Origin of the sequence: Arthrobacter sp. SLBN-53, from assembly GCF_006715585.1 — a bacterium.
Taxonomy (GTDB): domain Bacteria; phylum Actinomycetota; class Actinomycetes; order Mycobacteriales; family Mycobacteriaceae; genus Mycobacterium; species Mycobacterium neoaurum_A.
Window position 1 is genome coordinate 4,351,157 of the sequence record NZ_VFNN01000001.1, and the last position, 115,048, is coordinate 4,466,204.

110 protein-coding genes, 1 other RNA gene and 2 pseudogenes (2 of these 113 cut by a window edge) are annotated in these 115,048 nt (G+C 66.6%); 43 read left to right on the forward strand and 70 right to left on the reverse strand.

Annotation, left to right across the window (positions count from 1 at the left end):
* From FBY28_RS20885 to FBY28_RS20895, 3 genes are all read right to left on the reverse strand, one after another.
* A protein-coding gene (locus FBY28_RS20885; protein ID WP_141869186.1) for a SpoIIE family protein phosphatase crosses the window boundary here: on the reverse strand, positions 1-371 show its beginning. It extends 3,793 nt beyond the left edge of the window; the window shows 371 of its 4,164 coding nt (coding positions 1-371); its start codon is at positions 369-371; its stop codon lies beyond the left edge, outside the window.
* Between the two features lie 153 nt (positions 372-524).
* Positions 525-2,900: a PEP/pyruvate-binding domain-containing protein gene (locus tag FBY28_RS20890; RefSeq protein ID WP_141869187.1), complete on the reverse strand. Its 2,376-nt coding sequence runs from the start codon at positions 2,898-2,900 to the stop codon at positions 525-527.
* Positions 2,901-3,025: 125 nt separating this feature from the next.
* Complete coding sequence (locus tag FBY28_RS20895; protein ID WP_174241693.1) at positions 3,026-3,706, reverse strand: GAF and ANTAR domain-containing protein; 681 nt, start codon at positions 3,704-3,706, stop codon at positions 3,026-3,028.
* Positions 3,707-4,020: 314 nt separating this feature from the next.
* Between FBY28_RS20895 and FBY28_RS20900 the strand changes: the two genes are divergently transcribed.
* From FBY28_RS20900 to FBY28_RS20910, 3 genes are all read left to right on the forward strand, one after another.
* The gene (locus FBY28_RS20900; RefSeq protein ID WP_141869188.1) at positions 4,021-5,112 is read left to right on the forward strand and encodes a GGDEF domain-containing protein; all 1,092 of its coding nucleotides are present in this window, start codon (positions 4,021-4,023) and stop codon (positions 5,110-5,112) included.
* 75 nt (positions 5,113-5,187) lie between these two features.
* Complete coding sequence (locus FBY28_RS20905) at positions 5,188-6,198, forward strand: YihY/virulence factor BrkB family protein (RefSeq protein ID WP_141869189.1); 1,011 nt, start codon at positions 5,188-5,190, stop codon at positions 6,196-6,198.
* A gap of 40 nt (positions 6,199-6,238) precedes the next feature.
* Positions 6,239-6,445 carry a hypothetical protein gene (locus FBY28_RS20910; protein ID WP_141869190.1) on the forward strand — a complete coding sequence of 69 codons (207 nt, stop codon included), beginning with the start codon at positions 6,239-6,241 and terminating at the stop codon, positions 6,443-6,445.
* Here FBY28_RS20910 and FBY28_RS20915 read toward each other — a convergent pair.
* On the reverse strand, positions 6,429-7,763 hold the full coding sequence (locus FBY28_RS20915; RefSeq protein ID WP_141869191.1) for an APC family permease: 1,335 nt from the start codon (positions 7,761-7,763) through the stop codon (positions 6,429-6,431). The genes FBY28_RS20910 and FBY28_RS20915 overlap by 17 nt on opposite strands.
* 288 nt (positions 7,764-8,051) lie before the next feature.
* Here FBY28_RS20915 and FBY28_RS20920 point away from each other — a divergent pair, with 288 nt between their 5' ends.
* Positions 8,052-8,267 (forward strand): hypothetical protein, encoded by a 216-nt coding sequence (locus tag FBY28_RS20920; RefSeq protein ID WP_141869192.1) that lies wholly within the window; start codon positions 8,052-8,054, stop codon positions 8,265-8,267.
* Positions 8,268-8,271: 4 nt separating this feature from the next.
* Here the strand turns inward: FBY28_RS20920 and FBY28_RS20925 are convergent, their stop codons facing one another.
* The gene (locus FBY28_RS20925) at positions 8,272-8,499 is read right to left on the reverse strand and encodes a hypothetical protein (protein WP_141869193.1); all 228 of its coding nucleotides are present in this window, start codon (positions 8,497-8,499) and stop codon (positions 8,272-8,274) included.
* Between FBY28_RS20925 and FBY28_RS20930 the strand changes: the two genes are divergently transcribed.
* On the forward strand, positions 8,498-9,208 hold the full coding sequence (locus FBY28_RS20930) for an SDR family oxidoreductase (RefSeq protein ID WP_141869194.1): 711 nt from the start codon (positions 8,498-8,500) through the stop codon (positions 9,206-9,208). The two genes, FBY28_RS20925 and FBY28_RS20930, sit on opposite strands and share 2 nt — an antisense overlap.
* Positions 9,201-10,040, forward strand: a complete 840-nt coding sequence (locus FBY28_RS20935; RefSeq protein WP_353618539.1) for a hydroxypyruvate isomerase family protein — start codon at positions 9,201-9,203, stop codon at positions 10,038-10,040. Before FBY28_RS20930 ends, FBY28_RS20935 begins: the two co-directional genes overlap by 8 nt.
* On the opposite strand, the gene FBY28_RS20940 is transcribed toward FBY28_RS20935, so the two are convergent.
* Together FBY28_RS20940 and FBY28_RS20945 are read right to left on the reverse strand one after the other, a co-directional pair.
* The gene (locus FBY28_RS20940; protein ID WP_023985489.1) at positions 10,013-10,162 is read right to left on the reverse strand and encodes a hypothetical protein; all 150 of its coding nucleotides are present in this window, start codon (positions 10,160-10,162) and stop codon (positions 10,013-10,015) included. The two genes, FBY28_RS20935 and FBY28_RS20940, sit on opposite strands and share 28 nt — an antisense overlap.
* Before the next feature lie 168 nt (positions 10,163-10,330).
* Positions 10,331-11,515 carry a metallophosphoesterase gene (locus FBY28_RS20945; protein ID WP_174241694.1) on the reverse strand — a complete coding sequence of 395 codons (1,185 nt, stop codon included), beginning with the start codon at positions 11,513-11,515 and terminating at the stop codon, positions 10,331-10,333.
* A 187-nt stretch (positions 11,516-11,702) separates the two neighbouring features.
* Between FBY28_RS20945 and FBY28_RS20950 the strand changes: the two genes are divergently transcribed.
* A complete protein-coding gene (locus tag FBY28_RS20950; protein WP_141869195.1) occupies positions 11,703-12,080 on the forward strand; it encodes an STAS domain-containing protein in 378 nt (125 codons plus the stop codon).
* Between the two features lie 12 nt (positions 12,081-12,092).
* Here FBY28_RS20950 and FBY28_RS20955 read toward each other — a convergent pair whose 3' ends face one another.
* Positions 12,093-12,953: an SDR family oxidoreductase gene (locus FBY28_RS20955; protein ID WP_141869196.1), complete on the reverse strand. Its 861-nt coding sequence runs from the start codon at positions 12,951-12,953 to the stop codon at positions 12,093-12,095.
* Between the two features lie 154 nt (positions 12,954-13,107).
* On the opposite strand from FBY28_RS20955, the gene FBY28_RS20960 reads away from it, so the two are divergent.
* On the forward strand, positions 13,108-13,755 hold the full coding sequence (locus tag FBY28_RS20960) for a hypothetical protein (RefSeq protein ID WP_141869197.1): 648 nt from the start codon (positions 13,108-13,110) through the stop codon (positions 13,753-13,755).
* Positions 13,756-13,833: 78 nt separating this feature from the next.
* Here FBY28_RS20960 and mbp1 read toward each other — a convergent pair whose 3' ends face one another.
* The 15 genes from mbp1 to FBY28_RS21035 all read right to left on the reverse strand — a co-directional run bounded on the left by mbp1 (position 13,834) and on the right by FBY28_RS21035 (position 32,890).
* Positions 13,834-14,073 carry a microaggregate-binding protein 1 gene (mbp1, locus tag FBY28_RS20965; RefSeq protein WP_141869198.1) on the reverse strand — a complete coding sequence of 80 codons (240 nt, stop codon included), beginning with the start codon at positions 14,071-14,073 and terminating at the stop codon, positions 13,834-13,836.
* Positions 14,074-14,147: 74 nt separating this feature from the next.
* Positions 14,148-15,764 (reverse strand): DUF222 domain-containing protein, encoded by a 1,617-nt coding sequence (locus FBY28_RS20970; protein WP_141869199.1) that lies wholly within the window; start codon positions 15,762-15,764, stop codon positions 14,148-14,150.
* Between the two features lie 187 nt (positions 15,765-15,951).
* Positions 15,952-17,877, reverse strand: a complete 1,926-nt coding sequence (locus tag FBY28_RS20975; RefSeq protein ID WP_141869200.1) for a potassium transporter Kup — start codon at positions 17,875-17,877, stop codon at positions 15,952-15,954.
* A 2-nt stretch (positions 17,878-17,879) separates the two neighbouring features.
* Entirely contained in the window at positions 17,880-18,956 is a 1,077-nt protein-coding gene (locus tag FBY28_RS20980; RefSeq protein WP_216847871.1) for a sulfate/molybdate ABC transporter ATP-binding protein, read from the reverse strand.
* A gap of 5 nt (positions 18,957-18,961) precedes the next feature.
* Positions 18,962-19,774: an ABC transporter permease gene (locus FBY28_RS20985; RefSeq protein ID WP_141869202.1), complete on the reverse strand. Its 813-nt coding sequence runs from the start codon at positions 19,772-19,774 to the stop codon at positions 18,962-18,964.
* On the reverse strand, positions 19,771-20,526 hold the full coding sequence (gene modA / locus FBY28_RS20990; RefSeq protein WP_141869203.1) for a molybdate ABC transporter substrate-binding protein: 756 nt from the start codon (positions 20,524-20,526) through the stop codon (positions 19,771-19,773). The genes FBY28_RS20985 and modA overlap by 4 nt, the downstream gene beginning before the upstream one ends.
* Complete coding sequence (locus tag FBY28_RS20995) at positions 20,523-20,927, reverse strand: TOBE domain-containing protein (RefSeq protein ID WP_141869204.1); 405 nt, start codon at positions 20,925-20,927, stop codon at positions 20,523-20,525. The genes modA and FBY28_RS20995 overlap by 4 nt, the downstream gene beginning before the upstream one ends.
* Before the next feature lie 43 nt (positions 20,928-20,970).
* Positions 20,971-21,879: a hypothetical protein gene (locus FBY28_RS21000; protein WP_141869205.1), complete on the reverse strand. Its 909-nt coding sequence runs from the start codon at positions 21,877-21,879 to the stop codon at positions 20,971-20,973.
* Between the two features lie 40 nt (positions 21,880-21,919).
* Positions 21,920-22,606, reverse strand: a complete 687-nt coding sequence (locus tag FBY28_RS21005; RefSeq protein ID WP_141869206.1) for a TetR/AcrR family transcriptional regulator — start codon at positions 22,604-22,606, stop codon at positions 21,920-21,922.
* Between the two features lie 59 nt (positions 22,607-22,665).
* Complete coding sequence (locus FBY28_RS21010) at positions 22,666-24,156, reverse strand: sodium:solute symporter family transporter (RefSeq protein WP_141869207.1); 1,491 nt, start codon at positions 24,154-24,156, stop codon at positions 22,666-22,668.
* A 77-nt stretch (positions 24,157-24,233) separates the two neighbouring features.
* Positions 24,234-25,262 (reverse strand): isopenicillin N synthase family dioxygenase, encoded by a 1,029-nt coding sequence (locus tag FBY28_RS21015; protein ID WP_141869208.1) that lies wholly within the window; start codon positions 25,260-25,262, stop codon positions 24,234-24,236.
* Between the two features lie 26 nt (positions 25,263-25,288).
* Positions 25,289-27,754 (reverse strand): allophanate hydrolase, encoded by a 2,466-nt coding sequence (atzF, locus tag FBY28_RS21020; protein ID WP_141869209.1) that lies wholly within the window; start codon positions 27,752-27,754, stop codon positions 25,289-25,291.
* On the reverse strand, positions 27,751-31,362 hold the full coding sequence (gene uca / locus FBY28_RS21025; RefSeq protein WP_141869210.1) for an urea carboxylase: 3,612 nt from the start codon (positions 31,360-31,362) through the stop codon (positions 27,751-27,753). Before uca ends, atzF begins: the two co-directional genes overlap by 4 nt.
* Positions 31,359-32,039, reverse strand: a complete 681-nt coding sequence (locus FBY28_RS21030) for an urea amidolyase associated protein UAAP2 (RefSeq protein WP_141869211.1) — start codon at positions 32,037-32,039, stop codon at positions 31,359-31,361. The genes uca and FBY28_RS21030 overlap by 4 nt, the downstream gene beginning before the upstream one ends.
* Positions 32,036-32,890, reverse strand: coding sequence for an urea amidolyase associated protein UAAP1 (locus FBY28_RS21035; protein WP_286178333.1), 855 nt, complete (start codon positions 32,888-32,890; stop codon positions 32,036-32,038). The genes FBY28_RS21030 and FBY28_RS21035 overlap by 4 nt, the downstream gene beginning before the upstream one ends.
* 220 nt (positions 32,891-33,110) lie before the next feature.
* On the opposite strand from FBY28_RS21035, the gene FBY28_RS21040 reads away from it, so the two are divergent.
* From FBY28_RS21040 to mbtM, 4 genes are all read left to right on the forward strand, one after another.
* The gene (locus tag FBY28_RS21040; protein WP_141869213.1) at positions 33,111-33,407 is read left to right on the forward strand and encodes a hypothetical protein; all 297 of its coding nucleotides are present in this window, start codon (positions 33,111-33,113) and stop codon (positions 33,405-33,407) included.
* A gap of 32 nt (positions 33,408-33,439) precedes the next feature.
* Positions 33,440-33,595: a hypothetical protein gene (locus FBY28_RS25805; RefSeq protein ID WP_160145517.1), complete on the forward strand. Its 156-nt coding sequence runs from the start codon at positions 33,440-33,442 to the stop codon at positions 33,593-33,595.
* Positions 33,596-33,871: 276 nt separating this feature from the next.
* Entirely contained in the window at positions 33,872-34,654 is a 783-nt protein-coding gene (locus FBY28_RS21050; protein WP_141869214.1) for a hypothetical protein, read from the forward strand.
* 252 nt (positions 34,655-34,906) lie between these two features.
* The gene (gene mbtM, locus FBY28_RS21055; protein WP_141869215.1) at positions 34,907-36,490 is read left to right on the forward strand and encodes a long-chain-fatty acid--ACP ligase MbtM; all 1,584 of its coding nucleotides are present in this window, start codon (positions 34,907-34,909) and stop codon (positions 36,488-36,490) included.
* A 4-nt stretch (positions 36,491-36,494) separates the two neighbouring features.
* Here mbtM and FBY28_RS21060 read toward each other — a convergent pair whose 3' ends face one another.
* Positions 36,495-36,824, reverse strand: coding sequence for a DUF732 domain-containing protein (locus FBY28_RS21060; RefSeq protein WP_141869216.1), 330 nt, complete (start codon positions 36,822-36,824; stop codon positions 36,495-36,497).
* A gap of 83 nt (positions 36,825-36,907) precedes the next feature.
* On the opposite strand from FBY28_RS21060, the gene FBY28_RS21065 reads away from it, so the two are divergent.
* Positions 36,908-38,533 carry a CocE/NonD family hydrolase gene (locus FBY28_RS21065; protein WP_141869217.1) on the forward strand — a complete coding sequence of 542 codons (1,626 nt, stop codon included), beginning with the start codon at positions 36,908-36,910 and terminating at the stop codon, positions 38,531-38,533.
* A 4-nt stretch (positions 38,534-38,537) separates the two neighbouring features.
* Here the strand turns inward: FBY28_RS21065 and FBY28_RS21070 are convergent, their stop codons facing one another.
* A complete protein-coding gene (locus tag FBY28_RS21070) occupies positions 38,538-39,506 on the reverse strand; it encodes an NADPH:quinone oxidoreductase family protein (RefSeq protein WP_141869218.1) in 969 nt (322 codons plus the stop codon).
* A 24-nt stretch (positions 39,507-39,530) separates the two neighbouring features.
* Here FBY28_RS21070 and FBY28_RS21075 point away from each other — a divergent pair, with 24 nt between their 5' ends.
* The gene (locus FBY28_RS21075) at positions 39,531-40,607 is read left to right on the forward strand and encodes an NAD(P)-dependent alcohol dehydrogenase (protein ID WP_141869219.1); all 1,077 of its coding nucleotides are present in this window, start codon (positions 39,531-39,533) and stop codon (positions 40,605-40,607) included.
* 69 nt (positions 40,608-40,676) lie between these two features.
* A complete protein-coding gene (locus tag FBY28_RS21080) occupies positions 40,677-41,600 on the forward strand; it encodes an alpha/beta fold hydrolase (RefSeq protein ID WP_141869220.1) in 924 nt (307 codons plus the stop codon).
* Here the strand turns inward: FBY28_RS21080 and FBY28_RS21085 are convergent.
* Positions 41,590-42,933, reverse strand: coding sequence for a flavin monoamine oxidase family protein (locus FBY28_RS21085; protein ID WP_174241697.1), 1,344 nt, complete (start codon positions 42,931-42,933; stop codon positions 41,590-41,592). The genes FBY28_RS21080 and FBY28_RS21085 overlap by 11 nt on opposite strands.
* A gap of 90 nt (positions 42,934-43,023) precedes the next feature.
* Between FBY28_RS21085 and FBY28_RS21090 the strand changes: the two genes are divergently transcribed.
* Together FBY28_RS21090 and FBY28_RS21095 are read left to right on the forward strand one after the other, a co-directional pair.
* Complete coding sequence (locus tag FBY28_RS21090) at positions 43,024-44,007, forward strand: TIGR03617 family F420-dependent LLM class oxidoreductase (RefSeq protein WP_174241698.1); 984 nt, start codon at positions 43,024-43,026, stop codon at positions 44,005-44,007.
* A gap of 47 nt (positions 44,008-44,054) precedes the next feature.
* Entirely contained in the window at positions 44,055-45,575 is a 1,521-nt protein-coding gene (locus FBY28_RS21095; RefSeq protein WP_141869223.1) for a flavin-containing monooxygenase, read from the forward strand.
* 1 nt (position 45,576) lies between these two features.
* On the opposite strand, the gene FBY28_RS21100 is transcribed toward FBY28_RS21095, so the two are convergent.
* Positions 45,577-46,332, reverse strand: a complete 756-nt coding sequence (locus FBY28_RS21100) for a helix-turn-helix domain-containing protein (RefSeq protein WP_141869224.1) — start codon at positions 46,330-46,332, stop codon at positions 45,577-45,579.
* 33 nt (positions 46,333-46,365) lie between these two features.
* On the opposite strand from FBY28_RS21100, the gene FBY28_RS21105 reads away from it, so the two are divergent.
* Positions 46,366-46,731 (forward strand): DUF4345 family protein, encoded by a 366-nt coding sequence (locus FBY28_RS21105; protein ID WP_141869225.1) that lies wholly within the window; start codon positions 46,366-46,368, stop codon positions 46,729-46,731.
* A 12-nt stretch (positions 46,732-46,743) separates the two neighbouring features.
* On the opposite strand, the gene FBY28_RS21110 is transcribed toward FBY28_RS21105, so the two are convergent.
* Both FBY28_RS21110 and FBY28_RS21115 read right to left on the reverse strand, forming a co-directional pair.
* Positions 46,744-47,856 (reverse strand): Rv3169 family protein, encoded by a 1,113-nt coding sequence (locus FBY28_RS21110; protein ID WP_141869226.1) that lies wholly within the window; start codon positions 47,854-47,856, stop codon positions 46,744-46,746.
* A complete protein-coding gene (locus FBY28_RS21115) occupies positions 47,856-48,980 on the reverse strand; it encodes a phosphotransferase family protein (RefSeq protein ID WP_141869227.1) in 1,125 nt (374 codons plus the stop codon). The genes FBY28_RS21110 and FBY28_RS21115 overlap by 1 nt, the downstream gene beginning before the upstream one ends.
* 55 nt (positions 48,981-49,035) lie before the next feature.
* Between FBY28_RS21115 and FBY28_RS21120 the strand changes: the two genes are divergently transcribed.
* The gene (locus tag FBY28_RS21120) at positions 49,036-49,620 is read left to right on the forward strand and encodes a TetR/AcrR family transcriptional regulator C-terminal ligand-binding domain-containing protein (protein ID WP_286178337.1); all 585 of its coding nucleotides are present in this window, start codon (positions 49,036-49,038) and stop codon (positions 49,618-49,620) included.
* A gap of 116 nt (positions 49,621-49,736) precedes the next feature.
* Complete coding sequence (locus tag FBY28_RS21125; protein WP_141869229.1) at positions 49,737-50,633, forward strand: alpha/beta hydrolase; 897 nt, start codon at positions 49,737-49,739, stop codon at positions 50,631-50,633.
* On the opposite strand, the gene nuoN is transcribed toward FBY28_RS21125, so the two are convergent.
* The 17 genes from nuoN to FBY28_RS21210 form a co-directional block, all read right to left on the reverse strand.
* Positions 50,630-52,204: an NADH-quinone oxidoreductase subunit NuoN gene (gene nuoN / locus FBY28_RS21130; RefSeq protein ID WP_141869230.1), complete on the reverse strand. Its 1,575-nt coding sequence runs from the start codon at positions 52,202-52,204 to the stop codon at positions 50,630-50,632. The genes FBY28_RS21125 and nuoN overlap by 4 nt on opposite strands.
* Entirely contained in the window at positions 52,201-53,742 is a 1,542-nt protein-coding gene (locus tag FBY28_RS21135) for an NADH-quinone oxidoreductase subunit M (RefSeq protein WP_286178339.1), read from the reverse strand. Before FBY28_RS21135 ends, nuoN begins: the two co-directional genes overlap by 4 nt.
* On the reverse strand, positions 53,739-55,622 hold the full coding sequence (nuoL, locus tag FBY28_RS21140) for an NADH-quinone oxidoreductase subunit L (RefSeq protein WP_141869231.1): 1,884 nt from the start codon (positions 55,620-55,622) through the stop codon (positions 53,739-53,741). The genes FBY28_RS21135 and nuoL overlap by 4 nt, the downstream gene beginning before the upstream one ends.
* Position 55,623: 1 nt before the next feature.
* Positions 55,624-55,923 carry an NADH-quinone oxidoreductase subunit NuoK gene (gene nuoK, locus FBY28_RS21145; protein WP_019514398.1) on the reverse strand — a complete coding sequence of 100 codons (300 nt, stop codon included), beginning with the start codon at positions 55,921-55,923 and terminating at the stop codon, positions 55,624-55,626.
* The gene (locus FBY28_RS21150) at positions 55,920-56,654 is read right to left on the reverse strand and encodes an NADH-quinone oxidoreductase subunit J (RefSeq protein ID WP_141869232.1); all 735 of its coding nucleotides are present in this window, start codon (positions 56,652-56,654) and stop codon (positions 55,920-55,922) included. The genes nuoK and FBY28_RS21150 overlap by 4 nt, the downstream gene beginning before the upstream one ends.
* Positions 56,651-57,190: an NADH-quinone oxidoreductase subunit NuoI gene (gene nuoI / locus FBY28_RS21155; protein WP_141869233.1), complete on the reverse strand. Its 540-nt coding sequence runs from the start codon at positions 57,188-57,190 to the stop codon at positions 56,651-56,653. The genes FBY28_RS21150 and nuoI overlap by 4 nt, the downstream gene beginning before the upstream one ends.
* Positions 57,174-58,430 (reverse strand): NADH-quinone oxidoreductase subunit NuoH, encoded by a 1,257-nt coding sequence (nuoH, locus tag FBY28_RS21160; RefSeq protein WP_141869234.1) that lies wholly within the window; start codon positions 58,428-58,430, stop codon positions 57,174-57,176. The genes nuoI and nuoH overlap by 17 nt, the downstream gene beginning before the upstream one ends.
* Entirely contained in the window at positions 58,427-60,802 is a 2,376-nt protein-coding gene (locus FBY28_RS21165) for an NADH-quinone oxidoreductase subunit G (protein ID WP_141869235.1), read from the reverse strand. Before FBY28_RS21165 ends, nuoH begins: the two co-directional genes overlap by 4 nt.
* A 91-nt stretch (positions 60,803-60,893) precedes the next feature.
* Positions 60,894-62,174 (reverse strand): NADH-quinone oxidoreductase subunit NuoF, encoded by a 1,281-nt coding sequence (nuoF, locus tag FBY28_RS21170; protein WP_141869236.1) that lies wholly within the window; start codon positions 62,172-62,174, stop codon positions 60,894-60,896.
* Complete coding sequence (nuoE, locus tag FBY28_RS21175) at positions 62,171-63,013, reverse strand: NADH-quinone oxidoreductase subunit NuoE (RefSeq protein WP_286178340.1); 843 nt, start codon at positions 63,011-63,013, stop codon at positions 62,171-62,173. The genes nuoF and nuoE overlap by 4 nt, the downstream gene beginning before the upstream one ends.
* Before the next feature lie 7 nt (positions 63,014-63,020).
* Positions 63,021-64,322, reverse strand: coding sequence for an NADH dehydrogenase (quinone) subunit D (nuoD, locus tag FBY28_RS21180; protein WP_141869237.1), 1,302 nt, complete (start codon positions 64,320-64,322; stop codon positions 63,021-63,023).
* Positions 64,322-65,020: an NADH-quinone oxidoreductase subunit C gene (locus FBY28_RS21185; protein ID WP_141869238.1), complete on the reverse strand. Its 699-nt coding sequence runs from the start codon at positions 65,018-65,020 to the stop codon at positions 64,322-64,324. The genes nuoD and FBY28_RS21185 overlap by 1 nt, the downstream gene beginning before the upstream one ends.
* Before the next feature lie 61 nt (positions 65,021-65,081).
* Positions 65,082-65,636, reverse strand: coding sequence for a NuoB/complex I 20 kDa subunit family protein (locus tag FBY28_RS21190; protein ID WP_019514407.1), 555 nt, complete (start codon positions 65,634-65,636; stop codon positions 65,082-65,084).
* A complete protein-coding gene (locus tag FBY28_RS21195; protein WP_083060460.1) occupies positions 65,627-66,001 on the reverse strand; it encodes an NADH-quinone oxidoreductase subunit A in 375 nt (124 codons plus the stop codon). Before FBY28_RS21195 ends, FBY28_RS21190 begins: the two co-directional genes overlap by 10 nt.
* A gap of 171 nt (positions 66,002-66,172) precedes the next feature.
* A complete protein-coding gene (locus FBY28_RS21200; protein ID WP_141869239.1) occupies positions 66,173-66,571 on the reverse strand; it encodes an Rv3143 family two-component system response regulator in 399 nt (132 codons plus the stop codon).
* 10 nt (positions 66,572-66,581) lie between these two features.
* Entirely contained in the window at positions 66,582-67,091 is a 510-nt protein-coding gene (locus FBY28_RS21205; RefSeq protein WP_141869240.1) for a YceI family protein, read from the reverse strand.
* Positions 67,092-67,101: 10 nt separating this feature from the next.
* Positions 67,102-67,473, reverse strand: coding sequence for a nuclear transport factor 2 family protein (locus tag FBY28_RS21210; protein WP_141869241.1), 372 nt, complete (start codon positions 67,471-67,473; stop codon positions 67,102-67,104).
* Positions 67,474-67,515: 42 nt separating this feature from the next.
* Here FBY28_RS21210 and FBY28_RS21215 point away from each other — a divergent pair, with 42 nt between their 5' ends.
* Positions 67,516-68,124 (forward strand): class I SAM-dependent methyltransferase, encoded by a 609-nt coding sequence (locus tag FBY28_RS21215; protein WP_141869242.1) that lies wholly within the window; start codon positions 67,516-67,518, stop codon positions 68,122-68,124.
* Positions 68,125-68,162: 38 nt separating this feature from the next.
* Here the strand turns inward: FBY28_RS21215 and FBY28_RS26095 are convergent, their stop codons facing one another.
* The 12 genes from FBY28_RS26095 to FBY28_RS21270 form a co-directional block, all read right to left on the reverse strand.
* Complete coding sequence (locus tag FBY28_RS26095) at positions 68,163-68,510, reverse strand: DUF6285 domain-containing protein (protein WP_216847874.1); 348 nt, start codon at positions 68,508-68,510, stop codon at positions 68,163-68,165.
* Positions 68,507-69,457, reverse strand: coding sequence for a phosphotransferase family protein (locus tag FBY28_RS21220; protein ID WP_216847875.1), 951 nt, complete (start codon positions 69,455-69,457; stop codon positions 68,507-68,509). The genes FBY28_RS26095 and FBY28_RS21220 overlap by 4 nt, the downstream gene beginning before the upstream one ends.
* Positions 69,454-70,692, reverse strand: a complete 1,239-nt coding sequence (locus FBY28_RS21225) for an acyl-CoA dehydrogenase family protein (RefSeq protein WP_141869243.1) — start codon at positions 70,690-70,692, stop codon at positions 69,454-69,456. The genes FBY28_RS21220 and FBY28_RS21225 overlap by 4 nt, the downstream gene beginning before the upstream one ends.
* Before the next feature lie 16 nt (positions 70,693-70,708).
* Positions 70,709-71,344, reverse strand: a complete 636-nt coding sequence (locus FBY28_RS21230) for a TetR/AcrR family transcriptional regulator (RefSeq protein WP_141869244.1) — start codon at positions 71,342-71,344, stop codon at positions 70,709-70,711.
* 1 nt (position 71,345) lies between these two features.
* The gene (locus tag FBY28_RS21235) at positions 71,346-72,257 is read right to left on the reverse strand and encodes a hydroxymethylglutaryl-CoA lyase (RefSeq protein WP_141869245.1); all 912 of its coding nucleotides are present in this window, start codon (positions 72,255-72,257) and stop codon (positions 71,346-71,348) included.
* A gap of 2 nt (positions 72,258-72,259) precedes the next feature.
* Complete coding sequence (locus FBY28_RS21240; RefSeq protein WP_141869246.1) at positions 72,260-73,462, reverse strand: CaiB/BaiF CoA transferase family protein; 1,203 nt, start codon at positions 73,460-73,462, stop codon at positions 72,260-72,262.
* Positions 73,462-74,652 (reverse strand): alpha/beta hydrolase family protein, encoded by a 1,191-nt coding sequence (locus tag FBY28_RS21245; protein ID WP_174241699.1) that lies wholly within the window; start codon positions 74,650-74,652, stop codon positions 73,462-73,464. The genes FBY28_RS21240 and FBY28_RS21245 overlap by 1 nt, the downstream gene beginning before the upstream one ends.
* Positions 74,653-74,747: 95 nt before the next feature.
* Positions 74,748-75,851, reverse strand: a complete 1,104-nt coding sequence (locus FBY28_RS21250; RefSeq protein WP_141869248.1) for a homogentisate 1,2-dioxygenase — start codon at positions 75,849-75,851, stop codon at positions 74,748-74,750.
* Between the two features lie 136 nt (positions 75,852-75,987).
* Complete coding sequence (locus FBY28_RS21255; RefSeq protein ID WP_141869249.1) at positions 75,988-76,188, reverse strand: hypothetical protein; 201 nt, start codon at positions 76,186-76,188, stop codon at positions 75,988-75,990.
* Between the two features lie 120 nt (positions 76,189-76,308).
* A complete protein-coding gene (locus FBY28_RS21260) occupies positions 76,309-76,914 on the reverse strand; it encodes an NAD(P)H-dependent oxidoreductase (RefSeq protein ID WP_141869250.1) in 606 nt (201 codons plus the stop codon).
* An 18-nt stretch (positions 76,915-76,932) separates the two neighbouring features.
* Positions 76,933-78,096 carry an acyl-CoA dehydrogenase family protein gene (locus FBY28_RS21265; RefSeq protein WP_141869251.1) on the reverse strand — a complete coding sequence of 388 codons (1,164 nt, stop codon included), beginning with the start codon at positions 78,094-78,096 and terminating at the stop codon, positions 76,933-76,935.
* 36 nt (positions 78,097-78,132) lie between these two features.
* Complete coding sequence (locus FBY28_RS21270) at positions 78,133-78,699, reverse strand: TetR/AcrR family transcriptional regulator (protein WP_141869252.1); 567 nt, start codon at positions 78,697-78,699, stop codon at positions 78,133-78,135.
* A 234-nt stretch (positions 78,700-78,933) separates the two neighbouring features.
* Between FBY28_RS21270 and FBY28_RS21275 the strand changes: the two genes are divergently transcribed.
* Positions 78,934-79,905, forward strand: a complete 972-nt coding sequence (locus FBY28_RS21275) for an esterase family protein (protein ID WP_031601408.1) — start codon at positions 78,934-78,936, stop codon at positions 79,903-79,905.
* A gap of 95 nt (positions 79,906-80,000) precedes the next feature.
* Here FBY28_RS21275 and FBY28_RS21280 read toward each other — a convergent pair whose 3' ends face one another.
* From FBY28_RS21280 to hisN, 4 genes are all read right to left on the reverse strand, one after another.
* Positions 80,001-81,401 (reverse strand): FAD-dependent oxidoreductase, encoded by a 1,401-nt coding sequence (locus FBY28_RS21280; protein WP_141869253.1) that lies wholly within the window; start codon positions 81,399-81,401, stop codon positions 80,001-80,003.
* Positions 81,402-81,468: 67 nt separating this feature from the next.
* Positions 81,469-82,680 (reverse strand): acyl-CoA dehydrogenase family protein, encoded by a 1,212-nt coding sequence (locus FBY28_RS21285; RefSeq protein WP_141869254.1) that lies wholly within the window; start codon positions 82,678-82,680, stop codon positions 81,469-81,471.
* A gap of 28 nt (positions 82,681-82,708) precedes the next feature.
* A complete protein-coding gene (locus FBY28_RS21290) occupies positions 82,709-84,085 on the reverse strand; it encodes an acyl-CoA dehydrogenase family protein (RefSeq protein ID WP_019514428.1) in 1,377 nt (458 codons plus the stop codon).
* Between the two features lie 81 nt (positions 84,086-84,166).
* Positions 84,167-84,946 (reverse strand): histidinol-phosphatase, encoded by a 780-nt coding sequence (gene hisN / locus FBY28_RS21295; RefSeq protein ID WP_141869255.1) that lies wholly within the window; start codon positions 84,944-84,946, stop codon positions 84,167-84,169.
* 23 nt (positions 84,947-84,969) lie between these two features.
* Here hisN and FBY28_RS21300 point away from each other — a divergent pair, with 23 nt between their 5' ends.
* Positions 84,970-85,404: a hypothetical protein gene (locus FBY28_RS21300; RefSeq protein ID WP_141869256.1), complete on the forward strand. Its 435-nt coding sequence runs from the start codon at positions 84,970-84,972 to the stop codon at positions 85,402-85,404.
* 8 nt (positions 85,405-85,412) lie between these two features.
* Positions 85,413-85,820, forward strand: a complete 408-nt coding sequence (locus FBY28_RS21305) for a PPOX class F420-dependent oxidoreductase (RefSeq protein ID WP_141869257.1) — start codon at positions 85,413-85,415, stop codon at positions 85,818-85,820.
* A gap of 909 nt (positions 85,821-86,729) precedes the next feature.
* On the opposite strand, the pseudogene FBY28_RS26490 reads toward FBY28_RS21305, so the two are convergent.
* Positions 86,730-87,581 (reverse strand): annotated as a pseudogene (locus tag FBY28_RS26490) (FAD-dependent oxidoreductase); the annotation flags it as partial.
* Between FBY28_RS26490 and prfB the strand changes: the two are divergent.
* The 8 genes from prfB to ssrA all read left to right on the forward strand — a co-directional run bounded on the left by prfB (position 87,487) and on the right by ssrA (position 94,984).
* Positions 87,487-88,605: a peptide chain release factor 2 gene (prfB, locus tag FBY28_RS21315; RefSeq protein WP_141869259.1), complete on the forward strand. Its 1,119-nt coding sequence runs from the start codon at positions 87,487-87,489 to the stop codon at positions 88,603-88,605. The pseudogene FBY28_RS26490 and the gene prfB sit on opposite strands and share 95 nt — an antisense overlap.
* A gap of 16 nt (positions 88,606-88,621) precedes the next feature.
* On the forward strand, positions 88,622-89,524 hold the full coding sequence (locus FBY28_RS21320) for a mechanosensitive ion channel family protein (RefSeq protein ID WP_019514434.1): 903 nt from the start codon (positions 88,622-88,624) through the stop codon (positions 89,522-89,524).
* A complete protein-coding gene (locus tag FBY28_RS21325; protein ID WP_141869260.1) occupies positions 89,521-90,036 on the forward strand; it encodes an Rv3103c family proline-rich protein in 516 nt (171 codons plus the stop codon). The genes FBY28_RS21320 and FBY28_RS21325 overlap by 4 nt, the downstream gene beginning before the upstream one ends.
* A 35-nt stretch (positions 90,037-90,071) precedes the next feature.
* Positions 90,072-90,761: a cell division ATP-binding protein FtsE gene (gene ftsE, locus FBY28_RS21330; RefSeq protein ID WP_019514436.1), complete on the forward strand. Its 690-nt coding sequence runs from the start codon at positions 90,072-90,074 to the stop codon at positions 90,759-90,761.
* The gene (gene ftsX / locus FBY28_RS21335; RefSeq protein WP_141869261.1) at positions 90,761-91,654 is read left to right on the forward strand and encodes a permease-like cell division protein FtsX; all 894 of its coding nucleotides are present in this window, start codon (positions 90,761-90,763) and stop codon (positions 91,652-91,654) included. Before ftsE ends, ftsX begins: the two co-directional genes overlap by 1 nt.
* A 3-nt stretch (positions 91,655-91,657) precedes the next feature.
* Positions 91,658-92,161: an SsrA-binding protein SmpB gene (smpB, locus tag FBY28_RS21340; protein ID WP_019514438.1), complete on the forward strand. Its 504-nt coding sequence runs from the start codon at positions 91,658-91,660 to the stop codon at positions 92,159-92,161.
* A gap of 115 nt (positions 92,162-92,276) precedes the next feature.
* Positions 92,277-94,550: a putative bifunctional diguanylate cyclase/phosphodiesterase gene (locus FBY28_RS21345; RefSeq protein ID WP_141869262.1), complete on the forward strand. Its 2,274-nt coding sequence runs from the start codon at positions 92,277-92,279 to the stop codon at positions 94,548-94,550.
* A gap of 65 nt (positions 94,551-94,615) precedes the next feature.
* Positions 94,616-94,984, forward strand: a transfer-messenger RNA (tmRNA) gene (gene ssrA, locus FBY28_RS21350).
* An 88-nt stretch (positions 94,985-95,072) separates the two neighbouring features.
* On the opposite strand, the gene FBY28_RS26265 is transcribed toward ssrA, so the two are convergent.
* Entirely contained in the window at positions 95,073-95,204 is a 132-nt protein-coding gene (locus tag FBY28_RS26265; protein ID WP_286178343.1) for a hypothetical protein, read from the reverse strand.
* A gap of 62 nt (positions 95,205-95,266) precedes the next feature.
* On the opposite strand from FBY28_RS26265, the gene FBY28_RS21355 reads away from it, so the two are divergent.
* Entirely contained in the window at positions 95,267-96,187 is a 921-nt protein-coding gene (locus FBY28_RS21355; protein ID WP_141869263.1) for an alpha/beta fold hydrolase, read from the forward strand.
* Here FBY28_RS21355 and FBY28_RS21360 read toward each other — a convergent pair.
* On the reverse strand, positions 96,156-96,398 hold the full coding sequence (locus FBY28_RS21360) for a hypothetical protein (protein WP_141869264.1): 243 nt from the start codon (positions 96,396-96,398) through the stop codon (positions 96,156-96,158). The two genes, FBY28_RS21355 and FBY28_RS21360, sit on opposite strands and share 32 nt — an antisense overlap.
* Before the next feature lie 62 nt (positions 96,399-96,460).
* Positions 96,461-97,423 (reverse strand): DNA polymerase domain-containing protein, encoded by a 963-nt coding sequence (locus tag FBY28_RS21365; protein ID WP_141869265.1) that lies wholly within the window; start codon positions 97,421-97,423, stop codon positions 96,461-96,463.
* A gap of 162 nt (positions 97,424-97,585) precedes the next feature.
* Here FBY28_RS21365 and FBY28_RS21370 point away from each other — a divergent pair, with 162 nt between their 5' ends.
* Positions 97,586-100,423 (forward strand): MMPL/RND family transporter, encoded by a 2,838-nt coding sequence (locus FBY28_RS21370; RefSeq protein WP_141869266.1) that lies wholly within the window; start codon positions 97,586-97,588, stop codon positions 100,421-100,423.
* A 40-nt stretch (positions 100,424-100,463) separates the two neighbouring features.
* The gene (locus FBY28_RS21375; protein WP_141869267.1) at positions 100,464-101,894 is read left to right on the forward strand and encodes an SDR family NAD(P)-dependent oxidoreductase; all 1,431 of its coding nucleotides are present in this window, start codon (positions 100,464-100,466) and stop codon (positions 101,892-101,894) included.
* Position 101,895: 1 nt separating this feature from the next.
* On the opposite strand, the gene FBY28_RS21380 is transcribed toward FBY28_RS21375, so the two are convergent.
* Genes FBY28_RS21380 through FBY28_RS21390 form a run of 3 tightly spaced genes read right to left on the reverse strand, consistent with a single transcriptional unit; the run spans position 101,896 to position 103,615 of the window.
* The gene (locus FBY28_RS21380) at positions 101,896-102,645 is read right to left on the reverse strand and encodes an SDR family oxidoreductase (protein ID WP_141869268.1); all 750 of its coding nucleotides are present in this window, start codon (positions 102,643-102,645) and stop codon (positions 101,896-101,898) included.
* 55 nt (positions 102,646-102,700) lie between these two features.
* A complete protein-coding gene (locus tag FBY28_RS21385; RefSeq protein ID WP_216847878.1) occupies positions 102,701-103,072 on the reverse strand; it encodes a nuclear transport factor 2 family protein in 372 nt (123 codons plus the stop codon).
* 33 nt (positions 103,073-103,105) lie between these two features.
* The gene (locus FBY28_RS21390) at positions 103,106-103,615 is read right to left on the reverse strand and encodes a MarR family winged helix-turn-helix transcriptional regulator (protein ID WP_216847879.1); all 510 of its coding nucleotides are present in this window, start codon (positions 103,613-103,615) and stop codon (positions 103,106-103,108) included.
* A 103-nt stretch (positions 103,616-103,718) separates the two neighbouring features.
* Here FBY28_RS21390 and FBY28_RS21395 point away from each other — a divergent pair, with 103 nt between their 5' ends.
* Both FBY28_RS21395 and FBY28_RS21400 read left to right on the forward strand, forming a co-directional pair.
* Positions 103,719-104,624, forward strand: coding sequence for a metal-dependent hydrolase (locus tag FBY28_RS21395; protein WP_216847880.1), 906 nt, complete (start codon positions 103,719-103,721; stop codon positions 104,622-104,624).
* Positions 104,621-105,736 carry a PDR/VanB family oxidoreductase gene (locus FBY28_RS21400; RefSeq protein ID WP_216847881.1) on the forward strand — a complete coding sequence of 372 codons (1,116 nt, stop codon included), beginning with the start codon at positions 104,621-104,623 and terminating at the stop codon, positions 105,734-105,736. The genes FBY28_RS21395 and FBY28_RS21400 overlap by 4 nt, the downstream gene beginning before the upstream one ends.
* Here the strand turns inward: FBY28_RS21400 and FBY28_RS21405 are convergent, their stop codons facing one another.
* Positions 105,737-105,988, reverse strand: a complete 252-nt coding sequence (locus tag FBY28_RS21405) for a hypothetical protein (protein ID WP_141869271.1) — start codon at positions 105,986-105,988, stop codon at positions 105,737-105,739.
* A 186-nt stretch (positions 105,989-106,174) separates the two neighbouring features.
* Between FBY28_RS21405 and FBY28_RS21410 the strand changes: the two genes are divergently transcribed.
* The 6 genes and pseudogenes from FBY28_RS21410 to FBY28_RS21440 form a co-directional block, all read left to right on the forward strand.
* Entirely contained in the window at positions 106,175-106,810 is a 636-nt protein-coding gene (locus FBY28_RS21410) for a TetR/AcrR family transcriptional regulator (protein ID WP_141869272.1), read from the forward strand.
* Positions 106,811-106,963: 153 nt separating this feature from the next.
* Positions 106,964-107,329 (forward strand): hypothetical protein, encoded by a 366-nt coding sequence (locus FBY28_RS21415; RefSeq protein ID WP_141869273.1) that lies wholly within the window; start codon positions 106,964-106,966, stop codon positions 107,327-107,329.
* Positions 107,330-107,667: 338 nt separating this feature from the next.
* Positions 107,668-108,762: a fatty acid desaturase family protein gene (locus FBY28_RS21420; protein WP_141869274.1), complete on the forward strand. Its 1,095-nt coding sequence runs from the start codon at positions 107,668-107,670 to the stop codon at positions 108,760-108,762.
* A gap of 1,538 nt (positions 108,763-110,300) precedes the next feature.
* On the forward strand, positions 110,301-112,268 hold the full coding sequence (locus FBY28_RS21430; RefSeq protein WP_141869276.1) for a toxin glutamine deamidase domain-containing protein: 1,968 nt from the start codon (positions 110,301-110,303) through the stop codon (positions 112,266-112,268).
* 916 nt (positions 112,269-113,184) lie between these two features.
* Positions 113,185-113,571, forward strand: a pseudogene (locus FBY28_RS26450) (sensor domain-containing protein); the annotation flags it as partial.
* 666 nt (positions 113,572-114,237) lie between these two features.
* On the forward strand, positions 114,238-115,048 hold the 5' portion of the coding sequence (locus tag FBY28_RS21440; RefSeq protein WP_141869278.1) for a DUF7159 family protein. The gene runs 146 nt beyond the window's last position; 811 of the gene's 957 nt are visible here — the first part of the coding sequence; the start codon lies at positions 114,238-114,240; the stop codon falls past the right edge of the window.

The window sequence follows — 115,048 nt, forward strand, 5'->3', positions numbered from 1 at the left end:
AACCCTTCGTCCCAGGTCGCCTCGCCGGTGCTGAACACGTGGTCGATGCGCGGGCCGATGTCCTCCCATATCTCGGCCCAGACCTCGCGGGCCGGTCTACCGAGCGCCCATGGGTACTTGCTGCCCAACGTCTGGTCGCGGTAGGCCGCATTGCAGAAGAAGGTGAGCTCGGGGCCCCAGGCCATCCACATGGAGAACCGCGATCTGAGCAGGATGCGCACCGCGGTCTGCAGGCTCTGGGGCCAGGCCGAGGGATCACCCAGTGGGGTATCGGCCCAGTTCACCCGCGCGAGATCAACGCCGATCTGCGGATCGGAACTGAAGACATCCCCGGCCGGATGGCGCGGGCCGGGCGTGGCGTCAGCGCTCATCGGCGGCCTCGGGTGTCCTGGCATGCAGCCTCATGCTCGGTAACTACCCACCGAACGATCCCCTCCAACGTGCTGTCGGCGTTCCGTTGTGCAGCACAGACCATACTCGGCAGACCATCGTTCACCGGACGACCGCCGATGACCCGGCTCCCGTCAACGGATCCGGGTGACCAGACCCCGATCACCGTCGACCCGGATGCGGTCACCGGTCTGGAAGGTCTGGGTGCCGACCAAGGTGTTCACCACGCAGGGCAGGCCGTACTCGCGCGCCACCACGGCGCCGTGGGACACCGAGCTGCCGATATCGGTGACCAGAGCGGCGATCACGGTGAAGTACGGTGTCCAGCCGACATCGGTCACGGGTGCCACGAGAATCTCGCCGGGACACACGGCACCTGCGTCGTGGACCGATTTCGCCACCCGCACGGTGCCCTCGACCACGCCTCGACTCGCCGGACGGCCGACGATCGTGTCATCGTTGCCGAGTTCTCCGGTGTGCGGTGTCGCGATCCGTGGTCTCGGTCGTCCCACCGAGACATCGTCGAATTCGAGCGCGTCCTGGTAGGGGAGGGCATCTCGGCGTTTCGCCGCACGCCGGACGAGCTCGGTGATGTCGTCGTCGCCCACCACCTGCGTCAGCTCCGAGCGGTCGAAGAAGAACACGAGGTCGGCGTCGGGCAGCCGGCCGGTGCGCTGGAGCAGCTCGCCGAGGCCGCGGTACCCACGCTTGAGTGCATGGGCCATGAGCGCCATCTTCGCCTTGGTCTGTTCGCGTCCGCGGGCCCCGCCCCTGGCCAGCCGGGCCAGCAGTTCGATCGGCTTCTTCGGCTTTCCGTACACGGTCTCGGGGGCCGGCACGCGCTCGGGGGACACGAGCGAGGCGCGCAGCATGGCCTGCATCATCGACCCGAGACCGGCCGGATCGTCCGCCCAGGACGGGTCGCGCATGCACAGTTCGCGGTATCCACGGTGTCCGTGCCTACCGAGGAATGCGCGCAATCCGGACCCTGCGCCGGCGGCGCACAGATTGCGGACGGCCGCATCGGGTGCCTGGGCGAGGAACCGTTGTGCCTCCTGCTGATCGGCAGCCAGCGTCGCGACCACCGACCGCAGCTGCTGGAGCATCAACGCGCTCTCGACATCGTCGGCGCCGGCCATCAGGCGCATGGCCTCGGCCCGACCGTCGGTTTCGGTACGACCCTGCCGGACGGCCCGGCCGATCAGGGTGCTCTCCAGCACGTTGGCCGCGACGGCGGCGCGCGATGAGGACCGTACGTGGATGAGCGTGACGTCGCAGTAGAGCTCGACTCCGGATTCCAGCGCACCCAACATCTCTCGCGCATCGGCGGTGGCGGGGATGCGGAATCGTGCGATCCGGTCGTCCAGGCGGCGGATCGCGGGGCCGACCGACAGTGCGTGGCTGACCAATCGGATCGTGTTGCCGAGCTTGCGGATGAACGGTTGTGCGGGTTTGGCTTCGAGCTCGTCGATCACCCGACCGCATATCGACATGGAGAATTGTTCGCGCGAGTTGCCGAGGATGCCCGAACTCAGGGCCGTCCCCTCGGTCAGGTTCAAGAACATGTGCCCGTAGAAGTAGCCGACCTGCAACCAGGGTGTCTCGTAGCGCGGCTGGGCCCGTGCCACCACCTGAGTGGTCTGCATCGCGAAATCGATGGCGTAACCGGACACCGATGCCGTCAGCGGACAGTAGGCACCCGGCATCATCTCCCCGATGTTGCAGCGGGTGTAGACGTGGTCGACGCCGGCCACCGGGGAGTCCATCTCGTTCAGATCGCCGGGCAGGGTGGTGATGGGGCGGGCCTGTAACCACCACAGCGTTCCCGCTCGGTCGATGGCCCATTCGAGATCCATCGGCATGCCCCAATGCCGTGCGGCCTGCAGCGCTCCGGTGCGGATCGCAGTGACCTCCGCGGTGCTCAGGATCGGTGTTCCTGCGCATTCGGACAGTGCGGTCGTCCCATCGGCATTGAGCACGAGGTGGTCCGAAGAGGCCGACCCGTCGACCAGCGCCTCGCCGAGACCGGCGACGGAGTCGAGGATCATCAGGTCGCGCCGCCCGGTGGCGGGATCGGCCGTGAACACCACGCCTGCCGCGCGGGCGTCCACCATCTGCTGCACCACCAGATGCATGGTGGCCTCGTCGTCCCCGCTGTATGCCGACGCACGTTGTGTATCGACGGAGTCGGCACACCGCCGCACTGCGGCGATGAACTCATCGACGCTGCCGACGTTCAGCACGGTCTCGTACTGTCCGGCGAAGGACTGCTCGACCCCATCCTCGCCGACGGCCGAGGAGCGCACCGCGACGGGAACCGCTCCCGCGGAGGCCATTTGGGTGAAGCGGCCGACCGCGTCGACGATGGTGTCGCGCTGTGCGGCATCGGCGAGGACGAACCCGACCGGTACGGCCAGGCCGATCCGGCGCAGTTCTGCCAGTCCGGCCGCCTTGCCGCCGAGGCTGCTGTCGGTGATGTCGTCGAACTCCACGATCGGCGACGTCACCATCGGGCCCCTTAGAATACGATACGGACGGTATTGTAATTATGTGCGGCATCATGACAGCAGATGGTCACGCGGTTGGCAAGACCGCGCTCCGATCTCCGATCTGATCAGCGTGGGGTGGCCATCGGTCAGCCGCGGGTGTTGATCACCTGCTCCGCGACGTCGGCCAGCTTGGTATTGCTGTCTTGGGACAGCTTGCGCAGCAAGGAAAACGCCTGCACGTCATCGACCTTGAAGCGTTCCATGATGATCCCCTTGGCCTGCCCGATGCGGTCCCGGCTGGCGACCGCAGACTCGAGCTCCTCGCTCTGGCGGCTTGCCAGGATCGCCGCGGCGGCATGGGCGGCCAGCACCATACCGGTGGTCTCGGCGCGGGCGGTCCAGACGTTGGGGTGAAAGCTGAAGAGATTGAGTGCTCCCGCGGTGCGGTTGGCGGTGTAGAGCTTGAAGGACAAGCCGCTGCGCACGCCGTACTCCAGGGCCGCCGGTGAATACTTCGGCCAGCGTGGCTCGGTGCGGAAGTCGTCGGTGCGCACCACGACGTCATCCAGCGCCGCCTGCATGCAGGGTCCCTCGCCGAAGGTGACCTGTAGCTCGTCGAGCTTGTTGGGCAGGTCGCTGGTGGTTGCCAGCGACTCGTAGCTCGAGTCCTTGCCGATCAGCAGGATTCCCGCGGTGTCGGCTTCGGGGATCAACTCGATGGCCGCGGACGTGACATCGCGCAGCACGTCGTCGACGCTCTGCAGAGCGACGGCACGGGCCAGTTCGGCCATCCGCTGGGCCAGGTCGCCATCGGGGTGAAACGTCATTCCGCCACCCTAGAAGGGTGCGGCGTCCAGGTACAGTTTGGTCCCACTGGTGAGCGGGTAACGCGACCTCAGTGTCGGTGATGACAGGCTGCGTGATCTCGGCACGAGGTGGGCTCGGGTTTGGTCGGCAGCCGCGTTAAGAAGTCAGCGGGACCAGAGTCTCACCGTCGCGCTCAGCTGGTCCCCGTCATCGGTCTGCGGGCAAGGTGTTTCGGTAGAGCCCGGACAGCATTCGGTCAAACTGGCGGTCCCGTCGTGGTCCAATGACCGAAGGGCTGCCGTACCACCTGGGCCGGCAGAGGGGGGAGTCTGCTGTGGGCGATGCCGGTGCGGTCGCCACGTTCGGACGGTGGTGGCGACAACCCGGCCGCTATGACTGGCTCGTCGAGCTGGTGCAGAACAGTGGCTATGGACCGCTCGCCAGATTCGGTGTCGGGGCGTCCTGCGTCGCCATCGGGGCGTGGCCGATACTGATGGCATTCAGCGCCCAGGGCGTTGTATCGCCAGTCATCCGCATGGTGACCATATTGTGCGGTGTGCTGGCAATCTTCCTCGGCTGGTGGTGGTTTGCCGGGTGGCCCACTTACCGGCAGTCCGGGTTCATCGTCATCGTCCTGAACGCCAGCATCGCTCTCACTTGTGTGCTGTACGTAATCGACCACAGTCCCGTCACCGGGACGCTGGCTTTCGCGCTCACCGCCACGTATGTGGCCGGCCTACACACGCTGCCGCATCTGATGATCGTGTTGGGGTTGGCCACTGTGCCGATCCTCATGCGTATCGCTTCGGAGGCGTTGGCGGGCGACCTCTACGAAGGATTGGCCGATGGAGTGCTGCAGCTGACCGCGGTGACGGTGGTGCCGATCACCCTTCGACTGTTGTTGCAACTGCTCAGCGACGCGGCCGTCGACTCCGATATCGACCCGTTGACGGGACTGGCGAATCGCCGCGGTCTGTTGCGATCTGTCGGCCAGCTCGTGGGGGCCGCCGCAGACGGGGGTCCACTCCAGATCTCCCTGACGATGCTCGATATCGACAATTTCAAGGCGATCAACGACACCCATGGGCATGCGACCGGGGACGGCGTGCTGGTGACGCTGTCCCGATTGATGCGCACGACCTGTGCCGACCATGCGGTGATCGCACGCGTCGGCGGTGAGGAGTTCGCGATCGTGGCGATCGGAGCCGTCGATGATGCAGTGGTGGTGGCCGAACGGCTGTGCGACCAGTTCCAGCGAGCTCCGGCCCGCTTCACGGTCAGCATCGGTATTGCCGGCGCCACGCTGGTGCGCGGCGCCCCCGTCGACACCATCGCGCTCACCGAACAGCTTCTCGATGCCGCCGACCGGGCGATGTACAGCGCCAAGCGCGCCGGCGGTGCCCGAGTTCAGGTCGCGGTCGGATGAACCGCAGGTGAGGATGGGGCGGTGAACGGGTACTCCTGAGGCGCGGCAGCGGGTCGCGTGGTGGGGAGGATCGCGATGCTGGGTTGGCTGGACCGTGTGCAACAGCGCAGCCGCGCCGCCGGATTCGCGATCGCGGTGGTCTACAAGTACGTCGATGACCAGGCCAATTATCTGGCCGCGCTGATCACCTACTACACCTTCGTCTCGCTCTTCCCGGTCCTGATGCTGCTCACCACGGCGCTCGGGGTCATCCTGCGCGACCGGCCACAATGGCGGGAACAGATCGTCGACTCGGCCATCAGCCAGTTTCCGCTGCTCGGGGACCAGATGAGCGAGCCCAATGCACTCAGCGGCGGTACCACCGCCGTCGTCGTCGGCATCATCGGCGCCCTCTACGGCGGCCTCGGCGCCGGCACCGCGCTGCAGAACGCGATGGACACCATCTGGGCGGTACCGCGCTATGTGCGGCCCGATCCGATCAGGGCCCGGCTGCGCAGCCTGATGCTGCTGCTGGTGCTCGGGTCGGCGCTCATCGCCACCACGGTCCTCACCGCGGTGGGCCGCAGCTGGGCAGACCTCGGGTTTCTCGGCACGAGCGCGGTGGTTGTCGCCTCGCTGACCCTCAACACCGCGGTCTGCGTCATTGCGTTCCGCGTCACGACGGTGCGCGAACTGACGGTGCGGCAGGTTCTGCCGGGAGCGCTGATCGGCGCATGTCTGTGGCAGGTCCTGCAGTGGTTCGGCGCCTCCTATGTCACCCACGTCGTCGGTTCGGCCAGTGTCACCAACAGTGTGTTCGCCATCGTCCTCGGCTTGTTGGCCTTTCTGTACCTGGTCTCCACATCGCTGTTGATATGTGCCCAGATCAATGCGGTCCGGGTGGACCGATTGCATCCCCGCGCACTGCTGACTCCGTTCACCGACAATGTCGAGCTGACCGCGGCGGACCGCCGCATGTACTCCGGGCAGGCGGAGGCACAGCAGGCCAAAGGGTTTCAGCGGGTGGACGTCAGCTTCGACGAGACACCCGCCGACGAGGAGGTTTCCCGGTGTGACGGTGAGGGTATGGCCGGAGCCAGTCATTGAGCGGTCGAGCGTTTTCCGGCCACCCCCTCCAGATGGGAGCATGCTTGTGAGCGTCACCGGTAAGGCGAAGTCCGCGACTCGGTTCGGGCTCAAGGTGCAACGCAGGATCGTGATCGCGCAGACCCTGTGGTGGCCCACCCTCATTCTCGGCGGTATCGCCGCCGGGGCGACGGTGCTCACCGTCGCCCGTCGACGTGCTGCGCCAGAACCGGTTTCGGTGCCACAGCCAGTCACCGACGCTTACTGAACTGCCCGCGCCCGGCGCGGGTGCCCAGGAACAACACGGCGCCGACGACGATCAGAATCCCTGCGAACAGCCACACCTTGGCCGACTGCTGGGTCAGCAACAGAACGCAGGATGCCACGCCGAGCACCGGGACGGCGGTCCACACCCGGAAATGCGGATGGTTGACAACGTCGCGACGCAGCACCAGCACGGCGATGTTGGTCGAGATGAACACCACCAACAGCAGTAGCACCACGGTCTCGGCCAATGTCGACAGATCGCCGATCAGCGTCAGCGCCATGGCCACCGCGGTGGTCGACACGATGGCCACCCACGGGGTCCGGCGACCCGGGAGCACCTTTCCCAAGACCCCGGGGAGCAGTCCATGCTCGGCCATTCCGAAGGCCAGCCGGCTCGCCATGATCATGGTGAGCAGCGCGCCGTTGGCGACGGCGACCAGGGCGATGGCGGAGAATACCCATGCCGGGATGTTCATGCCCGAGGCCGACACCACATCGAGTAGGGGCCCACTGGATGCGGCCAGCTGATCGGATGGCAGCACCGCAGCGCTGGCCAGACCGACCAGGACATACACCGCACCCGCGGTGATCAGCGCTGCGAACAATGCCCGGGGATAGATCCTGCTCGGATCGCGGATCTCCTCGACGATATTGGCCGAGGTCTCGAACCCGACGAATGAGTAGTACGCGATGATCGCACCGCCCAGGATGGCCAGCGCCGGGGTCGAGTCTGCAGGGAACTCCACCACGCGTTCGACATCGCCCCCGCCGTGGCCGACGAGCACGGCACCGGCGATGATCACGATCAGCAGACCGGTGAGTTCGATGACCGTCATGACCACGTTGCTCTTCATCGACTCGCTGATGCCCCTGGCATTGAGCGCGGCGACCAAGCCGAGGAACACCACGGCGGCCGGTATGGCCGGGACGTCGATGAAGGTGCGCAGATAATCGCCGGCAAAGGCCAGCGCCAGACCGGCGGCGCTGGTGACCCCGGCGGCCAGCATGCAAAAGCCAACCAGGAACGAGACCAGTGGCTGTCGGAACGCTCGCTCGGCGAATACGGCGGCGCCGCCGGCATTGGGGTACTTGGTCACCAGTTCGGCATAGGAACCCGCGGTGAGTAGCGCCAGCAACAGGGCAACCAGCAGCGGCGCCCACAGGGCACCGCCGACTTCCTCGGAAAGCACGCCCATCAGCGCATAGATACCCGCGCCCAGCACATCACCGAGGATGAACAGGAACAGCAGCGGCGCTGTGATCCTGCGCTTGAGCTTCTCGGTGGTGCGCTGCGGGCCGGCCAGCGTATCCGACGACATTGCTACCTCCACACTCCGTTGACCTGCGGGCAGCGGTGTACCCCGAGCAGCGGGATTTATGCACATCGTCCGCCTCGCGCATCCCGAGGATTCATCTGTGCGCCGTTTGACGGCAGCAAACGAGCATCCAGTGGCACATGAGTCGGGCAGCCACGCCACTTCATACCCATGCCGCGCAGATCGAGGAGGCCGACAGCCGGACAGCGATGAATTGCGCAGCAGGGCACAGCAATTGTCTGACCGGACCACCGTCGGCGACCGACCAGAACGGGAGCTTTCGTGGACGCCATGGAAGTCCCCCGCGCGATAGCCCGGGCGCGGTATCGGTTGGCGCGAATCCTGTTGCAGCTGTTCAAAGATCGGGTGGTGCCCCTTGTGGTGAAGAGGCGCCGCGCCGCAGCACAGACCAGACGCGCAGACGCCGCCGACAAACGCACCACCGCCGATCGGGTGGAGGACTTGGCCAATGCCGAGAAGCAGAGCCGTCGCAACGCTGCGCGCTGACCGGTCAATCGAGCGATTCGCCCCGGTGTTTCTCGACGACATCCGGGGCGACCTCGCGTGTCGCCATGCCGCCGGTACGACCCTGGTCGGTCGGGCCGGGAGGCGGAACCGCATCGGTATCGCTGTCGGAGTTGGTGTCGGTCTTGTCGGGTTGTGCGCTCATGGGGCGGGGATGCCCGCCGAACCGGTCGGCCAATCCGCGGCACAGGCGGTACAGCACAATCGAGGTCATGCAGGAGGACGCGAAAACCATCGTCATCACAGGGGCCGGCAGCGGCATCGGGCGGGCGTGCGCGCGGTCCCTGCTCGGTGCGGGGCACCGGGTCGTGCTGGCGGGTCGGCACGCCGACTCACTGGCAGAGACTGCGCAGGGCAGCACGGACGCACTCGTCGTACCCACCGATGTCACCGATTCCGATTCCGTCGACGCGCTGTTCGCGCAGGCCGTCGATCGTTTCGGGCGGGTCGATGCGTTGTTCAACAACGCCGGTGTCTTCGGGCCGCGCGCGTCGATCACCGAGATCGATGACGAGCAGTGGCACACCGTGTGGCGGACCAATGTCGACGGTGCGGTGTTCTGTGCACGTGCCGCGGCACGGACGATGATCGCGCAGTCGCCGCGCGGCGGGCGCATCATCAACAACGGGTCGCTCGCGGCGCACCGGCCACGGCCCGACAGCCTGGCCTACGCCGTCACCAAGCATGCGATCAGCGGGTTGACGGCGTCCATGCTGCTCGATCTCCGGGATGTCGATATCGATGTCACGCAGATCGACATCGGTAATGCCGCCACCGAGATGACCGCCGGATTCGCCGAGGCATCCATCGACGTGGCGCACGTGGCCGAGATGATCACTCATATCGTGGGCCTGCCGGTCGACGTGTCGGTGCCGACCATCACCGTCATGGCCCGCGGGATGAAGTACGTCGGGCGTGGTTGACGTGACGTCCCGCTATGTCGTCAACTGCTCGATGCTGTTCGCCGACCTGCCCTTGTTGCGGCGACCGGAGGCCGCCCGCGATGCCGGGTTCGATTCCGTCGAGTTCTGGTGGCCGTTCGAGTCGGCGGTGCCGACGGACACCGAGGTCCAGGCATTCGTCCGTGCTGTCCAGGACGCCGGTGTGCAGTTGGCCGCGCTGAACCTCGCCGGGGGTGACATGACGGCGGGGGAGCGCGGGCTCGCGTCGATTCCGGATCGTCGAAACATGTTCCGCGACAATGCCGATATCGCCTTCGGTATCGCCGAGCAGCTGGGTGTCGGCGCTCTGAACACCCTCTACGGGAATCGGCAATCCGATATCAGCGCCGCGGCGCAGGACGAGATGGCGACGGAGAACCTGGCCCACGTGGCAGAAATGGCCGAGCGCATCGGCGCAGTCATTCTGATCGAACCGCTCAGCGGCATCGAGGCCTATCCGTTGCGGACAGCAGCGCACGCGGTCGCGGTGATCGACAGGGTGGGCCTGCCAGCCATGCGATTGCTCGCCGACCTCTATCACCTGAGTGTCAACGGTGACGATATCGCGGCTGTCATAGCGACTTTCGGCGATCGGATCGGCCACGTCCAGATTGCCGACGACCCGGGCCGGGCCGAGCCCGGCACCGGGACGATCGACTTCGACGGTCTTCTCGCGCAGCTTTTCGCCCGCGGCTACCGCGGGCATGTCAGTCTCGAGTACCGACCGACTGCGCCCGACCCGTTCGGGTGGTTACCGAGAGATCGGCGCGGCGGCAGCCCCTGGGATCAGTCTGCGGCGCGGTCGAACTCGTAACGCTGCGCGACAGCGATCAGCTCTTCGCGCACCGTCGAATGGGGCATGGCGTTGATCCGCGCGTAGAGACGGCGCCGGTTGTTGGCCCGCTTCATATCAGCACGAAACTTCGCGAACGACATTCTTCTCACTCCCTCAAAGTGCCCTGGGTCACAGAGCTTGCGATTCAAATCCGTTGTCACAGCGGGGATCACCCGGTATGAACAACACCTCGATCGTCGGTGTTAATTCTGTGTAAAGCAAGTTTCGACGTGTGAGTTTGACTACAACGCAAACCAGTACCGCACCGGTCAGGCGGTGCTCAGTGTCAGCAGGGTGATCTCGCTGGGCGCGAAAATCCGGAATGGCGGGCCCCAGTAACCCGTACCACGGCTGGTGTAGAGCTGGGTCCGCTCGCCATGTGTGCTCAGTCCCTGCACGACGGGTTGCTCGAGTCGCACCAGGTAGTTGAAGGGCCAGATCTGGCCACCGTGGGTGTGGCCGGATATCTGCAGATCCACCCCGGCGGCCACCGCATGGCGGATCTGCTTGGGCTGATGTGCCAGCAGCAGGATCGGTGCGCCGTCCTCGGCTCCGTCCAGCGCCGCGGCGAGATCCTGGCCGTGACCGCTGACACCAGAACCGGCCGCCGTGGCATCGTCGATCCCGGCCACCACCAACGTGTCACCACCGCGCTGCACGGTCACGTGCCGATTGTGCAGGGAACTCCACCCGATGGATTCCAGGTAATCCAGCCACTCCTGAGCCTCACTGAAGTACTCGTGGTTGCCCGTCACGTACGTGCGCGTCGCAGCGGTGATCTCCGCGAGCGGCGCGGCCTGCTCGCGGCGCATCTCGACCGTGCCGTCGGCGATGTCACCGACGTGGCAGACGATGTCCGCATCGAGCTCGTTGACCCTTTCCACCACCGCGGCAGACCAGCGCGACCGGTTGATGGGGCCGTAGTGGGTGTCGGTGATGATCGCCACCCGCAATCCGTCGAGGCCGGGACCCAGTCGCGGTATCCGGACCGGGACCCGGCGAACCCGCGGAATCCGCATCGCTTCATGGTGGCCCCAGCCCAGCAACACGGTCGCCACCACGATGACCGCGACGGCGATCAGGCGAGACCGCAGCGGCTCATCGACTCCCAGGCCGATGAGTAGGGGCCGCGCGATGTTGCCGAGAACCGACCAGACGAACACCACCCAGACCACGCCGAGCAGCACGTCCCCGATCGCGGACGGGACGTCGCGGTGTTTTCCGTGCCCGGTCAACACCAGCACCGGCAGCGCGACCAGCGCGGCCGTGAAAACCAGCGTTGCCGCCACCGTGACCGGCATCGGCCAATCGCCGGCGACCACCAGCGTCCACCAGGGGACGCCGAAAAGCAGTCCGAGCACCAGCGATACCACCGCGAACCGGCGCCAGTGCCGCGACGCCTGTGCGGGGGGATGGCCGACTTCTTCGACGACTTCGGCTGGGTTATCGGTCATGGCACCTCGATCACGCTGGTGGGTTTGGAAACGACGGTACCGAGCACCGGCGACCAGGCATGATGTCCAACGCGCTGTCCATGATCAGATCGGGCGCGTAGGCTGATCACATCCGGCTTTTTGCTCGGAGGTTAAGAGTCAGCCTTTGAGTCATCGCGCCCTACCAAATATTGGTCTGCGAGGCATCATGACTGATCCAGGCTCTATCATCGTCAAAACCACCTGGTTGGACTCGACGGTGATCATGAATTGTGTCGGCGATCTCGACATCACGACCGCCGCAGTACTCGAACGACAGATCGATGAGGTCCTCAACTGCGGCCCAGACGCGATCGTCGTCGACCTGACCGAACTCGACTTCCTGGCCGCCCGCGGCATGAATGTGCTGATCCGCGCCAACGGCAGGCTGGGGGGCCGGGTGAAATTCCTGGTGGTCGCCGATGGCCCCAAGACCCGGCGGCCCATGACGCTGATCGGTGTCGACAGCCAGGTGACACTGCACAGCACCCGCGACACCGCCCTCGCTGCGGCTGCCAATCCGGACTCGTTGGCCAGTTCGGTCTGATCGGCGGGCGCCTCAGCCCGGCAGCGTTTCACCGCCGATGGGTGCCAGCACCTCACCGCTGTAGTACGAGGACAGTCGTCCGGCGGCGAAGAAAACATACGACGGTGCAATCTCGTCGGGCTCCGCTGCGCGCCCCATGGGGGTCTGCTCACCAAAGGACGCCGTCTTCTCGGCATCCATCGTGGCGGGGATCAGCGGGGTCCACACCGGGCCCGGCGCAACGCAATTCACCCGAATCCCGCGATCGCTGAGCGCTTGCGACAGCGAGTAGGTCAAGGCGATGACTGCGCCTTTGGTCGCCGAATAGTCGATCAGCGTCTTGTTTCCGCGCAACCCGTTGATGGACCCGGTGTTGATGATCGAGCCGCCCGGCGTCAGATGCGGCAGCGCGGCCTTGGTGACGTAGAAGAAGCTGTCGATGTTCACAGCGAAGGTGCGACGCCACTGCTCGTCGGAAAGCTCGGTGAGGTCGTCAACCGGTGACTGATAGGCGGCGTTGTTGACCAGGATGTCCAGGCCTCCCAGTGCAGAGACCGACTCCTGCACGACCCGGCGGCAGTGTGCCGGGTCGGCCAGATCTCCTGGTAATGCGACGGCGTGACGTCCCTGCGCCTCGATCAGGCCGACGGTATGTGCGGCATCAGCGTCCTCGTTGAGATAGGCAATCGCGACATCGGCCCCCTCCTTGGCGAATGCCGTCGCGACGGCGCGGCCGATCCCCGAGTCGCCACCGGTGATCAGGGCGCGCTTGCCGGCGAGCAGATCGCGGCCGACATAGTCGGCCATCTCGTCGTGGGGTGCGCGGTCCATCTCGTCCGTGCGACCGGGGTAGGGGATGACGCCATGCGGTGCTGGGTCGGAATGGGAGGCCATATCTTCCTTCGCTCGAGTACGAGTCGACGAGATACCCCCGCGTCCTGCCGCGAAACCGTGAACGCGTCAGCAATCCGTAAAGATCGGTAGGTGTCGGCGTCAGCGCCGCGTATGAACGATTTCGCCGGCGTGCCGGCTGGCGTAGGCATGAAACATGACATCAGCTGTAGACGCCGCGATGCACGACTCGCTCCCACCTTCGGGTCCGCGCAATGCCGGCCACAGCGTCCCGGCCGCCGCGCTGCGCGATCGCCGGACAGCGAATTGGGTTATTTCGCATGGCATATCGGTGACGGCATGTGACGACCGGGACCTTGACCTGGTGCGGTCCTGCGGCATTCGGTCGCGGCAGGTCGTCTTCCGGTGCCCTGCCACGCCCGCGACCCTGCGTCGCGCCGATGATCTGGGAGTCTCCCGGTTCGTCGTCACCACGGGTGCGCAGCTCACTCGACTCGCGACGTGTGCGGGGCGCAATCTCTATGTGTACCTCGACGATGATGCCCCGCTGATGCTCGGAGATCCGAAGGTCAAGGTGATCGGGTTACACACCCGGGTGGACCATCAGGACTGGGCCGGTGCCGCGCGAAAGCTGGTGGCCAGGTCGGCGGTGCTGCTGGCATGCGGGTCCATGGTCAGGCGGATCATGCTCAGTGGTGGGCCGGTGGAGTTGTGGTTGGACGTCAACTCCGACAGGGCGCGGCAGATCGTGGCCGATGTCGACGCCGCGGCCCGCGCGGAGGCGGAGTATTGGCATGTGCCGGCTCCCGCTGTCTCGATGGCGGCGCTGAGCACCGGCAACTGATCCCCCGACCCCCGGACAGCCACGATGGGCCCCGCGGCGCTGCGGGGCCCATCGTGGCTGTCATGTTGCCTGGGGAGGCTATTTGGCGCTCTCGGCGCTCTTCTGCCGTGCCTCGGCGGCGCTGGCGGCGGCACGTGCGGCGTCGGCCTGCGCTTCCTTCTTGGCGACGTTGCGCTCTGCCTCGGCCTTGTCCTGCTGGGCCCGGCCCTCTTCGCGAAGTCCGTCGTTACCGGCGACGATCCCGGCGACTTCCTTCACCTTGCCCTTGACGTCTTCGACGACACCACTCACGGCATTTTCGGGTCCGCTGTCAGCCATGGCGATTCCTTTCTACTGGGCGATATTCGCGAGGGCGATGTTCGCTGCGGTGTTAGTACCCGTCGCTTTTCGGATCATTCCAAATTGTGATGTGCGTCACTTTCGGGTTCCATGGCGAGTTCTTCTGCGTTGCGGGTGCGTTCGGTGTTGATGCGGTAGTCGCGGTCGTGTTGTCGGGTGCGTTGGCGTCGCGGGATGTCGGGGTCGCGGTCGCCGAGATTGTTGTGGTCGCCGATGAGGGTGATGTGGCGTGTTCTCGGTATCGGGGTGTCGATGGTGTTGTGGGGGAACAGAATCGGCCCCAGTGGCATCGTTGTGTACCGGTGTCCGGTGGGTGAGGTCCATGTGGTGGTGCCGTCGGGGTGGGCTGCCGGTGTCCAGCCGGTTTTCATGGTTTTGAGTAGGTGGTGTTCGCGGCAGAGCGGGCGCAGGTTGCCCGGGTGGGTCGCCCCGGCGGGCCACGCGACGACATGGTCGAGGTCGCAGCGTTGGGCGGGTTTCCCGCACCCCGGGAAGCAGCACGTCATTGCGGTCATGCGGACGTAGGCGGCCAATTTTGTCGACGGGCGGTAGCGGGGCTCGGAGCCCAGGTCTGTTGCGCTGCTCAAGGGCCGGACCCTCGCGCCGGTGTCGATAAGCTCGGCGAGCAGGTGGGCGGGGATGATCGCCCCGTCAAGGGTGATCCCGGCACCCACGCCGGGCCGAGTGCTGGCGGCCGGGGCAGAAGGTGCCGAGGGCGCCGACGGTGGCTGGGGTTCGGCCTCTGGCGGCGTGGCCGTATCGGATTCCTGGCGTTCCTTCACCTCATCGGCATCGGGCGTGGCCGGTGCCGGACCCGGCTCGGGCGTGGGCCCGGCATCGGGCTTCGCCCCGTGCCCGGTGTCGGGTTGCTGTCCGGTGAGCACGTAGATGGTGACCGCACCCGCCCGGGGATCCTTGCCCGATCCGGTGCAGTCTTGGTTCCCGCACAGGCAGGTGAGTTGGTCGGCGCCGGCCAGGACCGCGGCCAGGGCGTCGGCGCGGCGTTCGGCCTTGGTCCACGGATCACCGTCGCAGACACTGTGGGCGAGGGTGTTGAGGCGGGTGTCGCTGATCGCGGCGTCGGTGGTGCGCATCCGTCCCCAGAACGAGACCACCCCGTCGGGGTCGTCACGGTCACCGAAGTCGATATGGCGGCCTTTGGCGGCGGCCTTGGACTGGATGACCGCGACCGGGTCGAAGGTGTGCACCCAGAAGTCGACCGCGGTGATCAGCGCGCTCTCCGACAGCGCGCCGTACTGGTGGGCGGTGCCGGCGATCCCGGCGTCGATCAACGCCAGCGCCTCCTCATCACAGACCAGCTGGGTGCGCCAGGTGATCGCGGCGATAACCTTGGCCGAGACCGAGCCTTGCGTGAACACCTCGGCGGTCCTCGGTAGCCGGTCACGTAGGGCCATCGCGATGCGCATCTGGGCGCTGGCGGCCCGGGGGCTGAGGGTGCAGGCGGCGCTGATCTCGGCCTTGGCCAGCGCCCACCCGTCGATCAACCTCAACGCTGACGATTCGTCTTCGTCCTCGCAGTGTCGTGCAGTGACCTCGGCGATCGCGGCCAACCGCCGGGCCGCCGCAGCCGCCTCAGCACGGGTGGCATCGGTGACCTCGGCGATGAGCGCCTCATCGCTCAACCCCGACAATCCCGATCGTTCGAACATATGAGCGATTCTACTTCGGCATACTGACAAGATCGGCCGCCGAAACATTGGAACGGCCCCGGGAAACACACCGGGGCCGTTCCGTGGGCCTGGAGCACCCGCTCCGTAAAGATCGTTGCCGCCTCAGTACCCGAGGCGTACGACGATACTAACCTCTTTGTGACACGGATCACACGCGGGGTAGCAATCAGACATCCAATCGTGACCCGACCAATATCGTTCGGTCTGGCGGCAGGTGAAAATAGCCGGCCGCATCGGCTGTGAGAAACGACGTGGCGACGAAAAGCCTTTTGCGCCAACCGGTCATGTCAGGGCTGTCGCCCGGCACCAGCTCCAGGTGCGACAGGAAGTAAGACGCCGTGTCCAGGTCGACACCGCCTTCGGTGACCTCACTGGGCAACATTCGCAGGGCGGCCGGGACGTCGGGGCGTTCCATGTAGCCGGCATGGACCGTGACGTGCACGATCCCGTCATCGCGGTAGCCGAGGGAGTCCACCGAGATGCGCTTGTCGTCGGGCAGGCGGGGGACCGGGACGGTCTCGACAGCCACGATCACCGCATGTTCGTGCAGGACGTGGTTGTGCTCGACATTGGTGCGCATCGCCAGCGGAGTGGTGTCATCGGACCGGTTCAGGAACACCGCGGTGCCGGGAACGCGTACCAGCGGGGGTTGTCGGTCGGCCAGTTCATCGATGAAGGGCCGAAGCGGTCCCTCGATCTCGTGCCGGGCCGCGGTCACCAGATGTCGTCCGCGCTGCCAGGTCGTCATCACGACGAAGGCACAGATCGCGATGACCAGCGGTAGCCAGGCGCCGTGGACCAGCTTGGTGAGGTTGGCCGCCAAGAACATCACATCCACGAGCAGCAGGGCGCCGCCGCCCGCCACCAACGCCCACAGCGGCCACCTCCACTCCTGTCTGGCGTAGTAGAGGAACAACAATGTGGTAATCGTGATCGTCCCGCTGACCGCCATACCGAACGCGTAGGCCAGCGCTGCCGAGGACCGGAAGGCGAAGACGAGGGTGAGTACGGACATCATCAGTACCCAGTTGATCCACGGGACGTAGATCTGCCCGATCGCGTTGGCCGATGTGTGTGTGATGCGCAGGCGCGGCAGATAGCCGAGCTGCACGGCCTGGGACACCACGGAGAACGCACCCGTGATCACCGCCTGCGAGGCGATCACGGTGGCCGCCGTGGCCAACAGGACCAGCGGCAGCCGCGCCCACTCGGGGGCCAGCAGGAAGAACGGCGCGCTGTGCACGTTGTCATCTCGCAACAGCAGTGCACCCTGCCCGACGTAATTCAGCGTGCAGGCCGGCAACACCAGGCCCAGCCATCCGATGACGATCGCACGCCGTCCGAAGTGCCCCATATCGGCGTAGAGCGCCTCGGCGCCGGTGACCGCCAGCACGATCGCGGCAAGCGCAAAGAACGCGATGTGGAAATGTCCGCCCATGAACGCGATGGCGTACGTCGGCGACAGCGCGGCCAGAATCCCCGGGTTGCCGGCGATGCCGAGGACGCCGCACGCCCCGATCGCGACGAACCAGACGATCATCACCGGACCGAAGAATCGTCCGACTGCCGCCGTACCCTGGCGCTGCACGCTGAACAGCGCAACGATGATCACCGCGGTGATCGGGACCACCCAATCCTTGAGACCCGGTTCGACGGTCTTGAGGCCCTCCACCGCCGACAGCACCGATATTGCCGGCGTGATCATCGAATCGCCGAAGAACAGTGCGGCCCCGAACAGGCCGAGGAAGCCCAGCGCGATCGCGGTCCGGTGCCCGCGCGTACTCGCACCGCGGCGCAGCAGCGTGATCAGCGCCATGATGCCACCCTCACCGTGGTTGTCGGCGCGCATCACCAGGGTCACGTAGGTGAGGGTGACGATCGTCATGACCGACCAGAAGATCAGGGAGACAACGCCGTACACGTTGGCCTCGGTCAGCGGCACCGGGTGCGGATCGGCGGGGTTGAAGACCGTCTGCAACGTGTAGATGGGACTGGTGCCGATATCGCCGAACACCACGCCCAGCGCTCCGATGACGATCGCCAGCCGCAGCGGTGGCGCGGAGTGCTGTGGCTGTGCGGGTTTGCCTGGCATGCCTACATCATCGGTATCAGCGCGGGATGAAGCTGCACTTCCTGGGTTTTCATGACGAAGTACACCCGCTGCCCGACCTCCAGGTCCAGCTCAGCGGCCGCAGCTGGGGTGATATCGGCGGCCAGGCCCGTGCCGCCGTCGGGCTGCTCGGCACCGCGAACCCGCACCGTGGAACCATGGATGTCGAGTTCGGCGATCTGCACCTCGAAGATATTGCGCGGACTGGCGTGCGGCGCGCTCAGGTGGACCGCGACCGCGGCGGGACGGAACAGTGCGACGCCGGCCGACCCGACCTCCAGATCGCCAAGACCGGAGATGGCTTTGCCCCATGCGGTGCGCAGAACGCCAGGTTCGGAAAGGACGCCCGACACCAGATTGACCCCGGCGATACGCGCGGCGAAGTCGCTTCGCGGCTCGCTCAGCACCTCGCGGACATTCCCGCTCTCCACCACACGGCCGTCGTCGATGACGACCACGGTGTCGGCGAGGGCGAGTGCGTCGAGCAGATCGTGGGTGACGATGATCGCCGTGCGGCCCGTTTCCCGCAGCACCTCGCGCAGCAGCCGGCGCATTGCGGGCGCTGCGGTGACATCGAGGGCGGCCATCGGTTCGTCAAGCAGCAGCAGCCGCGGTTCGGCGGCCAGCGCCCGCGCGACCGCGATGCGCTGAGCCTGTCCGCCGGACAGCTCCGCCGGCCTGCGTGCTGCCAGCTCCATGGCGTCGACGGCCGTCAACCAGTGCCGAGCCTGCTCTCGCGCGGCCGAGTGCGACAACCCCCGGCAACGCGGGGCGTAGGCAACATTGGCCTCGGCCGTCATATGCGGAAACAGCATTGCCTGTTGGGACAACATGGCGATGCCTCGGGCATGCGGCGGGAGAAATATCCCGGCGGCGGTGTCGGTGAGGACGGTGTCACCGAGCTCGATGCGTCCAGTGTCCGGGCGCAGCAGCCCGGCGATCATCAGCAGCAGCGTCGACTTACCGGCGCCGTTGGGACCCAGTACGGCCAGCACCTCGCCATCGGCGAGGGACACGTCGAACTCGATACCGCGCTGCCTCAGGCCGGCTGCGACCCGCACCGCGTTCACAGCGGACCCCGCAATCGGCGGGTGCCGGAGGCGATCACGATCGCTGCGGCGACCACGATCAGTAGCAGCGACAGTGCCACGGCCGCATCGGGATCCGTTTCGCGCTGCAGATAGATCTCCAACGGCAGGGTGCGGGTCACCCCCTGCAACGATCCCGCGAAGGTCAGCGTCGCCCCGAACTCGCCGAGCGCGCGTGCGAAGGCCAACACCGCTCCCGATATCAGGCCGGGCAGCACCAGTGGCAATGTCACGGTGCGCAGCACGGTGGTTGGGCGGGCGCCCAGGGTTGCCGCGATATGCTCATAGCCGTTACCCGCCGAGCGCAGCGCGCCCTCCAGGCTGACGACCAGGAACGGCAGCGAGACAAAGGATTGCGCGAGTACGACAGCGGTGGTGGAGAACGCGATGCGCAGGCCCCACAGTTCGAGGTATTCGCCGAGCAGTCCTTGACGGCCGAACGTGTAGAGCAGTGCAATACCGCCGACCACCGGTGGCAGCACCAGCGGCAGCAATACCAGCGAGCGCAGAATCGCTTGGCCGGGAAAGTGTCCGCGCGCCAACGCCAGCGCCATCGGTACCCCGAGCAGCACACAGACCAGTGTGCTGGCGCTCGCGGTCTTGAGGCTCAACAGCAGTGCGGCGCGCGATGATTCGGAGGTGATGAGCGGGATGAAGTGCGGCCAGTCAATCTTCGACAGGATCGCGATCAACGGTGTGATCACGAACAGTGCGCCCGCCGCGGCGGGCAGGTAGATCCAGGCCGGGAGGCCTACCTGGACCAGTCCGCTGGGTCCGCGCGCGACGGTCACGGCGTGGCAAAACCCGCTGCGGTGAGGACGTCCTGTCCAGTCGGGCTCGTCACGAGGTCGACGAAGTCTTGTGCGGCTTGTGAGTTGGCGGCCTCCTTGAGCACGGCGATCGGATAGGTGTTCACCGCGTCGGTGGACTCGGGGAACGGGACCGCAGTCACGTCGTCCGCGGCGCCCGCCGCATCGGTGACGTACACAAGTCCGGCATCAGCCTGCCCGGAGGTGACCTTGCCCAACACATCGGTCACCGCGGACTCCTCGCTGACCGGTGTCAGCGTGACGCCGGTGGCCTTCTCCACTTTCTCGGTGGCCGATCCGCACGGGACCTGCGGCGCGCACACCACAACCTGGGTACCCGGCCGCGCCAGATCGGCAAAAGTGGCTATTTTCTTGGGATTGCCGAATGGCGTGACGATCGTCAAGGTGTTGGTGGCGAAATCCACCGGTTCCCCGGCGACGACACCGGCGTCCACCGCCTTGGTCATGTTGTTGGTATCCGCAGAAGCGAACACATCGGCAGGCGCTCCTTGGGTGATCTGGGTGACCAGATCGGAGGAGCCGGCGAAATTGAAGGCGACCTTCGTTCCCGGATGGTCCTTTTCGAATCGGGCCCCCAGTTCGGTGAATGTCTTCTTCAACGATGCGGCAGCGAACACCGTGAGCTGTGCGTCCGGCTGTGCTGAATCGCTCTGCGACGACGAGCATCCGGCGAGCAGGAGGGCTAGGGCCAACAGTCCCGCTAGCGGTTTCATGAGGTACCTCCCGGAGTTTCGACGATGACATTGGTGGCCTTGACGACGGCGACCGCCAACGCGCCGGGTTCGAGTCCCAGTTGCTCGGCGGAGGTGGTGCTCATGAGCGAGACGACGGTGAACGGACCGCACTGCATTTCGACTTCGCACATCACGCGGTCGGCCGTGACCTTGGTGACGAGCCCGACCAGGCGATTGCGTGCGGAGCTACTGGCTCCGGTGGGGTCGGCCGGTGGGGAGGCCTGTTCGCGGACGAACGCTGCCAGCACATCGCCCGCGATGACCTTTCGTCCGGTGTCGTCCTTGTAGGAGGCGAGCGCACCGCTGTCGGTCCACCGGCGCACGGTGTCATCGCTGACCCCGAGCAACGCGGCGGCGTCCTTGATGCGAATTGCGGGCACAGAATGCCTCCTGAATCCGTTTATGCGGTTAGAGAAGCATAGATCATCCGCTTTTGCGGATTGGCGTAAGTGCGATGAAGGCAAGGTCGAGCACCCGCTTCCGTCCCGCGTACTCGGCGGTGCGGCGTGACGCGATGTTCAGCCCGTCGATTGTGCCGATCAGATACTCATCGACGTCGGCGCTGATATCGGCAGCCCACCTGCGCTGTGCGTGGCTGGCGTAATGATTGCCGGCATGAGCGGTGTCCACCACCTCCTCGTGGATCTCGGCTCCGGGGATCCAGTAGATGCGGCCCGGTCGGACGGCGAACACGCCGACCGCCATATCGGCGACGGTGATCGCGTGTAACTGTCCGGCGGCATGCCAGGCGTGCAGATCCTCGGCATCGGCAGCGGTCACATTTTGGGCCAGTGAGGGAATGAGCGTGCGGTAGCGGGTTTGTACCAGGTCGACGGCGTCCTCGGCACGCGCGAAGGGAGTCAGCCCAATCCGGTGGTCCGGCTCTCCCAGATCCCTGCACCGCGCGGCGTGCACGGTCTGGTCCACGACGATGCCGGGTCCGGCGAGGACCCCGGGCCGGGTGCGCAATCGCAGTGCCTTCGGCGCGAACTCCGACCATTCCGCCGCCACGCAGCGCGCCAGGTCGTCGACGTCGTCGAAGGTGTGCGCGATGATCTCGACGAACGGCCTGTCGATGTTTCGCCCACGAAACCTGATCCCGCCCAACAGGTCTCCCCGCTCGGTGCGGATCACGCGCTGCAGGTAATCCGACGAGGACACCCCGGGTAGATCGATATGGTCGGAGAACGAGCGGGCGAAGGCCTCATCACAGGTGCGGGCCAGTTCCTCGGCGAGCCACGCCGACACATGCCGGCGACCTGTCGCACCGAACAGTTCGTCCGCCAGGTCGTATTCAGGGGACAGTGATGGCCAATCCTCGATCGGGCGCATGCGCGCATTCAACGCGACAATCCCGCCGAAGCCAACGTGTTTACGGCGAGGTCGGCGCCGTCACCTCGCCCACCACCAATCGCGACGCGGTCCGCAGCCCGTCCCAGTCACCCCGCCAGCCCAGCAGGTGCACCGCCAGATCGGCTGTCCGGTTCGGCTGATCGGGCTCGCCCATCCCGTCGGCACGTAGGTTCGGCAGGCTCTCGACCAGTCGGAACACGGTATCGGCGTCGGCGCTGACATCCAGGGCGCCGTCGGCCGGCTCGATATCGGCGATCACCCGCGTCGACAGCTCCCGGTAGGCGCGACGCAATTCGGTTCGTTGCCGGTGGAACTCATCGAAGTGCGGATCACGCACCTCGGGCAGCAGATAGAGGATGCCCAGGTTCCACGGGCTGTCCCACAGCAGGCGGCAGTCCAGCAGGCTGAGCGCATGCAACAACACCACCGGTGGCTCGGTGCGGTCGCTCAGCTGTTCGGCCGCCCGCAGCGATGACAACACGGTGCCGCTCAGCAGTGCGGCCAGGATGTCGTTCTTGGTGCGGAAGTGGTGATACAGCGACGCCTGCCGGATCCCGACGGCCTCGGCGATCTGACGCGTCGAGGTCGCGGCCACCCCTGAGGTGGTGAACAGTTCGGCGGCCGCGTCCAGTACCTCATCTCTGGCGGTCTGGCCGGGACGCTTGCGTTCCTCCAATCGGGGGCGGCCGCTTGAGGTGGTGCGCACGTGTCGATCCTGCCAGTCCGACAGGCGCGACACGTGCGCCACCGCCGACGTGTCCCGGGTCAGGACCGGGCCGCCGTCAACACCTCGGGCGCGGGTGCCGGTTCGGTCTGCAGGGTGTTGACGGTCGTACGGACCGTCGTGAACGACGCCGCGACCAGGTAGGCCGCCAACGACGCAGCCCCGGCCAGCAACGTGCTCCAACCGTCGGCCGTGGCGGTCACCAGATCGTTGGGGATGTAGAACAGCGTGTTGTCGACCCCGTAGATGGTCGGGGTGAGTACGAAGAACGTCATCCGCACACCGATGCCGACCACGATGGCCGCCCAGGCCGCCGTGGCGCCGCCGCGCGACCAGTACAGGCCGAGGATGAACGGAACCACCAGGCTGGCCAGCAGTAGGTCGAAGGCCAGCGTCAGCAGGATGCCGGTCTGCGGCACCCGCAGGGCGACGATGCCGGCCAGTACCGCCATGGGCAGGGTGGCCCAGCGGGTGGCGGTCAGCACCCGCGGTGTCATCGTGACCGCCTCGGCATCGATACGCAGGATGTTGCGGATCAGCACTGCCGCGGTGGACAGCAGAATTCCGCTGATGGTGGTCAACGTCGCGGCCAACAGGCCTGAAATGACGATGATCGCCAGCCAGGCCGGTGCGTAACCGCCGAGCAGCGTGTACAGGATCGGACCGTCCGCGGCGCTGTCACCCACGATGCTCACGGCTGCCAACGCTACGAATGACAATGGGATGCAGAGCATCAGCAGTCCGGCGGCCGCGGCGAAACATGCCTTCTGCGCACCGCCCGGTGTGCGGGCAGAGAACACGCGCTGCATCAGGTCGATCGCCACCAGGTTGCCCAGGCCCAGCGCGATGATGGTGGCCCAGTTGATCACCGCACCGGAATCGCTGGAGGTCAGCTGCTCGAGATCACCGGCACCCATGCCGTCGGGAGCGCTGAAACCGTGTGTGGTGGCCACCCAGGTCACCAGTGCGGCAACGCCGATGACATTGACGATGACGCACGCGACACCGGTATAGACCGAGGCGAACATGCCACCGCTGATGGTGTACAGCAGCGCCAGCGGAATGGTGAGGAGGATGGCGTAGGCATACGAGACACCGAGGAAGCGCTCCAGCAGGAAGCCGACCGCGACCAGATTTCCCGCGAGCAGGATGATGAAGCTGGCGATGGTGAGGAATGACGACGCGACCTCGGTACTGCGACCGAAGCGGTTACGGAAGTACTCGGGCAGTGTCACCACATCGGCAGCGCGCATGCGCTTGGCGAAGAACAGGCCCATCAGCAGCAGGCAGATGGCCAGCCCGATGGGTAGCGCGGCGCCGGCCCAGAATCCGAAAGCTGCTGAAAGATCGGCATTGCCGATGGTGGCGTTGGAGTCGACGGGCTGTGCGATGAGCACGGCGGTCACCAGAACCGCGGGCAGGGCCCGACCGGCGACCAGATAGTTCGAACAATCGCCGCGCACACGACGGGCGGAGATGACACCGCTGACGGTGAGGATGAGCAGGAAGACGGCGACGCCGGCAATGATCATGGCGAACTCCAAGAGGGAGTAGGGGTTTGTGGTTCGGCGACGTTGCCGGGACAGCTTCGGGGTGCGGTGCAGGTGGGTCAGAGGCTGGTGAGTGCCTTGCGGCCGAATGTCGCCGGCGGATGGGCGCCCTCGGGCAGTGTCACCTCCCCTCGGGCGAGCCGCTCCTGCAGATAGCGGAAGCTTTGGGCGGTCTGTGCGAACAGGTGCTCACCGGCGATGACCGGGGTGCGTGCGGGTTTGCCGTCGACCGCGAGGGTCGGTAGCGGCGCCACTTCGGTGTCGTCGTCGACGTTGACGAACAGCGGAAAGGAGTAACGCTCCTCGGCCACCTTGCGGACGCGGTGGGTCGTGGCGATGAACTCCCCGTTGCTCCAAATCTCCAGCAGATCACCGATGTTGAGGACGAACGCATCCTCGATCAGCGGCACGTCGATCCACGTTCCGGCGGCGTTGAGAACTTCCAGACCGGGCGCCGTCGGCCGGAGAAGCGTGAAACATTCGTAGTCGGTGTGTGCGCCGATACCCGGCCGGTCGGCCGCGGCCGGGTCGAACGGGTAGTGGATCAACCGCAGTTGTGACGGCGGGGCGGTGACATGCCTGTCGAACCGATCGGCCGGCTCGCCCAGTGCGACCGCGAAGGCGCGCAGCAACCGGCGCGACAACGCGAAAACCGCGTCGTACCAGGCGGTCACTGCCTCCCGGAATCCGGGTAGCTCGGGCCACTGGTTGGGCCCCAACAGCGGGTGGCCCGCCAGATAGTGCGGATCGTCACCGGGCAGATCGACGGACAGGTCGAAGGCCTCCTTGGTATCGACGGTGCCCGCGGCGAACACCTCTTCACCGGGCGGTACGTACCCCCGATGATTGCTCGAGTGGCCGATGTGAACCTTGAGTTTCTCCTGCTCGGGCAGGGCGAAGAAGGCCTGGGTGGCGGTGAGCAGATCATCGAACAGTGCGGAACTGATTCCGTGACCGATGATCTGGGCGAACCCGACCCGTCGGGCGGCGTCACCCAGATCGGCGACCGCACTGGCATAACCGGGGTGGTCCTCGTCGAGCAGCGCAGCGATATCGAGCACCGGCACCTCGGTGAAATCGGCGGTCATATCGTTCCTCAGGGGGCTATAGGGGGCTATAGGGGGAGTAGGTCATCGGAGCGGTCGAGGGCCACGACGGTCCAACGGCGCCGCATGGCCGCACCGGAACAATCGCGTTCGGCGGTGGTGACTTCGGTTGCGCCGAGATCGGGTGCCAGGTCGTCACCGACCCGGAACGGAAGCGTCGAACGGGTGATGTGCCAGCCGGCTTCGTCGACGATTCCCAACGAGACCTCGATGTCCAGCAGCGACCGGGCCTCCGCCAGGTCGGTTGCGGCGACGGCGTCGGCCAGTACGTCGGCGTCCAGGTCGGCGTCGCGACCACGGACGAACCCGAACCGGTCACCGACCCGCAGCAGCATGCCGAGCCGGCCGGAGGCGTCACGCAGCCGCAATTCGACGCTGTCGGTGGCGGGCCCGTCGGCGACCCAGTCCTCGTGGTAGTCGCGGCCGACGCCGGTCTCGATCAGGACCTGATCAACCATATTCAATCGCCCTCGGTCCGGCAGATCCTCCGCAGGATGCAGATCGATCTCCCGGTGCCAGGTCCACACCCCGTCGTCCTCGGTGAGCCGACCCGCAAACGCCTGTCGGCGGCACATGCTCACCAGGTCATCCCGGGTGAGAGTGTCCGACGAGGTACCGGTGACCGCCGGCATGTCAGCCGGGGTGCGCAGGTCGATGTAGAGCTCGCCGGCCTGTAACCAGTGCACCTCGGTGGTGGTGTCGATCGCGTTGTCGGGCAAGGCGATCGCCGTGCGTCGCCAGCAGCGGTGCATCAGGTCGGACCGGCTGACCGCGGTCCCGGGGCGTACTCGACGTAGATAGCCGGGCCAATCGCCGTGGTGGGTGATGTCGGTGCCGGATTCCCACGCCTGCAGACTGCACCCGAACCCGACGACCTCGCTGCCGTCGGCGAGCTCGACGCGCCCGAGCGACATCGGCGCGGGCAGTGCGGCAAGGAAGTCGCCGAGCATGGCGGTGCTGATCGACCACAGCTCGCCGGCGATCGTCGTGCCCGCACCGGGGGCGACCCGGACCAGTCCGGGTTTGGGCGGCTCGGTGTCCAGTCGGGCCATCCGGTAGTGCGGTGCGGTGCGTGCGGGCCCGATCCAGCGGGCACCGCGGTCGTCGAGTTGCCAGGCCAGTGGTTGGCCGCGCAGATGGGCGCCCACCACCAGCAGCGTGGTGGTGTCCAGTCCGGCCCGCGCCGGCCAGGCATCCGCGGTCGGGGGTGCGCCGGTGAGCAGGCGTGCGATGTCGAGGGCCACCGCATCGGCGCCTGCGCGGGCCACCACACTCACCCCGAATTGGGCTCCCGACGAATCGGTTCCGGCGGGCACAGCGACGGCACACATGTCCAGCAGGTTGCAGAAGTTTGTGTAGACGCCCATCCGTGAATTGACCGCCACCGGATCGGCGGTCACCTCGGCGATCGTCGGGTGGCCGGTGGTGGTGGGCACCAGCAGGGCATCGCAGTCGCCGAGTTGGGCCATCGCGACGGCGGTGAGTTCGGCCAACCGCACCCGGTCCCGTAACAGCGTGGTGGCCGGCACCGTGCCCGCGGACCCGATGATTCCGGCCACGGTCGGGTCGAGATCGGGTGAGTCGCGGTGAGATTCGACGAACGTCCCGACCGCCTCGTGCCGTTCGGCGACCAGGCCGCCGTCATAGAGCAGTCGTGCCGCGGCCAGGAAGGGCGCGAGGTCGATATCGACGAGTTCGACACCGCGTGAGGTGAGCTCGGTGCAGGCGGAGTGGAACAACCGTGCCCATTCTCCCGACAGTCCGGGCAGCTCCCGGGGCACAGCGACGCGGGGCGTCGGCGGCGCGGCCAGTCGCGCATCCGGCGGGAATTCCCTTGCTCCGCCGGCGATCACTGCCATGGCGGCATCGGCGGTGTCGAGATCCCTCGCGAACACCGTCACACAGTCATAGGACCGGCAGGCGGGCACCACACCGTCGGTGGGCACCACACCCAAGGTGGGTTTGATGCCCACGATGCCCTGTAGGGAGGCCGGAACCCGACCGGATCCCGCCGTATCGGTAGCCAGCGCGATGTCGACCAGGCTGAGGGCGACGGCCACCGCGGAACCGGAACTGGAGCCGCCCGAGATGTATTCGGGTCGGCGGGAATCACGCACCGGCCCATAGGGGCTGCGGGTGCCGACCAGGCCGGTGGCGAACTGGTCCAGATTGGTGGCGCCGATGACGACCGCCCCCGCCGCACGCAACCTGGCCACCGCGGTGGCATCGGTGTCCGCCGGCCCGTCGGCATAGCTCGGGCAACCCGCCGTCGTCGGGATGCCGGTGACGTCGATGTTGTTCTTGACCGCGGCCACCAGACCGGCCAACGGCAGGCCTGATTCGGCGTCATCCACGGCCCGGGCGTCGACCAGTGCATCGTCCAACGGCCGCAGCGTGATCCAGATCTCCGGTCGATGTGACGCGGCGATGGCAGCGTAGGCGGCACGAACCCGTTCGACCGCGCTCATGCTCATGCTCCTGCTCCTGCTCCGGTGCCGACGACCACCAGTGGGGTACCGGGATCGACCAGATGTCCCGCGGAGACCAGGATCTGGGTCACCACACCGTCCGACGGTGCGCGCAGCACCGTCTCCATCTTCATCGCTTCCAGCGCCAACAGCGGTTGGCCGCTGACGACCTGCTCGCCGACGGCGACGTCGACCTTCCACACACTCGAGGAGAATGGTGCGTCGATGCGGTGATCGCCGTCGTTGAGCACGATCTCGTCGGTGGACACCGGGGCATTGGCGGCGGCCCGCTCGGCACGGTCGAACTCACCGGCCCGCTCCCATGCCGTGCGTTCCGCGGCGAATGCCGCGGCCTGCCGGTCACGGAATGCGGCGATATCGGTGGCATTGTCGGCCAGGAAGCGATCGTGTTCGGCGAGTGAGAAGGTGCCCTCGGTGATGTCGACATCGCCTCGCCCGGCGGCCATGTCGGCGCGCAGCTCCAGTAGTTCCTCCGCCGACACCGGGTACCAGGAGATCCTGTCGAAGAACCGCAGCAGCCATGGGCTGCCCGGTTCGTACGGCGCGGTGTGCCGGTAACGGCTCCAGACCTGGGTGGTGCGCCCGACGAACTGGTAGCCACCCGGGCCCTCCATCCCGTAGATGCACAGGTAGGCGCCTCCGATACCGACGGAGTTCTCCGCGGTCCAGGTGCGGGCCGGGTTGTACTTCGTGGTGACCAACCGGTGTCGCGGATCCAGCGGGGTGGCCACCGGTGCGCCCAGGTAGACATCACCCAGTCCCAGTGTCAGGTACTCGGCGGCGAAGACCGTGTCGTAGACATCGGCCTGGCAGTCCAATCCGTTGATGCGACGGATGAATTCGATATTCGACGGGCACCAGGGCGCGTCGTCGCGCACACCCGAGGTGTACCTGGCGATCGCCTCCCGGGTCGCGGGGTCATCCCAGCTGAGCGGTAACCGGATCCGGCGGCTGGGCACGACCAGTTCCGCGGAGGCCGGCAGCTCGTCCTCGATCTCGGACAGCAGACCCAAGAGCCGTGTGATCGGCAGCACGTCGGGATCGACATGCACCTGCAGTGACCGGATGCCCGGCGTCAGGTCCAGGATGCCGGCACAGCTGCGGTCCAGCCGGGTGTGCAGGGCGTGTACCCGGGCCCGCAACGCGAGATCCAGGACGATATCGCCGTATTCGACGAGCACATTGTCGTCACCACTGCGCCGGTAGGTCACCGCGGGTGCACCGGCGACACCCGGGCGGCGGGCCAGCACGCCGTCGTCCCCGTCGCCGCGCCGTGCGGGGGCGGCGATCCGGCGCGGGCTCAGGTCGGCGCGCGACGGCGCATCCGCCGCGCGTACCGGCACGAACCGGACCGTGTCACCCGGGCGCAGTTGTCCGAGCTTCCAGCGTTGCGCGGCGATCACCGTGACGGGGCAGACGAATCCGCCCAGGCTCGGCCCGTCCGGACCGAGCAGGATCGGGGTGTCCCCGGTGAAGTCCAGCGCGCCCACCGAGTACGCGTTGTCGTGGATGTTGGACGGATGCAGGCCGGCCTCGCCGCCATCGGGGCGAGCCCACTGCGGTTTCGGACCCTCCAGTCGCACCCCGGTGCGCGCCGAGTTGAAGTGCACGCGGTACGACGCGTCGAACAGGGTGTCGATGTCGTTGCGGGTGAAGAACTCCGGGGCTCCGTGCGGCCCCTCGGTGACGGCCAACTCCCACTCGCGGGCGAATACGGGGCGACATTCCGGCGGAACCGGGGCCGCGGAATCGACGGCGACGCGGTGGACGCGCAGCACATCACCGGCGTGCAGCTCACGCCCGCCGTGCCCGCCGAAGCGGCCGAGGGTGAAGGTGGCGGCGCTACCCAGATAACCGGGCACGTCCAGCCCGCCGGCCAGCAGCACATAGGTGCGCAGCCCGAGGGTCTCGGCGGCGCCGATGTCCAGCACGCCATCGGCGGGGATATCGATCGGTTCCCACATCGGCGCGGGCACACCGTCGACGGTGACCAGACATTCGGCCCCGGTGACGCACACCGTCGTGGGGTGGCTGAACCGCAGCGCCGGACCGGACGCGGTGCACTCAAGGCCCGCGGCCCGCTCGGGGTTTCCCAGCGCGCGATTGCCGAGCCGGAAGGACAGGTCGTCCATCGGACCGCTCGGCGGTACACCCACCTGCCACAGGCCGACTCGGCCCGGCACATCCTGCACGGTGGTCAGCAGGCCGGGCCGCTCCACGGTGATCCGGGGCCGCGGATCGTGCACGTCGGCCAGCGTGGCGGTGCTGTGCCGTGCCGCGCGCACATCCGGGTGGGCGATGGCGGCGCCGAGCATGCCGGTATTGACCTCGATACCGTGCAATACGGTCTCGGCCAGCGCCTCGTCGAGCCGGTCGAGCGCGGTGTCGCGGTCGTCGGCGACGGTGATCACCTTGGCCAGCAGCGGGTCGTAGGAGGCGGTGACCTCGGTGCCGTCGGCGATCCAGCCGTCGACCCGGACATGGGGGTGCCGGACCGGTTCGGGGAATTCGACTTTCGTGATGATGCCGGTGCTGGGCCGATAGTCGCGGGTGGGGTCCTCTGCGTAGATCCGCGCCTCGACGGCGTGCCCGGTGACGGCGACGGTACCGGCCGGGTACTCGTCGAACATCGCCGTGTCGCCGGTGGCCAACCGCAGCATCCAGCCTGCGAGGTCGACACCGGTGACAGCCTCGGTCACCGGATGTTCCACCTGTAGACGGGCGTTCACCTCCAGGAACGACGCCTCCCGCCGGGCGGCGTCGTAGACGAACTCGACGGTGCCCGCGGAGCGGTAGCCCACCGAGGCGGCCAACGCACGCGAGGTTGCGTGCAATTGCTCCCGCACGGTATCGGGCAGGGCGGGTGCAGGGGCCTCCTCGATGACCTTCTGATGCCTGCGTTGCAGCGAACAGTCCCGGTCACCCAGGGACAGCACCCTTCCGGTGCCGTCACCGAAGATCTGCACCTCGACGTGCCGGGCGTTCTCGACGTAGCGTTCGACGAATACCCCGGCGGAACCGAAGCTGCGCTCTGCCTGCGCGACCACCCGCTGATAGGCCGTGCGCAGATCGTCGGCATGGCGGCACACCTGCATACCGATGCCTCCTCCGCCACCGGTGGCCTTGAGCATCACCGGATAGCCGATGCCTTCGGCGGCGGAGACCGCGGCGTCGAGATCTGCGAGCAGATCCGAACCGGCAAAGATGGGGACTCCGGCGGCGCGGGCCGCCGCCCGCGCGGTGTGTTTGGTGCCGAATTCACGCAACTGTGCGGGGCTCGGCCCTGCGAAGCAGATGCCGGCGTGCTCCACGGCGGCCGCGAAATCGGCATCTTCGGAGAGGAATCCGTAACCCGGGTGCACGATGGAGGTGCCGGTTGCCGCGGCGGCGTCGAGGATGGCGTCGGTGCGCAGGTAACTGTCGCGTGGTGCGGCGGGACCGATCCGAACGGCCCGATCGGCCAGCCTGACATGCGGTGCGCCCCGGTCGGCGTCGGAGAACACGGCGACGGTGCGCATGCCCAGGATCCTTGCGGCCTTGAGCAGTCGCACCGCGATCTCACCGCGGTTGGCGATCAGGACGGTGTGATTCATGGCCGGCCTCCCGGATTGATCCCCGTCGCTTCGCTCGCCCGGGGGCGGGTGACGATCATCCGGACCGGTGTCGGATCGAATGCATTGCAGGGGTTGTTGATCTGTGGACAGTTCGACACCAGCACCAGGGTGTCGATCTCGGCGCGCAGCGCGACGCGCTTGCCGGGACCGGACAGTCCGTCGACGATCCCGAGCGCACCGTCGGGATCCACCGGCACATTCATGAACCAGTTGATGTTGCTGGCCATATCTCGAGCGTCGAGCCCGTGCCGGGAGCCTTCGAGCAGGAAATTGTCCAGGCAACCGTGCTGGGCGCGGGTGTGCTGTCCGTAGCGCAGCGTGTTGGACTCCTTCGAGCAGGCGCCCCCCAGGGTGTCGTGCACCCCGACCTCGTCGGCGACGACGGTCATCAGCGCAGCACCGGTGTCGGCCCGCAGTACCGATCCGGTGGTCAGCGTGATACGGCCCTGGCGCCGAATGGTTTCCGGTGCCGAGTACCGGACTCCGGTATCGGCGGCCGAGTACAGCAGGCAGTCGACGGCCTGATTACCGGCCAGATCGACGATCGTCAGGACATCACCGGCACCGACCACCGCCGACCATGAGGCGCGGGCGGCGACGTGCTCGTCGAGCACGACGGTCCCGGGGATCAGAGCGGGAATCTCGACAGTGGTCACAGCTGCCCCCTTGCGGTGAGGTCGGCGTCGGTGTTGGCGATGGCCTGAGCGTGCTCGGGGCCCAACGGCCCCAACAGTTCTCCACTGACCAGACGATCCAGGTCAGCCGTGGCGCGCCAGGCGTGCACCTGCAGTGGTGAGCAGGTGAACTGTCCTCGCGGGTCCAACGGGTGGGCGGTGTTGGCAAGCAGGATGATCGTGTCCACGTGCAGCAACAGGTCCACCGTGGTGTCGGCGCCGGCGGACCCGAGCCACCGCAGCGAGCCGGCACCGTCGACCCGAACGCCTTGGAAGAAGGACACCGAGGGAGGCAGGTCGCGGCGGTCCAGTCCGTGCTTGAGCGCGGCGAGGGTGAACAGATCGCGGCCGGCGGGGGAGCCGGACTCCGGAGACGATGCGCCGTATCGCTCCAGATTGCCTGCACGGGTTGATGTTCCGGTCAATGCATCGTGCCGTCCGGATGTGTCGTCGATGAGTGTGGCCAGCACGCGCCCGAAGCCGCTGAGCAGCGGATGCCCCGATCCGAGGTATGCCTGCCAGGGCACCTTCACCGTATCGGCGACATTGAGCCGCTCATGTGGTGCGTCGGAGCGGTGCAACAGCAGATGTGCGCAGGCGTCGCCGTCGGTGTCGGTCAGCCGGATGCGGGTGCCGCGGGCCAGCACCGCGCTGGTATATCCGCCGGGGGCAACGGTTTCCGACCAGACCAGGTCGGTGGCGGCCACGCCAATGGGCACCGTGGGTGAAGCCGATGCCGGCTGATGGCGCATGAACTCGGCGGTCGTGCCGTGTTGGGCCCGCGCATGGGCCCTGGCGCCGGCGGTGGTGGCCGTTTCGGATGTGCTCGACACAGAGGTGCTCACTGATCACTCTCGCGCAGTCGGGAGTCCGTCGGTGCGGACTTTCTGTCAGATGACAGTTTTCGTGGCGAGCGCGCTGTCGTGGTTGCGTCGATGTAACCGATGATTCGGGGACTGTTAACAACGGGTGGCCCATGTTTCTGTCAAATGACAGGTATTGGGTTTCCATGCTCGACGGCACGACGACGGGAGGAGATGTGATGCGCGCACTGTGGTGCTACCCGGCGAACACGTCGCCCTCGACGGACGCGGCTGGTTCGGTGCTGGAGCGTTCGAGACCGAGGCTGTTGACGAGCTCGCCGGGCGACATGTCGAGATGTACTTCGTGCTGGCTCGCTTCCTGCGACACGCCGTGCTGCAGCCCTGGCGGTACCGGATGCGCGAGGTGACGGCGCCTCAGCTGCGTGCCGTTCTGCGCGGCATCGAGATCCGCTGGCCGTCGCCGTATGAGTGTGCCGACCGGTTGGCCGCCGGCCGGTTCCCGGCGGCCGGCGCGGACCCCAAGTGACCCTACGGAGACTTCACTTCATCGAGGTGGACATGGCGGGCATTCTCGGGGTGCTGCCGCCCCCGCCGAGCGAGGGGCCCGCTGTCGTCGCGCCGGGTCCCGAGCTCGCCCGGCGCCTGCAGCGGTTGCACTGGCAGATGCCGGCGACCATGCCGGTGTTCCTGGAGCACGCCGAGCTGGCTCGTTAAGGCGCATCAGGTTCGGCCACATCCTGCGGGCGGACGCGAACGCCGCGCGGATCGCCGAGATCGTCGATGGTCCCTTTGCTGCGGCACAGGTACTCGGTCGGCCCGCCGACGTGCCGGACCCGTCCTTGTCGAAGTGCTGCGCAGATACCCGCCGCATACGTCGGCTTCCAGCCGAGTGGCACAGCTGATATCTGCCCTGGACAGCGCGCTACGCGGCCGGTGATGCACTCATGAGCGACGTGGGTCGGGGTGCGCCCCGTTGCTAGGATTGCCGGCGTGCCAGACGATAACGAATCCGAGGTCAACGACACCGAAGCCGACAGCACCGAAGTCGACAGCACCGAAGTCGACAGCGTCGGAGTCGACGAGACCGACGGCGAGAAAGCGTCCGGCGAGAAGGCCGCCCGCAAGGCGGCCGGCACCTCGGCCTCCGATGATGATTCAGACGGCGACGACTCAGACGACGAGACCGGATCTACCCGCGGGCCCGCGGTCATCGCGGTCAGTGCGATGCTCGTCGCCATCGCCACACTCGGGGCATCGGCCTACATGTGGCGCAATCCGGTCAACAGCGGCCCCGCCGCTGCTGCCGCGCCCGTGGCCGAAACGTTCACCGAGGAGCAGCGCGCGCAGTCGCAGGCGCAGGTCTGTGACGCTTTCGCCCTCGTCAGTGTCGGCGTCGCCAACAGCAGTGCAATGCAACAACCCGCGGCCAACCAGGGCAACTTCGGCGCGGCGATAGCCGTCGCGGCCAATGCGCGACTCGCTCTGCTCGGCGGCGGACAGTTTTTGCTCAACCGAGTCGAGCCCGCCACCCCCGATGAGCTCGCCGATGCCGCTCGCGACTTCGGCAACACACTGATGGACGTCGGCGCTGCGGCGATCGCCGAGATTCCGACCAATGATCCCGCGCAGCAGCAGCGACTCAAGGACGCCGACGAGCAGAACACCAAGCTCGATCAGATCTGCAATCCGCCGACCGAGTCGGCGCCGGCGCCCCCGCCGCCCGGCGCTCCCGCGCTGCCGGGTGCGCCCACCCCCGGTGAGCCAGGGAACTGACGGCGCGCTGTCCTTTGCAACACGCGCGGTTTCTGCCATTGCTGAGAGGTCGCTCAGCCACCGGATCGGCATGAATCCGGTGTCTGTCCACGTCGCATCGGGTGCGGTCACCAGGCCATAGAGGCTCAATTGTCGTCGGCGTCAGCGTAGGGGCCCGATTTTGGCAAAGGTCATATAGTTTCCGGTCATGGATCGCATCAGGATGCGCACTGCGCACGTCGCCACCATGTCGAGCGGCTGTCGGAGTTCGCGGTGAACGTGCTTGCCACAGCGTTGGCAGACACCCTGTCCCGCAGTCCCCGCGATCTCGTCCTGCTCGCCGACAAGCAATGGTCGCGCCATCCTTGGCAGGAGATCCATGCCAGGGCGGGCACCGTCGCCGAGCGGCTGCTCGACCAGGACATCCGCCGGGTGGGACTGGTCGGTGCGCCGACCGTCGAACTCGTCTCGACCATCATCGGCGCCCTCTACGCCGGCGCCGCCGTGTCGATCCTGCCCGGACCCATCCGCGGCGCCGATGCCACCCAGTGGGCACAGGCGACCCAGGAGCGGTTCCGCGGCATCGGTGTGCAACTGGTGGCCAGCCAGGGCGCATACCTGGAGCAGATCTGCACCGCAGGGCAGGTGCCGCCCGTCGTCGGACTCGCGGACCTGGCACGCGCGGGCAGGCCGGGCACCATTGCCGAGCCCGACGCCGAGGCATCGACCGCGATCCTGCAGGGAACCGCGGGCTCGACGGGCGCGCCGAAGACCGTGCAGCTGCCACCCGCTGCGGTATTGGCCAATCTCAGCGGTCTCGGCAAGCGGATCGGTCTGCAGCCCGACGATGTGGGGTGTTCGTGGCTACCGCTCTACCACGATATGGGTCTGAGCTTCCTGCTCGCCGGAGCCTTGGCGGGCACCGAGGTATGGCAGGCGCCGACAGCGGCGTTTCAGGCCTCACCGTTCCGGTGGCTGAACTGGCTGTCGGAGAGCCGGGCCTCGCTGACCGCGGCGCCCAACATGGCCTACGGCATGATCGGCAAGTACTCCCGCCGCGTCACCGATGTCGACCTGTCCGCGGTGCGGTTCGCCCTCAACGGCGGCGAGCCCGTCGACTGCGAGCTCACCGAGCGGTTCGCCGTCGAGATGGCCCGCTTCGGATTCTCCGCAGGAGCCCTTTCGCCGTCCTACGGTCTGGCCGAATCCACTTGTGCGGTAACGGTTCCCGTTCCTGGGCAGGGGTTGCGCATCGACGAGACCACCTTCACCACCGAGCAGGGCAGCGCGGTGCGCAGACACGCGGTGCTCGGCACGCCGATCGAGGGTATGGAGATGCGCATCGAACCCTCCGACGGGGTCGCCGCCGAGGTCGCCGGCAGGCAGGTCGGCGAAGTCGCCATCCGGGGCACCTCGATGATGTCCGGTTACCTCGGCGAACACCCGCACCCTGCCGACGAATGGTTTCGCACCGGCGATCTGGGTTACCTGGTCGACGGCGGGCTGGTGGTCTGCGGGCGGGCCAAGGAGATCATCACGATGGCCGGGCGCAACATCTTTCCCGCCGAGGTCGAGCGGATCGCCGCCCGGGTGCCGGGCGTGCGGGAGGGCGCAGTGGTGGCGGTCGGCATCGGCGAAGGTTCGGTGCGTCCCGGGCTGGTGGTCACCGCCGAGTTCCGCGGTCCCGATGAGGCCGGCGCTCGAGCCGAGCTCATGAAAGAGGTGGCCTCGGGCTGCGGTGTCGTGCCCGCCGAGGTGGTGTTCGTCAAACCAGGGACCCTGCCGCGCACATCATCGGGCAAGCTGCGACGGCTCGAGGTCAAGCGCGGACTCGAGGTCACCGCGACCCGACTGTGATGACCTAACCGCTCAGTGAGTTCCACGGGCAGAACGCGATGGTCGCGGTACCGACCATGAACGTCGCCACGTTCTCGGGAACCTTGTCCGCGTTGATCACCACGTCGACGACGTCGAGTTGGTCGACCCCGCCGTCCATGGTGGTGCACAGTTTGTGGCCGCTGGCCAGGGCGGTGGCGGGGGTGTAGAAGCCGGGGATGATGCCGGCATTGTGCAGCGCGTTGAGGTATGCGCGCTCGGTGTTCTCGTCGGCGCCGGCCGCGGGCGCGCCCAGCAGTGCGGCCGCCCCCGCCACGGATACGGCGAGTGCTCCACGGGACAGACTGCTGCGCATACCCCGACGGTAGTCACTGATCGTGGCCACGACCAACGATTATGGCGACGATTCGGACACAGATTCGGACAGAATGGTCGGTGATGCCTTCCACTCGACCCACCTCACCCGATCCACTCGTACGGTTGGCCACCCGCCTGGTGAGTGCGCGATGGCGGCTGGCGCGGGCGACCACCGGCTACCGGGTGGACCGCGACATCGCGGTCCGCATGCGTGACGGTGTCGACCTGCTGACCGACGTCTACGCCCCCCTCGTCCCCGGTGCAGAACCCGCGGGCACGGTGCTGATCCGCACTCCCTACGGTCGCGCCAACCTTCCCGCCACGGTAACCGCCGCGGTCTACGCCGAGCGCGGATATCAGGTGGTGATGCAAAGTGTCCGAGGGACTTTCGGCTCCGGGGGCGACTTCCACCCCGGGTATGCGGAGTCCGATGATGCGGCGGACACGTTGACCTGGCTGCGCGGCCGGCCCTGGTTCGGTGGGCGACTGTTCACCGTCGGGTCCTCCTATCTCGGCTACACCCAGTGGGCGCTGCTGGTGGACCCGCCCCCGGAGCTGGACACCTCGGTGATCGGCATGGCTCCACATGATTTCGCCGAATCCGGCTGGGGCACCGGTTCATTCGCGCTCGCGGACTTTCTGACCTGGAGCTATCAGGTCGCCACCCAGGAAGACGGCGGGACGCTGCGCACCATCATCCGGATGCTGACGATGCCGCGCCGGTTGCGCCGACCCTTGCAGACCGTACCGCTGCGCGACGCCGGTGCGAAGATCCTGAAGGATCGTGCGCCGTGGCATGAGTCGTGGCTACGCACCCCGGATGTCTCCGATCCGTACTGGCGGCCCGCCCGGCTCGGCCGCGCATTGCAGCGCACCCGCACCCCGGTGCTGTTGGTGAGCGGCTGGCAGGACGTCTTCCTCACCCAGACCGTCGAACAGTACCGCCGACTCCGTGACGGTGGTGCCGGCCCGACGCTGATCGTCGGCCCTTGGACCCACGGGGACGGCGGCGGGGACGTCTTACGAGAATCGTTGGGCTGGTTGGCCGGTGCGCGGTTCGACGGTGTGCGGGTCTTCGTCACCGGAGACGGCTGGCGTGACCTGTCATCCTGGCCGCCGCCGTCCGAAGAGCAAGTGTGGTGGCTGGGTCCGCGGGCCGCGCTGACACCGCAGCCGGTGGACGGGCCGCCCGCCCGGTTCGTCTACGACCCGGCCGACCCGACGCCGACCATCGGGGGCAGGTTGTTGTTCGCACCACGGGGCTACCGCGAGGATTCTGCGCTGGCGGCCCGCAATGACGTCATCACCTTCACCGGGCCGATGCTCGACCGACCCGTGGAGGTGATCGGCACTCCCTCGGTCGAGTTGGACCATCGCACCGACACCGGCTGGTGTGATGTCGCGGTGCGGATCAGTGAGGTCGGAGCCGACGGCCGTTCCCGCAATGTCAGCGACGGCTATGCCACCCGGACCCCCGCCGACAGCGGGGTGCTCAGGCTGGATCTCGACCCGATCGCACACCGGTTCGCGGCGGGGTCGCGGATCCGGCTGTCCATTGCCGGCGGCTCGTATCCGCGGTTCGCCCGCAACCCGGGCACCGGCGAACCGGTATGGACGGCATCGCGATTGGTACCCACCACCCATGAGATCGGCACACGGTCCCGACTTATCCTGCCCATCCCGAATGGTCGACGCGTGAACGGATGACGCGTCAACGGACTTTGAGTACCACCTTGCCGACGGCGGTCCGGTTCTCCAGCGAGGCGATCGCCGCGCCGGCCTGTTCGAAGGGGAACACCACGGGTGCGGGAGCGCTGATCGCTCCGGAGGCCAACAACGGTGCCAATTCGGTCCACTGCTCGGCCAGATAACCGGGATGTGTTGTCGCCCAGGCGCCCCAGCCGACCCCGATGGTGTCGACGTTGTTGAGTAGCAACCTGTTCACCCGGACCGTGGGAATCTCACCGCCGGTGAAGCCGACCACCAGCAGTCGGCCGGCCGGGGCCAGCGACCGCAACGAGTCGGTGAACCGGTCACCGCCGACCGGGTCGAGGACGATATCGACCCCACGGCCGCCGGTGAGTTCCTTTACCGCGTCTTTGAAGCCGTCGACCAGCACCACATCGGTCGCCCCGGCGGCACGGGCGATATCGCCCTTGGCCTCGGTGCTGACGACCGCGATGGTGCGCGCGGCGCCGAACGCGGGCGCCAGCCGCAGCGCCGAGGTGCCGATCCCGCCGGCGGCACCGTGCACCAGCACTGTCTCGCCCTCGGCGAGTCTGCCCCTCGTGCGCAGGGCGCAATGCACCGTCAGATCGTTGAACAGGATGCCGGCGCCGGCCTCGAAGCTCACGTTGTCCGGCAGCGCGAACACCCGGTCCGGCGGCAACGTCACCACCTCGGCCATCCCACCGGTGAGCATGCACAGTCCGGCCACCCGATCCCCGGCGCCGAACCCGGACCCCTGCGGAGCGCTGCGCACCACGCCGGCGACCTCGGCGCCGGGAATGTAGGGCAGCTCCGCCTTGTGCTGGTAGAGCCCGCGGGTCTGCAATGCGTCGGGAAACGCCACGCCCGCGGCGTGCACGTCGATCACCACCCCGTCGGAATCCGGTTCGGCGATCTCGACCAGTTCGGCGGCCTCGGGCCCGTCCAGTCGGGGTATCTGTATTGCGCGCATGACTGACCATTTAACATGCGTCAAGTGATCAAGGCACGTGCCGCGGTGCTTCTGGAACCGGGCCAGGAACCGCAGCTCACCGATATCGAACTCCGCGATCCGGTGGGCGACGAGGTGTTGGTGCGCATCGATGCCGTCGGCATCTGCCACACCGATATCACCATGGCGTCCTGGTGCACCAAGACCCCGATGGTGTTCGGTCACGAGGGTGCGGGCACCGTGCTCGCCACCGGTCCGCAGGCCACGGCGCGCCCCGGTGAGCAGGTGGTGCTGACCTTCGCCAGCTGTGGCCGGTGCGGCAACTGTGTGGCCGATCGGCCCGCCTATTGCGATCAGTCCACCAACCTCAACATGCGCGGGAGCCGCCGCGACGAGACGAGCCCACTGCGGCTGGACGGGGCCCCCATCACCGCGGGGTTCTTCGGTCAGTCCAGTTTCGCGTCCCACGCGATCGCGGGCAGCCGCAATACCGTGGCGTTGCCCGCAGGCATGGACCCGGCCCTGGCCGCCCCGCTGGGCTGCAGTGTGCAGACCGGTGTCGGCGCGGTGCTCAACGTCCTTGGCGGCGCGCCGAGTGTGGTGGTGTTCGGCGCGGGCGCGGTCGGGCTGTCCGCGGTCATGGGTGCGCGGATCGCGGGCGCCGAGACGATCATCGCCGTCGACCCGGTAGCCGAGCGCCGGGCACTGGCCGTCGAACTCGGCGCCACCGCGACCATCGACCCGACGTCCACCGATGCCGCCGCCGAGATCATCCGGATGACCGGGGGAGTCGCCGGTGCGGTCGACACCACGGCCCGACCGGAGGTGATCGCCGCAGCGGTCGGGGTGCTCGCCGCGCGCGGCACCTTGGCCCTCGTCGGTCTGGGCGCGCCGACCGCGGAGCTGCCGGTGACACTGATCATGGGCAAGGGTCTGACGGTGCGCGGGGTGGTCGAGGGGGACAGCGACCCGCAGGTCTTCATCCCGCAGCTCGCCCGCTGGTATCACGAGGGCAGGTTGCCGCTGCAGGCGCTGGTGAGCACGTTCGCGTTCGACGACTTCGCATCCGCCTGGTCGGCTGCCAGGTCCGCAACCGTCGTCAAACCGGTACTGGTCACGTAACCGTCAGTACCCACCGAGACGGGGGCTACGCTCCCGGCTCAGGCAACGATGCCGAGGATTGGAGCCACCGTGACGCTGCCCGACCTTCCCCAGGGACGCCCGCTGACGGTGCGCTCGGCCGACGGAACCCGCCTGCACGCCCAGGTGTTCGGTCCCGATGACGGCTATCCGATCGTGTTGGCACACGGGATCACCTGCGCCATCGAGGTGTGGGCACATCAGATAGCCGACCTGGCCGGTGATTACCGCGTCATCGCCTACGACCACCGCGGGCACGGTCGCAGCGAGACCCCGCGCCGGCGCAACGGGTACAGCCTCAATCACCTGGCTGCCGACCTGGACTCGGTGCTCGATGCCGCGCTCGCACCGGGCGAGCGCGCCGTCATCGCCGGGCACTCGATGGGTGGGATCGCGATCACCTCGTGGTCGCAACGCTATCCGCGCCGCGTCGCCCAGTGCGCCGATGCCGTGGCCCTGATCAACACCAGCACCGGAGATCTGCTGCGCGATGTCCAACTGGCCAGGGTGCCTGCCGCGTTGGCCGCCACCCGCGTGCGGACCGCGGGCTCCCTGCTCAAGACTTTTGGCGCCACCCCCGTACCGAAACTCGCCGACCGGGCCAACAGGCGTTTCGTCGGCTACCTGGCCGTCGGTGCCGCCGCCGAGCCGGAGGTGGGCGAGCTGGTGTACCGGCTGTTCGCCACCACCCCACCCGCCGGGCGCGGCGGATGGGCCAGGGTGCTGGTCGATGGTCTTGGCGCGCAACATATCTCGTTGTCGAATCTGGTGGTGCCGACCTTGGTCATCGGAAGCACGCAGGACCGGTTGTTGCCCATCAATGCCTCACGGCACATCGCCGAAAATGCTCCCCAGCTCGCCGAGTTCGCCGAGCTGCCCGGTGGACACTGCGCGATACTGGAATGCCCGGCAGAGGTGAACCGCCGGCTGCGCTCACTCGCCGAAGGCGTCGGCGGGCAACGCATCAGCTCGTGATGCTCGTGAGGTAGGTGGTGGCCTCGGCGGCGGCGCGCCGGCCCGAGCGGACCGCGCCGTCGAGGAAGCCGGTCCATTCGTCGGCGGTTTCGGTGCCTGCCCAGAAGATCCCGCCGACCGGTGTGCGCAGATGCGCACCGTGCGCGGTCCAGGATCCCGGCGGCACGGCCGCAGTGGGACCGCCCGGTGCGAACGGCTCGGCGCTCCAACAATGGTCGAGATAGTCGATGGGTCGGGCGGCCTCATCGCCGAACAACGTCACAAAGCACCGCAGGGCCTGCTCGCGGCGCGCGGCGGGGGAGAGCGGGTCGAATGTGCGTGCCGAGGCGAAACCCAACAGCACGCCGGGACCCCGGTCGCCCGGGCTGACATCGAAGGTGATGAACACCGGTCCCTCATCGGACAGTGACTCACCCGAGCACCCGGCTGTGCGCCAGAACGGGGTCTCGTAGGCGGCGTACGCCTTGCTCAGATTGCCCTGCGGCCAGTTCGGGATGAGCGCGGCATGTCCGGCGGGCAGTGCCGGCTCGAAGTCGATCGCACCGCGATGGGCGGGCGGAATCGCGATGATCACCGCCCGTGCGGTATGCGTGCCGCGCCCGGATTCGACAACGTATCCGCTCTCCGTGCGTGAAACGCCTTGTACCGGAGCTGATGTCAGAACGCGTTCGCCCAGTTCCGCGGCCATCCGCTCGGCGATCGGCTGGGTGCCCGCCGGGAAGTGGTCCTGCTGTGCACCACCCTTGACGTCGAGCATCCGGGCCAGCCCGCCGGCGGCCTTGACATAGCGCACGGCGTGCAGCATGGAGACCTCGTCGGGCTCAGCGCCCCAGGTGACGCGGGACATGATGGCCATCAGGTTGCGTGTCGAGGCGCTTGCGTGCACGGCTCGCAGCCAGCCCTCCAGGCTCTTCTGGTCCAGCCTGGCCGCAGCCGGCGCCGACCAGGTGTCGGCGACCGGGATGAGCCGGGACAACCGGTCGAAGCGCCATTGGATACGGGAGACATCGAGAAGCTCGATCAGCGACAGTTTCGGGATGGTGCTGCGGTAGGACCGCACCGTGCCGTGCCAGTGGATCAGGTTCTTACCGCGGCTGTATGTCGGCACCGTCGCACAGCCCAGTTCGGCGGCCAGTTCCCGCACGGCGTCCTGGGTGGGGCCGACGAAGGTGGCGCCAAGGTCGACCGACACCCCGGCCACGGTCGCGGTGTAGGAGCGCCCGCCGACGCGGTCGCGGCCCTCCAGCACCAGCACGTCGTGGCCGAGTCCGGTCAACTCGCGCGCTGCCGACAGACCAGCAAACCCCGCCCCCACCACGATCACATCGGTCACGGCACCCAGTGTGCCGTCTCGGCGCGCCAAGGTGGGCGTTGCCTGCAATTTCGCATCGGAATCGCATTAGTGTGACGGCCTGTGAAGGTGATGACTGCACTGCATGCACTGTCCGGAGCTGCCGAGCGCGCTCGCGAGTTGCGCGACGCCGGGGCCAGCGGTGTGTTCACCTTCGAGGGGCCCCACGATGTGTTCGCCCCCCTGACCCTGGCGTCCACGGTCGGTGGGCTGGACCTGATGACCAATGTGGCAATCGCCTTTCCCCGCAATCCGATTCACCTGGCCCATCAGGCCATCGATCACCAGATCCTGACCGAGGGGCGGTTCACCCTCGGACTGGGCACCCAGATCCGCACGCAGATCGAGAAGCGATTCGGTGCGGACTTCGACCGGCCGGTGGAACGGATGGTCGAACTCGTCGGCGCGCTTCGCGCGATCTTCAGCACCTGGCAGACCGGTGAGCGGTTGGATTTCCGCGGCGAGTTCTACCGGCACACGCTGATGACGCCGACCTTCACCCCGCGGGACAACCCGTACGGACCTCCGCCGATCTATGTCGGCGCGCTCGGGCCGCGGCTGACCAGGGCCACCGCCCAGTACGCCGACGGGCTGCTGGTGATGCCCTTCGGCAACAAGAAGTTTCTGCACGAGGTCACCATGACCGCGGTCGACAAGGGTCTGGCCGCCGCCGGGCGCACCCGTGCGGATCTGGCCGTGGTCCCGGAGATCATCGTCTCGGTGGCCTCCGACGCCGACGACGACCACCGCGCGACCCGGCAGTTGCTGGCGTTCTACGGATCGACGCCGGCCTACCGACCCGTCCTGGACATCCACGGTTGGGGAGATTTGCAGCCCGAGCTCAATGCCCTGTCCAAGCAGGGCAAATGGGCCGAGATGGGATCGCTGATCGATGACGAGGTGCTGCACACCATTGCGGCATGCGGTACTCCGACCGAGATTGCCGACCACATCCGGGACCGGGTGGCGGGCATCTCCGACCGGATCTGCATCTACCAGCCGGGACCCATCGAGACAGACTCGTTGGCCCAGATCGTTGACGCATTGCGCACCTGAGGTCCTATGGTGGTTGGTACGGGAGAGGACCACGAGGAGGTTGTCCGATGGCCGAGCGTGCCGAGGCTGACGAAGCCGAGTTCAGCGATGTACTGATCATCGGGGCGGGCATCTCCGGGATCAACGCCGCCTACCGTATCCGCGAGCGCAACCCGAACCTGAGCTACACCATCCTGGAGCGGCGCGAACGCATCGGCGGCACCTGGGACCTGTTCCGTTATCCGGGGATTCGTTCCGATAGCGATATCTTCACGCTGAGCTTCCCGTACGAGCCGTGGACCGGTCGCGACCACGTTGCCGAGGGCGCCGACATCCGCGACTACCTGGTCGCCACGGCCCGAAAGCTCGGTATCGACCGGCACATCCGGTTCGGCACGCAGGTGTCCTCGGCCGACTGGGATTCCTCGACCGACACCTGGACGGTACACGCCCAACACGACGGCGCCGCGACCACGTATCGATGCCGGTTCCTGTTCTTCGGCACCGGCTACTACAACTACGACGAGCCGTACACCCCGGAGTTCCCCGGCATCGAGAACTTCGGCGGCACGGTCGTGCACCCGCAGTTCTGGCCGGAGGATCTCGACCACGCCAACAAGCGCATCGTGGTGATCGGCAGTGGCGCCACCGCCATCAGCCTGGTGCCCGCGCTGTCCGCCACGGCGGGTCACGTCACGATGCTGCAGCGCTCGCCGACTTACATGATGTCCATGCCCGCGGTGCCCAAACCCACCGAGGCGGTCCGGCGGATGTTGCCGCGCAAGATCGCCCATCAGGTGGTGCGATTCCGCAACGCCTGGATGCACTACTTCATCTACGTGTTCTTCCGCAGCATGCCCAAGCTGGGACGCAAGCTGATCCGGCAGACCACCATCAGTGCGCTGCCGAGCGGTTACCCGGTAGACGTGCATTTCAAGCCGCGCTACAACCCGTGGGACCAACGTATGTGCCTGGTGCGCGACGGTGATCTGTTCGACGACATCAGCGCGGGCCGGGCCGATGTGGTGACCGATCACATCGACCATGTCGACGCCGACGGGATCGTGTTGAAGTCCGGCGATCGCATCGACGCCGACATCATCGTCACCGCCACCGGGCTGCAGCTCCTGGCACTCGGTGGTATCCAGATCAGCATCGACGGTGCGCCCATCGATCCGACCGACCGATTCGTCTACAAGGAATATCTGCTCGAGGACGTCCCGAACATGGCGTGGTGTATCGGCTACACCAACGCCTCGTGGACGTTGCGGGCCGATATGACCGCGCGTGCGGTGGCCAGGCTGCTCGCCTATATGGACGAGAAGGGCTACACGCATGCCTACCCGCACCTTGGGTCGGTGGACATGCCCGAGAAGCCGACGTTCGACCTGGCGGCCGGCTATGTGACCCGCGCTCTGCATGCGCTGCCGAAGTCGGGTACCCGCCGGCCGTGGAAAGTGCGGCACAACTACGCGCTGGACACCTTTGAGCACCGGTTCGACCGGATCGAGGAGTCGATGACTTTCGGCCGGGTGCAATCGGGTTCGCGCACCCCGGCCGCTGTTGCGCCCGCCGAAGTGGGCGCCTGACTCACGGGGTCCGAATGGTCAAGCCGGTGGCCAGCAGCTGGGTGGCCGATAGGCCGAACGTTGACTTGAAGCGATCGGACAGATGCGACGAGCCGGCGAAACCGGCCTCGACGGCAGCGGTGGTGAGGTTGGCCCCCGCCGCGAGTTCGGTGCCCGCGTGCATCAGCCGGCACCACATCCGGTACCGACGCAGGCTGGTACCGATCTCGGCGGAGAACAGATGCAGGAAGCGGGATTCGGAGAGGCCGGCTTCGGCGGCGAGCTCCGCGGCCCGTGCCGCGTTGACCGGATCGTCACGAATCTGTTTGGCGGCCAGTTCCATCCGGGGATCCACCGGGTGTAGTTCCTCGGGAGCTGCGGTGTCGAGCCAGCGCCGGGCTTCCTGGTCGTTACGCGGTGGGCTAAGCAGGAGCTGTTCGAAGCGGTGCCCGATGCCGATACCGTGGACGACGTCACGGAACTGGCTGCGGCAGGCCGCGCTTCGTTGTGTGGCCGGATCCAGATAACAGGACACCAGCGGTCCCGTCATCGTCAGATGGTGGGTCAGCCGGGGCGGGATGAGCGCGGTGCGCGCGGTGACCCGAAACCCGTCGATCTCGACGGTCAGTGGTGCATCCACCCCGACGGCCAGACACCACACCGACCCCGAATGCGGGTCGAGGCCCAACCCTGGACCGGAGTACAGCGCCAGGCCCGGCCAGATCCACACCGCCGGATAGCAGGTTTGTGGAAGCTCGGTCCCCTCCGTCGCTGACATGCTGGACTCCTCACCATCGATCAGGAGGTTACCGTGGCAGCAGTCGTCATCGTGTCGGTCGGGGTGTTCTTCGCCGGAATGGGGCTGTACGCGTTGGCCGCGCCGGCGGCATTGTTGTGCCCCTTCGGTTTTGCCGTGACCTCGGACACCCAGCGGGCCGAGGTGCGCGCCGTGTACGGCGGCTTCGGCATCGCGATCGCCGGCGTGCTGGGCTACGCGCTGACCGCGCCCGATGCCGTCCGCACGGGCATTCTGCTGACCGTGGGTGTGGCGCTGGCCGGAATGGCCCTCGGTCGGGTCATCTCCGCGGCGGTCGGCGACCGGACGTCCTTCTACCCCAACTGGTTCTACGCTCTGGTCGAGGCGGGCGCGGGCGCGGCCTTGTTCTGGGCGGCCTGAAACGCCCAGGATCTACGGGGCGACGGTGAGCCAGTCGGCGAATCCGGAGGGATCGTGGCGGCCCAACGCGCCGTGTTCGAACAAACCCCAGCCCTCGCTTGTGGTTCCGCTTTCGGTGCACAATGCCCGTCCGACGTGGTCGATGACGCCGAAACCCGATCGTCCCATGATCGCAGGATCGGTCATATCGTAGGTGCGGCGCTCGGAGAAGTTCTCGCCCTTCCATACGCCGTGAATCCAGTCCGGATCACCGCCATAGCCGCCGCCGACGTGAATGGGTACCGGCAGTTTGGATTCCACGTCGAAACGTAACTCCGCCCCGGTGGCCGTCGTCGTGGAGATGGTGGCCCCGGTGGGGATGCGCGTGCCGGAACGGTAGTGGATCTTGACCTGCGGCCAGCCGAGCTGCTCGACACGACCGTCCTTGAACACCCTGGTGCAATCATTGAGGGAGCGGAACCCGTCGGGCGCCTCCTGGATGATCATGACGATGGAGAAGTCGTCGAAGGCCATCGGCACGTAAAGCCACCACATGCCCTCGAACGGCGGGTCGGCGGGCCGGCCCGCGGGTTCGGCTTCACCGATCGGACGGATGCCCCAGGACCGATCGCGGGAGCCGATCCAGGTGGCCGGATCGACCGTGATGCGCTCGCCGTCGATATCGAGATGACCGCTCCACGAGCCTAATTGGGCAAAACGCTGAGCGTTCAGGGTCACCCGGTTGCCCTGCCGCATCAGATGCGGCTGTTCCTGCACCACGTCGCACAGGCCGTTCCAGGTGAGATCGGCGGCGATCCCCTCGGTCTCGTCCATGGTGATCCGCAACTGCTGCAACGGCTCGAGGACATCGACCCGGTAGGAGTTGACATGTTGACGCAGCCGGTCCTGGTCGATGGCGTCGGAAAGGTGCACCGCGGTCTGGGTGTCTCCACGGCGGATCAGGACGAAGGCATCCTTGACGCCGAGGTTAGGGTAGTAGCCGATGCCGGAGATGAGGAAGATGTCCCCGGTTCGGTCGTGTGCGTTGAAATAGGACCGGTCGTAGAAGTTGCGATCCGATGATCCCGGCCAGGCGATCGGTTGCGGCACTTGGTGAATCGGGAACTCATCCATCGGTCCGAGCATCAGTTCTCCTCGAGCAGTCGTCGTAGCAGGGAAGCGTGGTAGAAAGTCGACTCGACGTCATCGGGGGCATCCATCTCCCCGAAATGGACCCGGCGCGCGGTGGTGCGCATGAAGACGCAGCACCAGATCACCGCGGAGTAGATGTAGAACCAGCGCAGATCACCGAGCGTCACCCCGGTCAGCCGCTGGTAGGTGTCGCGCACATCGTCCTCGCGCAGCACATCCGGTAGCCCGGCGAGTCCGGCGAGTCCGGCGAGCTCCTGGAAGACCATGTGCGCGAAGATCAGCCACGAGACATCGAGTTCACGCGGGCCCACGGTCGCCATCTCCCAATCGAGCACGGCCACCGGCCGGAAGTCCTCGTACAGGACATTGCCGACTCGCGAATCGCCCCATACCAGCACCGGTATGCCGGACGCGGTATCGGTCGGGAAGTTCTCGTCGAGCCACGTCAGCGCCTGCTCGACAAGGGGGGAGCGCCCGATATCGGCGACGGCGAACTCGTACCATTGCCTGAGCCAGCCGAAATGGCGACGCAGGGGCGAATCTGCCGGTGGGTCGGCCTCGGTGAGGAAGGAGAAGCGCTGTGCTGCATCCGGTATGGCGTGCAGTTTCGCCAATACCTCGACCGTGGCGTCCTGCAGTTCCCGCCGACGTGCCTGCGGCGCGTCGGCGAACCAGTTGCCCCCGAAGGTATAGGGCATGACATCGGGTGGGACGTCGCCGGGCACACGGTCCATCAGGAAGAACGGGGTGCCCAGCACCTCGCCGCCGACGTCGATCCATCGCACCGCGGGCACCGGGACGTCGGTGAGTTCGTCGACGAGCCGCATGAGGTCGAACTGATGGTCAAGCCGGTAGGAGGAGAAGACCGGGACATCGGCAGCGGTGGGGGCCACGCGGGCGACCAGGGGAAGGGTTTCCTCGTCCCAACGTGCGGTCAGCAGGATCGTCTCCGACGACATCCCGTTGGCGTCGACACCGCTTTCGAGGAAAACCTGCGGTGCCGAGCGCTCGGGTACCTGGGTTGCCAGCCAGCGCGACAGGACGTCGGGCAGCGTGCTGGTGTCGCGGGTGGAGCGCTGCAGGCGGCTGACGTCCTCGACAGCCGGGTCATTGGCCACGGGGCTTCCTTCCGGTCCGAATTACGATACGCTGGGTAGCGTTATGAAATCAGACTTGCCATCGGTTGACAAGGGTGCCGGCCGGCCGCGCGACCCACGGATCGATGCCGCCATCCTGTCGGCGACAGTGGACCTGCTCGTCGAGATCGGCTATGCGAACGTGACCATGGCGGCGGTGGCCGAGCGGGCAGGCACCACGAAGACGGCGTTGTATCGCCGATGGTCGAGCAAGGCCGAGTTGGTGCACGAGGCGGCATTCCCGACTGCACCCACCGCACTGAACATGCCCGAGGGCGATATCGCCTCCGATGTGCGAGCGATGATCGCGGCGGCGGGCGCGGTGTTCACCAGCCCGGTCGTGCGGGCGGCGCTACCCGGCCTGATCGCGGACATGGCGGCCGATCCCGACCTCAGCGACCGGGTGATGAGTCGGTTCACCGGACTGTTCGAGGTGGTCCGATTGCGTCTTATGCACGCCGTCGAGCGCGGCGAGGTGCTCGAGAGTGTGGATCCGCAACGGCTCATCGAATTGATCGGCGGCGCCACGCTGTTACGCATGCTGCTCACCCCGGGGCAGGAACTCGATGATCAATGGGTGCAGCAGACCACGGCCATCGTGGTCAACGGCATCGTCCTGTGATCCCCGACCCATCGCGCCCACGGGCCGCGATGCGCGACACCCACATCGCCGGTGCCATGCGTATGGTCGAGACGTAAAGGATGTTTGACGTCATCTGTTGAAAGGTGTGCCTCGTCGTGTCCGTGTTGTCGACCCCCTTGATCGCCGACACTCTGGCCCGGTTGTTCTCCCGGGTCGTGAATCCGAGTCCCAAGCAGGCTGTGCGCTTTGCCGATATCCCGGCACGGGTCAGCACGGTCGCCATCCCGACCCGGCACGGCGACACCGAGGCCGACATCTACCGTCCCGAGGGTGATCCGGACGGCGTGTACGTCAACATCCACGGCGGCGGGTTCGTCGTCGGACACCGCGAGCAGGACGACCCCTGGTGCCGGTTCCTGGCCACCCGCGCCAACGTCGTCGTCGTCAACCCCGACTATCTGCTGGCCCCCGATCACCGCTTTCCGGTCGCCGTCGAGCAGCTCTACGACGTCGTGACATGGGCCGGTGCCGACGAACGGGACTGGCCGGGAGGGCGGCTGTGCGTGGGCGGCCAGAGCGCTGGGGGCAACCTGTCCGCGTCGGTATCCCGGCTGAGCCTCATCCACGGTGGCCCGTCCATCGCCCTGCAGGTCTTGCACTACGCGCCGCTGGATTTGGTGACCGCGACCGGGCACAAGAGATCCCCACGGGGTGGCCAGGCGGTCATGAAACCGTGGATGGGTGAGGTCTTCGACACCGCCTACATCCCCGACCGGCAGCGCCGTCGTGACCCGCTTGCCTCACCGGCATGGGGCGACAACGCCGACGAGATCGCCGGTATCGCACCGGCACTGGTGATCGCCTGTGAGTACGACCGGTTGCGCGACGAAGCCGCGGAGTATGCCAAGAGTCTCGATGCGGTCGCAGCACTGGTCGACTATGTCGAGGTGCCCGATGTCGACCACGGGTACAACATCATGAGCGACGCAGCCGACGTCACCCGCGGCATGTACGAATTGATCGCCGGGCGGGTACGCGACGCGGTGAGTTAACGCACGAACTGTTGCGCGTCGTTCACCAGGTCCAGCAGTGGTTGGGGGAGCGCACCGAGGGCGAACGTGACCGCCGCGGTCACCGTCACCGCGCCGGTGGTGAACACACTCGGTGCCACCACCTCGGGCGCATCCGCCGGCGGATCGGTGAAGAACATCAGCACGATCACCCGCACATAGAAATAGGCGGCCACCGCGCTGGCGATCACTCCGATGATCACCAACGCACCGCCGCCGCCCTGGGCCGCGGCCTTGAACACCGCAAACTTGCTGACGAACCCACTGGTCAGCGGGATGCCTGCGAAGGCCAACAGGAACAGCGAAAACACCACGCCGACCACCGGATACCGCCGGCCGAGCCCGGCCCATTGCGCCAGTGCGGTCTCCTCCTCGCCATCGGCACGGCGCACCAGGCCGGCCAGCGCGAACGCACCGAGGGTGCTGAAACCGTAGGCGAACAAATAGAACAGCGTCGCCGACACCCCTGCATCGTCGAGCGCGATGACACCGGTGAGGATGAACCCGGTGTGCGCCACCGCCGAGTAGGCCAACATGCGCTTGACGTCGCTCTGGGTGACGGCGGTGAGCGTGCCGACCACCATGGTGACGATCGCGATGATCCACATCATCGGCCGCCAATCGGCTGCCAAACCCGGCAGCGCGACGTAGAAGATGCGCAACATCGCGCCGAACGCCGCGATCTTGGTCGCCGCCGCCATGAACGCCGTCACCGGCGTCGGGGCGCCCTGGTACACATCCGGGATCCACGAATGAAAAGGAACGGCGCCGACTTTGAACAGGATGCCGACCGCCAGCAGGCCGGCACCCGCCAGGGCCAACGCCGGCCCGCCCGCGGGATGCGGGCCGTTGCCGGCGATCGCGGTGGCGATATCGTCGAGTCCGAAGCCGCCGGCATAGCCGTACAACAACGCGATCCCGTACAGGAAGAACGCCGAGGCGAACGCGCCGAGCAGAAAGTACTTGAGCGCGGCCTCCTGTGAGACCAACCGCCGCCGTCGGGCCAGCCCGCACATCAGGTACAGCGGCAGCGACAACACCTCCAGGGCCACGAACATCGTCAACAGGTCGTCGGCGGCGCCGAAGATCATCATGCCCGCCAACGCCAACATCATCAGCGGGAAGATCTCGGTCTGCGCCACAACGGCTTTGGCGGCGACCTTTTCGGCCACACTTCCCGGTACCGCGGCGGCCTGCGGGGTGAAACCGTCCAGTCCGCCGCCTGCCGAGGCTGGGATGCGGCGCTCGGCGGCCAGCAGCACACCGAGGATGCCGATCAGCAGCAACAGTCCCTGCAAGAACAGCGCCGGCCGGTCGACGGCCAGCGAGCCCACCGCGGCACTGTTGCCCGGGGAGGATCCCAACCCGGCCGTCACCGACACCACCGCGACCAACGCGGCGATCTGCCCGCCCAGCGCCAGCACGAGTTGGGTGCCGTAGCGATGGCGGCGGGGGACGAAGGCTTCCACCAGGATGCCTGCCACCGCGACGCCGAGGATGATCAGAAGCGGTGCCAGTTGCCCGTATTCGATGTGCGGCGCCTCGACGTTCATCGGCCGTCTCCTTCCGCGGTGGCGGGCCTCGGATCCTGCACGCCGATCGTGGTCAGCGTGTGGGTGACGGCGGGATTGATGACATCGAGCGCAGGCTTGGGATAGATGCCCAGCACGAGCAGCAGCACGATCAGCGGTGCCACCACGAACAGTTCGCGGGGGACCAGGTCACGTAGTGACTCGTTGCCGCGTGCCACCGGCCCGGTCATCATCCGCTGGTAGGCCCACAGGATGTAGATCGCCGACAGCACCAGCGCCAGCGCGGCGATGACCGCCAGCACCGGGAACCGGCTGAATGTGCCGATCAACACCAGGAACTCACTGATGAACGGCCCGAGCCCCGGCAGCGACAGGGTGGCCAGGCCCGCGATCAGGAATGTGCCTGCCAGCACCGGGGCCACCTTCTGGATCCCGCCGTAATCGGCGATGAACCGGGACCCCCTGCGCGACACCAGGAATCCGGCGATCAGGAACAGGGCGGCGGTGGAGATGCCGTGGTTGACCATGTACAGCGTGGACCCTGCCTGGCCCTGGCTGGTCAGCACGAAGATGCCGAGGATGATGAACCCGAAGTGCGATATCGACGTGTAGGCGATCAGCCGCATCACATCGGTCTGTCCGATCGCGACGACGGCACCGTAGATGATGCCGATGACGGCCAGCGTGATGATCACCGGTTGGAACGTCTTGGTGGCATCGGGAAACAGCTGCAGGCAGTACCGCAGCATGCCGAACGTACCGACCTTGTCGACGACGGCCATCATCAGCACCGCAGTCGCCGGGGTGGATTCGACGGCGGCATCGGGCAGCCACCGGTGGAACGGCCACAGCGGTGCCTTGACGGCGAAGGCGAACATGAAGCCGAGGAACAGAGCGTTGAGCAATGCGGGATCGACGGCGAGCTGACCGCTCTGCACGGCGGCGACGATCGCGCGGAAATCGAAGGTGCCACCGAGATCGTCGAGGGTGACGACGTAGAGCCCGATCACCGCGGCCAGCATGATGAGCCCGCCGAACAGGTTGTACAACAGGAACTTCACGGCGGCGGCGCTGCGGTGTGCTCCGCCGAACCCGCCGATCAGGAAGTACATCGGAATGAGCATGGCTTCGAAGAACACGTAGAACAGCAGCACGTCGAGCGCCACCAACGAGATGAGCACCATCGCCTCGACGGCCAGCGTCAAGGCCAGATAGGACTGGGTGGACCGCGCGCGATCGGCATGACCGTCGTTCCAGCCCGCCACGATCAGTAGCGGTACCAACACCGCCGTGAGCACCACCAGGGCCAGCGCGATACCGTCCAGGCCCAGGATGTAGCCGGTGCCGAAGCTCGGGATCCAGGGATGGTCTTCGACGAACTGGAATTGCGGCCCGGCCGGGTCGAAACCGACGGCCAGTAGCACCGCGACGGCCAGGACGGCCAGGGACACCGCGAGTGCGGCCCACCGGGCGAACACCTTGGAGGGCAGCAGGATGACGATCGCGGCCCCGATCATCGGCACCGCCCACAGTGCGGTCAGCCAGCCGACGCCGGTCACCAGATCCTCACCATCAGTATCGCCCCGATCACCAGGACCGTGCCGGCCAGCATGGACAGTGCATACGACCGGGCGAATCCGGTCTGCCATCTCCGCAACCGTTGGGAGGCGTCGACGATGACGGTGGCCAGGCCGCGGGTGGCGCCCTCGACGATGTCCTCGTCGATCTCGACCAGACCCACGGTCACCTGCCTGCCGGGACGCATCAGGAACCGCTCGTTGAATGCATCGCCGTAGAGGTCGTTGCGGGCGGCGACGGTCAGCGGCGAACCGGACGGCGCGGTCTCGGGAATCTGCTGGGTGGCGTACATGCGGTAGGCGATCCCGACGCCGATCGCCACCACCGTCAGGATGATGGCCGTCATCGCCCATACCGGCATGATGTGGTGCGCCTCGTGCTCCCCGACCACAGGCTCCAGCCAGTCCGCCAACCCACCGCCGACCGCGAGCACCGCTCCGGCTCCGACCGATCCGAGCGCGAGGACGATCATCGGGGCGGTCATGACCGCCGGCGACTCGTGCGGGTGGGTGGTGTGCTCATCCCAGCGCCGTCGGCCGAAGAATGTCATCAACATGACCCTGGTCATGTAGAACGCGGTGATCCCGGCGCCCAGCAGGGCCGCTCCGCCGAGCAGGATTCCTTTGACTCCGCCTGCCCCGAAAGCGGTTTCGATGATGGCGTCCTTGGAGAAGAACCCGGCGAACGGAGGCACACCGATGATGGCGAGATAACCGAGGCCGAACGTGACGAACGTGATCGGCATGACCGAGCGAAGCCCGCCGAACCGGCGCATATCGGTCTCGTCGTTCATCCCGTGCATCACCGACCCGGCACCGAGGAACAGCCCGGCCTTGAAGAAGCCGTGGGTGATCAGATGCATGATGGCCACCGCATAACCGGCCGGGCCGAGGCCGGCGGCCAGCACCATGTAGCCGATCTGGCTCATCGTCGAGGCCGCCAGCGCCTTCTTGATATCGTCCTTGGCACAACCGATCACCGCGCCGAACAGCAGCGTGACCGCGCCGACGATGGTGACCGCGACCTGCGCGCCGGGCGCCAGGTTGAACACCGGCCCCGAGCGCACGATCAAATACACCCCCGCGGTGACCATGGTGGCGGCGTGGATGAGCGCCGACACCGGCGTCGGACCCTCCATCGCATCACCGAGCCAGGACTGCAGCGGCACCTGGGCCGATTTGCCGCACGCCGCGAGCAGAAGCAGTAATCCGATGGCGGTCAGTGTGCTCTCGGGCATCCGCGTGGCCGCATCGAAAACCCCGGCGTAGGAGACGGTTCCGGCCGAGGAGAACATCACCATCAACGCCACCGCCAAGCCGATGTCACCGACCCGGTTGACCACGAATGCCTTCTTGGCCGCCGTCGCCGCACTCGGCTTGTGCGACCAGAAGCCGATCAGCAGGTAGGACGCCAGCCCGACGCCCTCCCAACCCATGTACAGACCCAGGAAGTTGTCGGCGAGCACCAGCAGCAGCATCGCCGCCAGGAACAGGTTGAGGTAGGCAAAAAAACGTCGACGACCGACGTCCGCTCTCATGTAGCCCACCGAGTACAGGTGGATCAACGAGCCGACCCCGGTGATCAGCAGGACGAAACAGATCGAGAGCGCGTCGACCTGCAACCCGAAATCCACCCGCAGCTGTCCGACCGGCACCCACGTGAACAGCGTCTGGGCGACGGTGCGGTCCTCGGCGGCCCGCCCGAGCAGATCGACGAACAGCAGCACACCCAGGACGAAAGATCCGAGGGCGGTGGCGCATCCGAACAGGTGGCCCCACCGGTCGGTGGCGCGGCCGCCGAGCAGCAGCACCGTCGACCCCGCCAACGGCAGCGCGATCAGCAGCCAGCTCAGCGTGCCCATATCAGTTCTTCAGCAGACTGGCCGCGTCCACCGAGGCGGACTGACGGGCCCGGAAGATCGCCATGATGATCGCCAGGCCGACGACCACCTCGCAGGCGGCAACCACCATCACGAAGAACGCGACGACCTGACCGTCGAGGTTGCCGTGCATCCTGGCGAAGGTGACGAATGCCAGATTCGCCGCATTCAGCATCAGCTCGACACACATGAACATCACGATGGCGTTGCGGCGCAGCAAGACTCCGGCGGCTCCGATGGTGAAGATGAGCGCGGACAGATACAGGTAGTTCGCCGGGTTCACGATTCATGCCCCCGCGGTGCGCTGTTTCGCGGGATGAGCACCGAACTGACCGAGCTGGGTGCGGCGGTGCCGTCGGGTAGCCGGGCGGGCATGTCGACGGCGTTGTGCCGGGCATACACACCGGGATTGGGCCGCGGTGTCGGATGCCCGCCGGGTGCGAACCGCTCGGTGGCCAGCTCGCGTTGCGTCTTGCGCCGGTCGAAGCGTTCCCGGTGGGCCAGCAGCATCGCACCGACGGCGGCGGTGATGAGCAGCGCGCTGGTCAGCTCGAAAGCCCAGACGTAGCGGGTGAAGATCAGCACGGCCAGCCCCTCGACGTTGCCTCCGGCATTCGCTTCGGCCAGTCCGGTGAAGCCACCCGCGGTCCCGCCCACCGATGCGCTGCCGATGCTGCCGGTCAACAGGACCCCGAAACCCAGCCCGGCGACGATGGCTGCAACGCGCTGCCCGCGCAGGGTTTCCACCAGTGATTCCGAGGAGTCCACACCGATGAGCATCAGCACGAACAGGAAGAGCATCATCACCGCGCCGGTGTAGACGACGATCTGCACGACGCCGAGGAACACCGCGTCCTGGGCGATGTAGAGCACCGCCAGGTTGATCATCGTGACGGCGAGGAACAACGCGGAGTACACCGCCTTGGGCGCGGCCACCACACCGATCGCCGCCGCCAGCGCCAGCGCGCCGAGCACCCAGAACACCACTGCCTCACCGGTCGAGGTCGCCGTCATCGGGTCGCCTCCGATGGCCGCGCCAGTCCGTCGGTGCGGATGTTGCCGCGGTAGTAGTCCTCATCGGTGCTGCCCTCGGCCATGGCGTGCGGCGGCGCGGTCATGTCCGCCGTCAGCGGGGCGAGCAATTTATCCTTGCCGTAGATCAGGTCGGCGCGATTGTCGTCGGCCATCTCGTAGTCGTTGGTCATGGTCAGCGCCCGCGTGGGGCAGGCCTCGATGCACAACCCGCAACCGATGCACCGCAGATAGTTGATCTGATAAACACGCCCGTACCGTTCGCCGGGCGAGAATCGTTGCTCCTCGGTGTTGTCGGCGCCCTCGACGAAGATGGCGTCGGCCGGACACGCCCAGGCGCACAGCTCGCAGCCGATGCACTTCTCCAGGCCGTCGGCGTACCGGTTGAGCTGATGCCGGCCGTGATAGCGCCCAGCGACCGGCCCGGGCTTCTCCGGGTACTGCTCGGTGATCGGCTTGTGCAGCATCGCCTTGAACGTGACACCGAATCCGGCAAGTGCGTCACCGACCTTGGACATCGGAGTACTCCTTCGGTTGCGTGCGCGGCGGACTCGGGATCGGGGGAATCGGGAAGGAACTCACCGCGTCGGGACCGGTGGGCAGCGTGAAGTGCGGGATGGCGCGCCGACGCACAGCGCGCCGGATCATCACCACGATGGCCAGTGCGGCGATCGCCGCACCGCTGACCGCGGCCGTCGTCCAGGCCGGGGCGCCCTGGTTGCGCAGGGTCTTGGTGACCGAGACGACCACGATCCAGCCCAGCGACAGCGGGATCAGCACCTTCCACCCCAGCGTCATGAACTGGTCGTAGCGCATCCGGGGCAGGGTGGCCCGCAGCCACATGAACAGGAACAGGAAGCCCCACACCTTCGCGATGAACCACAGCAGCGGCCACCACCCGGTGTTGGCGCCCTCGATCAGGCTGAACGGCAGCGGTGCCTGCCAGCCGCCGAGGAACATCGTGGCGGCCAGCGCCGACACGGTCGTCATGTTGACGTACTCGGCCAGCATGAACATGGCGAATTTCAGCGAGGAGTACTCGGTGTGGAAACCGCCGACCAGTTCACCCTCGGCCTCGGGCAGGTCGAACGGGGCCCGGTTGGTCTCGCCGACCATCGAGGTCACGTAGATCAGGAACGACGGCAGCAGCAACACGACGAACCAGGTGCTGTGCTGGGCGGCAACGATTCCCGAGGTCGACATCGTGCCCGCGTACAGGAACACCGCCACGAAGGACAGCGCCATCGCGATCTCGTAGGACACCACCTGGGCGCTGGAGCGCAGGCCGCCCAGCAGCGGGTAGGTCGATCCGGAAGCCCAGCCGGCCAGCACGATTCCGTAGACACCGATCGAGGTGACGGCCAGCACGTAGAGCACCGCCACCGGCAGATCGGTCAGCTGCAATGCGGTGGTGTGCCCGAACACCGACACCTCACCGCCCATCGGGATGACGGCGAACGCCATGATCGCCGGGATCACCGAGATGACCGGTGCCATCAGGTAGATCGGCTTGTCCACACCGGCCGGGATCAGCCCCTCCTTGAGGGCCAGCTTGATACCGTCGGCCAGGCTCTGCAACAGCCCGAACGGACCTACCCGGTTGGGGCCGAACCGCATCTGCATGCGGCCGAGCACCTTTCGTTCGACCAGGATGGCCACCAGGACGGTGAGCAGCAGGAAGACGAAGATCGCAAGGCATTTCGCGAGCATCAACCACCACGGGTCGTGGCCGAAGGAGTCCAGCGTCGGGTAGGTCATCCGGCCTCGATCCCGACGATGGCGCCCAGTGGTGCTTCGAGGGTGCGGTAGATCGCCGCGCCCACCGTGTTCAGTGGCACCCACACCACCCGGTCGGGCATGTCGGTGATCGCGACCGGCATATCGACGGCGCCCCGGTCGGTAAAGATCCGCACCGGATCCCCTTCCGCGCAGTCGATCTCGGCGGCGGTGACCGCCGACAGCCGGGCCACGGCCGCACGGGCGGTCCCGGCCAGATGAGGTTCACCGACCTGCAGTCGGCCGCCGTCGAGCAGCATCCGCCAGCCGGCCAGCACCGCCTGGCCGGGACCTGGCTCGACCGGATTTGGCTGGATCACCCGCGGAGCGGGCGGCCGGGATCCGACCCATGGGCCCAACCGGTCGATATCGGCGCGGACGGTTGCGGTGTCGGCCAGGTTCAGATCGACACCGACCTCGTCGGCCAGTGCCGCCAGCACGCGCATGTCCGAGGTGGCCGACGGCGGTAACGACGCCTCGAACGGCCGCTGCCTGCCCTCCCAGTTGACGAAGGTGCCCGATTTCTCGGCGACCGGCGCGACGGGGAAGACCACATCGGCGCGGTCGGTGACGGGGGAGTGCCGCAATTCGAGGCTGACGACGAACGGCGCGGCATCGATCGCGGCGGCCGCCTGCTCCGGATCGGGCAGATCGTCGATATCGACACCGCCGATCAGCAGGGCCTGCAGCGCTCCCGATGCGGCGGCGGCCAAAATGGCGTGCGTATCGCGGCCCTCGCGCACGGGCAGATCCTCGACGTTCCAGGCGGCGGCCACCTCCGCACGGGCCCGGTCATCGGCGAGGGGCCGCCCACCGGGCAGCAGATTCGGTGTCGCGCCGACCTCCAGCGCGCCACGATCCCCGGCGCGGCGCGGGATCCACGCGATCCGCGAACCGGTTGCCTCGGCCAGCGCGCAGAGTGCCGAACAGGCCCCCGGTGCCGTGGCCAGCCGCTCGCCGGCGAGGATGAGGGTGCCCGCGGGCAGGGCATCGTGCATGCCGGCCAGCGCGGCGGCCTCGGTTCCCGGCACCGTCATGACGAGCGCGCCGCCCATCTTGCTGAGCCCACGGGTGGCGAACGGTGCGATCGCGGTCACCGGCAGTCCCCGCTTGCGGAATGCCTTGCGCAGCCGAAGGAAGACGATCGGTGACTCTTCTTCTGGTTCGAACCCGACCAGCAGCACCGCCGGCGCCGACTCGATATCGGTGTAGCCGACCGTCTGCGGCCGGCCGGCGACGGAGTGGGCCAGGAAGTCGGCCTCCTCGCTCGAATGCTGCCGGATCCGGAAGTCGATATCGTTGGTGCTAAGCATGATCCGGGCAAATTTGGCATAAGCCCAGGCATCCTCCATGGTGGACCGACCACCGACCAGCACCCCAGCGTTGCCGGCGGCGGCCGTCAGGCCGCGCACCGCCACGGCGATCGCCTCCGACCAGGAGGCCGGGCGTTGGCTGCCGTCGGGATCACGCAGCAGCGGGGTGTGGATCCGGTCGCCCTGAGTTGCGTAGGTGAAGGCCCAGCGGCCCTTGTCGCAGTTCCACTCCTCGTTGACCTCTGGATCGTCACCGGCCAACCGGCGCAGTACCTTTCCGCGGCGATGATCGGTGCGCTGCGCACAACCCGACGCACAGTGTTCGCAGACGCTGGCCGAGGAGACCAGGTCGAACGGCCGGGCGCGGAACCGGTAGGCGGTCCCGGTGAGCGCACCGACGGGGCAGATCTGCACGGTGTTGCCGGAGAAGTACGAGTCGAAGGCCTCGCCTTCGGCGATGCCCACCTGTTGCAGCGCACCGCGTTCCAACAACTCGATGAACGGGTCGCCGGCGATCTGGTCGGAGAACCGGGTGCACCGAGCGCAGAGCACACACCGTTCGCGGTCCAGCAGCACCTGTGCGGAGAGGTTGATGGGCTTCGGGTAGGTCCGTTTCACATCGGTGAACCGGGAGTCCGTCCGCCCGTGCGACATCGCCTGGTTCTGCAGCGGGCACTCGCCGCCCTTGTCGCATACCGGGCAGTCCAGCGGATGATTGATCAGCAGCAGTTCCATCACGCCGTGCTGCGCCTTGTCGGCGATCTCGGAGGTCAGCTGGGTGCGCACCACCATGTCCGGCGTGACCGTCGCCGTACAGGACGCCAACGGTTTGCGCTGCCCCTCGACCTCCACCAGGCACTGCCGGCATGCCCCGACCGGGTCCAGCAGCGGGTGATCGCAGAAGCGGGGGATCTGGATACCCATCAATTCGGCGGCCCGGATGAGCAACGTGCCCTTCGGCACGCTGACCTGGTGACCGTCGATGGTCAGCGACACCATCTCCACGCCGGTGGTGTCGCCGGCAGGTCCGGCAAGCGTCATGCCCGTGCCCCCTTTGTCTCGGCGAGCAGGCTCATGTATCCCCAAAAGTGGCCATGGTCGGGGGTATAGGTGTCTGCTCGCGGGGTAATGGTCACCGGCCCGCCTCCGCCGTCGCGAACACCGTCGACGCGTGCGGGTCGAACGGGCACCCCGACCCCAGATGCGCCAGGTACTCGTCGCGGAAGTATTTGATCGACGAGATGATCGGGCTCGCGGCGCCGTCACCGAGTGCGCAGAACGATTTGCCGAGAATGGCATCGGAGATGTCGAGCAGCGTGTCGATATCGGTGGCCGTGGCGCGTCCGGTCTCCAGCCGTTCGTAGATCTGGGTCAGCCAGTATGTGCCCTCCCGGCACGGTGTGCACTTCCCGCAGGACTCGTGGGCGTAGAACTGCGTCCATCGCCGGACCGCGCGCACCACACAGGTGGTCTCGTCGAAGATCTGCAACGCCTTGGTGCCCAGCATCGACCCGACACCGGCCACTCCCTCGTAATCCAGTGGCACGTCGAGGTGTTCGGCGGTCAGCAGTGGGGTCGACGACCCGCCCGGGGTCCAGAACTTCAATACGTGGCCGGCCCGCACACCGCCCGCGTAATCGAGCAGTTCGCGCAGCGTGACACCCAGCGGCGCCTCGTATTGACCCGGTTGCGTGACATGTCCGGACAGCGAGTACAGGGTGAAGCCGGGGGACTTGTCCGAACCCATCGAACGGAACCAGTCGACCCCGCCGGCGATGACGGCGGGCACACTCGCGATCGATTCGACATTGTTGACCACCGTGGGGCAGGCATACAGACCCGCGACGGCGGGGAACGGCGGCCGCAACCGGGGCTGGCCGCGCCGGCCCTCCAGCGAGTCCAGCAGGGCGGTCTCCTCGCCGCAGATGTAGGCACCCGCCCCGGCGTGCACCACCAGCTCGAGTCCCGCTCCTAGGTATCCCGCGTCGTAGGCCTCGGCGACCGCACCCTGCAGCCGGCGCAGCACCGGTACCACCTCACCGCGTAGGTATATGAAGGCGTGCTCGGCGCGGATGGCGTGCGCGGCGATGATCGCGCCCTCGACGAGTGCGTGCGGGTTGGCCATCAGCAGCGGAATGTCCTTGCACGTACCGGGTTCGGACTCGTCGGCGTTGATCACCAGGTACTTGGGCTTGGGGTCGTCCTGGTTGATGAACGACCACTTCTGTCCGGTGGGGAATCCGGCCCCACCGCGACCGCGCAGTCCGGACTCCTTGACCATCGCGATGAGCGCGTCGGGATCCATCGACAGGGCCGTGCGCATGGCCTCGTAACCGCCACGGCGCCGGTAGCCTGCCATCGTCCAGGAGTCGGCATCATCCCAGTGCGCGCTGAGTACCGGAGCCAGGGTCACCGACGGTCCCCGTTCCTCGGCGGCAGATCTTCCGACGGTGCCGGTGCGGGCTGATCGCGCACCGATTCCTCGGTGAGGCGTTCGTCGTCGGGCTTCTGCACCTGGGCCGGTGCGCCGGCTTCGGGTGCGGTCATACCGCGTTCGCGCGCGATCCGCAGGCCCGCCAGCGTTGCCTGCCCCGGGACGCCGTCGTTGGCACCGGGACGCTCGTCGGGAAACCCGGCGAGGATGCGGGCGGTCTGTTTGAACGTGCACAGCGGTGCGCCGCGGCTGGGTCTCACCTGGGCTCCCGACCGGAGGGCATCGACGAGATCACGTGCCGTGGAGGGTGTTTGGTTGTCGAAGAACTCCCAGTTCACCATGATGACGGGTGCGAAGTCACATGCCGCGTTGCACTCGATGTGCTCGAGGGTGATCGACCCATCCGCGGTGCTCTGCCCGGCGTGGACGCCGAGGTGATCCTGCAGGATGTCCAGGATTGCGTCACCGCCCATCACCGCGCACAGGGTGTTGGTGCACACCCCGACCAGATACTTCCCGGTGGGGGTCCGCCGGTACATCGAGTAGAACGTGGCGACCGCGGTCACCTCGGCCGGGGTCAGCGCGAGTTGCCCGGCGCAGAAGGCGATACCGGCGGGTGTGAGGTAACCGTCCTCGGACTGCACCAGATGAAGCAGGGGCAGCAGGGCCGACCGGGCCACCGGGTAACGCGCGATGATCTGGGCGGCATCGGCGGCCAGTCGGGCCGTGACCTCCTCGGAATAGGACGTGGGCCCGGCGCCGATCGGGGGACCTGCCTCGTCGGGTCGCTGGCCGAGCATGAGATCGACGGCTGTCACCTGAGCATCACCTGTCCACGCCTCCCATCACCGGGTCGATCGAGGCCACCGCGGATATCGCATCGGCGACCATGCCGCCCTCGCACATCGCGGCCACCGCCTGCAGATTGGTGAACGACGGGTCGCGGTAATGCACCCGGTAGGGCCGGGTCCCGCCATCGCTGACCATGTGCACACCCAGCTCACCGCGCGGTGATTCGACCGCGACGTACACCTGACCTGGCGGCACCCGGATGCCCTCGGTCACCAGCTTGAAATGGTGGATCAGCGCCTCCATGGACGAGCCCATGATCTTGGCGATATGAGCGGGCGAGTTACCGAGGCCGTCCGGGCCGAGCTCCAGGTCGGCGGGCCAGGCGAGCTTCTTGTCGGTGAGCATCACCGGGCCGGGCCGCAGCCGCGACACGCACTGCTCGACGATCTTCAGCGACTGTTTCATCTCGTCCACGCGGATCAGATAGCGGCCGTAGGCATCACAACCGTCGTCGGTGCAGACGTCGAAATCGTAGGTCTCATAACCGCAGTACGGCTGGGCGCGGCGTAGATCGTGCGGTAACCCGGTGGCGCGCAGCACCGGACCGGTGACGCCGAGGGCCATGCAGCCGGTCAGGTCCAGGTAGCCGATACCCTTGCTGCGGGCCTTCCAGATGTAGTTCTCGCGCAGCATCTTCTCCAGGTCGCGCAACTGATCGGGTAGCACCTCCAGCAGTCGGCGCAGCTGCGGCATGGCCTCATCGGGCAGATCGGCGGCCAATCCGCCGGGCCGGATGTAGGCGTGGTTCATCCGCAGCCCGGTGATGGTCTCGAACAGCGACAGGATCTCCTCGCGGCCGCGGAAACCGAAGAACATGGCCGACATCGCGCCCAGTTCCATGCCGCCGGTGGCCAGTGCGACGAGATGGCTGGAGATCCGGTTGAGTTCCATGAGCATCACCCGGATGATGCTGGCGCGTTCGGGGATGTCATCGGTGACGCCGAGGAGCTTTTCGACCCCCAGGCAGTAGGCCGTCTCGTTGAAGAACGGGGACAGATAGTCCATCCGGGTCACGAAGGTGACACCCTGTGTCCAGGTGCGGTATTCGAGGTTCTTCTCGATCCCGGTGTGCAGATACCCGATACCGCAGCGGGCCTCGGTGATGGTCTCGCCCTCGATCTCCAGGATCAGGCGCAGCACCCCGTGCGTGGACGGGTGTTGCGGGCCCATGTTGACCACGATGCGCTCGCCGGCGTGCTCACGTGCCGCGGCCACGACCGCATCCCAGTCCTGGCCGCCGACCATCACGACGGGCGGGTCTGCCTCTATCGTCATCAGTTGTAGGACCTCCGCTGGTCGGGCGGCGGTATCTGCGCCCCGTGGTACTCGACGGGTATGCCGCCCAACGGATAGTCCTTGCGCTGCGGATGCCCTACCCAGTCGTCGGGCATCTCGATGCGCGTCAGCGAGGGGTGCCCGTCGAAGATGATGCCGAAGAAGTCGTAGGTCTCGCGTTCATGCCAATCGGTCGTCGGGTAGACCGAGAACAACGACGGCACATGGGGATCGGCGTCGGGCGCGGTCACCTCCAGCCGGATCCTGCGGTTGTGGGTGATCGACATCAGCGGATAGACGGCGTGCAGTTCGCGGTCCTGCTCACCGGGAAAATGCACCCCCGAGACCCCGAGGCAGAGTTCGAATCGCAGGGCAGGGTCATCGCGCAGGGTCTGGGCGACGGCCAGCAGGTGGGCACGGCGCACGTCGAGGGTGAGCTCATCGCGGAACACCACGACGCGTTCGACGGCAGCGGTGAACCTGTCGCGGCCCAATATCGCGATCAGGGCGTCGACCACTTCGTCGAAGTAGTCGCCGTAGGGGCGCGGGGAGCTACCCGGCAGCGCGACCTCGCGGACCAGCCGGCCATAGCCGGAGGTATCCCCGGTGCCGCTGACACCGAACATGCCGCGGCGGGTGCCGATCACCTCTTGGTCCTGCTGTTCGGTCTGTCTGTTCGCTCCGCAAGCGTCGCTCATGCGATTCCCTCGCAGGCTCGGGTCCCGCATGCCACCTGTTGGTCCGCTCCGCAAGCGGCGCTCATCGCAGCAGCCCCGTCAGTTCGATGGTCGTCGGGGATGCCAGCGCGGCCTGCTCGGCGGCGGCCACGGCCTCGGCGCGATTCACTCCGAGCGGCATCTCGGCGATCTTGGCGTGCAGTTTGAGGATCGCATTGAGCAGCATTTCCGGCCGGGGCGGGCACCCCGGCAGGTAGATGTCCACCGGGACCACGTGGTCGACGCCTTGGACCACCGCGTAGTTGTTGAACATCCCGCCCGAGGACGCGCAGACACCCATCGCCAGAACCCATTTCGGCTCGGCCATCTGGTCATACACCTGGCGCAGGACCGGGGCCATCTTCTGGCTGACCCGGCCGGCGACGATCATCAGGTCCGCCTGCCGCGGGGTCGCCGAGAACCGCTCCATGCCGAACCGGGCGATGTCGAAGCGTGGTCCGGCGGTGGCCATCATTTCGATGGCGCAGCACGCCAGGCCGAAGGTCGCCGGCCACAGTGAGCCCTTGCGGACATAACCGGCCACCTTCTCCACGGTGGACAGCAGGATGCCGCCCGGCAGCTGTTCTTCTAATCCCATGACAGACCACCTCGCCGCCAGACATAGGCGTAGGCCACGAAGACCGTGAGCATGAACAACAGCATCTCGACCACTGCGAACAGGCCCAACGAGTCGAAAGACACCGCCCAGGGGTACAGAAACACGATCTCGATATCGAAGATGATGAACAGCATCGCCGTCAGGTAGTACTTGATCGGGAATCGCTGTCCCGTCGCGATCTTGGCGTCCGCGGCGGGCAGTAGCGGTTCGATGCCGCACTCATAGGCCTCGAGCTTGGCCCGGTTGTAGCGGCGCGGGCCGATGAACGTGGCGATACCCACCGAGACGATGGCGAATGCCGCCGCGATCGTCCCGAGCACCAGAATCGGTGTGTAGACGTTCATGTCTGTGCCGCTCTCTCGGGGGAGTTTCGATGTGAGCTAGAACACAGCTTAGACACGTCAACGGTCGGGGCGCCGCATTTCCGATAGGATTTCGCCCATCAGCTACGGTCGCCCGTCCTCACCGGCGAGGATGATGAACAAGCAACGGCCGCAGCGTGTTTCGTGATGGATCTACAATGCTGACCGGAGCAGGTCGGCCGCCGCTTCGCCAAGCCTGATCGGATCGATCGGATGAGACACCGCCGCTTCGGCGCGTGACCAGGACGCCAGCCAGGCGTCGTCGCGGCGCCCGGTCAGCACCAGAATCGGCGGGCATTCCTCGATCTCGTCCTTCAGCTGCTTGGCAAGACCCATCCCGCCGGTCGGGGTCGCCTCTCCGTCGAGAATCAGCAAGTGCAGACCACCCTCGGCTACCCGGGTGAGCACCATCGGGGCGGTCGCCACCTCCAGATAGCTCAGTTCGGGCAGGTCCGGGTGGATCCGCCGGCCCAGTGCAGAGCACACCTGTTCCCTGGTCCGGTTGTTGGAGCTGTACACCAGAATCCGCAGCTGGGCATCGGGGTCGGCCACACCGCCGATGCTACGGCTGCCGGACGAACACCGCGGCCGCTTCGACGCCTGCCGCATCCCCCATCATGCCCATCAAGTTGCCGTCCACGCCCAGATTGCGCCTGTTGAGCGTGGCCGTCGTGCTCAGCTGCACCGCGCCGCTGCCCAGGTTGCGGACATGTACCGGCAGGTCGAGTTCGGATTCATGGCCCTTCACCGTCAGGCGCACGTGCAGGGTGACCCAGGACGGTGAGGTGACCTCACCGGACTCCGCCACTATCTCCACGGTGGGGAAGGCCTCGACATCGAAGAAGTCGGGAGACCGCAGATGGGCGTCGCGGCGCTTGATGCCGGTGCGCACCGACGCCGCATCGATGCGCAGCGTGCCGGTGAGTTTGTCACCGTCGACCTGCGCGTCGCCGTCCACAGCGTCGAACTCGCTCTTGACGTGGACAAATCCCCAGAAGGTGGGGCTGTGCGTGGTGATGGTGGTGCGCTCGGCATCCAACCGCCAACGACCAGCCCAGTCCTGCAGGTCCATCTGTGCTCCCTCAGTTGCCCAGCAACGGCGCCATCTCTGCGGGGTCGAAGTACTCGTCGATCCGGGTGATCAGCCCGTCGGTACCCACCTTGATAACGATGCATACCCGTAAATGGATCGAAGCGCCAACGCTGGCGTCGGCGTGCAGGATGTGCTGTTGTACGAAACCGCCGTCGAAGAACTGGCGATCGAGGATCTCGTAACGCCGGGCGGCCGTCGTGCGCAGGAACCAGCGGATGACTTTCAGGGCCTGCGCGCGATCGTTGTCGGTGGCATCGCCGCTGTGCCACACCAGGACGTCATCGGCCCACAACGCCTCGATCTGCGGGTAGTCCCCGCGTTCGATGGCATCGAACAGACGGTCCGCAACGGCTGCGCTCATATCTCTTGACCTCAACTATTCTTCAGGTTGAACACTGACCGCATGAGACAACGATTCGATACCGCCTACGAAACACACACCGCGCCTTGGGTGATCGGTGAGCCACAACCCGCCATCGTGGCCCTGGAACGCACCGCAGCGTTGCGCAGTCCGATACTCGACATCGGCTGTGGGCTCGGGGAGCACACCATCATGCTGACCCGGCTGGGTTATGACGTGCTGGGTATCGATTTCGCGCCGCACGCCATCGAGCAGGCCAGGGCCAACGCCGCCGCCCGCGAGGTGGACGCGCGCTTCGAGATCGGTGATGCGTTCAGCCTCGACGGTGTCTACGACACCATTCTGGACAGCGCGTTGTTCCACATCTTCGACGCCACCGACCGCGCCCGCTACGTCCGCGCCCTGCACCGGGTTCTGACCCCGGGCGGTCATCTGCACCTGCTGGCGCTCTCGGATGCCGGCCGCGGCTTCGGACCGCAGGTCGGCGAACAGGTGCTCCGGACCGCCTTCGCCGACGGCTGGGACGTGGAGTCGCTGAACACCACGACCTACCGCGGGGTGGTGGGAGAGGCGCACGCGCCGCTGCTGGGTCTGCCGATGGGGACGGTGGTCGACGAGCCGGCCTGGCTGGCCAGGGTGCGACGGCTCTGAACGCAGGACACCCGATTCGGTGTCCGCGTCGGGTGTCGTCATTCGGTGTCGTAGCCCGGATGGGCCACGGCCAGCCGTCGCGCCACCAGGGCGTGCAGCACCGGCAACACGTCGGCGTCACGGCCGTCGAGATCCCCGGTCCGGATGGCCGCCGCCAAGCTCGCCTCGTCGGCGAACCCCAGCAGATCCGGCGCGGGCTCGGTATCGAGCAACTCCCGTTCGACGGTGCGCAGGACATTGGCCGCCACCCGAGCGTGGAAGTTGACCGCACCCGCGTCGGCGAGTCGACTGTCCGGCCCCGTCGCCGCGCGTACCTCACCCTCCAGGAACTCCGCGACGGCGGCGACGAGCTCGGCGGCGGTGGGGCGGTAGTGCAGATCGGTCATGCTGCCTCCAACAGAGTGAGCAGGTCGTACTCGGTCTCGCACACCCGGCGCCCGATCGCCGCGAGCTCGACCGATCGGGTCTGCCCCGACCGGTGCCGCTCGAACTGATAGCGGCAGATGACTCCCCAGCGCAATGTGGCGGCGACCAGCCACCAGCGCAGCGCCGCACGGTCGACCGCCGCACCGCCCGCGGCCTCATAGGCGGTGACGAAGTCCTCGATGCTGCCGAGCCCGCCGGCGGCGAGTTCGCGCGGGGCGCCGAAGCGCCAGGCCCTGATGCAGAACCAGGCGAGATCGTCCAGTGCCTCGCCGATGTGGGTGAGCTCCCAATCCAGCACGGCGGCCAGCCCGCCGTCGTCGACGATCAGGTTGCCCATCCGGAAATCCCCGTGCACCAGCACCGGGGGCGTGCGGGCCGGGCGATTCCGTTCGAGCCACCGGAAGGCGTACTCGAATACCGCAGTGGTATCGCCCATCTCGTCGAGCTGTGCCCGCCATTCGTCGAGCGGGTCGGTGATCGGCAGTCCGATTCCGTCCGGGTCTGCGCGGTGGATGGCGGCAAGCGCCTGCGCGCACTGGTCCAACAGGAGCGCGCGGGCCTGTGCGTCGAGGGTGCGCTGGATCCTGCGCACGATCGTCTCGCCACCGATGAAATCGCAGATCAGATAGGGAGTTCCCAGGACCGCACCGGCGTTGTCGGCGGCGAGGACCGCCGCGACGGGCGCGCCGGCTTCCGCGGCGCGCCGCAGGGCGGCCGCTTCCAGTTCCATGCCGGCGTGCACATCGTCGGGCGGGCCGGTGCGCAGGATGAGGGCTCGGTCATCGGCGTCGAACGCCCAGGTTGCCCGGCTCGCGCCGCCGGTGAGCACCCGCAGGTCGGTGATGCGGTCGGCGCCGAGCACCGCGGCCAGTCGCTCGGCCAGTGACTCCTCGGGCTGCGCGCTCACTTGCGGCCGAATTTCAACATGCGCTGGGCGACCCGACGGATCTGGATCTCCTCGGCCCCCTCGGTGATCCGGTAGCGGCGGTGGTGGCGATAGATGTGTTCGAACGGCTCGTGCCGGCTGTAGCCGATGCCGCCGTGGATCTGCATGGCGCGGTCGGCCGCCTCGCACACCAGGCGATTGGCACGGTAATTGGCCATCGACACCTTGTCGGAGACCTCCATGTGGTGGTCGCGATCCAGGTGCCAGGCGGCGTAATACACCAGCAGACGCACCATCTGTGCCTCGGTCTGCAGCTCGGCCAACGGCCACTGCACGGCCTGGTTCACCGACAGCGGCTTGCCGAACACGATGCGTTCCCCGGCGTAGGCGGCGGCGCGGTCGATACAGTACTGAGCCGCCCCGAGGCTGCTGGCAGCCTGTCGAATCCTGTTCTCGTGCAGGAAGGTCTGGCCGACCTCCAGGCCGTGGTCGACCTCGCCGAGGACCGCATCGGACGGCACCCGGACATCATCGAGTTCGACCTCGCCGTGGTCGCTGGGCATGTTGAACGTCCACCAGTAGTACGGCACGCTGAAACCCGGGGTGTCGGTCGGGACGAGGAACGCGGTGATACCCACCGCCGACCCCGACTCGCCGGATGTGCGGGCGAAGATCAGGTCATGGGTCGCCCGGTGCACGCCGGTGTTCCACCGCTTGGCGCCGTTGATCACCCAATCGTCCCCGTCGCGGACGGCGGTGGTCTCCAGCCAGGTCGCGTCGCTGCCGTGGTCGGGTTCGGTCAGGCCGAAGGCCATCGAGCGGGCGCCGGTCAGCAGTGCTTCGATCCACTCGGCCTTCTGCGCCTCGGTGCCGAACCGGCTCATCATGATGACCTGTGGGAAGTTGCCGACGATCGAGGACTCGTCCTGCAGGTCGTTGTGCAGTCCCAATCCCTTGTGCGCCAAGTGTTCCCTGATGGCGGCCATGTCCAGGTTGGAGCCGCCGCGACCACCGAATTCCTCGGGCAGCCCATAGCGCAGCCAGCCTGCGGCGTCGGCGCGCCGGCGCATCTCGTCGAGCAGATCTTCCCACTCGCGGCGGGGGACACCACCGTTGTCGAGATCGGTGCGGGCGAACTCACGCCGACGGTCGAAGTACTGCATGTTCTCGCGTTCCAGCGGCTTGATCTCGGCCTCGATGAAGGCGTCCATCTCCTGGAGCAGGGCGGGAAGATGTTCCGGTAGCGCGAAATCCACGTTGATCTCTCTCGATTCAGTTGCCGTAAAGGGTTTTCTTCCAAATGGCCGACAGGGTGGTGATGGCGTCGTCATCGCTGATCTGTAGCGCGGTGCCAGGATTTCCCACCACGACGACGGTGAAGTTCTCGAACAGCAGCGCTATCGCCGCCGCGATGTGTTCGGGCTCCAGGTCTTGGGCGTAACCCTGCTCACGGGCGCGGCGTACCGATTCGGCCACCAGATCCATCCCGAAGCGCCGGAACTGGTACTGCACCTCGGCAAATCGGGGTTGGGTGGCGGCGAGCTGGGCGACGGCGATCATGATGCCGATATTGCGCTTGAACAGGTTCCAGTATCCGGTCACCACGGTGTGGAAATAGTCCGTGTCGGCGGGGGAGTCCGGCAGCGGGACCTTGGTGCCGGACGGTTCGACGATATCGTGCAGGAACGACTGGGCCAGCGAGGCCAGCAGATCCTCCTTGTCGTCGAAGTAGCGGTAGAACACCGCAGCGGACTTACCAGCGGCGGAGGTGATATCGGCCAACGTGGTGCCATGGAAACCGCGCTCGGCGAACAGTTTCCGCGCCGCCAGCTCGATCGCCTCGCGGGTCTGGCGGCCCTTGGCCGTCAGCGAGGACGATGGGTCCGATGCCGCGGACGGGTGCGCCATCTCAGCCCGCGATTCGATCGCCGGCGCGCAGCAGCGCACTGGGCAGGTCGTGACCGACGGCGCGCTGGGCAATCCGCGCCGCGGCGATGGCCGCGTCGAGGTCGACGTCGGTGTCGATATTGCTGTCGCGAAGCAGATAGACCAGATCCTCGGTGGCGATGTTGCCGCTGGCCCCCGGCGCGAACGGGCAGCCGCCGAGGCCACCGATCGACGCGTCGAGGCGGGTGATGCCGGCCTGTACGGCCGCAAACGCGCTGGCCAGCCCCGCCCCGCGGGTGTTGTGGAAATGTGCGCCCAGCGGCAGCCCGTCGACGATCGGGCGGATGGCCTCGATCAGGGTGCTCACCCGCAGCGGGGTGGTGGTGCCGATGGTGTCGGCGATGGCGATGCGGTCCACCCCGAGTTCGACGGCGGCCGCGGCGATGTCGAGGACTCGTTGCGGATCGGTCGGGCCGTCGAACGGGCAGTCCCAGGCCGTCGCGATGATGACTTCGACGCGTGCCCCGCTGTCGTGGGCGATCCGGGTGACATCGGCGATCGCCGTGGTCGCCTCGGCGGTATCGCGTCCCACATTCGCGCGGCTGTGCGCATCGGATGCCGACACCACGTACTCGATGGAGTCCAGTCCGGCCGCGATGGCGCGCTTGGCCCCGTTCGGGCTGGCCACCAGCGCCGAGAACTCGACATCATGAGATGCCCTGTACCGGTGTAATTCCTGGGCCAGTTCGGCAGCGTCGGCAAGAGCGGGCACCTTCGACGGTGAGACGAACGCGGTCGCCTCCACTTCCCGTACTCCGGTGGCGACGATCGCCTCCAGCAATTCGACCTTGGCCGACAACGAGAGCGGCGCCTCGATCTGCAGGCCGTCGCGCAGGCAGACCTCGCGGATATCGACCTTGGCTGGCAGGTTCATCGTCACAGCACCCCCTCGGTGCGTAAGGCGTCGAGTTCCTCGGCGCCGAGTCCCAGCAGGCCGGTGTAGACCTCGTCGTTGTGTTGGCCGGGATGCGACGACCCGGCGTTGCGGATCGAGCCCGGCGACTCCGAGAGCACCGGCACGATGCCCGGCCCCTTGACGAAGCGCCCGATCCGCTCATCCCAGTGGTCGGCGATCATGCCGCGGGCCTGCAGCTGCGGATCCTCGACCACCTCGGCGACGGTGTTGATCGGTCCGCTGATCACCCCGGCCTCCGACAGGGTGTCGATGATGTCGTCGGGTTCGCGACATGCGGCCCAGGCACCGATGATGGCATCGAGTTCGTCCTGATTCCGGCCGCGCGCAACGTGGTCGACGAATCGGTCGTCGGTGGCCAGTTCGGGTTGACCCATCGCGGCACACAAGCGGCGGAAGACGGTGTCCTGGTTGGCGGCGATCACCACCCAGCTGCCGTTGGCGCTCTGGTAGATGTTCGACGGCGCAATGCCTTCCAGCCGAGTGCCCGACGGGCCGCGCACGACACCGCCCACGTCGTAGTCCGGGATGGTGGATTCCTGGACGGCCAGGCAGCTTTCGGTCAGCGCGGTGTCGACGATCTGGCCTTCACCGGTGACCGTGCGCCGATACAGCGCGGCCAGGGCGCCTTGCGCGGCGAACATGCCTGCCAGGCTGTCACCGAGCGACAGCGCCAGCCGTGGCGGCGGTCCACCCGGGAAGCCGTTCATGTGGCGCAGACCGCTGGCCGCCTCGGCCACCGAGGCGTAGCCGGCCTTGCCGGCGTCTGGTCCGGTCTGGCCGTAGCCGGAGACCCGCACCAGGATGATGCCCTTGTTGCGGTCCTTGAGCACCTCGTAGCCGAGGTCCCATTTCTCCAGGGTGCCGGGGCGGAAGTTCTCCACGATCACATCGGCGCGGTCGACCAGTTCCAGGAAGAGCTCTCGGCCGCGGCCGGTGCGCAGGTCGAGGGTGATGGCTTTCTTGTTTCGGGCGTGCACCGTCCAGAAGAAGTGGTGCCCGTCCAGCTCGGCCTGTCCCCAGGTGCGCAACGGGTCCGGGGTGGTCGGCAGTTCGATCTTGATGACCTCGGCACCCATATCACCGAGCAGGCGCGCGGCGAACGGCCCCGAGATCAGCGTCCCGAGTTCGAGTACCCGGATACCGTCCAGCGGTCCGGTGACCATCAGCTCGACAACCCGTGGCGGTGTAGCCAATCGGTGCAGATGGCGACCGCCTCGCGCAGGGTTCCGCGCTGATCGGGGCCGGAGTAGTAGTGGTTGGCACCGTGGATCTCGTGCATTTCCTTGTCGGGGTGCCCGATCGCCTCGAACAGCCTTCTGGTGTGGCTGGGCGTGCAGGCATCATCGGCCAGGTTGCCGATCACCAAGGTCGGCACCGCGATATCGGGGCCGGCCTTGACCGCGTCGCCGTTGGCGTCGTCATAACTCCACTGTGACAGCCAGCTGCGCAGCGTGCAGAACCGGGCCAGTCCCACCGGGCTCATGTTCACCACCTGAGGATCGCCCAGATAGCACTGCCCCGGGGTGCGTTCGTTGGGATCCACCGTCGGGTCCAGCCAGCGCGGGTCGGCCATGGTGCCGTGTACGACGAATGCGTACTCGTCATCAGGACGCCCGGCGGCCTTCAACTCCGCCAGCTTTTCTTTGACCCACTTCGTGATCCGGCGGTTTCTGGCGATCTGTGCCGCGTGGTATCGGTCGAGGAACTCGCTCGTGTACGGCGGCTGGTTGGGGTTGGCCGGGTTGTAGAGATCGAGTTCGGGGTCCCGCTTGGATGGGTCGTTCTCGTCAAGGATGGAGGCATCCATCCATTCGGTCATGGTGCCGTGCCGACTGATGTGCGCGGCCAGCAGCATGATGGCGTCGGCGGGAATGAGACCGAGCTCGGTGAGGTCCGGTCCGTCACCGGAGGGGCTCGCGGTCACGGTCGGGTGCTGCGCCTGCTGTTGGTAGAACACCGACAGCGAACCGCCGCCGCTCCATCCGGCCAGCACGACGCGCGAGTAGCCCAGGCGGTTCTTGGCATCCTTGATGCACTCGCCGAGGTCTTCGACGACCTTCTCCATGAGCAGCGCCGAATCGGTGCCGCGGAAACGGCTGTTGCAGTAGATGACGTGGTGGCCCGCGCGAGCAAGCGCATTGATCATCGGCAGATAGGCGCCGCCCCCGATCGGGTGCATGAAGACCAGCACGGTGTCGGAGGGCTTGTTCTTCGGCCTGAGCAGATAGCTCTCCAGGACGACCAGTTCGGCGACGCCGCCGTAGACGTCGCGGACACTGGAATTGTTCTGGTAGGCAACCAGATACGGGATGCGGTCATACTCGAACTTCGCGGGTGCTTCGGTGCTGCTCATCAGTGCTCTTTCTTCTTCGCGCGGGCGCTCATCAGTGCTCTTTCTTCTTCGCGCAGGCGCTCATCAGTGCTGTTTCTTCTTCGCGCGGGCGCTCATCAGTGCTGCCCCAGGTCGTTGGTGAGGATCTCCGCGGACGGGATGAGTCGGCGCCGGGTGTCGATGGCGATCACCGACCAGTCCACCCGGTCGTAGTCGTCGAACTTGCGGCGGGCCCGCTCGCGTGCCTTTTCGGGTGCACCGTGGTGAACTCCTTGCGGCGCATGCGAAACCAGTCCGGGCGGCATCGGGATGCCGTAGAGCGAACCGGAGTGGAAGAACGCGATCTCGTCGTAGTCGACGTTGCGGTGATACCACGGAGTGCGTTCGGTGCCAGGGACGCTTTCGGCGGGCTTGGGCAGGAAGTTCATCACGTACACCCCGGTTGCCTGCATGAACAGATGCACCGTAGGGGGGAGGTGCACGCTCTCGGAGGTGATGACGGTGTAGTCCTCGATGTTGAACGTGAACGGGAAGTTGTCCCCGCGCCACCCCTCGACGTCGAGCGGATTGTGTTGATAGAACAGAGAAGTGGAGCCCACCCCCTCGACTGGTGAATGGATGAGCCGCACCTCGTATTCGTCTCTGCCGTCATCGTCGATGGGGCAGGGCTCGGGAATGGTCACCTGCGCGGGGTCGAACGGGAAGTGCCTGCCCAGCGTGCCTGCCGGGGGCACCCGGAAGTCGTCGGTGGCCTGGATCATGAGCCAGGTCGATTCTTCATCGGGCACCTGCCGGAAGGTGCACGCCTTGGGGATGTAGACCCAGTCGCCCTCGCGGTAGCGCAGTGGGCCGAACTCGGTCTCCAGCAGTCCGGCGCCCTTGTGCACGAACAGCAGCAGATCGCCGTCGACATAGCGCACGAAGAACGGCATCGGTTCGGTGCGCCGGCTCAGTAGTACCTCGCAGTCGGCATTGCTGAACATCAGCAGCGGACCCCCGTGGGCATCGGCGGCATCGCTGGGCTTGAGCTCCGAGGACAGTACATCGGTGGGGCGCAAGGGCCCCTCCGTGCGGTACGCGGTCGGGTCGTTGCGCCGGTACATGTTGGCGGTGCGGCCGACAAAGCCGCCGCGGCCGAGTTCATCGTCTTTGAGACCGTCCAGATCGGCATGCACACGCTTGGGCGTCTTGCCTTTGCGAAGGTGGACAAAGGATTCCATGGTGCTCCTCGGATATCGGCCCGGAAAACTAAAAGTGACATTACTTTTTGTTCCGGTCCTATGCAAGGGTCCGTGCGCGTCGATCTCGCCGGTGAACGGGAATTTCGCTGTTTGTGCTCCGGATGCGGAAGTACGGCTAGCGGCGGTGCGCCCGCCGGCGCCGATATCGCCACACCTTGTACGTGATGAACGCGCTCACGCCCACCAGGATCATGACGGGCCCACCCGGAGTGGTCGCGCCATCTTCTCCGGCCGGAGTTGCCGGTGCGCGCGGCTTCGGTGGCTCCTGCGGGTCGGCGAGCGCGATGGCCTCGCCCGCAGATGTCTCGTCGCTCATGTCGCTATCTCATATCGGTGCCGTCGATCGGCGTCGCGTGTCGTCCGCCGAGTGTCAGAGGGTCGCGGTAATGCTACGTGCCGACGGTGGGAAGCTCGGATTTGCGACGATCGACGCTGGTCAGTGGTGATGTCCGGCCCGGCGAGCCAATTCGATTGCCTCGGTGCGCATCTGTGCCCGGTCTTCGGGCGTCCAGCGGGTTGTGGGCTCGATCACGAGCGTCTGAACCCGGTAGCCGAGCATGCCGAACACATACTCAAGATACGGGCGCTGGAAATCGTTCAGCTCGGGATGCCGTCCGTCGTAGGCGCTGCTACGGGTCAGGATGAGCTGCACCGGCTTCCCGTCGCCGAGGGTGCCGACATGTCGCCCTCCGGCGTCGAGGGTGAAGCTGGCGATCGGCTGCACGATGATATCGATCCAGGCCTTCAGTGCATGGGGTATGTGCCAGTTCCACATCGGTGACGAGATCACCAGCCGGTCGAAACTGCGCACCCGCTCGATCTCGTCGAGCACCTGCTGCCAGATGGCCTGCTGTTGCGCGGTGACGCTTTCGCCGAACAGTGGAGCGAACTTGGCCACCGCCGCATCGTGGCCGAATCTCAGCAGATCCTCATCCCATACCGAGAAGCGTTGGTAACGAGTGCCTTCCAGGAATGCTTCGGCAAGCTGAGAGGACAGTGCATCATCGCCCTTCGGGCTTCCCTCGACCCAGAGGGTGTTCATGCTGGACACCACCGCTGCCTAGACCATCGAGGTACGGGGGATCTTCATGCCGAGGCTCAGGGCGCCGGCCAGCTCCCGCGCGGTGTCGTAATCGAAGACAACGTGGCCGGACAGCACGTCCACATCGCGCTTGAAACGCTGCATGGGGCTGGACAGGAAGTGGATGCTCGCGCCGCCTGCGCCCATCAGATCGGTGATCACGGCCTTGGACTCCGCAACGATGTGCGCCGCCGCCAACCGGGCCTGAGCGCGCACCGGCTTGTCGACGCTGTCACCCGCCGCCACAACCGTCTCGATCTCGCCGACGGTGTCGGCGAGCAGTCCGCGCATGGCGCGAAGGCGCACCTGTGCGCCCGCCAGGCGGGCCTGTGCGATCGGCTTGTCCTTCTGCATGACGCCCTCGTAGGCCAGCACGCGCTCGGCCAGGCGCTGGGCGTAGGTCTCGGTCACGCGTTCGGCGCTGCCGAGGGCGGGCATCGCCGACAGCAGTGCCAAGGCGGGCACCATCGGCCAGCGGTAGGTGGCGCTGTCGTGCAGTCCCGCGCCGGGTGCGGTGCCGGCATAGATGTCGGTGACCCGCACCAGTCGGTGCTCGGGCACGAACACATCGGTGACTATGGCGTCGTTGGAGCCCGTCGCCCGCATGCCGTCGGTGTGCCAGACGTCCTCGACGGTGATATCGCCGGCCGGAAGCAGTGCCAGCGCCGGGAACAGGCCGTTATCCGGCCCGCACAGCGCGCACAGGATGATCCAATTGGCGTGCATCACGCCGGTGGCCCAGGACCAGCGGCCGGTCAGCCGGATGCCGCCATCGACGGGAACGCCCCGGCCGGTCGGCGCGAGCGGGGCCGGGGCCAGGAACGGGCGGTCGGCGAACGCCTCCTGCTGGGCCTGCTCGCCGAACAGCGCGAGCATCCAGTTGTGCAGGGTCAGGAAGCCGATGGTCCACGCGCTGGAGGTGCAACCGTGGGCCATCCGGCGAACCGGGTCGAGCAGGGCCGGGAACGGCGCCTGCAGGCCGCCGTAGGCCGCTGGGACCAACAATTCGGTGAATCCGGAGGCGGTCAGGTCGGCCACCGTGGCCTCGGGCAGCCGGCGCAGGGTCTCGGCCTCCTCGGCGCGCTCGGCCAAAGCCGCCACGAACTCATCGGTGATCACGCCGCGCGCCTCGGTCGTCGTCATGCCGAAAACTTACCATACCTTTTGGTATGGAGATGCTCAGCGGGCCACCATCAGGTCGAGAAACCGCTCGCTCTGCTCGGACAATCGGCTGTCGGGGGCGTGGCCCAACAGGTGCAGAAAACCGATACCCGCGGCGAAGGTGGCGTTGGCGCGCAGATCTGCATCGTCGGCGTCGAAGCCGAGGTCCTCGAACGCTCTGCGCACCGCGGCCAGGATGCGTCGGTCGGCGGCACGCACGCTGTCGGCGACGGCATCGTCGGTGCGGGCCCACTCGCGCATGGCCCGCTCCAGGGTCCAGTGCCGCGGACTGACCAGGGACGCCATCATCTGGATCAGGCGGTCTCGCGGGGGCAGCTCGTCGACGGTCTCGATTCGGCTCCGATCGTCATCACGCAGATCGCCCCAGGACTCGATGAGCGCGGCCCGGTAGCCCGCCATGTCGTGGAAGTGCCAATAGAAGCTGCCCTTGGTCACGCCGAGGCGTCGACACAGCGCATCTATTTTGAGAGATTTGAGACCGTCCTCAGCGAGGATCGTGTAGCCGGCCTGAAGCCAGTCATCCGTGGTCAGGCGGCTGCCGGACGGCTTCGGAGCGGTCGTCATGACTGGCAGCCTACGACGGCGCGCCGAGTACCTGACTTTCTGTACGTGCTGGCTGCATGTTTTACTGCAAGTCGCGACAACTGAATTCTCGGTCCGCTCCGCAATCCAATCGGAGTCAATGCGAGCGGACACGGATACCGCAGTGCAAGGGAGCACTGCGGTATCTCTGGGTGTTGGGCACACAGCACCGAGGGTCGGGCGGGACCGTGAACAATTAGAGTTGGGAAGAAATACATGCAGAACGTTGTTGGCCGGTGGATGCGCCGGATCGGGGCCGCAGCTGCGGCCGCGCTGGTCGTGCCTGGCGCGATCGCTGTAGCGGGTGAGACGGCCACCGCCGGTGCCTTCTCCCGCCCCGGACTGCCGGTTGAGTACCTGATGGTGCCCTCGGCCGGAATGGGCCGCGATATCAAGATCCAGTTCCAGAGCGGTGGCGAGAACTCGCCCGCGGTGTACCTGCTGGACGGCCTGCGTGCGCAGGAGGACTTCAGCGGCTGGGACATCAACACCCAGGCCTTCGAGTGGTACTTGGACTCCGGTCTGTCGGTCGTCATGCCCGTCGGCGGACAGTCCAGCTTCTACGCCGACTGGTACGCACCGGCCCGTAACAAGGGTCCGACCGTCACCTACAAGTGGGAGACCTTCCTGACCCAGGAGCTCCCGGCCTACCTGCAGGCCAACAAGGCCGTCAAGCCCACCGGCAGCGCCGCGGTCGGTCTGTCGATGGCCGGTTCGGCCGCGCTGAACCTGGCCACCTGGCACCCCCAGCAGTTCATCTACGCCGCGTCCATGTCGGGCTTCCTGAACCCCTCCGAGGGCTGGTGGCCGTTCCTGATCAACATCGCGATGGGTGACGCCGGCGGCTTCAAGGCCGACGACATGTGGGGTAAGACCCAGGATCCCAACAGCGGTTGGAAGCGCAACGACCCGATGGTCAACATCCCGACCCTGGTGGCCAACAACACCCGCCTCTGGGTCTACTGCGGTAACGGCAAGCCCAACGAGCTCGGCGGCGGCGACCTGCCCGCAACCTTCCTCGAGGATCTGACCATCCGCACCAACATCACCTTCCGTGACAACTACCTGGCCGCGGGTGGCGCCAACGGTGTGTTCAACTTCCCGGACAACGGCACGCACAACTGGGCGTACTGGGGTCGGGAGCTGCAGGCCATGAAGCCTGATCTGCAGCGCGTCCTGGGCGCCTGAACCAGGTACCGAGAAGCGAAAATCCCCCCGAGGCCCTAGCGGCCTCGGGGGGATCTTCTTTTCCCCCCCAGGGGGTTCCCCCCGGTACCCCCGTCTTATCGCCCCTGCGGGACGAGCTGAGTGCGGCGCGGGTCGCGATTCCCCTCAGATCGCGACCCGCGCCGAGTCCGGTTGGCGCGAACGACCCGGCGCACGAACGCCGGCCGCATGAGTTGGCTGGGTGAATCCAGCATTCCGGTCACCTTGATCAGTTCCACGGCGACGTGCGGATCGGTTTCGGCGGCCACCGACACGGCAGCCAGGCAGGGCTGGGCCACGCGCACCCAGAGTCGGCGATGCCCGTCGACCTCCGGCAGCGCCAGGTCCGAACCGACCGCGATACTCCATGCCATCCGCAACCTCGGGGTGCACGCGCGGAAGAACCGCCGCCCCAGATCGTCGTCGCCGTGGCGCAGGCAATCGCGCAGGATGGTCGCCTCGATGGCCGACAAGGTCAGACCCTGTCCATAGATCGGGTTCACACTGCAGATCGCGTCGCCGATCACCAGCAGGCCACGCGGGAAGCGCCTGAGCTTGTCATAACGACGCCACCTGTTCGACGGCACCCGGAAGTGCACCGCTTCCCCGACCGGGGTCGCGGCGCGCACCGCCGCCAGCACCCGATCGGGTATCAGACCGTCGCCGATGGCGAGCATCTCCGGGCGGCCGGCCGGTGGCGGGTGGCCTGCCATCGAGCCGACGGTGAGCGTCCAGGTGTTCTTCTCGTGGCAGACCAGTGACCACATGGATGGCCGTTCGGGTTCCGGAAAGAACGCCACCATCCGCTCGCGGATGGCGTCGGAGGGCATCTGCAGGCGCTGGCTGGCGTAGGCCAGTTTGACGATGACATCGTCCTCGGGTGGCCTGCTGTAGCCCAGTTGTTCGAGGAGCACGGGCGTGCGTGACGCGCGGCCGGTGGCATCGACGACGAGGTCGGCGTCCAGCACGGACGATGTGCGGCCGTGCGCAACCTCGACACCGGTGATACCCGATGCATCGGCGGTGCCGGCCAACCCGATGGCAAGTCGATCATCGAGGATGGTCACATTTCCCATGGCCTGGACCCGCCTGCGGATGGTGCGCTCGACCAAGCCGGAACTGGGGAAGTGCAGTGTCGCCGCGTCGGGGCGGTGGACATCGCGGTGTTGGGCCAGCCGGTGCCCGCCGAAGTGGATGTGCAGCCGGGTGAGGGTATCGCCGCGTAGCGAGGGGACACCCTCGGCGGCGAGATCGTCCTCGAAACCCGGAAACAGTTCAGCGAGAAGCACGGTGGCCGCGGGTGGCAAGACCCGGCCGTAGCGAAAATGCGATACGCCGCGGCGGGCGTCCGGGTCCTCGGTCAGGTCATCGCGTTCGACGATGGTGACGCTCCGGTAGTGCTCGGCGAGGACGCGCGCGGCGAGCAGGCCGGCGATGCTCCCTCCCAGCACCACCGCCCGCTCGCCCACGATCGCCATACTCGAAGTCTGCGGGACCTGGGTAAGGCCACTTAGAGTAGTGCGCTACTCATATTTGCCCGACGGACTACTTCAACTCGGCAGAGGAGAGCCCCAGCAGACGGCGGGCCACCACCAGTTGCTGGATCTGCTGGGTGCCCTCGAAGATGTCCAGGATCTTCGAATCGCGAGCCCACTTTTCCAGCAGCGACTGCTCGGAGTAGCCGACCGTGCCGGCCATCTCGACAGCCTTCAACGTGATGTCGCTGCCGACCCGGGCGGCCTTGGCCTTACCCATGGAGGCCTCTTTGGAGTTCGGGATCTTGTTGTCGGCCTGCCATGCCGACCGCACGGTCAGCAGATAGCCGGATTCCCACTCGGCCTCCATGCGGAGGAACTCGGCGGCCGGTGCGCTTTGGGCGTGTGCCGGCTTGTCATAGGAGATCTCGATGCCCGCCTCGGTGAGGATGACCCGCAGTTCCTCCAGCGCGGCGCGCGCCACGCCGACGGCCATCCCAGCCACGATCGGCCGGGTGTTGTCGAAGGTCTCCATGACCCCGCCGAAGCCCTTGTCCACCTTGACTTCCGGATCACCAAGCAGGTTCTCCTTCGGGATCCGGGCATTCTCGAAGCGGATCGCCGCGGTGTCGGAAGCCTTGATGCCGAGCTTGTGCTCGAGCCGTTCGACGGTGACGCCGGGGTGTTCGCGGGGCACGATGAACGACTTGATGGCGGCGCGGCCCAACGACTTGTCGACCGTTGCCCACACCACGATATGGCTGGCCCGCGATCCGGCAGTGACGTAGATCTTCTCGCCGTTGATCACGTACTCGTCGCCGTCTAGCACCGCGGTGGTGGTCACCGCGGCCGAATCGGAGCCGAAGCCCGGTTCGGTGATCGCCATGGCGGCCCACACCTTGCCGAGCCGTTCGAGCTGCTCCTTGGTGGCCACGCTGGAGATCGCGGCGTTGCCCAGCCCCTGGAAGGGGATCGACAGCAGCAGGGCGACGTCACCCCAGGACACCTCGAGCGCGTTCACCAGTGCGGACATGTTGGCGCCGTTGATATTCGACTTGCCGTCGACGTCACCGCCGCCCACGCCGTCGGCACCGGCGAAGGAGATGGTCTTGGCCGCCGAGATTCCTTCGAACAGCGTGGCCAGCGTGTCGAGCTCGACCGGGTAGGCGTGCTCGGCGAGGTCGTACTTGCGGGAGATGGGGCGCAGCATCTCGGCGGCACCCTGATGTCCCTTTTCGATGACTGCCCGCAGTTTGCGCGGCATTTCCAGATTGATTGCCATGAAAAGACCTTTCTAGAGAACCCGGCTGCTACAGGACGACGACACCCTCGGCGACGCCGAGTGCCCGCAGATCGCGGTACCAGCGTTCGACCGGGTGTTCCTTGGTGTAGCCGTGACCCCCGAGCAGCTGCACTCCGTCCAGGCCGATCTGCATGCCCTTGTCGGTGGCAATTCGCTTGGCCAGGGCCGCTTCCCGGGCGAAGGTCAGTCCCTGCTCGGCCCGTGCGGCACCACGCCAGGTGATCAGCCGCAGACCGTCGAGCTCGATGGCGATGTTGGCGGTCATGAAGGCGACGGCCTGCCGGTGGGCGATCGGCTCGCCGAACGCTTCGCGCTCCTTGATGTACGGGATGACGTAATCGAGTACCGCGTGCGACGTACCGACAGCCAATGCGGCCCAACCCAACCGCGAGTATGCGATGGCTTCCGAGTAGTCCTGATCGGATGCGCCGTCCTCGCCGAGCCGGTTGTGCAGTGGAACGGCGACATCATCGAGTGCGATACGGCCCAGCGCCGCGGCCCGGATACCCATCGACGGGTCGGCCTCGACCGTGACTCCCGCACTGGAGGATTCGACGATGAACAGCGCGGGCTTGCCGTTCAGCGCGGCCGCGATGATGAACAGCTCGGCGTCGGCCGCGGCGGGAACCAGCGACTTCACCCCGGACAGCCGGTATCCGCCCGGTGTCCGCACCGCTGTCGTCTTCAGTGCGGTGGGATCGAAGAGGGCGTGCGGTTCGGCGATCGCCAGGCACGCTTGGGGGACCTTCTCGCCGGCGAATTCGGGGAGGTAGGTCGCCTGCTGCTCGGCGCTGCCCCAATGGGTCAGCGCCGATGCGACGCCGGCCGGAGCCAGGATGGGCAGTGCCAGTCCCATGTCCCCGTAGGCCAGGGCCTCGGCGACCAGTGCCGCGGTGACGGTGCTGCGGTGCTCGGCAATCCCGTCGAAACTCTCCGGGATGCTCAACGACGTCACGCCGATCTCGGCCGCCTTGGCGATCAGATCGGGGGGATAGTTGGCCGCGGCGTCGGCGTCATGGGCCGCCGGTCGCAGGATCTCCTCGGCGAACTCGGCCACCGTCTCGACGATCATCTTCTGGTCATCGTCGGGGGTCAGATCGAAGTAGTCCGACTCCTTGGCTGCCAGCCGGGTGGGGGAGCCGCCGATGTTCTGGATGCGCTTGAACTGGCGGGATCCCGCGCCGGCGGCCGAGAATGCCGTCTTCACGCCGTAGCGCAGGCCCTTGTTGAGCGGATCGCGCAGGCCGTAGCGGTCCAGGAACTCCTGGCCCATCAGCGGGGTGAGCAGGGCGATCCCGATATCGGTCGCGGTGCGCTTGTGTTTCTGGAGTCCGACGGCGCTTTCCGGGCCGGTGCGCTTGGGTCGGGATTCGAGATTTGTCATCACAGCCTCACGTGGTTGGGGCAACGTGCGTCGTGACGCTATCTTACTCCAGAGTAAGATAGCGCATGGCTGTTATCAACGTCACATGGAAAGGCGTGCGCGCACCGCCTCGTGCAGGTGACCGTTGGTGGCCAGGGCACTGCCGCCGTGCGGCCCCGCCGCTCCGTCCAGGCTGCTGAACGTTCCGCCGGCCTCCCGGATCAGGATGTCCAGCGGGGCGATGTCCCAGACCTTCACCTCGGGTTCGCAGGCGATGTCGACCGCGCCCTCGGCGACCAGGCAGTAGGACCAGAAATCCCCGTAGGCGCGCACCCGCCACACCTCGTCGGTCAACGCGACGAACCGCTCCCGACGGTCGTCCCAACCGGTCGTCAGATCCGAATAGGACAGGCTCGCTGAGGACAGCTCCCTGACCCCGGAGACCTGGATGCGCCGCTGCCTGTCGCCGAACGAGGTGTGCGCGCCCAGACCGTGCGCGGCCCACCAGCGCCTGCCCAGCGCCGGCGCGCTGATGACGCCGACGACCGGCGTGCCGTCGGAGATCAGGGCGATCAGGGTGCACCACACCGGCACCCCCCTGACGAAGTTCTTGGTCCCGTCGATCGGGTCCAGAACCCACACCCGTCCCGTCGAAACCGGTGCGCCGCCGAACTCTTCGCCGAAGATGCCGTCACCGGGCCGCGCCGCAGTCAGGGTGGCGCGCAGCGCTTCCTCTGCTCCTTTGTCGGCATCGGTGACCGGTGTCAGATCCGGTTTCGTCTCGACGGCGAGATCCAGGGCGCCGAACCGGTCCATGGTCAGGGCGTCGGCCTGATCGGCGAGTTGCAGGGCGAGGGCGAGATCATCGGCGACGTCGGTCATGCCCGCATGCCTACCATGGTGGCGTGGTCGAATTCGCGATGATCCTGCTGTTGGTCGGTGCCCTGGTCCTGATAGCGCGTCCGTGGATCCAGAAGCGTGTCGCCGCCGGTGGCGGCGGGGCCGGATTCGGTGGAGGACGCGCCGCGAACATGGCGCCGGGCACGCTGCTGGTCACCGGTGTCAGCCCGCGTCCCGACGAGGTCGGTGAGCAGTTCGTCACGATCAGCGGGGTGATCAACGGGCCCACGGTCAACGAACACGTGGTCTATCAGCGGATGGTCGTCGACGTCGATCAGTGGCCGACCATCGGTCAGCTTATCGACGTCGTCTACTCACCCAAGAATCCGGACAAGTGGGGTTTCGCGCCGCTGGATGCGCCGCCGCCGGAGTATCCGCCACCCCCACCGCCGCCGCCGAATCAGCCACCGCCGCCGCCCAATTATCCGAACTCCAACTGAGAGTGCCCATGTCGCAAAAGCTTCCGCAGGGTCTGCTCGACCTGCTGGGTAAACCGAGCCCCTGCTTCGTGGCCACGCTGATGCCCGACGGCGCGCCGCAGTTGACCGAGACATGGGTGCACACCGACGGCGAGCACATCGTGCTCAACATCGTCGGCGGCTCGCAGAAGGACCGCAACCTCGCCCGCGACCCGCGGATCGCGATCAATGTCGCCGACCCCGACGACATCCGACGCTTCTATGCCATCCGTGGTCGCGTCGCGGTCACGACGACCGAGGGCGGACACGAGAGCATCCACGAGATCTCGCAGAAGTACCTCGGCATTCCCTACCCCTACTTCAGCGGCAATCCCGACGAGACCCGGCTCATCCTCACCATCGCCGCCGAGAAGATCACCCCGCCACCGGGGGAGTGAACGGCGGCTCGACGGGTCGGCCCGACAGTCCGATAAGACGCCTCGGGCGAGATTGGCTCCAGGGTTGTCGTCACGGCCCGGTAAGGGCATATCGCAACCGTCAGCAGAATCTCGTCCGAGGCATGTCACGCGGTACTCCTCGGATGCGCGCCTAGCCTGCGAAAGCCACGCGGCTCAGCCGTGCGCGATCCCCAGCAGCTTCTCGACGTTGGCGATCTTCACCCGCGGCCGGTGCTGCGCCTCGCCGATCGCGCGCTCGTGGGCGTCGATGCGTTCCCAGTGCGCATCGGTGACCAGTCGGGGCTGTCGCGACAGCAACCAGTCATGCAGCTCCTGGGCGTGCCCATCGTCGAACCGGGGCTCTTCGAGATCGGCCAACAGCGTCTCGACGGTGTCGGCGGAGTCCTTCTTGTTCGAGCCGATCACCCCGGACGGTCCGCGCTTGATCCAGCCGACCACATACTCGTGCTCGCGGCCCTCGATGCGGCCGTTCTCATGCGGGATGGTCCCGGATCGCTCGTCGAACGGCAGCCCGTCCACGGCGACCCCGCGGTAGCCGACCGCGCGCACCACCAGCTGTACCGGCAGCTCCTCGCGCTCGCCGGTGTCCTTGGCCACCACCCGGCCGCCCTCGTCGACCAGTTCGTTGCGGCCCAACACGATCGACTCGACCTTGTCGGTGCCGCGGATCTCCACCGGTGAGGTCGCGAAGCGGAACACCACCCGCCGCTGTGCCCCTGCCGGCTGCAGCTCGGCATATTCGCGCAGCACCTTGATGTTGGTGCGCACGGTCTTGTCGGCGGCCGCCAGATCCGCTTCGGTGATGCCGTCGAAATCGGCGCGCTCGACGACGACGTCCACCTCGGCCATCTGCTCCATGTGTCCGAGCTCGCGCAACTCCATGGTCGTGAACGGCGCCTGCAGCGGACCCCGCCGGCCCACCACGATCACCTCCTGCACGGCCCTGGTCCCGAGCTGATCCAGCGCGTGGTCGGCGATATCGGTCTGGGCCAGGATCTGCGGCTCACTGATCAGGATCCGGGCGACGTCGAGTGCCACGTTGCCGTTGCCGATCACCACCGCGCGCTCGACGTCGAGGTCGGGTGCGGTCTCCTCGAAATGCGGGTGCCCGTTGTACCAACCGACGAAATCGACCGCGGAGACGCTGCCGGGCAGGTCCTCACCGGGGATGCCGAGTACCCGGTCGGACTGGGCGCCGACGGCGTAGATCACCGCGTCGTAGCGTTCGGCCAACTCGGAGGCGTGCACGTGTTCGCCGACGCCGACATTGCCGAAGAAACGGAAGCGCGGATCCTGCGCGGTCTTGGCGAACTGCGCGCTGATCGACTTGATCTTCGGATGGTCCGGCGCGACACCGGAGCGAACCAGCCCCCAGGGGGTCGGCAGCATCTCGATCATGTCGACACGGAAGTCGCGGCCGTCCTGGCCGGCTTTCAACAGCGATGCGGCGGCAAAGAACCCGGACGGTCCAGAGCCGACGATCGCCACGTGGTACGGGCGCATGCATGGCCTTTTCGTGAGGCTGACCGGCGTCGCGCAAGGGGCTGTCGCGTCGATGCCGGAGTGGGTTTGCGCACCCGAGCCTAGCCGCGCAGCACCGATCGAGGGCCGAGTCGGGAGAAGCCGACCGGTAACCTCAACAATCGTGGATCCAGACCGTCTTGCCGATATCGCCGCCCTCGACACCACGTTGACGACCGTGGAGCGGGTGCTCGATGTCGAGGGTCTGCGCGCCCGCATCGTCACACTCGAAGCAGAGGCCGCCGACCCCACCCTGTGGAACGACCAGTCCCACGCCCAGAAAGTGACCAGCGAGCTGTCGCATGCGCAGAACGAACTGCGCCGCGTCGAGGAGCTGCGCCAGCGCGTCGAGGACCTGCCGGTGCTCTACGAGATGGCCGCCGAGGAAGAAGGCGCCGAAGGTTCCGACGCGCTCGCCGAGGCCGATACCGAGCTGGCCAAGCTGCGCGAGGACATCGAGGCCATGGAGGTCCGGACACTGCTGTCCGGCGAGTACGACGAGCGCGAGGCGCTGGTCAACATCCGCTCCGGCGCCGGTGGTGTCGACGCCGCCGATTGGGCGGAGATGCTGATGCGGATGTACATCCGGTGGGCCGAGGCGCACAAGTACCCGGTCGAGGTCTTCGACACCTCTTACGCGGAGGAGGCCGGTATCAAGAGCGCCACCTTCGCGGTGCACGCCCCGTACGCCTACGGCACGCTCTCGGTCGAGCAGGGCACCCATCGTCTGGTGCGGATCAGCCCCTTCGACAACCAGGGCCGCCGGCAGACATCCTTCGCCGAGGTCGAGGTGCTGCCCGTCACGGAAACCACCGACCACATCGAGATCCCCGAGGGCGATATCCGCGTCGACGTGTACCGCTCCAGCGGTCCCGGCGGGCAGTCGGTCAACACCACCGACTCCGCGGTCCGGTTGACCCACATCCCGACCGGCATCGTCGTCACCTGTCAGAATGAGAAGTCCCAGCTACAGAACAAGGTGTCGGCCATGCGCGTGCTGCAGGCCAAGCTGCTGGAACGCAAGCGCCAGGAAGAGCGCGCCGAGATGGATGCACTCAAGAGTGACAGCGGCAGCTCCTGGGGGAACCAGATGCGGTCCTATGTTCTGCACCCCTACCAAATGGTGAAAGACCTCCGCACCGAATACGAGGTCGGAAGTCCGGCCGCGGTGCTCGACGGCGACATCGACGGTTTCCTGGAAGCCGGTATCCGATGGCGCAATAGGAAAGATGACGACGACTAACGGCACGGTTCTCGCGATGTCAGTGGCCGACCGCTGGCACGACTTCTGGCGCGGCGAGATCGGCGAGTGGATCATCACCCGCGGTCTGCGCATCGTCATGTTGGTCATCGCCGCCATCCTGATCGCGCGGTTCGTCAACTGGGCCGCCCAGCGGATCACTCGTCGGATCGACGCCGACTTCCGGGAGAGCGACGCGCTGGTGCGCACCGAGACGGCCAAGCACCGGCAGGCCGTCGCGTCGGTCATCTCCTGGGTCACCATCGCCCTGATCTGCGTGGTGGTGCTGCTGCAGATCACCGACATCCTGGCCATCCCCGTCGGATCGCTGGTGGCGCCCGCCGCCGTGCTCGGTGCGGCGCTCGGTTTCGGGGCGCAGCGCATCGTGCAGGACCTGCTGTCGGGGTTCTTCATCATCACCGAGAAGCAGTACGGATTCGGTGACCTGGTGACGCTGACCCTCGGTGCCTCCAACGACGCCACCGGCACCGTCGAGGACGTCACCCTGCGAGTGACCAAGTTGCGCACCAGCGACGGTGAGGTCTTCACGATCCCCAACGGCCAGATCATGAAATCGCTCAACCTGTCCAAGGACTGGGCGCGCGCCGTGGTCGACATCCCGGTGCCGACCACCGCCGACCTCAACTCGGTCAACGAGCTGCTGCACGGGGTATGCGAGAACGCGATGAAAGACCCGCACATGAGCGAGCTGTTGCTGGACCGGCCCCAGCTGATGGGTGTGGAAAGCCTGGAACTGGACACCGTGAACCTGCGGATGGTGGCCCGCACCCTGCCCGGTAAGCAGTTCGAGGTGGGCAGGCAATTGCGCTTGCTGGTCATCGCGGCGCTGGCGCGGGCCGGGATCGTGTCCAAGCCGGAGTCCACCCCGCTGGCCGCGAACTCGGAGGTCCGCAGTCAGTGAAACTGGTAACCCGGTCCACCGGTGACGACAACAAGCGCTGGCCGACCTATGTGTTCGGCGGGCGGATGCGCACCTCGACGGTGGGATTGATGGTCGCGTTCTTCTGCACCGCATGGCTCTACGAGACCTATCAACCGCCGCCGGAGCCGCCCCCGATCACCCAGACCGTGCCGCCTGGGTTCGTGCCCGACCCGGATTACACCTGGGTGCCCCGCACGCAGGTCTACGAACGCCCGCAGAGGACCTACCCGAGCACCACGACCCCGACGACCACCGAGCCGCCGGAGCCCACGACCACCACGACGTCGCCCACGACGACGTCGGGTACCCCTGGACCCGATGGCCCGGCCGCGCCGAGCGGTGAGCCGACCACAGACGGGCAACCCACCACGACGGTGATCGATCCGGACGGTCCGGGTGGCCTGTTGCCGCCGATCACGCTGCCGGTGCTGCCCGGTCCGACTCCCGCCCCCGGGGCGACACCGCCACCGCCCGCACCCAGCCCGAACTGACACACGTCGAGATCCGGCTACACTGGCGTGCCGTGATGATCACCCTCGACAAAGTGAGCAAGCAGTACAAATCCTCTGCCCGCCCGGCACTGGATGACGTCTCGCTCAAGATCGACAAGGGTGAGTTCGTCTTCCTGATCGGGCCGTCCGGCTCGGGCAAGTCGACGTTCATGCGCCTGCTGCTCGGCGCCGAGCACCCGTCCAAGGGCGATATCCGGGTTTCCAAGTTCCACGTCAACAAGCTCGCCGACCGGCACATCCCGCAGCTGCGGCAGGTGATCGGCTGCGTCTTCCAGGACTTCCGGCTGCTGCAGCAGAAGACGGTGTTCGAGAACGTGGCCTTCGCGCTGGAGGTGATCGGCAAGCGCGGCGATGTGATCAACCGCGTGGTGCCCGATGTGCTGGAGATGGTCGGTCTGTCCGGCAAGGCCGCCCGGTTGCCGCACGAACTCTCCGGTGGTGAACAGCAGCGCGTCGCGATCGCCAGGGCGTTCGTCAACCGGCCCCTGCTGCTGATCGCCGATGAGCCGACCGGCAACCTGGACCCGGAGACCAGCAAGGACATCATGGATCTGCTTGAGCGGATCAATCGCACCGGCACCACCGTTCTGATGGCCACGCACGATCACCACATCGTGGACTCGATGCGTCAGCGCGTCATCGAACTGGAACTGGGCCGGCTCATCCGCGACGAACAGCGCGGTGTCTACGGAATGGATCGCTAGTGCGCTTCGGCTTTTTGGTCAACGAGGTCTGGACCGGACTTCGCCGCAACGTCACCATGACGGTGGCCATGATCCTCACCACGGCCATCTCCATCGGCCTGTTCGGTGGGGGTCTGCTGGTGATGCGCGTCGCCGACCAGTCTCGCGACATCTATCTGGACCGGGTGGAAAGCCAGGTCTTCCTCACCAACGACGTCTCGGCCAACGACCCGACCTGTGATCAGGATCCGTGTAAGGCGCTGCGGGCGCAGATCGACGCGCGCGATGACGTCCGCTCGGTGCGCTACCTGAACCAGGCTGATGCCTACGAGGACGCCATCAAGAAGATCCCGGCGTTCAAGGACGTGGCCAGCAAGGACGCGTTCCCGGCCTCGTTCATCGTGAAGCTGGAGAACCCCGAGCAACACCTCGATTTCGACAGCGCGATGCAGGGCCAGCCCGGCGTGCTCAACGTGCTGAACCAGAAGGATCTGATCGACCGGCTGTTCGCGCTGCTCGACGGCATGTCCAGCGCGGCGTTCGCGGTGGCACTGGTGCAGGCGATCGGTGCGATCCTGTTGATCGCCAACATGGTTCAGGTCGCGGCGTACACCCGGCGGACCGAGATCGGCATCATGCGCTTGGTCGGCGCGACACGCTGGTACACCCAGCTGCCGTTCCTCGTGGAGGCGATGTTGGCCGCGTTCATCGGCGTGGTGCTGGCGCTGCTCGGCCTGCTCACGGTGCGGTCGCTGTTCCTGGAGAAGGCGCTGTCGCAGTTCACCCAGGCTAATTTGATTGCGCCGCTGGACTTCGCGGACATAGTTTATATCTCGCCGATCCTGCTGTTCGTGGGTGTGGCGATGGCCGGGCTCACTGCGTACGTGACGCTGCGCCTCTACGTACGAAGATAGAAGATGGCTACCAAGAGCAAGAAACCGGATAAAGCCGAGAAGGCGAACAACTTCGTCATTGCGACCAATCGCAAGGCCCGGCACAACTATTCGATCCTGGAGACCTTCGAGGCCGGCGTCGTGCTGGTGGGCACCGAGGTCAAGAGCCTGCGCGAGGGTCAGGCCTCCCTTGTCGACGCGTTCGCCACCGTCGACGACGGTGAGATCTGGCTGCGCAACCTGCACATCGCCGAGTATCACCACGGCAGCTGGACCAACCACGCGCCGCGACGCAACCGCAAGCTGCTGCTGCACCGCCGTCAGATCGACACACTGGTCGGCAAGATCCGTGACGGCAACCTCACCCTGGTGCCGCTGTCGCTGTACTTCGTCGACGGCAAGGTGAAGGTCGAGCTGGCGCTGGCCCGCGGTAAAGAGGCCCGCGACAAGCGCCAGGACCTCGCCAAACGCGATGCCGACCGCGAGGTGATCCGCGAACTGGGCCGCCGCGCCAAGGGAATGCGCTGAGCCCGGTGCGTGCGGCCGTGCGCGGCGCGTTGTTTCCGCCGTGATCGCATTTCCAGGGTTCGCGGGCAATACAGGGATATAGTTCGCCCACGCGTCAAGACGCACGGGAGGACGGGTGACGGTGCGACGCTCGCGTCTATGTGCCCTCGTCCTCGGGGGCGTCGTCATCCTCGCGTCCATCAATGCCGGCGCGCCGTTCGGCGCCGCCGTTGCCGATCGTGTCGAGTTGATCCTGCAGGTGAGTGTCGGTGTCGGCGCCGTTGTCGTCGGCGTGCTCACCGCGGCCCGGGAGCATGGTCTCGAACGCTGGTGGCGGGTGTCGTTCGTGTGCGCGCTGTTCACCTGGGTGCTCGGCCAGACGCTGTGGCAGGTGCATATCGCCGACTGGGCGCCGATGCTGGCCCGCGCGATCTTCCTGGCCCTACCCGTGCTGGTCTTCACCTCGGTGATCCTGCTGGCGCGATCCAGCGGCGGGATTCGGGCGCCCGCGGCCAGTCCGCTCCGGCAGTCGCTGGTCACCAACGTGCTCGACGGGGTGATCGCCGCGGTCGCGTTCCTCATCCTGGCCGCGATGAGCGACCTGGGCACCAGATTCGAGGCAGCCAGCCCGGTCATGCGGGTGCTCGACGTCGTCTTCATCGGTGCCGAGATCGGCGTCATCGGCGTCATCGTCCTGATCGCGATGATCTACGACGCGGGTCGGCCCAACCGGACCAACTACATGCTGCTGGCCGGCGGACTGCTGCTGATGGGCGTGTCCAACCGCATGCTTGCCTATGTGCGGTCGGTGGACCGTGTCGATGCCGAACTCTGGGTCGGCATCGGACTGATCGTCGGCCCGGTGCTCACGGCGTTCGCGTTCCTGCCGACCACCCCGGCGCGCGATGCCGACGTGCTGCGCCGTCAGGACTGGCCGCACCTGCTGCTGCCCTATATGGGCTTTCTGGGTGTGGCGGTGCTGTTCGCCTACCACCTCTACATCGATCGTGAGGTGTCCGCGCTCGCGGCGTTCCTGACCATCCTCATGGTCGTGCTGGTGGCCAGCCGCCAGGTGGTCGCGACGCGCGCCGAGCGTTCACTGACCCAGTGGCTGTTCTGGGCGCAGCGCGGGCTGGCCCATCAGGTGCATCATGATCCGCTCACCGGCCTGCCGAACCGGACCCTGTTCGCCAAGCGCCTCGACGAGGCGATGGCACGTGGCAAGTTCGTGTTGATCTTCCTGGACCTCGACGATTTCAAGGAGGTCAACGACAGATTCGGCCACGCCGCCGGCGACGAGTTGTTGCGCGCGGTGGGGGAGCGGTTGTCGCGCGGCATCGGCGAGCGCGACACCCTGGCCAGGGTGGGTGGCGACGAGTTCGCGGTGCTGATCGTCAGCAATGGTGAGGCCGACGCCGAACTGGAAGGCGCCGCCGACCGCCTGCGCCTCGCCTTGCGTGACCCGTTCCCCGTGCACGGATCGTCGGTGCGCGTCAAGGCCAGCATGGGACTGGTGCGCCCGGATGCCGACGGCCTGTCGCAGACCTCGGACAGTCTGCTGCGGCAGGCAGATGTCGCCATGTATGCCGGCAAGCGGATGGGGAAGAACACCGCCGTGGTCTACAACCCGCTCGCCGGGGCGGTGGTCGACTTCCCGACGATGCTGCGTGAAGCGCTCGGCGCGCCGCCGAGGGGTTTCCGGCTGGTCTACCAGCCGGTGGTGGCCCTGCCGGGTGGAGAGCTGGTGGCGGTGGAGGCGCTGGCCCGCTGGACGGCGGGCAACGGTGTCGAGATCTCGCCGGAGACATTCGTCGCCGATGCCGAAGCGGCGGGCATGGGCGCCGAACTCGATGCGTTGGTGCTCGACATGGCGTGCGGTGAGGCGCGCGCGGCCGGGATCGACCTGGACATCCACGTCAACATCGGAGGGGCCCGACTGGGCACGCCCGGCTTCGACCAGGTGGTCCGTGAGGTGCTGCAACGCCACGAGATCCCGCGCGGACGGTTGATCCTGGAGATCACCGAGACCGAACCGATCGTCGATCTGGACAAGGCCGCGACGCAGATCACCCGGTTCGGGGAGTTCGGCGTGAAGGTTGCCCTCGACGATTTCGGTTCGGGCTTCAACTCGCTGCTCTACCTGCACTGCCTGCCGGTGGACATCGTGAAGTTGGATCGGACGCTGGCCTCGGATATGGACGCCGGCCGGGACCTGACGCTCTACCGCTCGGTGATCAACCTGTGCGGTGAGCTCGGCTTCGAGGTGATCGCCGAAGGAATCGAGACCGTCGACCAGGCCGATATGGTCTGCCGCGCCGGCGGACGGTTCGGTCAGGGATACCTGTTCGGGCGGCCGGTGCCGATGTCCGAGCTGGCCGAGATCCGGCGCCGTGCCGTGCGGACTTTTTAATGGCTGGCCTCGGTTGTATAAACCGTTAGTATGGAAAGTCCTGCCGAACCTCGGCGGGGGTGCGAGGGGCTGAACGGTTTCGACTTCGCGCATCGAATCAAGGGAAGCGTGCCGGTGCAGGCAAGAGACCACCGTAAGCGTCGTTGCAACCAATTAAGCGCCGATTCCAATCAGCGCGACTACGCCCTCGCTGCCTAAGCGACGGTGTGTCTGTCAGACCGGGAGCGCCCTCGGCCCGGACCCTGGCATCAGCTAGAGGGACCCACCCACGGGTTCGGTCGCGGGACCCGTGGGGACATCAAACAGCGACTGGGATCGTCATCTCGGCTTGTTCGCGTGACCGGGAGATCCGAGTAGAGACTTAGCGGACTGCGCACGGAGAAGTCTTGAGGGAATGCCGTAGGACCCGGGTTCAATTCCCGGCAGCTCCACAAGAAAGGCCCGGACCGCGAGGTCCGGGCCTTTTTCGTGCTCGCGCCTGACTCGTGCGCCCATTGTCGACTTGTGGTCGAGTTTCGCCGGTTATCTGGACAACGTGTCGACGCTCGCGGCGTCCTCGGCCGCCCAGCGCCGGCCCGCCAGCACCCCGAGTGCGGTGAATCCGGCCGTCAGCGGCGCCATACGCGCGGCGCAGTGCTCGATGCGATGACGCACAGTTTGCCAGGGCACCGCCCCCGTGCAATTAGGATCGGCGACATGGGGCGAGGGGACAGTTGATGGTCGGCGACAGCGCGCAGTCCGAGGATCAGGCCGGTTCGGGTATCGAGCCGCCGGTCGAACCGCGCATCCGCCGGGCCCTCGGCCTGCTGGAGCGGTTCGCGCCCGCGATCGGCGCCAAGTGGGCCACCGAGCTGTGGTGCACCCCGCCGCAGGTCGACGCCAGCCTGCGGATGCCGCCCGGGGTGCCGCCCAGTGAGCCGATCGAGGCCTTCTGGGACGGGCATCGCATCGCGGGCGAGGCCTGGGGGGAGGGGCCTGCGGTTTACCTGGTGCACGGCTGGGGCGGTTGCCGCGCCCACCTAGGGGTTTTCGTCAAGCCACTGGTCAATGCCGGCCACCGCGTCATCGCCTTCGACCTGCCCGCGCACAACGACTCCGAGACCGGTTCGTTGGCCGAGGGACGCACGCATCTCGTGGAGTGCACCGAGGCGTTCCGCGCCGTCGTTCGCACACACGGGCCCGCCCGTGCGGTGGTCGCGCACTCGCTGGGCGCCAAGGCCGCCGCGTTGGCGCTGGCCCGCGGCACCGAGATCGAGCGCATGGTGTTCCTGGCGCCGATGGGTGACTTCGGGTTCTATCTGGACCTGTTCGCCGAGCGGCACGGATTCGGGCCGCGCATCCGCGATGGTCTGCACCGCCGGCTGAGCAAGCGCATCAAGATGCCGTTGTTCGACACCGATCTCGGGGTCATCGGGTCTAACCTGCAGACCCCGACACCGCTGCTGGTCATTCACGACCCCGATGACCCGGACGCGCCGTACCACTACAGCAAGGCGCTCATCGACGACTGGCCCGACGCGGAACTGGTCACCACCCGCGGTCTCGGTCGGCTGGCGCACTACCGGATTCTGCGGCACCGCGCGGCGATCAACGCCGGCGTCGACTTCATCGGCGCTGCGCAACAATCAGCGGTCTGACCGGCCGACGCACCACCGGCCGGCGCACCGCCGCCCGGCGAACCGCGAACAGGCGCATCAGCCGACGCCGCACCGGGGCGCCCGCCATCGACCCGCAGAGAAAACCGACCAGGAAGACCCGGCGGGTGCGCGTCTGGCTACGCCTGCCGACGGTGTAACCGCCCGCCGCGGCCGCGACGGCGACCACCATGATCAGCGCCAGTGTCCACACCTGCCCAGTCCAACAGCGGCGGGCACCGCAGGGCAATGCTTGTGACCAAACCGAGCCCGTGATCAGACCGAGCCCTGCTGGCGTCGCGCCTTGGCCCGCCGTTTGCCCTCGTGCATGGCGGCGACCCGGGCCACCGGGATGGTGTGGCCCTGCGCGATCAGATCGGTCGGCAATTGCTGCGGCGCGGGCATCTCGGCCGCCCAGGGATCGCGGTCGCCGAGGCGCTCGAGAGCGGTGTGCACGGTGAAATCGGACGGGTGCACCTCGGGCAGCTCCGACCAGGACACCGGAAACGACACCGGGACGCCCGGACGCAGCCGTGGACTGTAGGCGGCCGCGACCGTCGCCCCACCGGAGCGGGTGGCGTCGACGAACACCTTGCCCGCCCGGTCCTCGACGATGAAAGCCGTTGTGGCGATGGACGGGTCGAGGGACTCGGCGCGCGCCGCCAGAGCCCGGGTCGCGGCGGCAACATCGTCGCCGGCCGCGTCCTCGATGAGCGGCACGAAGATGTGCACTCCGCGCGAGCCGCTGGTTTTCACGGCGCCGGTCAAACCCGAATCGGCCAGGGCCTGGCGGACCAGCAGCGCCACCGCCACCACCGCGGCGAAGTCCGCACCGTCGGGTGGGTCGAGGTCCAGAATCAGATGGGTGGGCCGGTAGATGTCGGCGACCAACCCCAGCGCCGCGTGGTACTCGATCGCGCGCTGATTGGCCAGCCACAGCAGCGTGCGCCGGTCATCGCACAGCGCGTAGTGGATCTCGCGGTGGGATGCCGCGGCCCACACCGGGACCGTCTTCACCCAGTCCGGCGTGTACTTGGGGACGTTCTTCTGCATGAACGGTGCCCGGCCGCGCAACACCCGCAGCACCGTCAGCGGCCGACCCGTCAACACGGGCAGAATCCTGTCGGCGACCGCATCCAGGTAGTCCACCAGGTCGCGCTTGGTGACTCCGGCATCGGGCCCGAGCGGCTGATCCAGGTTGGTCAGCTCGACGCCGGCACGCTGCTCGTCCGCGGTCATCACTCCACTCCACCACAGGATCGGGCCCGGGCTCGCGCTCTCGACGAGCGCGTCGAATGAAGCTGTGAGTTTGCTGTCAGTTTGGTCCACGAGTTGTCATGGTTAAACGGGCTACGTAAGTTACGCGCAGTAGCGATTCTGTAACAGTGACGGGGCCATCGGATGAACGCCAGTAATGGCCAGCGATCGAGAATTGCCCGGCTGATCCGCACGCTCGCCGTGCCGATCGTGCTGGCCTGGCTCGCCATCGTGGTGGCCACCAATGTGCTGGTTCCGTCCCTGGAAGAGGTCGGCGAGGCCAACACCGTCGGGCTGAGCGCCCAGGATGCGCCGTCGATGATCGCGATGAAGCGCATCGGCGCCAACTTCGAGGAGTTCGACTCCGATTCCAACGCCATGGTGGTGTTGGAGGGCGACGAGCCCCTCGGTGACGAGGCGCACCGCTACTACGACGGTCTGATCGACAGGTTCGAGTCCGACCCGGCCCACATCCAGCACGTGGCCGACTTCTGGGGTGACACCCTGACCGCGGCGGGCGCGCAGAGCGCCGACGGCAAGTCCGCCTACGTCCAGCTCTACCTGCACGGCAATCAGGGCCAGACGCTGGCCAACGAATCGGTGGCCGCCGTCCGCGATATCGTCGCGCAGAATCCGCCGCCGCCGGGCCTGCACGTCTTCGTCACCGGTGGCGCACCGCTGATCTCGGATCAGCACCACGCCGGGGACAAGAGCATCTTCCTGGTCACGATGATCACCCTCGGGGTCATCCTGGCGATGCTGCTGATCGTGTACCGGTCCATCGGCACCACCATCCTGATCCTGCTGATGGTGTTCGTCGAACTCGGCGCCGCCCGCGGCATCGTGGCGTTTCTGGCGAACTCCGGGCTCATCGGGCTGTCGACCTTCGCGGTGAACCTGTTGACGCTCATGGTCATCGCCGCGGGCACGGACTATGCGATCTTCGCCGTCGGGCGCTATCAGGAGGCACGCGGCACCGGTGAGGACCGAGAGCCCGCCTACTACAGCATGTTCGGCGGGACCGCGCATGTGGTGCTGGGCTCCGGGCTGACCATCGCCGGAGCCATGCTGTGCCTTTCGTTCACCCGGTTGCCCTATTTCCAGACCATGGGTGTGCCCTGTGCGATCGGCACTCTGGTGGCGGTGCTCGCGGCGTTGACGCTGGGGCCCGCGGTCATCACGATCGGCAGCCGGTTCGGGCGTTTCGAGCCCAAACGGGCCATCCGGTCGCGGGGGTGGCGGCGCATCGGGGTGACGGTGGTGCGCTGGCCAGGACCGGTCTTGGTGGCGACGTTGGCGTTGGCGCTGATCGGTCTGGTCACCCTGCCCGGCTACAAGACCAACTACGATGCCCGCCGCTACCTGCCCACCGATCTGACGGCCAACGTCGGATATGCCGCCGCCGAACGCCATTTCGGTGCCGCCCGGATGAACCCCGAACTGCTGATGGTGGAGAGCGACCGGGACCTGCGCAACCCGGCGGACTTCCTGGTCATCAACAAGATCGCCAAGTCGATCCTGGCCGTGCCCGGCGTCGCGCGGGTGCAGACCATCACCCGGCCCAACGGGAAACCCATCGAGCACACCACGATCCCGTTCATGCTCAGCCAGCAGGGCGCCACCCAGACCATGAACGAGAAGTACCGCGAGGACCAGTTCGCGGACATGCTGCGCCAGGCCGACGATATGCAGACCAATATCGAGACGATGGAGCAGATGGCGGCCGTCACCCAACAGATGGCCGATGTCACCCATTCGATGGTCGAGAAGACCGAGAACCTGACCGCCGATACGGCCGATCTGCGCGACTACATCGCCAACTTCGACGATTTCATGCGTCCGCTGCGCAACTACTTCTACTGGGAGCCGCACTGTTACGACATCCCGGCCTGCTATGCGCTGCGCTCGGTGTTCGACACGCTCGACGGAATCGACGTGCTGACAACCGATATCGAGACCGTACTCCCGGACCTGCAGCATCTGGACACCCTGATGCCGCAGTTGGCCGAGATCATGCCGCAGAACATCGAGGTGCTCAAGAGCACCCGAGAGTCGATGCTGCTGATGTACCAGACCCAGAAGGGTATGCAGGACCAGGGTTCGGCCATGCAGGAGAATTCGAGCGCGATGGGGGAGGCGTTCGACGATGCCCGCAACGACGACACGTTCTACCTGCCGCCGGAGGCCTTCGACAACGAGGACTTCAAACGCGGGATGGACAACTTCATCTCACCGGACGGAAAGTCGGTGCGGTTCATCATCAGTCACGACGGTGATCCGGCCACCCCGGAGGGCATCGCCCACGTCGACCCGATCAAACAGGCCGCCCGCGAGGCCATCAAGGGCACGCCGTTGGAGGGATCGAAGGTGTTCCTCGCCGGTACCGCGGCCACCTACAAGGACATGCACGACGGCGCGCAGTGGGATCTGGTGATCGCCGGAATCGCGGCGTCTGCACTGATTTTCGTGATCATGCTGCTGATCACCCGCAGCCTGGTGGCGGCGGCCGTCATCGTCGGCACGGTGCTGTTGTCCCTCGGGGCATCCTTCGGCATGTCGGTGCTGCTGTGGCAGCACGTGCTCGGCCTCGAACTGCACTGGATGGTGCTGCCGATGTCGGTGATCCTGCTGCTCGCCGTCGGCTCGGATTACAACCTGCTGTTGGTGAGCCGGTTCAAGGAGGAACTGCACGGTGGGCTGAAGACCGGCATCATCCGCGCGATGGCGGGCACCGGTTCGGTGGTCACCTCGGCCGGCCTGGTGTTCGCGTTCACCATGGCCTCGTTCGCGTTCAGCGACCTCACGGTGATGGCCCAGGTCGGTACGACCATCGCGCTGGGGCTGTTGTTCGACACCCTGGTGGTGCGCTCGTTCATGACGCCCGCGGTGGCCGCGCTGCTGGGCCGCTGGTTCTGGTGGCCCAAGATCATCCGGTCGGAGGCCTCCCGTCGCCGGCTGGCCGACAGCGGCGTCAGCGTCTGACGATTCCCGCTCAGCAGGGCCGAGCCCGTACGCTACCTCAGTGAACGCGATCGACCCCGACAAGCTGGCCACCTGCCTGCAGGTGCTCGCCGACGTCGAGGGATTACCCCCTGAGCACCCCGATGCCGTGGCCGTGCGCCGCGCCACCGCGGGGATCTTCAAATCGGTGCGCAAGGCCCGTCGGGCCGCCAAACGCGACGAGGTGGCCGCCGCCGACCGCGCCGTCATCGCCGCGACCGCCACTGGGGCGCCAGGGCGCATCGACGACGAGACCGCCGGTCTGCCGCTGGTCTCTGCCACCGCCGGCGCCTCGGCGGGCACCCTGCTCAAGAGCCGGGCCTGCTACGTCTGCAAGAAGCATCACACCGTCGTCGATGCCTTCTACCACCAGCTCTGCCCCGAGTGCGCGGCGTTCAACCACGCCAAGCGCGATGCCCGCACCGATCTGACCGGACGGCGGGCCCTGCTCACCGGGGGGCGCGCCAAGATCGGCATGTACATCGCGCTGCGGCTGCTGCGAGACGGGGCGCACACCACCATCACCACCCGCTTCCCCAACGACGCGGTGCGCCGTTTCGCGGCGATGGAGGACAGCGCGGACTGGCTGCACCGGCTGCGGGTCGTCGGTATCGACCTGCGTGACCCGGCCCAGGTCGTCGCGCTGGCCGATACCGTCGCCGCCGCCGGGCCGCTCGACATCCTGATCAACAATGCCGCCCAGACCGTGCGCCGCTCGCCGGGCTCGTACTCGGCGCTGGTCGAGGCCGAGCGCACCCCGCCGCCGGAACTGGTCTCCAAACTGGTCGACGTCATCTCCTTCGACCGGGTCAGCGACGCGCACCCGGCGGCCCTGACCGGCAGCCTGGGCGAGCACCAGACCCCGCACGCGTTGACCCAGCTCGCGTTGGCCGCCCGCAGCGCCTCCCCGGAGCGCATCGCCGCGGGCACCGCCATCGACGCCGGCGGGTTGCTGCCGGATACCGCGTCGGTGAACAGCTGGACCCAGCATGTCGACGAGATCGACGCGATGGAACTGCTCGAGGTGCAGCTGTGCAACCAGACCGCACCGTTCATCCTGGTCAGCCGGTTGCGCCCGGCGATGGCCGCGGCCGCGGCGCGGCGCAAGTACGTCGTCAACGTCTCGGCGATGGAGGGTCAGTTCGGCCGCAAGTACAAGGGGCCGGGCCACCCGCACACCAATATGGCCAAGGCCGCGCTGAACATGCTCACCCGCACCAGCGCCGCCGAGATGCTGGAGACCGACGGCATCCTGATGACCGCGGTCGATACCGGCTGGATCACCGACGAGCGCCCGCATCCGACCAAGCTCCGGCTGGCCGAGGAGGGCTTCCACGCCCCGCTCGACCTGGTCGACGGTGCCGCCCGGGTGTATGACCCGATCGTGCGGGGCGAGGCCGGCGAGGATCTCCACGGTTGCTTCCTCAAGGATTACGCCAAAGCCGATTGGTGACTCAGATCTGCAGTTTCCCGCCGTGCACCGCCAGTTCGGCCCCGGTCATATAGCTGCTCTGGTCCGTAGCCAAAAACAGGACGGCTGAGGCGATTTCGTCGACATGGCCGAGTCGGTGCAGCACCACACCGGCGGCCAGACCGTCCAACAGCGCCTTCTCCTGCTCGGCGTCGCCGGCCAATCCGGTCAGGCCGGGTGTCTCGATGGGGCCGGGGACGATGGTGTTGACCCGGATGTTGCGGTCGGCCAGTTCGGCGGCCCAGGTGCGTCCCAGGGAGCGGATGGCCGCCTTGGACGCCGCGTAGAGGCCGAAGCTGGGGGTCGCCTCGGTGGCGGCCGTCGATCCGGTCAGGATGACCGATGCGCCGTCGTTGAGCAGGGGGAGCATCTTCTGCACGGTGAACACCGTGCCGGCGACATTGCGATCGAAGTTGTCGCGGTAGTGCTGTTCGGTCACCTCGGCCAGCGTTGCGAAGTCGCCACCACCGGCGTTGGCGTAGAGAACGTCCAGTCCGCGTCCGGCCGCCGTGATCTCTTCGGCGAGAACCTCCAGGTCGGCGACCTTGCTGATATCGCCCTGCACCGCGTGGGCGCGCGGGCCGATGGCGGCGACGGCCTCGTCGAGGCGGGTGCGATCGCGTCCGGTGATGAAGACTTCGGCGCCCTCGGCGGCGAACCGCCTGGCACCGGCCAGGCCGATGCCGGAGGTGCCGCCGGTTACCAGCGCTGTCTTGCCGTCGAGCTGTCCCATGATCGTTCCTTTCGTCGAAGTGCTACGACGATCAGAACGTTACGTGACGTATCACCTATTCCGAGGGTGGTCCTGTCAACACCGTCCACAGGTCGGTGATGCGCTCGTCGGCGATCAGGGCGACGTCGAATCCGGTCATCACCGCGACATCGTCTTCATCGCGGCGCACCTCCCAGGCCAGGAAGCCGAAGCCGCGGGTCTGGCGGACCGTTCCGGCCGCCGTGAAGTGCATACCGGTCAGGCCCGCTTGTAGTTGAGCCGCTTTGTCATTGAGGGCGTCATGCCCGGTGACGAGGCCCTCGTCATCGGTCCATCGGACTTCGTCGGCGTAGGTGGCGGCAATGGCGTCGGCGCGTGTCTGCGGGTCCCGTTCGTTGAAGACGGCGAGCAGGTTCGCCTGCATCAGGTCGGTGACGATATCGCTCATCGGAGCCTCCTCATTGGGTGATAAATCACCATTCTAAGGTGGTGAGGGCGGCAGCGAGCTGTTCAGATTGAGATTGACGTGGATGTGTTCCAGGGCGGTGGTGAACGACGTCAGCAGGGGGGCGGGCAGAGCGTCGAAGAACAGCCGGCGCACCAGGTCGACATGCGCGGGCGCGGCCTCCTCGATGGCCGCCCGGCCTTGGGCGGTCAGCACCACGTTCGTGGTCCGGGCATCCTCGGTGCCGGTTTCGCGCCGGGTCAATCCGCGTTGTTCCATCCGACGCAACTGATGGGACACCCGGCTGCGCTCCCAGCCGATATGGGCGGCCAGATCGCCCACCCGCATACCGTCCTCGGAAGCGCCGCTCAGGGCCACCAGCACGTGGTAATCCGACAGCGACAGCCCGGAATCGGCCTGCAGCTGCCGATTCATCTCGTAGTCCATCCGCAGCTGGACACGCATGAAGGCGACCCAGGCGCGCTGCTGTTCCGGGGTCAGCCATGCCGAACGGCCGTTTCGTGATGTGTCCCGCTTCGTCGCCACGCCGCCGAGTATGCCGCCCCAGCGCACGGTTCGGCGGTATCCCGTACGCGCAGCGTTTGCTCGCCCATGTTTCAGTTACAAGATCAACGGGCAACATGGTGTGATGTCTGAAAACCGCGCCAAGTTAAGCGCGGCCGATGCGTTTGCCCCCGACGAGATCGCGTTGCGTCCGCGAAACGTCCAGTTCGACTGGTCGACGCCTCCGCTGCACTGGATACCCGGCGATCCGTACGCCTCGCACTCGGCCACCGCACTGAACCTGTTGTTGCCGGTCGCCGAGCGCTGGTTCAGCAAACTGCTGGCCGACGCGCTGGAGTATGTCCGCGATGACCACCTGCGTGAGGAGATCATCGGCTTCATCGGCCAGGAAGCCGTGCACGCCAAGACCCACGACGAGGTGCTCGTCGAATACCTGCGCCGGCACGGGATCGATCCGGAACCTTTCCTGGTTCAGCTGGAGTGGGTCGTCTCGCAGTACGACCAGCGGCTGGCCCGCGCCAGTGCGGCCGACAGGCGCAAGGCGATCGCCTCGGGAACGCACGCCCTGAGCGCGGCCGAACACTTCACCGGTGTACTCGGGTCGTGGGCGCTGAACAACAACTGGGATGAGCTCGACGTCGATCCGATCCTGTCCGATCTCTACCGCTGGCACGGCGCCGAAGAGGTCGAGCACCGCCATGTGTCCTACAACGTGGCCAAGTACTTCGGCATGGACTACATCGCGCAGGCAGCGGCCGGACTGATGGTCAGTGCGGCGTTGCCGATCGTATTGCTGCGCGGTCTGAAGTTCATCGTGCGGGCCGACCCGTCGCTGCCGAATCTCGGCTATGCGCGCATCATCTGGAAACTGCGTAAGTCCGCCAAGGCCGGGGCCGTCCCGGGTCTGGGCTTCTGGGTGCGATCGGGTCTGACCTTGCTCAAGCGCGACTACAACCCGGCCGACGAGGGCAGCACGGCGCAAGCCGTGGCCTATCTGGCCAGTTCCCCGGCAGCGCGCACCTTTTCATGAGCCGAGTGTCGCGGCTGCTGCGACCGTACAGTGGCGAACCGCCGGCGGGTCTGTACCGACCTGCCTCGGATCGGTTGATCCGTATCGCCGGGGCGGCGGTGCCGCACTTCCTCTCGGTGGTGATGCGGCTGACCGCTGATGAGGATCTGCCCGAGCTGCCGGCGGCGGTGAACCGCCGGACCATGCGGGTGGCCGCACGCGATATCGTCGCCCGCGATCCCGAGGTGGTGGCGCTGACTCTGGCCTCCGCCGACGGTGAGCCGCTGCGCGGGTGGCACGCCGGAGCCCATATCGACGTGTACCTGCCGTCGGGACGGACCAGGCAGTACTCGCTGTGCGGCGACCCCGATCGGGTGGATGAGTACCGGATCGCGGTGCGGCACAACGCCGACGGTCTCGGAGGATCGTCGGAAGTACACCAGCTGACGGTGGGGCAGGAGCTGGAGGTCAGCGTCCCGCGCAACGCCTTCCTGATGCCGTTGCCCGGTTCCGGATCGAGGGCCGCGCGGCTGCGTTTCGTCGCCGGCGGCATCGGCATCACCCCGATCCTGCCGATGGTCCGGTTGGCCGAGCAGCAGGGGGTGCCGTGGACGCTGCGCTACACCGGGCGATCTCTGGACAGTCTGCCCTTCCGCGATGAGCTGTCCGCGTACGGCGACAAAGTGGTGGTGCGCACCGATGATGCCGGATTGCCCACTGCTGCTGAACTTCTCGACGGCGTGGACAGGTCGACCGCGGTCTACGCCTGCGGCCCACCGCCGATGATGGAGATGGTCGGGCTTGCCTTGCCGATCGGCACCGAACTGCATGTCGAACGGTTCTCCCCGTTGCCGGTGGTGGACGGGGCGCCGTTCGAGTTGGCGCTGCGCAGCGGAGAAGTTGTTGCGGTGTCGGCGAATCAGAGCACGCTGGCCGCGCTGCGGCAGACGCGCCCCGATGTCGGTTACTCATGCCAACAGGGCTTCTGCGGGACCTGCGTGCAGCGGGTCACGTCCGGCGAGGTGGAGCACCGCGACGTGATTCTCACCGAGGCTCAGCGGGCGGCCGGCGACATGCTGGTCTGTGTGTCGCGGGCACGGTTCGCCGGTGAGCGGTTGACGCTGGACCTGTAGCTACGGCGTGAGTTCTGTGCCCGCGGTCAGCAACACCAGCAGGAGGTCGCGGGCGTCGGCGTTATCGGGCTCGTCGAACAGCCGGTCGCAGGCCTTCTGCACCATCCGCTGCCAGTTATCGTGGGGCACAACGCCGTGGTGGTCGTCGATGCCGAGGATCGTGCGCAGCTGATCGAACGCCTCCGTGTTGTGCGGATCGCGGTACAGAGCATCGCATATCGACTGGATCTGCTCGCGCAGAGCGGAATTCATGTCCAACTCTGGATTGGATTTGCCGAGTCGCCCCCGGCGCGAGCAATTGCCTGCTGATGAACCATGTCTTCGGATACGTCCGAATCGCCCCCGCGATGAACCATACGTGCATATTGCAGTACCCCACGCTGATATGGCAAGACTGGACACTTGTATGGTTTAGCCACACTGCTGTATTGTCGGACGGTGGCAGGCACCGTTTTTCTTCGTCCGTCCGCCCCGGTTGAGCCATCCACCCGGGAGCGCATCATCAGCGCTGCCGTGAAATCGTTTGCCCAGCACGGTGTTTCGAGTACGCCATTGCGGACTGTTGCTGATTCGGCGGGTGTCAGCGTCGGGCTGGTTCAGCATTACTTCGGCAATAAGGCCGGGCTGATCTCGGCGGTCGACGAACACGTGCTGAAGGTGTTCGGCGAGGTTCTCGAGGCTGATCCGCTCCCAGAACCGCCCGGTGAGCAATCCGAGGCGCTGCGCGGGCGATTCGCGGAGCTTTTCCACAAGTATCCCGACGTCACCGACTACGTCGCACATGCACTGAGCCAGGGTGACGAGATCGGCAATGTCATCTTCGACGGGCTGTTGCAGATCAGCGTCGCCCAGGGCGAGGGGTTCTCTGCCCAGGGTCTCGTCCGGCCCGACCTCGACTCCATCTGGGGTGCCATCAACCCGCTGATCCTGCGGGTCGGTGCCATGATCCTGCGCAACCACATCGAGCGGCACATTCCGGCCCCGTTCTACACGCCCGAGCAGCTGCTGCGCTGGGACAAAGCGGTCGCCTCGTTGATTCGCCGGGGGCAGTTCATCCCGGGCGTGTCGGACTAGGCGCGGCCGGGCCGGTCAGCGTTCGAGGGGTACGCACGGGCCGGCATTCGACGCGATCCGCGGAGCACTCGGGGGATGTGCTTCGCGGATCGTGGCGGGGGTGTGCAAGGCGACCCGTGTCGGTTTTTTGGATGCGTCCAGGGGAGTGACTGCATGGTCGCGTGGTACCGGGCGCATGCCCGCGCATTCTGGGTCGCGATTGTCGTGATGCTTGTCGTGTTGGTGGCCGTTGCGTCGTGGCTGTGGCATTCGTCGAATTCTGACGGTCTATCACTCGGCGAGTACGGATCCGACAAACAGCAGGAATGGGCAGCGCGTCTGGTTGCCGGGTTGAATACACATGAATCGGAGCAGGTTCCGGTTCTGAGGCTCAACGGTCAGTTGATGTCCGAACAGCTGTCCTCCGTCGAGGCTGTCATGCCTGCTCGTGGATGTAGGTATCAACTTGTAGGGGTTGAAGATCGCGGGGAACAACGGCAGCAAGACGTTCCCGGGCTCTCGACACCCGTGTCGACGTAGCGTTTCGACGCAATGGTCGACGAGCTGTGCGAAGGGCAGGCGCCACGCGCCCGTGAGTTCGGGGTCGTCGCCATTGCTGACATGGGCTACTGGGAGCCGTTCTACTTCGCAGAATGATCGGATCGTGGGAGCGCAGGCGTCAGCCGGTGCAGGCGACGACTCTGCGGGTTCCTGCTGAGAATGTCTTCAGCTGATCTTTCGCAGGTCAGAGGCAAAGTTTGCTGAGGTGGCGAATGTCGATTACCTTCCGTTCAGGCTGACGTCCTAAACTGCTGTCTGACCCTGACAAGTGGCCCGGTATGTGCCGCTCACGCCGCACTCACCCGAGGACACCTTTCATGGCGATCGCCGACGTGCCTGCCTACCTGCATCTGACCAGTGCGGATGTCGAGGAGATCGCCTTCGAACTCGATGTCATCCGCCGCGATATCGAGGATTCGCTCGGGGCAAAGGACGCGGCCTACATCCGGCGCGTCATCCACTTCCAACGGGCACTCGATGTCACCGCGCGGTTAGTGATCGCCTGTAGCAAGTCCAAGACCGGCTGGGTGCTCGGTACCGGCGCGCTCGCGTACGCGAAGTCCATCGAGAACATGGAGCTCGGCCACAACATCTCCCACGGCCAGTGGGACTGGATGAACGACCCCGAGATCCACTCCAACACCTGGGAGTGGGACATGGTCGGGGCGTCGGCGCAGTGGCGCTACTCGCACAACTATCGACACCACGTGTACAGCAATGTGCTCGGGATGGATGAGGACATCGGCTATCGGCTGTTGCGGGTGACCGAGGATCAACCGTGGCGGCTGTGGTACTTGGCGACGCCGTTGCGAAACTTTGTGTTGGCGGCCATGTTCGAGTGGGGCATCGCTCTGCACGGGCTGCATTCGGAGAAGCTGCGCGACGATCCCGCGGTGATGGCGGGGGAGAAGCGCAAGTTCTTCGGCAAGGTCGCCCGGCAGTTGAGCAAGGACTATGTCTTCCTGCCCGCGCTGAGCGGGCGGCGATGGCGTCGGACGTTCGCGGCCAACTTCACCGCGAACACCATTCGCAACCTGTGGGTGTACGTCAACATCATCTGCGGGCATATCCCTGACGGCGCTGAGACATTCGATCCGGCGGTGGTCAAGGACGAGACCCAGGGCGAGTGGTACCTGCGACAGCTACTCGGGACCGCGAACTTCAAAGCTGGCCCGGTCCTGGCGATTTCCGGTGGGCATCTGTGCTACCAGATCGAGCATCATCTGTTCCCGGATCTGCCGAGTGTCCGGCTGCCCGAGGTGAGTGAGCGGGTGCGGCTGCTCTGCGAGAAGTACGACCTGCCGTACAACTCGGCGTCGTTGCCGCGGCAGCTGTTTCGGACTCAGCGGATCATTCACGGGTTGGCGGTGCCGCGGTGGGTGGTAGCGGCGGTGGGACGGTTGAAGCGTTAGTCGTACTCTGCTGCCCAGGTCCTGCTAGCCGACAAGCCGCTTGAGGCAGCGCTCGTCGGTGAGTTCTTCAAGGAGGGCCGGGTGAAGCCAGTAGAACCGAACCCATTCGCGAAGCTGTTTTCCCTCTAGGGTTAACGATGAACCGGGGCGCATCAACGAGTCACGTGTACCCGGGGCAGTCCCGGATTACATCGACCGTCGGCTGCATTTAGGTAGCCCGCCGAGCGGGTCATCCTACGGGCGCCGACAAGTGTTTGCGATTCGTGCTCGTTCGCGACTACCAGTTGATCAGTGGCGTTCTTGGACCCGCGCGCGGGGAAATGTTGTTGTGAGAAGCGAAATCAGTTCTCGGGCCATATCTTCATCAATCTGCATTGATTGGCTGCTCTTTGGCTTTGACTGTCTGTGGTCGGAGCCAAATGTGCTCAGGTGGAGCAGGCGTGTCCCATCAGGTCCATCAATGACGTTGTAGAAGCAATCAACTTCTGATTCGTGCGCACGGATTGCTTGGTTACCTTGAGCGAGCGAACGGACTCGTGCCATTTCCTCACTTTAGCGGTGAGGCGGGTTGAAGGATCTAAGTTAGCTCCTCGATGTCTTTCTGCGTCTCCCCCGGCCCCAACGTGCTCTTAGTGTCGTACTCGGCCGAAGAACCCGCCGATTCGATCGATACCTCGCAGCTTCGAGCGCAGCCGACGCAGCGTCGCTCGCCAGCTCCAATACCTTGCGGTATCGCCCACCAATTCGACTGCAGCACTGGCACCTTCTCGAGACGTTGGTGCCTTGGACTCGGACCACTCGTGCAACTGTGCGCGACGAGCTCTTGCAACAGGTCCGGATTCGCGCGTAAAGCCGGCAGGCTGCGCTCTAGATCGTTCGCCGACCAGTACCACAGTCCGTCGATCGCGCTTCGGTTCTTCCCGACCGCTTCCATGATTTCCTTGGCGCGTTCGAAGACTGCACCGTCTCCAGCGAGCTGACGGACGCGAGTCGGTCCCGGGGGTTGTCGAGGACCTGCTGCAAATGCCACGCGATCTGAGACCACATGTTGCGCTCCTGATACGGACTATTGCGGACGGAGGAATTCTTGCCGTCTCCGCAGGCCAGCTCGCACGGGATTCCGGATCTCCGGTAGCTGCTGCAGACGGTACTGCCGCCGGTCGGTGCGCGCGGCTGTTGTCGTTGGGTCCAGGATTTTGTGTCTTTGCGCCCCCATGTCGTGCGATAGGCTCTAAGTACAGAGTTGGCCAATTGGGAGTTGGCATGGCAAACGAATTACAGGTAGACCCGAACGGGCTGCTTGGTGCAGCAGACTCCAGCGACACCGTAGCGACGTCGTTGGTCGCCTCCGAAACAGCTGCACCTCCAAGCACCCAGCCCAGCGGCGGTGGAGTGGCCGCCGTGAACGCTGCTTTGGCTGCTGTGCAGAACCGCCAGCGAATCCGGATCACTGGCCAAGCACATGACCTGACGGTAAGCAGCGCCAAGTACGAGCGGACGGACACCGAAGGGTCGGACGCTATAGCTGCGGTGTCGGTGTGAGTTCGGCGGCTCCTCCCGCTGCCGTCCCTTCGCGCTCTCAGATCGAACAGTGGAGTACCCAGCACCTCGCGGCCGCTGCTGCGAACTGGAGGGCCGCCGCGGACGCGTCCGATGACGCTTTTGACCAACATCGACAGAACATCGCATCGCCTGGCGGGTCTGTATGGGAAGGTGACGCCAAAGACGCGGCACTTGCCCGGGTGATCGCGGACATTGCCGTGGTTGGAAGCCAGAGCAGCGCTTTGCGCGAGGCAGCAGGACTAGCCGAGAACGGCATCACCGACATCAACGCTGCTAAGCGGGATGTGTTAGCCGCGATCGAAGCCGCAGAAACTGATGGATTCTCGGTCGCAGAAGATCTGTCCGTCACTGACACTCGTACCTACGACGCCGACACCGCGGTGGCCAGACAGGCCGCAGCGGCGGAGCATGCCGAGGACATCCGTTGGACAGCTGAGCGTCTTGCACAGGCAGACGCCCACGTCGGCTCACGCCTGGAAATCAAAGCCATCGATCTGGAGCAGGTCCTGTTCGACGGTGAAGCCGGCGAACGCGGTGATAGCCCGACGACCCGGCCGGTGGACCACAGTACGGACGCAACCGGACCCGTCGCCGACAGTAAGGACTGGCGAGATCTGTTGCTGCCGGCGGAATCCCACAAGGGCACTGCATCCGGCTCTCCATCGGGTGCTGACCCATCCGGAGACGGGGCAAAGTCCCCACTGGACGAAATGCTCGTGCCTGATGGGGTGACCGACCCAGACCAACCCCGTAGCCTCGACCAGGCACTCGACGAAGTCGCAGGTGCGCCCGTGCCTGCCGCTCATGGTCCACGATTGGACCCGGCCAAGGTCGAGGAGTTCAAGTCGACTGCCCGCCGGCTCATGGCGCAGCAGGGCGTGCCCGCCGACCAGATTGAACAGCGCCTAAATGACATGGTGGCAAACGCTCAGCAGCCGATCATGCCCTACACCCCACCCGACGGGCCGGCGCCTCCCAAACCGGGATTCGGAGAGGGTTTCGGCGACGCTTGGCGTAGCGCCGAGGAATCTGCGCACGACCTGACCGGCCAGAACGGATGGGAGTCCTTTAAAGAAGCCTGGAAGGACCTCGGCGGTGGTCTTGCCGGCACTGCCTTGGATCCGTATGGCACTGTAGCGCGATCGGTTGCAGAAGACGTCGAGGCCCTGCGAAACAACCCTGAATACTGGCTCGGTGGAAAGACCTTTGAAATTGGTGCCGCTGCGGCGACGCTGCCGTTCGGCGCAGAAGGGGCCGCGGCATCGCGGCTCAGTGCACTCGACGACGTTGCTCGCAGCGGCATCCCGCACGAAGTAGTCGACGCCCCGAGATCAGCACACAATCCGACGACGCTTCCAGCAATGCAGGAAACAACGCCGCCAATCGATCCTCATACCCCGCCGATCGGAGAGAATCAAGGTCCGCTGCGCGGCACGGACCACCCAGTGGTCCCGACCCCCGACGGGTTCGACTACCAGGACGTGGTAGGGCCACAGCTGCCTGAGTCGATCGGTGAGATCCAGCAGTGGCTGCCAGAGATCAACCATGGGCCTGGTGTGGACCCATTCGATCCGGCGCGTGCGGTGAACTGCGGTCAGTGTGCACTGGCCGTCGACCAGAGGCTGACCGGTGCCGTACCTGATGCGTCGGCGGGACTCGGAACCCTCTCGATACCGGAAATGGAAGCGGCGACAGGATTGCGACAAGTGTCGGCGACGCCAGCCGAGATCGAACAGTATCTGGTAAGCCAGGGGCCGGGCGCTCACACTGTCATCGGCGTGGACAGAGCCAATGGATTCGCCGGCCATTGGTTCAATGCCTACTACGATGGGTCGCGAGTGTATGCCGTCGACGGGCAGACCGGCCAGATTCTGGGATGGCCACCCAATATGGACTTTCCAAATGGACCAGTTACTGCTTGGGATATGGGAGTGCCGAAGTGAACAAAGAGCAAATTGCCGTGGCGGCAGAGTGTTTGAACTTGACCCCTGAGACGGCGGCAAGCCGGGCCTATGACGTCCGCGACGGGATCATTCGGGTTTCGAGCGACATACGCGGTGTCGGAACAGTTCTGGTCGGACCGGATCTATCAGTCCTGTTTTTCGCCTCATACATTAGCCTCGAAGAGGCTCTTGATGTTTGGGACACCGGCCGTCGCACGCCAATGGAATCGTTTGCCGCTCTGCATCAGTCACATGGGCAAGGATCTGGCACCGACGCGGACAAATAGCCGCAGTAGCCGCGTGCGTTCAGGCGGAGGCTGATGAACGAGACCCGGCTGTCACTACGAGACGTCAAGCGAATGCAGCACCACGCATTGGGGCAATCTACTCCCCGTCACTTGTTCATCTCGCGCTAGCTCATTCTTCCGTGAAGCCCCACAGCTTGCCACAGTGAACGCGGGCAATTCCACGTCGATGTTCCCAAGCTTCGCGTCGAGACGGGGGCCTGTTGATGCTGTTGTTTGAAACTTTGCGATGGAAGGCGATCGGTACTGCCTTGTTTGTCTTGACGGAAGGTTGTTTTCTTCGCAGAGTGATGGGACGCCTGCGCCAGCTACCAACGATACGACGGCCACATCCTCAACGACCCAGGGCGCGGGTTCCTTTGCCTTGACTGGCCGAGGCCCAGGTGCCGACCGATGCCGAGCTCACTGATGCGCTCGGCTACACCGTGACCATTGACGGACCGCCAAGCATCCGGCTAGGCCGCAAGTTTCGAAATACTTTCATCGGTAGGGGCGAAGTCGCGGAACGAGACTGCGTAGGTGTCGTTTCTCCGCTGGAGCACGAGGCCCACTCTTCAGTACCGTAACTAACTGCAGTCAGCTTCGCCACGGAGGCCGTAGCCACCTACGCCGCTGCGGCATTTGATTCGGTCGATGGCGCCAAAGTGACGTTGAAGCGATTCGCCGAGACTTGGCGGGCTTGCGATGGGCGCACCGTCATCAAGTCTTTGGCTGGTAAGCCCATGCTGGATCAGATCTCTGATGTTCAGATCACTGACGCCGCGATCTCAGCGGTCGTAACTCTTAACGGACCCGAGGGGGTTCCCGTTGTGGTTGGCCGCGCGATGGGAGTGGCCCACGACTGCATAGTGGACGTCGGGCTCGGGTTTGTCGACCCCGGTGGATCAGATGCACGCGGCGGCAACGGCAATTCTGCCGGTGGAAAACATGCTCAACAGAGTCGCAACCGCGTGACGTTTGCAATCGCTGGTACTACCGGCAGTATCACTTTCCCATAGTACTTCGGGTAGTACTACATCTCAGCAGGTGTTGTTCCCGCCGAATCGCACGGTAGCTGATATGTCACCGCCGCAACGCCGCCCGGGCTAATGCGGCCGCAACGGGGCTGACCCGCCACCGTTCGGAGAAGCGGCGAGGGTATTCGGCGATGTTCACAGCAGTATGATGGCTGGCCGCTCAAACGAACCCTGCTCGGCCGGCATCAGCCGTGATGACAGGTGCCGCTACATCACAGACGTATCCACCTGCGGCGCAACGCCAGCCTGAGTGAGGATCAACATGCCCTTGTACCTTCGTACCAAGCCCATGGACTGCAGCGCCTTACGAAAGCCGAGCAGGGGCCGCAATGGGCCTTGAGGTTGTTCTTGCCGATCCTAGCGGCCGGAACCGACGAAACCGTACATGCCGCCGTCACATCGGCGGGCTTACTGTCGCCTGCAGAGGTCAGCGGGAGGTCACCATCGGCGGCTTGGTCAACGAACTATTGAACCGCCACCAGAATCACTGTGACCATGAATGGTCGTGGCAGCGAACCACCGGCCGGCCCTCACCGCCTTAAATGCTGGAACCGGCACACCGCACCTCATACCATCCACCACGACGAGCCACCCCACCTTCACTTAGGTAACCTCATGATCACAGAATCAGATCAGGGGGATAACGACGTGAGCCTCGTACTGGGTCTTTCGGTCACTTCGAAAGACGTCCACGGCGAGCTGGTCGACGGCGTCACCGGCCAGGGCGAGCACCTGGACCGCCGTGTCCTCGATGTCGACGAGATCGAGGACTACCTGGCCGAACTGCCCGCCGACGCCGACCTGCACGCCGTCGGCCTCACCTGGTCACACGACGCCGAGGACGAGGCCGTCAAGGTCCGCGAGGCGCTCGACACCTACAGCGGGGGAGCGCCGGTCGTCCCGGTCCGCGACGTCGACGCCGCGCAGGCACTGGCGCGCGGGATCGCCGATCTCACCGGCCACGACTTCCTGGTCGTCTGCGTCGTCGAACCCGACAGCTCCGTCGTCGCCACCGTCGACGGATTCGACATGCACGTCGAAAGCGTCGACCACGCCGATGCCGCCACCCTGACCGACCGCGTCCTCGCGGTGGTCCGCGCCGCCAAGCCCAGCCCAGAAGCCGTCTACGTGCTGGGCTCCGCCGACACCGGCGACCTGGTCGCCGCCCTGCGCGCGGACGCCGACCGCCCCGTCATCACCGCCACCGAGGCCGACTTCGCCCTGACCCGCGGTGCAGCGCTGGCCTCCGCACACATCGCCGCCATCCCCGACGAACCCGAACAGGCACCGCGCAACATCACCGTCGCCGCGCTCACGGCCATCCTGATCGCCGCGATCATCGTGTTCGTCGTCTCCGTATCCCTCACCCTCGCTTGGCCTTCCACGTCGGACCCTGCCCCGGAACCCGAGCCGCCACCGCAGTCGTCTCAGACCGTGCAACCTGCCGCGCCGCCGAAGG

Coding starts and splice junctions, on each gene's coding strand:
- hisN (WP_141869255.1), bottom strand. CDS start 84,946: ATGACCGACGTCGCCGATGATCTCGCCCTCGCCCTGCAACTCGCCGAT.
- FBY28_RS21215 (WP_141869242.1), top strand. CDS start 67,516: ATGAGACAACGATTCGATACCGCCTACGAAACACACACCGCGCCTTGG.
- FBY28_RS21320 (WP_019514434.1), top strand. CDS start 88,622: ATGTCAGTGGCCGACCGCTGGCACGACTTCTGGCGCGGCGAGATCGGC.
- FBY28_RS21275 (WP_031601408.1), top strand. CDS start 78,934: ATGCAGAACGTTGTTGGCCGGTGGATGCGCCGGATCGGGGCCGCAGCT.
- FBY28_RS21265 (WP_141869251.1), bottom strand. CDS start 78,096: ATGACGACGACCGAGGCGCGCGGCGTGATCACCGATGAGTTCGTGGCG.
- FBY28_RS21195 (WP_083060460.1), bottom strand. CDS start 66,001: ATGAACGTCTACACACCGATTCTGGTGCTCGGGACGATCGCGGCGGCA.
- FBY28_RS21090 (WP_174241698.1), top strand. CDS start 43,024: ATGACTGCACTGCATGCACTGTCCGGAGCTGCCGAGCGCGCTCGCGAG.
- FBY28_RS21210 (WP_141869241.1), bottom strand. CDS start 67,473: ATGAGCGCAGCCGTTGCGGACCGTCTGTTCGATGCCATCGAACGCGGG.
- nuoD (WP_141869237.1), bottom strand. CDS start 64,322: ATGACGATAGAGGCAGACCCGCCCGTCGTGATGGTCGGCGGCCAGGAC.
- FBY28_RS21380 (WP_141869268.1), bottom strand. CDS start 102,645: ATGGGACAGCTCGACGGCAAGACAGCGCTGGTAACCGGCGGCACCTCC.
- FBY28_RS21385 (WP_216847878.1), bottom strand. CDS start 103,072: ATGAGCGATATCGTCACCGACCTGATGCAGGCGAACCTGCTCGCCGTC.
- FBY28_RS21245 (WP_174241699.1), bottom strand. CDS start 74,652: ATGAGCAGCACCGAAGCACCCGCGAAGTTCGAGTATGACCGCATCCCG.
- FBY28_RS21395 (WP_216847880.1), top strand. CDS start 103,719: ATGTCTGAAAACCGCGCCAAGTTAAGCGCGGCCGATGCGTTTGCCCCC.
- FBY28_RS21270 (WP_141869252.1), bottom strand. CDS start 78,699: ATGACGACCGCTCCGAAGCCGTCCGGCAGCCGCCTGACCACGGATGAC.
- nuoH (WP_141869234.1), bottom strand. CDS start 58,430: ATGACCTACCCGACGCTGGACTCCTTCGGCCACGACCCGTGGTGGTTG.
- FBY28_RS21165 (WP_141869235.1), bottom strand. CDS start 60,802: ATGACGCTTGCCGGACCTGCCGGCGACACCACCGGCGTGGAGATGGTG.
- FBY28_RS21095 (WP_141869223.1), top strand. CDS start 44,055: ATGGCCGAGCGTGCCGAGGCTGACGAAGCCGAGTTCAGCGATGTACTG.
- FBY28_RS21415 (WP_141869273.1), top strand. CDS start 106,964: ATGGTCGCGTGGTACCGGGCGCATGCCCGCGCATTCTGGGTCGCGATT.
- FBY28_RS20960 (WP_141869197.1), top strand. CDS start 13,108: ATGACATCAGCTGTAGACGCCGCGATGCACGACTCGCTCCCACCTTCG.
- FBY28_RS20975 (WP_141869200.1), bottom strand. CDS start 17,877: ATGCCAGGCAAACCCGCACAGCCACAGCACTCCGCGCCACCGCTGCGG.
- FBY28_RS21285 (WP_141869254.1), bottom strand. CDS start 82,680: ATGGCAATCAATCTGGAAATGCCGCGCAAACTGCGGGCAGTCATCGAA.
- FBY28_RS21100 (WP_141869224.1), bottom strand. CDS start 46,332: ATGTCAGCGACGGAGGGGACCGAGCTTCCACAAACCTGCTATCCGGCG.
- FBY28_RS21355 (WP_141869263.1), top strand. CDS start 95,267: ATGGTCGGCGACAGCGCGCAGTCCGAGGATCAGGCCGGTTCGGGTATC.
- smpB (WP_019514438.1), top strand. CDS start 91,658: ATGGCTACCAAGAGCAAGAAACCGGATAAAGCCGAGAAGGCGAACAAC.
- mbp1 (WP_141869198.1), bottom strand. CDS start 14,073: ATGGCTGACAGCGGACCCGAAAATGCCGTGAGTGGTGTCGTCGAAGAC.
- ftsE (WP_019514436.1), top strand. CDS start 90,072: ATGATCACCCTCGACAAAGTGAGCAAGCAGTACAAATCCTCTGCCCGC.
- uca (WP_141869210.1), bottom strand. CDS start 31,362: ATGAATCACACCGTCCTGATCGCCAACCGCGGTGAGATCGCGGTGCGA.
- FBY28_RS21065 (WP_141869217.1), top strand. CDS start 36,908: ATGCCTTCCACTCGACCCACCTCACCCGATCCACTCGTACGGTTGGCC.
- FBY28_RS20970 (WP_141869199.1), bottom strand. CDS start 15,764: ATGTTCGAACGATCGGGATTGTCGGGGTTGAGCGATGAGGCGCTCATC.
- FBY28_RS25805 (WP_160145517.1), top strand. CDS start 33,440: ATGGCGGGCATTCTCGGGGTGCTGCCGCCCCCGCCGAGCGAGGGGCCC.
- FBY28_RS21060 (WP_141869216.1), bottom strand. CDS start 36,824: ATGCGCAGCAGTCTGTCCCGTGGAGCACTCGCCGTATCCGTGGCGGGG.
- FBY28_RS21250 (WP_141869248.1), bottom strand. CDS start 75,851: ATGGAATCCTTTGTCCACCTTCGCAAAGGCAAGACGCCCAAGCGTGTG.
- FBY28_RS21235 (WP_141869245.1), bottom strand. CDS start 72,257: ATGAACCTGCCAGCCAAGGTCGATATCCGCGAGGTCTGCCTGCGCGAC.
- atzF (WP_141869209.1), bottom strand. CDS start 27,754: ATGAGCATGAGCGCGGTCGAACGGGTTCGTGCCGCCTACGCTGCCATC.
- FBY28_RS20955 (WP_141869196.1), bottom strand. CDS start 12,953: ATGGCCTCCCATTCCGACCCAGCACCGCATGGCGTCATCCCCTACCCC.
- FBY28_RS20910 (WP_141869190.1), top strand. CDS start 6,239: ATGCTTGTGAGCGTCACCGGTAAGGCGAAGTCCGCGACTCGGTTCGGG.
- FBY28_RS21365 (WP_141869265.1), bottom strand. CDS start 97,423: ATGACCGCGGACGAGCAGCGTGCCGGCGTCGAGCTGACCAACCTGGAT.
- FBY28_RS21405 (WP_141869271.1), bottom strand. CDS start 105,988: ATGAATTCCGCTCTGCGCGAGCAGATCCAGTCGATATGCGATGCTCTG.
- FBY28_RS21240 (WP_141869246.1), bottom strand. CDS start 73,462: ATGGTCACCGGACCGCTGGACGGTATCCGGGTACTCGAACTCGGGACG.
- FBY28_RS21420 (WP_141869274.1), top strand. CDS start 107,668: ATGGCGATCGCCGACGTGCCTGCCTACCTGCATCTGACCAGTGCGGAT.
- FBY28_RS20940 (WP_023985489.1), bottom strand. CDS start 10,162: ATGTCGTTCGCGAAGTTTCGTGCTGATATGAAGCGGGCCAACAACCGG.
- FBY28_RS20945 (WP_174241694.1), bottom strand. CDS start 11,515: ATGACCGATAACCCAGCCGAAGTCGTCGAAGAAGTCGGCCATCCCCCC.
- FBY28_RS21000 (WP_141869205.1), bottom strand. CDS start 21,879: ATGCGCCCGATCGAGGATTGGCCATCACTGTCCCCTGAATACGACCTG.
- FBY28_RS20890 (WP_141869187.1), bottom strand. CDS start 2,900: ATGGTGACGTCGCCGATCGTGGAGTTCGACGACATCACCGACAGCAGC.
- FBY28_RS21400 (WP_216847881.1), top strand. CDS start 104,621: ATGAGCCGAGTGTCGCGGCTGCTGCGACCGTACAGTGGCGAACCGCCG.
- FBY28_RS21015 (WP_141869208.1), bottom strand. CDS start 25,262: ATGACCGCCGATTTCACCGAGGTGCCGGTGCTCGATATCGCTGCGCTG.
- nuoL (WP_141869231.1), bottom strand. CDS start 55,622: ATGGGCACGCTGAGCTGGCTGCTGATCGCGCTGCCGTTGGCGGGGTCG.
- FBY28_RS21290 (WP_019514428.1), bottom strand. CDS start 84,085: ATGACAAATCTCGAATCCCGACCCAAGCGCACCGGCCCGGAAAGCGCC.
- FBY28_RS21150 (WP_141869232.1), bottom strand. CDS start 56,654: ATGACGGCGACCTCGACCGGTGAGGCAGTGGTGTTCTGGGTGCTCGGC.
- FBY28_RS21280 (WP_141869253.1), bottom strand. CDS start 81,401: ATGGCGATCGTGGGCGAGCGGGCGGTGGTGCTGGGAGGGAGCATCGCC.
- FBY28_RS20920 (WP_141869192.1), top strand. CDS start 8,052: ATGGAAGTCCCCCGCGCGATAGCCCGGGCGCGGTATCGGTTGGCGCGA.
- nuoI (WP_141869233.1), bottom strand. CDS start 57,190: ATGTCCAAGGTCGGTGACGCACTTGCCGGATTCGGTGTCACGTTCAAG.
- FBY28_RS21230 (WP_141869244.1), bottom strand. CDS start 71,344: ATGGCGCACCCGTCCGCGGCATCGGACCCATCGTCCTCGCTGACGGCC.
- FBY28_RS20950 (WP_141869195.1), top strand. CDS start 11,703: ATGACTGATCCAGGCTCTATCATCGTCAAAACCACCTGGTTGGACTCG.
- FBY28_RS21305 (WP_141869257.1), top strand. CDS start 85,413: ATGTCGCAAAAGCTTCCGCAGGGTCTGCTCGACCTGCTGGGTAAACCG.
- FBY28_RS21260 (WP_141869250.1), bottom strand. CDS start 76,914: ATGAACACCCTCTGGGTCGAGGGAAGCCCGAAGGGCGATGATGCACTG.
- FBY28_RS21185 (WP_141869238.1), bottom strand. CDS start 65,020: ATGAGCGACGCTTGCGGAGCGAACAGACAGACCGAACAGCAGGACCAA.
- FBY28_RS21010 (WP_141869207.1), bottom strand. CDS start 24,156: ATGATCATTGCCGGCGTCGCCGTCTTCCTGCTCATCCTCACCGTCAGC.
- nuoN (WP_141869230.1), bottom strand. CDS start 52,204: ATGAACGTCGAGGCGCCGCACATCGAATACGGGCAACTGGCACCGCTT.
- FBY28_RS20930 (WP_141869194.1), top strand. CDS start 8,498: ATGCAGGAGGACGCGAAAACCATCGTCATCACAGGGGCCGGCAGCGGC.
- FBY28_RS21190 (WP_019514407.1), bottom strand. CDS start 65,636: ATGGGATTAGAAGAACAGCTGCCGGGCGGCATCCTGCTGTCCACCGTG.
- FBY28_RS20915 (WP_141869191.1), bottom strand. CDS start 7,763: ATGTCGTCGGATACGCTGGCCGGCCCGCAGCGCACCACCGAGAAGCTC.
- FBY28_RS21370 (WP_141869266.1), top strand. CDS start 97,586: ATGAACGCCAGTAATGGCCAGCGATCGAGAATTGCCCGGCTGATCCGC.
- FBY28_RS21205 (WP_141869240.1), bottom strand. CDS start 67,091: ATGGACCTGCAGGACTGGGCTGGTCGTTGGCGGTTGGATGCCGAGCGC.
- modA (WP_141869203.1), bottom strand. CDS start 20,526: ATGAAACCGCTAGCGGGACTGTTGGCCCTAGCCCTCCTGCTCGCCGGA.
- FBY28_RS21070 (WP_141869218.1), bottom strand. CDS start 39,506: ATGCGCGCAATACAGATACCCCGACTGGACGGGCCCGAGGCCGCCGAA.
- FBY28_RS21110 (WP_141869226.1), bottom strand. CDS start 47,856: ATGCTCGGACCGATGGATGAGTTCCCGATTCACCAAGTGCCGCAACCG.
- FBY28_RS21255 (WP_141869249.1), bottom strand. CDS start 76,188: ATGAGCGACGAGACATCTGCGGGCGAGGCCATCGCGCTCGCCGACCCG.
- FBY28_RS20905 (WP_141869189.1), top strand. CDS start 5,188: ATGCTGGGTTGGCTGGACCGTGTGCAACAGCGCAGCCGCGCCGCCGGA.
- FBY28_RS20925 (WP_141869193.1), bottom strand. CDS start 8,499: ATGACCTCGATTGTGCTGTACCGCCTGTGCCGCGGATTGGCCGACCGG.
- FBY28_RS26095 (WP_216847874.1), bottom strand. CDS start 68,510: ATGACCGATCTGCACTACCGCCCCACCGCCGCCGAGCTCGTCGCCGCC.
- FBY28_RS20895 (WP_174241693.1), bottom strand. CDS start 3,706: ATGACGTTTCACCCCGATGGCGACCTGGCCCAGCGGATGGCCGAACTG.